95 protein-coding genes, 1 tRNA gene, 1 pseudogene and 1 riboswitch (1 of these 98 only partly in view) are annotated in these 115,343 nt (G+C 51.7%); of the genes and pseudogenes, 39 read left to right on the top strand and 58 right to left on the bottom strand.

What is annotated here, in order from left to right; genetic code table 11:
• Positions 1-1,060: the 3' portion of an MmgE/PrpD family protein gene (locus tag K1X45_RS06550; protein ID WP_255560791.1), read on the top strand. 293 nt of this gene lie to the left of the window's left edge; the window shows 1,060 of its 1,353 coding nt (coding positions 294-1,353); its start codon lies off the left edge, out of view; its stop codon occupies positions 1,058-1,060.
• Here the strand turns inward: K1X45_RS06550 and K1X45_RS06545 are convergent.
• Positions 1,041-1,967 (bottom strand): LysR family transcriptional regulator, encoded by a 927-nt coding sequence (locus K1X45_RS06545; RefSeq protein WP_116088843.1) that lies wholly within the window; start codon positions 1,965-1,967, stop codon positions 1,041-1,043. The two genes, K1X45_RS06550 and K1X45_RS06545, sit on opposite strands and share 20 nt — an antisense overlap.
• A 337-nt stretch (positions 1,968-2,304) precedes the next feature.
• Here K1X45_RS06545 and K1X45_RS06540 point away from each other — a divergent pair, with 337 nt between their 5' ends.
• Entirely contained in the window at positions 2,305-7,806 is a 5,502-nt protein-coding gene (locus tag K1X45_RS06540) for an alpha-2-macroglobulin family protein (protein WP_220160166.1), read from the top strand.
• Positions 7,807-7,869: 63 nt separating this feature from the next.
• Here K1X45_RS06540 and K1X45_RS06535 read toward each other — a convergent pair whose 3' ends face one another.
• The 3 genes from K1X45_RS06535 to K1X45_RS06525 form a co-directional block, all read right to left on the bottom strand.
• Positions 7,870-9,273, bottom strand: coding sequence for a coniferyl aldehyde dehydrogenase (locus tag K1X45_RS06535; RefSeq protein WP_220160165.1), 1,404 nt, complete (start codon positions 9,271-9,273; stop codon positions 7,870-7,872).
• Positions 9,266-9,982, bottom strand: a complete 717-nt coding sequence (locus tag K1X45_RS06530; RefSeq protein WP_220160164.1) for a lysoplasmalogenase — start codon at positions 9,980-9,982, stop codon at positions 9,266-9,268. The genes K1X45_RS06535 and K1X45_RS06530 overlap by 8 nt, the downstream gene beginning before the upstream one ends.
• Positions 9,983-10,221: 239 nt before the next feature.
• Positions 10,222-10,887 carry a TetR/AcrR family transcriptional regulator gene (locus K1X45_RS06525; protein WP_220160163.1) on the bottom strand — a complete coding sequence of 222 codons (666 nt, stop codon included), beginning with the start codon at positions 10,885-10,887 and terminating at the stop codon, positions 10,222-10,224.
• Positions 10,888-11,279: 392 nt separating this feature from the next.
• Here K1X45_RS06525 and K1X45_RS06520 point away from each other — a divergent pair, with 392 nt between their 5' ends.
• Both K1X45_RS06520 and K1X45_RS06515 read left to right on the top strand, forming a co-directional pair.
• Positions 11,280-12,425, top strand: a complete 1,146-nt coding sequence (locus tag K1X45_RS06520; protein ID WP_220160407.1) for an HlyD family secretion protein — start codon at positions 11,280-11,282, stop codon at positions 12,423-12,425.
• 12 nt (positions 12,426-12,437) lie between these two features.
• Positions 12,438-14,015: a DHA2 family efflux MFS transporter permease subunit gene (locus tag K1X45_RS06515; RefSeq protein ID WP_220160162.1), complete on the top strand. Its 1,578-nt coding sequence runs from the start codon at positions 12,438-12,440 to the stop codon at positions 14,013-14,015.
• 51 nt (positions 14,016-14,066) lie between these two features.
• On the opposite strand, the gene K1X45_RS06510 is transcribed toward K1X45_RS06515, so the two are convergent.
• Positions 14,067-14,993 carry a DMT family transporter gene (locus tag K1X45_RS06510; protein WP_255560786.1) on the bottom strand — a complete coding sequence of 309 codons (927 nt, stop codon included), beginning with the start codon at positions 14,991-14,993 and terminating at the stop codon, positions 14,067-14,069.
• Positions 14,994-15,099: 106 nt separating this feature from the next.
• A riboswitch (FMN riboswitch) is annotated at positions 15,100-15,409 on the bottom strand.
• A 376-nt stretch (positions 15,410-15,785) separates the two neighbouring features.
• On the opposite strand from K1X45_RS06510, the gene K1X45_RS06505 reads away from it, so the two are divergent.
• From K1X45_RS06505 to K1X45_RS06490, 4 genes are all read left to right on the top strand, one after another.
• Positions 15,786-16,751 (top strand): amino acid ABC transporter permease, encoded by a 966-nt coding sequence (locus K1X45_RS06505; RefSeq protein WP_220160160.1) that lies wholly within the window; start codon positions 15,786-15,788, stop codon positions 16,749-16,751.
• A 108-nt stretch (positions 16,752-16,859) separates the two neighbouring features.
• Positions 16,860-17,687, top strand: a complete 828-nt coding sequence (locus K1X45_RS06500; protein WP_022712548.1) for a transporter substrate-binding domain-containing protein — start codon at positions 16,860-16,862, stop codon at positions 17,685-17,687.
• A gap of 103 nt (positions 17,688-17,790) precedes the next feature.
• Positions 17,791-19,107, top strand: a complete 1,317-nt coding sequence (locus K1X45_RS06495; protein WP_220160159.1) for an FAD-binding oxidoreductase — start codon at positions 17,791-17,793, stop codon at positions 19,105-19,107.
• 17 nt (positions 19,108-19,124) lie between these two features.
• The gene (locus tag K1X45_RS06490; protein WP_022712550.1) at positions 19,125-19,568 is read left to right on the top strand and encodes an Lrp/AsnC family transcriptional regulator; all 444 of its coding nucleotides are present in this window, start codon (positions 19,125-19,127) and stop codon (positions 19,566-19,568) included.
• A 38-nt stretch (positions 19,569-19,606) separates the two neighbouring features.
• On the opposite strand, the gene K1X45_RS06485 is transcribed toward K1X45_RS06490, so the two are convergent.
• The 8 genes from K1X45_RS06485 to K1X45_RS06450 all read right to left on the bottom strand — a co-directional run bounded on the left by K1X45_RS06485 (position 19,607) and on the right by K1X45_RS06450 (position 29,097).
• Complete coding sequence (locus tag K1X45_RS06485) at positions 19,607-19,942, bottom strand: zinc ribbon domain-containing protein (protein ID WP_121993028.1); 336 nt, start codon at positions 19,940-19,942, stop codon at positions 19,607-19,609.
• Positions 19,943-19,950: 8 nt separating this feature from the next.
• Positions 19,951-21,186 carry a formamidase gene (gene fmdA / locus K1X45_RS06480; protein ID WP_220160158.1) on the bottom strand — a complete coding sequence of 412 codons (1,236 nt, stop codon included), beginning with the start codon at positions 21,184-21,186 and terminating at the stop codon, positions 19,951-19,953.
• A gap of 280 nt (positions 21,187-21,466) precedes the next feature.
• Entirely contained in the window at positions 21,467-23,212 is a 1,746-nt protein-coding gene (locus tag K1X45_RS06475; RefSeq protein WP_220160157.1) for a M14 family metallopeptidase, read from the bottom strand.
• Positions 23,209-24,066: an ABC transporter permease gene (locus tag K1X45_RS06470; protein WP_022712554.1), complete on the bottom strand. Its 858-nt coding sequence runs from the start codon at positions 24,064-24,066 to the stop codon at positions 23,209-23,211. Before K1X45_RS06470 ends, K1X45_RS06475 begins: the two co-directional genes overlap by 4 nt.
• A gap of 3 nt (positions 24,067-24,069) precedes the next feature.
• Complete coding sequence (locus K1X45_RS06465; protein WP_075657004.1) at positions 24,070-24,993, bottom strand: ABC transporter permease; 924 nt, start codon at positions 24,991-24,993, stop codon at positions 24,070-24,072.
• 68 nt (positions 24,994-25,061) lie between these two features.
• On the bottom strand, positions 25,062-26,594 hold the full coding sequence (locus tag K1X45_RS06460) for an ABC transporter substrate-binding protein (RefSeq protein WP_220160156.1): 1,533 nt from the start codon (positions 26,592-26,594) through the stop codon (positions 25,062-25,064).
• A 44-nt stretch (positions 26,595-26,638) separates the two neighbouring features.
• Positions 26,639-28,489 carry an ABC transporter ATP-binding protein gene (locus K1X45_RS06455; RefSeq protein ID WP_255560783.1) on the bottom strand — a complete coding sequence of 617 codons (1,851 nt, stop codon included), beginning with the start codon at positions 28,487-28,489 and terminating at the stop codon, positions 26,639-26,641.
• An 11-nt stretch (positions 28,490-28,500) separates the two neighbouring features.
• Positions 28,501-29,097, bottom strand: a complete 597-nt coding sequence (locus K1X45_RS06450; RefSeq protein WP_022712558.1) for a winged helix DNA-binding protein — start codon at positions 29,095-29,097, stop codon at positions 28,501-28,503.
• 124 nt (positions 29,098-29,221) lie between these two features.
• On the opposite strand from K1X45_RS06450, the gene K1X45_RS06445 reads away from it, so the two are divergent.
• From K1X45_RS06445 to K1X45_RS06435, 3 genes are all read left to right on the top strand, one after another.
• Positions 29,222-32,851 (top strand): hydantoinase B/oxoprolinase family protein, encoded by a 3,630-nt coding sequence (locus K1X45_RS06445; protein ID WP_220160154.1) that lies wholly within the window; start codon positions 29,222-29,224, stop codon positions 32,849-32,851.
• 302 nt (positions 32,852-33,153) lie between these two features.
• The gene (locus K1X45_RS06440; RefSeq protein ID WP_213598800.1) at positions 33,154-33,876 is read left to right on the top strand and encodes a L,D-transpeptidase; all 723 of its coding nucleotides are present in this window, start codon (positions 33,154-33,156) and stop codon (positions 33,874-33,876) included.
• A gap of 269 nt (positions 33,877-34,145) precedes the next feature.
• Positions 34,146-34,670 carry a DUF2249 domain-containing protein gene (locus tag K1X45_RS06435; RefSeq protein ID WP_220160153.1) on the top strand — a complete coding sequence of 175 codons (525 nt, stop codon included), beginning with the start codon at positions 34,146-34,148 and terminating at the stop codon, positions 34,668-34,670.
• A 7-nt stretch (positions 34,671-34,677) separates the two neighbouring features.
• Here the strand turns inward: K1X45_RS06435 and K1X45_RS06430 are convergent, their stop codons facing one another.
• The 12 genes from K1X45_RS06430 to K1X45_RS06375 all read right to left on the bottom strand — a co-directional run bounded on the left by K1X45_RS06430 (position 34,678) and on the right by K1X45_RS06375 (position 48,209).
• A complete protein-coding gene (locus tag K1X45_RS06430; RefSeq protein ID WP_220160406.1) occupies positions 34,678-35,838 on the bottom strand; it encodes an NnrS family protein in 1,161 nt (386 codons plus the stop codon).
• A gap of 136 nt (positions 35,839-35,974) precedes the next feature.
• On the bottom strand, positions 35,975-36,421 hold the full coding sequence (locus K1X45_RS06425; protein ID WP_220160152.1) for a pseudoazurin: 447 nt from the start codon (positions 36,419-36,421) through the stop codon (positions 35,975-35,977).
• Between the two features lie 120 nt (positions 36,422-36,541).
• Positions 36,542-37,237 (bottom strand): Crp/Fnr family transcriptional regulator, encoded by a 696-nt coding sequence (locus tag K1X45_RS06420; protein WP_220160151.1) that lies wholly within the window; start codon positions 37,235-37,237, stop codon positions 36,542-36,544.
• 119 nt (positions 37,238-37,356) lie between these two features.
• Positions 37,357-38,367, bottom strand: a complete 1,011-nt coding sequence (locus K1X45_RS06415) for an FAD:protein FMN transferase (RefSeq protein WP_220160150.1) — start codon at positions 38,365-38,367, stop codon at positions 37,357-37,359.
• Positions 38,368-38,395: 28 nt separating this feature from the next.
• Complete coding sequence (locus K1X45_RS06410) at positions 38,396-38,932, bottom strand: nitrous oxide reductase accessory protein NosL (RefSeq protein ID WP_220160149.1); 537 nt, start codon at positions 38,930-38,932, stop codon at positions 38,396-38,398.
• Complete coding sequence (locus tag K1X45_RS06405; RefSeq protein WP_151160065.1) at positions 38,929-39,759, bottom strand: ABC transporter permease subunit; 831 nt, start codon at positions 39,757-39,759, stop codon at positions 38,929-38,931. Before K1X45_RS06405 ends, K1X45_RS06410 begins: the two co-directional genes overlap by 4 nt.
• A complete protein-coding gene (locus K1X45_RS06400) occupies positions 39,756-40,676 on the bottom strand; it encodes an ABC transporter ATP-binding protein (protein WP_075656994.1) in 921 nt (306 codons plus the stop codon). The genes K1X45_RS06405 and K1X45_RS06400 overlap by 4 nt, the downstream gene beginning before the upstream one ends.
• Positions 40,673-42,058 carry a nitrous oxide reductase family maturation protein NosD gene (locus tag K1X45_RS06395; protein ID WP_220160148.1) on the bottom strand — a complete coding sequence of 462 codons (1,386 nt, stop codon included), beginning with the start codon at positions 42,056-42,058 and terminating at the stop codon, positions 40,673-40,675. The genes K1X45_RS06400 and K1X45_RS06395 overlap by 4 nt, the downstream gene beginning before the upstream one ends.
• Before the next feature lie 71 nt (positions 42,059-42,129).
• Entirely contained in the window at positions 42,130-44,046 is a 1,917-nt protein-coding gene (gene nosZ / locus K1X45_RS06390) for a TAT-dependent nitrous-oxide reductase (RefSeq protein ID WP_220160147.1), read from the bottom strand.
• 23 nt (positions 44,047-44,069) lie between these two features.
• Positions 44,070-46,400: a NosR/NirI family protein gene (locus K1X45_RS06385; RefSeq protein ID WP_220160146.1), complete on the bottom strand. Its 2,331-nt coding sequence runs from the start codon at positions 46,398-46,400 to the stop codon at positions 44,070-44,072.
• A 153-nt stretch (positions 46,401-46,553) separates the two neighbouring features.
• Complete coding sequence (locus K1X45_RS06380) at positions 46,554-47,252, bottom strand: polysaccharide deacetylase family protein (RefSeq protein ID WP_220160145.1); 699 nt, start codon at positions 47,250-47,252, stop codon at positions 46,554-46,556.
• Positions 47,253-47,288: 36 nt separating this feature from the next.
• On the bottom strand, positions 47,289-48,209 hold the full coding sequence (locus K1X45_RS06375; protein WP_220160144.1) for a glycosyltransferase family 2 protein: 921 nt from the start codon (positions 48,207-48,209) through the stop codon (positions 47,289-47,291).
• Positions 48,210-49,053: 844 nt separating this feature from the next.
• Between K1X45_RS06375 and K1X45_RS06370 the strand changes: the two genes are divergently transcribed.
• The 8 genes from K1X45_RS06370 (at position 49,054) to K1X45_RS06335 (ending at position 56,417) form a co-directional block, all read left to right on the top strand.
• Positions 49,054-50,127, top strand: coding sequence for an extracellular solute-binding protein (locus K1X45_RS06370; RefSeq protein ID WP_220160143.1), 1,074 nt, complete (start codon positions 49,054-49,056; stop codon positions 50,125-50,127).
• A gap of 94 nt (positions 50,128-50,221) precedes the next feature.
• Positions 50,222-51,307: an ABC transporter ATP-binding protein gene (locus K1X45_RS06365; protein ID WP_220160142.1), complete on the top strand. Its 1,086-nt coding sequence runs from the start codon at positions 50,222-50,224 to the stop codon at positions 51,305-51,307.
• Positions 51,304-52,191 carry an ABC transporter permease gene (locus tag K1X45_RS06360; protein WP_220160141.1) on the top strand — a complete coding sequence of 296 codons (888 nt, stop codon included), beginning with the start codon at positions 51,304-51,306 and terminating at the stop codon, positions 52,189-52,191. Before K1X45_RS06365 ends, K1X45_RS06360 begins: the two co-directional genes overlap by 4 nt.
• Positions 52,192-52,208: 17 nt before the next feature.
• Positions 52,209-53,018, top strand: a complete 810-nt coding sequence (locus K1X45_RS06355) for an ABC transporter permease (RefSeq protein WP_022709678.1) — start codon at positions 52,209-52,211, stop codon at positions 53,016-53,018.
• A gap of 44 nt (positions 53,019-53,062) precedes the next feature.
• A complete protein-coding gene (locus K1X45_RS06350; RefSeq protein ID WP_220160140.1) occupies positions 53,063-53,797 on the top strand; it encodes an HpcH/HpaI aldolase/citrate lyase family protein in 735 nt (244 codons plus the stop codon).
• A 34-nt stretch (positions 53,798-53,831) separates the two neighbouring features.
• Entirely contained in the window at positions 53,832-54,674 is an 843-nt protein-coding gene (locus tag K1X45_RS06345; RefSeq protein WP_213600016.1) for a carbon-nitrogen hydrolase family protein, read from the top strand.
• Between the two features lie 12 nt (positions 54,675-54,686).
• Positions 54,687-55,352: an RraA family protein gene (locus K1X45_RS06340; RefSeq protein WP_220160139.1), complete on the top strand. Its 666-nt coding sequence runs from the start codon at positions 54,687-54,689 to the stop codon at positions 55,350-55,352.
• A 132-nt stretch (positions 55,353-55,484) separates the two neighbouring features.
• Entirely contained in the window at positions 55,485-56,417 is a 933-nt protein-coding gene (locus tag K1X45_RS06335; protein ID WP_220160138.1) for a LysR family transcriptional regulator, read from the top strand.
• 109 nt (positions 56,418-56,526) lie between these two features.
• On the opposite strand, the gene K1X45_RS06330 is transcribed toward K1X45_RS06335, so the two are convergent.
• From K1X45_RS06330 to K1X45_RS06305, 6 genes are all read right to left on the bottom strand, one after another.
• Positions 56,527-57,186, bottom strand: coding sequence for an RraA family protein (locus K1X45_RS06330; RefSeq protein WP_220160137.1), 660 nt, complete (start codon positions 57,184-57,186; stop codon positions 56,527-56,529).
• 28 nt (positions 57,187-57,214) lie between these two features.
• Positions 57,215-58,237 (bottom strand): C-terminal binding protein, encoded by a 1,023-nt coding sequence (locus K1X45_RS06325; protein WP_220160136.1) that lies wholly within the window; start codon positions 58,235-58,237, stop codon positions 57,215-57,217.
• A 20-nt stretch (positions 58,238-58,257) separates the two neighbouring features.
• Positions 58,258-59,007: an amino acid ABC transporter ATP-binding protein gene (locus K1X45_RS06320; RefSeq protein ID WP_304650897.1), complete on the bottom strand. Its 750-nt coding sequence runs from the start codon at positions 59,005-59,007 to the stop codon at positions 58,258-58,260.
• Position 59,008: 1 nt separating this feature from the next.
• Positions 59,009-59,809 carry an ABC transporter permease subunit gene (locus tag K1X45_RS06315; RefSeq protein ID WP_220160135.1) on the bottom strand — a complete coding sequence of 267 codons (801 nt, stop codon included), beginning with the start codon at positions 59,807-59,809 and terminating at the stop codon, positions 59,009-59,011.
• Positions 59,806-60,531 carry an amino acid ABC transporter permease gene (locus tag K1X45_RS06310; protein WP_022709687.1) on the bottom strand — a complete coding sequence of 242 codons (726 nt, stop codon included), beginning with the start codon at positions 60,529-60,531 and terminating at the stop codon, positions 59,806-59,808. The genes K1X45_RS06315 and K1X45_RS06310 overlap by 4 nt, the downstream gene beginning before the upstream one ends.
• 86 nt (positions 60,532-60,617) lie before the next feature.
• Complete coding sequence (locus tag K1X45_RS06305) at positions 60,618-61,451, bottom strand: transporter substrate-binding domain-containing protein (RefSeq protein WP_220160134.1); 834 nt, start codon at positions 61,449-61,451, stop codon at positions 60,618-60,620.
• A 151-nt stretch (positions 61,452-61,602) separates the two neighbouring features.
• Between K1X45_RS06305 and K1X45_RS16060 the strand changes: the two are divergent.
• Both K1X45_RS16060 and K1X45_RS06300 read left to right on the top strand, forming a co-directional pair.
• Positions 61,603-61,776 (top strand): annotated as a pseudogene (locus K1X45_RS16060) (LysR family transcriptional regulator); the annotation flags it as partial.
• A gap of 78 nt (positions 61,777-61,854) precedes the next feature.
• Positions 61,855-62,493: a LysR substrate-binding domain-containing protein gene (locus K1X45_RS06300; RefSeq protein WP_255560768.1), complete on the top strand. Its 639-nt coding sequence runs from the start codon at positions 61,855-61,857 to the stop codon at positions 62,491-62,493.
• A 130-nt stretch (positions 62,494-62,623) separates the two neighbouring features.
• Here the strand turns inward: K1X45_RS06300 and K1X45_RS06295 are convergent.
• Positions 62,624-62,698 (bottom strand) — tRNA-Val (locus K1X45_RS06295).
• Positions 62,699-62,816: 118 nt separating this feature from the next.
• Positions 62,817-63,179, bottom strand: a complete 363-nt coding sequence (gene cpdR, locus K1X45_RS06290) for a cell cycle two-component system response regulator CpdR (RefSeq protein ID WP_022709690.1) — start codon at positions 63,177-63,179, stop codon at positions 62,817-62,819.
• 428 nt (positions 63,180-63,607) lie between these two features.
• On the opposite strand from cpdR, the gene K1X45_RS06285 reads away from it, so the two are divergent.
• Both K1X45_RS06285 and hisN read left to right on the top strand, forming a co-directional pair.
• Positions 63,608-64,516 (top strand): N-formylglutamate amidohydrolase, encoded by a 909-nt coding sequence (locus K1X45_RS06285; RefSeq protein ID WP_220160133.1) that lies wholly within the window; start codon positions 63,608-63,610, stop codon positions 64,514-64,516.
• A 306-nt stretch (positions 64,517-64,822) separates the two neighbouring features.
• On the top strand, positions 64,823-65,614 hold the full coding sequence (gene hisN, locus K1X45_RS06280; RefSeq protein ID WP_370627102.1) for a histidinol-phosphatase: 792 nt from the start codon (positions 64,823-64,825) through the stop codon (positions 65,612-65,614).
• Positions 65,615-65,624: 10 nt separating this feature from the next.
• Here the strand turns inward: hisN and K1X45_RS06275 are convergent, their stop codons facing one another.
• Positions 65,625-66,614, bottom strand: coding sequence for an alpha/beta fold hydrolase (locus K1X45_RS06275; RefSeq protein ID WP_220160131.1), 990 nt, complete (start codon positions 66,612-66,614; stop codon positions 65,625-65,627).
• 251 nt (positions 66,615-66,865) lie between these two features.
• Here K1X45_RS06275 and K1X45_RS06270 point away from each other — a divergent pair, with 251 nt between their 5' ends.
• Positions 66,866-67,357: an Hsp20 family protein gene (locus K1X45_RS06270; RefSeq protein WP_220160130.1), complete on the top strand. Its 492-nt coding sequence runs from the start codon at positions 66,866-66,868 to the stop codon at positions 67,355-67,357.
• 55 nt (positions 67,358-67,412) lie between these two features.
• On the opposite strand, the gene K1X45_RS06265 is transcribed toward K1X45_RS06270, so the two are convergent.
• A complete protein-coding gene (locus tag K1X45_RS06265; RefSeq protein WP_220160129.1) occupies positions 67,413-68,465 on the bottom strand; it encodes a low specificity L-threonine aldolase in 1,053 nt (350 codons plus the stop codon).
• A gap of 659 nt (positions 68,466-69,124) precedes the next feature.
• On the opposite strand from K1X45_RS06265, the gene gltB reads away from it, so the two are divergent.
• Both gltB and K1X45_RS06255 read left to right on the top strand, forming a co-directional pair.
• Positions 69,125-73,876: a glutamate synthase large subunit gene (gene gltB, locus K1X45_RS06260; protein ID WP_220160128.1), complete on the top strand. Its 4,752-nt coding sequence runs from the start codon at positions 69,125-69,127 to the stop codon at positions 73,874-73,876.
• A gap of 31 nt (positions 73,877-73,907) precedes the next feature.
• A complete protein-coding gene (locus K1X45_RS06255; protein WP_220160127.1) occupies positions 73,908-75,377 on the top strand; it encodes a glutamate synthase subunit beta in 1,470 nt (489 codons plus the stop codon).
• Between the two features lie 131 nt (positions 75,378-75,508).
• Here K1X45_RS06255 and K1X45_RS06250 read toward each other — a convergent pair whose 3' ends face one another.
• The gene (locus K1X45_RS06250) at positions 75,509-76,756 is read right to left on the bottom strand and encodes a DUF459 domain-containing protein (protein ID WP_220160126.1); all 1,248 of its coding nucleotides are present in this window, start codon (positions 76,754-76,756) and stop codon (positions 75,509-75,511) included.
• Between the two features lie 107 nt (positions 76,757-76,863).
• Positions 76,864-78,129 carry a lytic murein transglycosylase gene (locus K1X45_RS06245; RefSeq protein WP_370627087.1) on the bottom strand — a complete coding sequence of 422 codons (1,266 nt, stop codon included), beginning with the start codon at positions 78,127-78,129 and terminating at the stop codon, positions 76,864-76,866.
• Positions 78,130-78,688: 559 nt separating this feature from the next.
• On the opposite strand from K1X45_RS06245, the gene galU reads away from it, so the two are divergent.
• Positions 78,689-79,582, top strand: a complete 894-nt coding sequence (galU, locus tag K1X45_RS06240; RefSeq protein ID WP_151160053.1) for a UTP--glucose-1-phosphate uridylyltransferase GalU — start codon at positions 78,689-78,691, stop codon at positions 79,580-79,582.
• 53 nt (positions 79,583-79,635) lie between these two features.
• Here the strand turns inward: galU and K1X45_RS06235 are convergent, their stop codons facing one another.
• Complete coding sequence (locus K1X45_RS06235) at positions 79,636-81,162, bottom strand: outer membrane beta-barrel protein (RefSeq protein WP_151160052.1); 1,527 nt, start codon at positions 81,160-81,162, stop codon at positions 79,636-79,638.
• Between the two features lie 297 nt (positions 81,163-81,459).
• On the opposite strand from K1X45_RS06235, the gene K1X45_RS06230 reads away from it, so the two are divergent.
• Complete coding sequence (locus K1X45_RS06230; protein WP_225685095.1) at positions 81,460-82,434, top strand: SIS domain-containing protein; 975 nt, start codon at positions 81,460-81,462, stop codon at positions 82,432-82,434.
• A 50-nt stretch (positions 82,435-82,484) separates the two neighbouring features.
• On the opposite strand, the gene K1X45_RS06225 is transcribed toward K1X45_RS06230, so the two are convergent.
• The 8 genes from K1X45_RS06225 to K1X45_RS06190 all read right to left on the bottom strand — a co-directional run bounded on the left by K1X45_RS06225 (position 82,485) and on the right by K1X45_RS06190 (position 91,463).
• On the bottom strand, positions 82,485-82,943 hold the full coding sequence (locus tag K1X45_RS06225) for an NfeD family protein (protein WP_213600010.1): 459 nt from the start codon (positions 82,941-82,943) through the stop codon (positions 82,485-82,487).
• Entirely contained in the window at positions 82,940-84,025 is a 1,086-nt protein-coding gene (locus K1X45_RS06220; protein WP_116088808.1) for an SPFH domain-containing protein, read from the bottom strand. The genes K1X45_RS06225 and K1X45_RS06220 overlap by 4 nt, the downstream gene beginning before the upstream one ends.
• 54 nt (positions 84,026-84,079) lie before the next feature.
• Positions 84,080-85,126 carry a ferrochelatase gene (hemH, locus tag K1X45_RS06215; protein WP_139316437.1) on the bottom strand — a complete coding sequence of 349 codons (1,047 nt, stop codon included), beginning with the start codon at positions 85,124-85,126 and terminating at the stop codon, positions 84,080-84,082.
• Positions 85,127-85,295: 169 nt separating this feature from the next.
• Positions 85,296-87,059 carry a 5'-nucleotidase C-terminal domain-containing protein gene (locus K1X45_RS06210; protein WP_220160124.1) on the bottom strand — a complete coding sequence of 588 codons (1,764 nt, stop codon included), beginning with the start codon at positions 87,057-87,059 and terminating at the stop codon, positions 85,296-85,298.
• A gap of 144 nt (positions 87,060-87,203) precedes the next feature.
• Positions 87,204-87,584, bottom strand: coding sequence for an outer membrane lipoprotein Omp10 (gene omp10 / locus K1X45_RS06205; protein WP_075656969.1), 381 nt, complete (start codon positions 87,582-87,584; stop codon positions 87,204-87,206).
• A gap of 212 nt (positions 87,585-87,796) precedes the next feature.
• Positions 87,797-88,438, bottom strand: coding sequence for an aminotransferase class IV family protein (locus K1X45_RS06200; protein WP_220160123.1), 642 nt, complete (start codon positions 88,436-88,438; stop codon positions 87,797-87,799).
• A 3-nt stretch (positions 88,439-88,441) separates the two neighbouring features.
• Positions 88,442-89,632 carry an aminodeoxychorismate synthase component I gene (locus K1X45_RS06195; RefSeq protein WP_370627086.1) on the bottom strand — a complete coding sequence of 397 codons (1,191 nt, stop codon included), beginning with the start codon at positions 89,630-89,632 and terminating at the stop codon, positions 88,442-88,444.
• A gap of 7 nt (positions 89,633-89,639) precedes the next feature.
• A complete protein-coding gene (locus K1X45_RS06190; RefSeq protein WP_255560931.1) occupies positions 89,640-91,463 on the bottom strand; it encodes a M3 family oligoendopeptidase in 1,824 nt (607 codons plus the stop codon).
• A gap of 694 nt (positions 91,464-92,157) precedes the next feature.
• Here K1X45_RS06190 and K1X45_RS06185 point away from each other — a divergent pair.
• Complete coding sequence (locus K1X45_RS06185) at positions 92,158-94,011, top strand: DUF882 domain-containing protein (RefSeq protein WP_220160121.1); 1,854 nt, start codon at positions 92,158-92,160, stop codon at positions 94,009-94,011.
• 65 nt (positions 94,012-94,076) lie between these two features.
• On the opposite strand, the gene K1X45_RS06180 is transcribed toward K1X45_RS06185, so the two are convergent.
• Both K1X45_RS06180 and K1X45_RS06175 read right to left on the bottom strand, forming a co-directional pair.
• Positions 94,077-94,715, bottom strand: a complete 639-nt coding sequence (locus K1X45_RS06180) for a 2-dehydro-3-deoxy-phosphogluconate aldolase (RefSeq protein ID WP_220160120.1) — start codon at positions 94,713-94,715, stop codon at positions 94,077-94,079.
• A 53-nt stretch (positions 94,716-94,768) separates the two neighbouring features.
• Entirely contained in the window at positions 94,769-95,392 is a 624-nt protein-coding gene (locus tag K1X45_RS06175) for an N-acetylmuramidase family protein (protein WP_220160119.1), read from the bottom strand.
• 236 nt (positions 95,393-95,628) lie between these two features.
• On the opposite strand from K1X45_RS06175, the gene K1X45_RS06170 reads away from it, so the two are divergent.
• From K1X45_RS06170 to K1X45_RS06145, 6 genes are all read left to right on the top strand, one after another.
• Positions 95,629-96,552 (top strand): rhodanese-related sulfurtransferase, encoded by a 924-nt coding sequence (locus tag K1X45_RS06170; protein WP_022709717.1) that lies wholly within the window; start codon positions 95,629-95,631, stop codon positions 96,550-96,552.
• A 113-nt stretch (positions 96,553-96,665) separates the two neighbouring features.
• Positions 96,666-97,421, top strand: coding sequence for a molybdate ABC transporter substrate-binding protein (gene modA, locus K1X45_RS06165; RefSeq protein ID WP_370627100.1), 756 nt, complete (start codon positions 96,666-96,668; stop codon positions 97,419-97,421).
• 16 nt (positions 97,422-97,437) lie between these two features.
• Complete coding sequence (modB, locus tag K1X45_RS06160) at positions 97,438-98,118, top strand: molybdate ABC transporter permease subunit (RefSeq protein ID WP_213598726.1); 681 nt, start codon at positions 97,438-97,440, stop codon at positions 98,116-98,118.
• Positions 98,115-99,239, top strand: a complete 1,125-nt coding sequence (gene modC / locus K1X45_RS06155) for a molybdenum ABC transporter ATP-binding protein (RefSeq protein WP_116088796.1) — start codon at positions 98,115-98,117, stop codon at positions 99,237-99,239. The genes modB and modC overlap by 4 nt, the downstream gene beginning before the upstream one ends.
• Positions 99,240-99,276: 37 nt before the next feature.
• Positions 99,277-99,963 (top strand): GNAT family N-acetyltransferase, encoded by a 687-nt coding sequence (locus tag K1X45_RS06150; RefSeq protein ID WP_116088970.1) that lies wholly within the window; start codon positions 99,277-99,279, stop codon positions 99,961-99,963.
• A gap of 4 nt (positions 99,964-99,967) precedes the next feature.
• The gene (locus K1X45_RS06145; protein ID WP_022709722.1) at positions 99,968-100,198 is read left to right on the top strand and encodes a hypothetical protein; all 231 of its coding nucleotides are present in this window, start codon (positions 99,968-99,970) and stop codon (positions 100,196-100,198) included.
• Here K1X45_RS06145 and K1X45_RS06140 read toward each other — a convergent pair.
• The 3 genes from K1X45_RS06140 to K1X45_RS06130 all read right to left on the bottom strand — a co-directional run bounded on the left by K1X45_RS06140 (position 100,195) and on the right by K1X45_RS06130 (position 103,078).
• A complete protein-coding gene (locus K1X45_RS06140; protein WP_220160117.1) occupies positions 100,195-101,316 on the bottom strand; it encodes a nickel/cobalt transporter in 1,122 nt (373 codons plus the stop codon). The genes K1X45_RS06145 and K1X45_RS06140 overlap by 4 nt on opposite strands.
• A gap of 74 nt (positions 101,317-101,390) precedes the next feature.
• Positions 101,391-102,068 carry a DUF1007 family protein gene (locus tag K1X45_RS06135; RefSeq protein WP_151160038.1) on the bottom strand — a complete coding sequence of 226 codons (678 nt, stop codon included), beginning with the start codon at positions 102,066-102,068 and terminating at the stop codon, positions 101,391-101,393.
• Between the two features lie 89 nt (positions 102,069-102,157).
• On the bottom strand, positions 102,158-103,078 hold the full coding sequence (locus K1X45_RS06130) for a LysR family transcriptional regulator (RefSeq protein ID WP_022709725.1): 921 nt from the start codon (positions 103,076-103,078) through the stop codon (positions 102,158-102,160).
• 772 nt (positions 103,079-103,850) lie between these two features.
• Between K1X45_RS06130 and K1X45_RS06125 the strand changes: the two genes are divergently transcribed.
• The 3 genes from K1X45_RS06125 (at position 103,851) to gndA (ending at position 107,359) form a co-directional block, all read left to right on the top strand.
• Positions 103,851-104,981 (top strand): type III PLP-dependent enzyme, encoded by a 1,131-nt coding sequence (locus K1X45_RS06125; RefSeq protein ID WP_213598711.1) that lies wholly within the window; start codon positions 103,851-103,853, stop codon positions 104,979-104,981.
• Positions 104,982-105,176: 195 nt separating this feature from the next.
• Positions 105,177-105,794, top strand: a complete 618-nt coding sequence (locus K1X45_RS06120) for a GNAT family N-acetyltransferase (protein ID WP_220160116.1) — start codon at positions 105,177-105,179, stop codon at positions 105,792-105,794.
• Positions 105,795-105,940: 146 nt separating this feature from the next.
• Positions 105,941-107,359 (top strand): NADP-dependent phosphogluconate dehydrogenase, encoded by a 1,419-nt coding sequence (gene gndA, locus K1X45_RS06115; RefSeq protein WP_220160115.1) that lies wholly within the window; start codon positions 105,941-105,943, stop codon positions 107,357-107,359.
• A 58-nt stretch (positions 107,360-107,417) separates the two neighbouring features.
• On the opposite strand, the gene K1X45_RS06110 is transcribed toward gndA, so the two are convergent.
• From K1X45_RS06110 to K1X45_RS06095, 4 genes are all read right to left on the bottom strand, one after another.
• On the bottom strand, positions 107,418-108,479 hold the full coding sequence (locus K1X45_RS06110; RefSeq protein ID WP_220160114.1) for an ABC transporter ATP-binding protein: 1,062 nt from the start codon (positions 108,477-108,479) through the stop codon (positions 107,418-107,420).
• Positions 108,480-108,482: 3 nt separating this feature from the next.
• Positions 108,483-109,286, bottom strand: a complete 804-nt coding sequence (locus tag K1X45_RS06105) for an iron ABC transporter permease (protein WP_022709619.1) — start codon at positions 109,284-109,286, stop codon at positions 108,483-108,485.
• The gene (locus tag K1X45_RS06100) at positions 109,283-110,185 is read right to left on the bottom strand and encodes an ABC transporter permease subunit (RefSeq protein ID WP_022709618.1); all 903 of its coding nucleotides are present in this window, start codon (positions 110,183-110,185) and stop codon (positions 109,283-109,285) included. The genes K1X45_RS06105 and K1X45_RS06100 overlap by 4 nt, the downstream gene beginning before the upstream one ends.
• Positions 110,186-110,387: 202 nt before the next feature.
• Positions 110,388-111,491, bottom strand: a complete 1,104-nt coding sequence (locus tag K1X45_RS06095; protein WP_022709617.1) for an ABC transporter substrate-binding protein — start codon at positions 111,489-111,491, stop codon at positions 110,388-110,390.
• Between the two features lie 703 nt (positions 111,492-112,194).
• Between K1X45_RS06095 and K1X45_RS06090 the strand changes: the two genes are divergently transcribed.
• Positions 112,195-113,004 carry a LuxR family transcriptional regulator gene (locus tag K1X45_RS06090; RefSeq protein WP_220160113.1) on the top strand — a complete coding sequence of 270 codons (810 nt, stop codon included), beginning with the start codon at positions 112,195-112,197 and terminating at the stop codon, positions 113,002-113,004.
• A 50-nt stretch (positions 113,005-113,054) separates the two neighbouring features.
• Here K1X45_RS06090 and K1X45_RS06085 read toward each other — a convergent pair whose 3' ends face one another.
• The 3 genes from K1X45_RS06085 to K1X45_RS06075 are packed head-to-tail and all read right to left on the bottom strand — an operon-like array spanning position 113,055 to position 115,214.
• On the bottom strand, positions 113,055-113,501 hold the full coding sequence (locus K1X45_RS06085) for a Fur family transcriptional regulator (RefSeq protein WP_220160112.1): 447 nt from the start codon (positions 113,499-113,501) through the stop codon (positions 113,055-113,057).
• On the bottom strand, positions 113,501-114,382 hold the full coding sequence (locus tag K1X45_RS06080; protein ID WP_370627099.1) for a metal ABC transporter permease: 882 nt from the start codon (positions 114,380-114,382) through the stop codon (positions 113,501-113,503). Before K1X45_RS06080 ends, K1X45_RS06085 begins: the two co-directional genes overlap by 1 nt.
• The gene (locus tag K1X45_RS06075) at positions 114,321-115,214 is read right to left on the bottom strand and encodes a metal ABC transporter ATP-binding protein (RefSeq protein WP_220160111.1); all 894 of its coding nucleotides are present in this window, start codon (positions 115,212-115,214) and stop codon (positions 114,321-114,323) included. Before K1X45_RS06075 ends, K1X45_RS06080 begins: the two co-directional genes overlap by 62 nt.
• Positions 115,215-115,343 lie beyond the last annotated feature (129 nt).

Below are 115,343 nucleotides of genomic sequence, written 5' to 3'. Positions count from 1 at the left end.
AGCGGTTATCGTTCCGGCTTTGCTGGCTGTCGCGGATTTTAAAATAACATCCGGTACACAATTGATTGATGCCTATCTGGCGGGACTTCAGGCGCAGGCTTTGATTGGCGATGGCGTTGGTCAGGCGCATTATACGGCAGGTTGGCATGGTACCTCAACTATCGGCAGTGTCGGAACAGCAGTTGCGGTTACGCATATGCTGGGGTTGGATGAAGAGGCAACAGCGCGGGCAATCACCATTGCGGTCAGCTATGCATCCGGCACCAAAGGCCAATTCGGCACGCTGATTAAACCATTCCATGCAGGTATGGCGGCACGCAATGCGGTGGAGGCCGCATTGCTGGCCAAAGCGGGTATGCAAGCGCGGCCTGATATTCTGGAAGGTGCGCAGGGCTTTCATAGCCTGTTTGCCGGAGATCAGCGCCGTGGCTGGAAGGCGGAAGCGATCATCGCTGATGCAGAGCATATTATTGAGACCGCAGGGGTGATGCCGAAGAAACATCCGTGTTGCGGTTCAACCCATCTGATTGTGGACGGGTTGCTGGATCTGATGCGCGAGCACAATTTCACGGCAGAGGATGTGGAAAGTATCGAGGCATTGGTTGGTATCGCCAATTACCGTAATCTGACCTATCCGCAGCCGGTCGATGAAATGCAGGCACGCTTTTCCATGCAATATTGCGTGGCGAGAGCATTGCGGCAGGGACATTTAAGTCTTGCTGATTTTACGCCGCAAGCTGTGCAGCACTATGCAAGTGATGCCTTGCTGAACCGTGTGACAATGCTGAGTTACAGTGCGGATGAAGAGCGGATTGCACAGGACAAGCTCCCGCATGTTGTGACCATGAAATTGCATGACGGGCGCGTGCTGACAGCATCTCGAAATTATGCTGTTGGTGGCTTGCAGGAGCCTTTCACCGATGCTGAACGCCTCGAGAAATTTATGGATTGTTGTGGTGCATCGGATAATGCTGCTGTTGTTTATGAAGAGCTTTTGGCTCTGGATTATGCAAAAGACCTGAAAGCACTGAAATTCTTATTCAGTTCTGCCACCAGTTAATATCTTTGGCGGCGAGTGCTGATGCGCGCCGCCAGAAACGCTCGGCATAATCCGTGCGAAAACGCTGCGAACGATAGACGCGGATTTCCACATCCAGATCATAGTCCTGAACGCCTGCACGCACCAGAATGCCGCGTTTCCATTCATCCGGCATCAGGCTTTGCGGAATCCATGCCACGCCTTGACCGGAAACCGCCATGGCTTTCAGCCCGACGGCCATGCCGTTCTCATAGACCATATTCAGATTGAGGCCGCGACGCTCCACAAGCGGATCGAGAACCTGCGCAAAGAATGTTGTGTCGCGGTAGCGCAGATATTCTGTCGGCAATGTATGGTTGCCCAACCGGTGCAGAGGTTCGCCGGCGGCATCTGCCGCTGAAACCGGTATTACCTTTTCATGCCCGAGGGATAAATAAGGGAAATTTCTCAGATCTTCCATCTGGCTGACCAAGGGATGAGCATAGGTCAGCAGAAAATCGCAATTACCATTGAGAAGGGTTGAGACATTGCCGAGAAATGAGGGATGTGGATCAGAAAAACGGGTGCGGAAATTATCGCCGTTGCTTTCAATCCGTGCCATCAGCGCCGGAAAAAAGGTGAGCGACAGAGTGTTGAGTGTCGCAAAGGACAGCACTTCCATCATCGGCGTATAGCGGGCGCTCAGCTCATCTCTGGCATGGGTGAGGAGACCGACCGCATCATGCGCACGGAGCAAAAAACTCTGTCCGGCAAGGGTCAGACGAATAGGGTAGGTGGAACGGTCAATCAGCGGTACGCCGACCCAGGCTTCAAGCTGCCTGATCCGGCGTGACAGCGCGGATTGTGTAACATGCCGCTCATTAGCCGCGCGGGAGAAATTTAAGTGTTGTGACAGGCAGAGAAAATCTTCGAGCCACTTCAATTCCATAGAAGCATTCCGCACTAAGCATGCCGCAGTTAAATGCTGTCATTTAACGCCCGCGCACATGCGATAAACTAAAAAACCCAGAGCGCTTGCGGTGGGTGCAATCAAATACAACATGCTCCGGCACTTCAAACGTCTTAAAGACTTGTTTCCTCTTTAGAATAAAAACCGGTCATGGTCATCCAAAATTTATGATACTGAATTAGTGATACAGCATGTATTCTCATATCTGATCTATAAAATGCTTTTGCTTCTGTTGTCTTGATTGCTCGTCTGACTTGACAAGAGTCTCCGGGCAAGTTTCATGGCTGAATCAAATTTAATTGACCGGAGAATCCCGATGTCGATGCGTACTGTCTTTGCAGGCCTGATATTGTCTGCTGCGCTTTCACTGTCTGTTCAAACTTCCATTGCTCAGACTGCTCAAAACGGAACAAGGACGATTGAAACAACGCAAAACGGTGATTATCCCGGTTTTGATCTGCGCACAGTGAAGGATGTCGGCCTTGACCAGTGTGAGAATATTTGTCTGAAAGATGAGGAATGCCGTGCTTTTACCTATAATGTGAAAGCAAAATGGTGCTTCCTGAAATCCGATTATAATCAGCTCAATGCTTTTGAAGGCGCAGTAGCGGGTAAAGTGCTGGATGCTGCCGCTGCGGAAGCGGAATTGCCCGCACCTGCACCGATTACCTTTGTTCCGGCCAGTGTTCTGGATGAGGCACGCACCTATCGCAATAAACTGAACAGCGGTGAAAAGCCTGCCGGTGATGTCAGCAAATTGCTGCGCGCTGCCCAAAGAAATTACGAATCCGGCAGTGTTTCTTCATCAGTGATTGATTTTGCCAGCATTGTGCCTGCTGCAAAAGAAAACAGCGCTGTCTGGATGGGCTTGAGCCGCGCGACGCTTGGTTCTGCACAAAGCAACGATGCCAATTGGCAGATCAAACGCGCTGCCACATCTTCGGCTATTATTGCCTATCAGCTCAGCCGCACGGTTTCCGACCGTGCTGAAGCCTTGAGCAATCTGGCCAAGGCTCTGGAATTGCGCGATAATTTCCGTCCTGCTATCGACAGCTATAAAGCCAGCCTCGCGCTGCAAAATTCTGCTGCGGTCAGTGCCGCCTATGAAGACCTGCGTATGCGTAAAGGTTTCCGCGTGGTCGATCATACGGTGGACAGCGACAGCGCCAATCCGCGTGTTTGTATCCAGCTTTCAGAAACGCTGATGAAAAGCGGCATTGATTACGCTTCTTTCGTAACTGTTGATGATGCAAGCCCGAAAGGTCTGGAGGCCAAAGAAAAGCAAATCTGTATTGAAGGTTTGCAGCACGGTAAAAATTACCGCATCGGTATCCGCTCCGGTCTGCCTGCCGCGATCGGTGAAATGATTGAAACACCGGTTGCGCTTAATATCTATGTGCGTGACCGTGCGCCGACTGTGCGCTTCAACGGCGATGCTTTTGTGCTGCCAAGCACCATGCGCCGCGGTATTCCTGTTGTCAGCATCAATGTCAAAACCATTGATCTGGAAGTCTATCGTGTGGGAGAGCGTGCTCTGACCCAATCGATGGATGGTATCAGCTTCTTCGGTCAGCTTGACGGCTATGCCACATCGCAGATTGTCAGCTCGCTGGGTGAAAAAGTTTACACCGGCAAACTGGATGTTGAGAGTGAGCTGAATAAGGAAATCGTCTCATCCTTCCCCGTGGATGAAGCGCTGCCGAAGCGTAAGCCCGGCATCTATATTATGACAGCCAAGGCTGAAGGTGACCGTTCGGAATATTGGTCATCGCAGGCGACACAGTGGTTTCTGGTGTCGGATACCGGTCTTGCAACTTTTGCCGGTGAAGATGGTCTGAATGTTTTTGCCCGTTCCCTTGCAACAGCCAAGCCGTTGAGCGGCGTGGAACTGCAATTGCTGGCGGCGAATAATGAAGTTCTGGGGACTGCAACTACGGATGGTGATGGTCGCGCGACCTTCACCGCCGGTCTGATGCGCGGCACAGCAGCGATGGCGCCTGCCATTCTGACAGCACGCTCCAAGGGCAATGGCGATGAGGAAGATTATGTTTTCCTCGATATGAAACGTGCCGGTTTTGACCTCTCGGATCGGGGTGTAACCGGTCGCCCTGCACCGGGTGCGCTGGATGTTTACGGCTGGACCGAGCGCGGTATTTATCGCACCGGTGAAACCGTTCATGCCGCCGCGCTGGTGCGTGACGGCTCCGCGAAGGCCGTTGAAAATCTGCCGCTGACATTCTCTTTCCTGCGTCCTGATGGTGTGGAAGACCGTGCGATTGTCAGCACCTCACAGGCTGCCGGTGGTCATGCTGTGGAATTGCCGCTGGCAGACAACGCCATGCGCGGTACATGGACATTGCGTATCCTGAGCGATCCGAAAGCCACCCCGCTGTCAGAGAAGCAGTTTCTGGTTGAGGATTTTGTGCCCGACCGCACAGAATTCGACCTGACTTCGGATGTGAAGGAAATTCAAGCCGGTGATGCGGCTGTGGTTAAAGTGGACGGCCGTTATCTTTATGGTGCGCCAGCGGCCGGTCTGACACTGGAAGGCGAAGTCAATATTCGTCCGACACGGACATGGGATCTGTTCCCGAAATATGTTTTCGGACTGGCCGATGAGGATCAGCCGGAAGATACACGTATTACGCTGGATGATCTGCCGGAACTGGATGAACAGGGCAAGGCCGAAATTCCGGTACTGCTGAATGACCTGCCAGCGACAACACAGCGTCTGAACGCGGATATTGTTGTGCGTATGCGTGAAGGCGGCGGCCGTGCGGTCGAGCGTAAGCTGACTTTGCCGGTTGCATCCGACAGCGCCATGATTGGTATCAAGCCGGAATTTGACGGCGACAGCCTGCCTGAAAACAGCAATGCGCAGTTCTCGGTGATTGTCAGCGATGCTGATGGCAAGCGCGTGGCCGAAGAAGGGCTGGAATGGACGCTGGTTAAAGTCGAGCGCCAGTATCAGTGGTATCGCAGCGGCAGCTCATGGAACTATGAGCCGGTGAGCTATACGAAAAAAGTCGCCGACGGTACTGTTTCTGCTGATGAGCAGACTGCAGGCAGCATTCAGGTGCCTGTGGAATGGGGACGTTATCGTCTTGAGATCGCGACCTCCGACCCTGACGGCCCGCAGACCAGCATTGAATTTGATGCCGGCTGGTATGTTGAAGCACGCTCGACTGAAACACCGGACGGTCTGGAAGTTGCGCTTGATAAAGACATTTATAAAGACGGCGAAACCGCAAAGCTGAAAGTCTCTCCGCGTTTTGCCGGTGAGCTGCTGGTTACTGTCGGTGCTGACAGTTTGCTGATGACCAAAACCGTTTCGGTTCCTGCTGAGGGTGCTGAAGTTGAAATTCCGGTCAGCGGCGAATGGGGTGCAGGTGCTTATATTACCGCTAGCCTCTATCGTCCGGGCGAAGCACAGGAAACCCGTATGCCTGCCCGTGCCATCGGTATCCGCTGGCTGGCTGTTGATCCGGCAGAGCGCAAGCTTTCAGTGCGGATTGAAGCGCCGGAGAAAACCGAGCCGCGTCAGGCTCTGACTATACCGGTTTCAATCGGCGGTCTGAAATCCGGCGATCAGGCTTATGTCATGATCTCGGCTGTGGATGTGGGCATTCTCAATCTCACCAATCACAAACCGGCCGATCCGGCTGGCTGGTATTTCGGTCAGCGTCAGCTCGGTCTTGAAATCCGCGATCTTTACGGTCGTCTGATTGACGGTTCACTCGGCACGATGGGTCGTCTGCGCACCGGTGGTGACGGCGCGCAAATGGCCGCTGAAGGCTCGCCGCCAACCGAAAAACTGGTGGCATTTTTTGCCGGTCCTGTTGAGGTTGGTGCTGATGGCAAAGCCAATGTCAGTTTCGATATTCCGCAGTTTAACGGTACTGCGCGCATCAGCGCTGTAGCCTGGACAAAAACTGCGGTTGGCAATGCGCAGTCGGATGTCATCATCCGTGATCCGGTGGTTATCACCGCCGCTCTGCCAAAATTTATGGCACCGGACGATCAGGCACAGTTGCGTCTTGATATTGCCAATACGGATGGCCCTGCCGGAAATTACACTGTGAGTGTGGCCAGTTCCGGTCTGGTTTCTGTACCGCAGGAACAGGCACCGGCATCGGTGACACTGGCACAGGGCGAAAAGAAATATCTGACACTGCCGCTGAAAGCGGAACGAGCAGGAACTGAAGAGCTGACGGTACAGCTGACCCATGAAAGCGGCCTGAGCATTTCGCAGGATCTGATCCTGCCGGTGCGTGCATCGTCTTTGCCGGAAACGACCCGCAAGGAAGTAACACTGGCTGCGGTTAACGGTTCTCTTGTTATCAATAAAGAACTGCTTGCCGGTCAGCGTATGGACGGTGCTTCAGTCAGCATCAATGTTTCCAATGCATCCGGCTTTGATATTCCGGGCTTGCTGACATCGCTTGACCGTTATCCTTATGGTTGTACTGAGCAGACAACCAGCCGTGCTTTGCCATTGCTCTATATGAGTGAACTGGCCAAGCAGGCCGGTATGCCGATGCAGGACAGTGAAGAAGAACTGCACAAGCGCATTCAGGACGCCATTTACAAGGTTCTGAATAATCAGTCCTCTTCCGGCAGTTTTGGTCTCTGGTCGCCGGATAGCGGTGATCTGTGGCTCGATGCCTATGTGACAGATTTCCTGACCCGCGCCCGCGAGCAGAAATTTGATGTGCCGCAGCAGCCGATGATTTCGGCACTGGATAATCTGCAAAATGCACTGTCTTACGATGTTTCGATCAAAGATAACGGCAATTCGATAGCTTATGCTTTCTATGTTTTGTCGCGTAACCGTCGTGCATCCATTGCCGATCTACGCTACTATGCGGATACCCGTCTGGATGAGTTTGAAACGCCGCTGGCGCGTGCTCAGCTCGGTGCAAGCCTTGCCCTTTATGGTGACGGTGCACGCTCCGAGAAGGCTTTTGCTTCGGCTTTCCGTCTTGCCAATAAAGGCAATATTTCCTGGGCGCGTTCGGATTACGGTTCGAACCTGCGTGACGGCGCGGCCATTCTGGCTCTTGCCGCAGAAAGCCGTCCGGTACCAAGCATTGTACCAGAACTGGTGAAAGTGGTTGGCGGTCTGAGCAATGAAGCGCGCTATACCAGCACGCAGGAGCAGGCATGGTTGTTGCTGGCTGCCAAGGGGCTGAAGGATGAAGATGCCAATCTGACCTTGCTGCTCAATGGTGAGGCCCGTCAGGGTGCGTTGTCTGAACGTCTGACAGGTGAACAGCTTGAAGCCGCGCCGGTGACTGTGGGCAATACCGGTGACAGACCGGTGACCGCTGTGATTACGACTGTTGCGGCACCGGTGGAAGCACCACCGGCAGGCGGTGACGGTTTCAGCATTGGCCGCAGCTATTACACGCTCGACGGTGAAGAGATCAGTGTTTCTGAAGCAAAACAGAATGAGCGCTATGTAGTTGTTCTGAAAGTAGCTGAATCAAATAACTGGGCTTCCCGTGTGCTGATCACAGATTTGCTGCCTGCCGGATTTGAAATTGATAATCCGCGCGTTGTGAACAGTGCGGATCTGAGCAATTTCGGCTGGCTCGGTGACACGACCGTTGCTCATAGCGAATTCCGCAGTGACCGTTTTGTTGCGGCATTCAACAGCAGCGGCGGCAATGCCCGCGAATATACGGTCGCCTATATTGTGCGGGCGGTAACACCGGGCACCTATGCGCATCCGGCACCATTTGTGGAAGATATGTATCGTCCGCAATATTTTGCCCGTGGTGCAGCCTCGATGATGCAGGTGCAGCCTGCTAATTAAGTAGCGGTAACAGACCAATGAAAAAGCCCCGCCTGATTGTTTCAGACGGGGCTTTTTTGTTTTTTATCGTGTCAGAAAACGGATGATGAAATTGGCAAAGCGACCATAGGGCGGATGCAGATAATCAGTCGCCGCGGGATTATATTTTCGCAGCACCGGCATGGCTTTGGAGAAAGTTTTGAAACCTTCCTCACCGTGATAATGTCCCATGCCGCTCATGCCTACGCCGCCGAATGGCAGGTCTGCACAGGCAAACTGATAGAGCGTGTCGTTAATGCACACACTGCCTGCCACAATATGTGTAAGCGCAGTCTCAATGGTCTCATTACTATTGCTGAAACAATAGAATGCCAGCGGCCGGTCGCGGCTGGTGATAAAACCAATGGCCTCATCATAAGTGCGGTAGGTTTTTACCGGCAGCAACGGACCGAATATCTCTTCCTGCATAATGGCACAGTTATCATCAGGATTGATAATCAGCATCGGCGGGAGAATATGATATTCTCCGGCTCTCTGTATATCGCTCAATGTCAGAAGCGGGATGGTCTTATGACCACGGATACTGGCATCATCCAGCAAATGGGTGAGGCGTTTATACTGACCTTCATTGATAATGGCTGTGTAATCCGGTTGCCGGTCGAGCTCCGTATAGCGACGGGCGGTCTGGCTTTTGCATTCTGCGATAAAAGCGTCCAGCATATTCTCCGGCAGCAGCACATAATCCGGCGCGATGCAGGTTTGTCCGGCATTGAAGAGTTTACCCGTCAGGATGCGGCTAACACTTTTAACAAGATCGGCATCGGGGGCGATCAATGCAGGCGATTTACCGCCAAGTTCCAGAGTGACCGGTGTGAGATTTCGTGCTGCTGCGGCCATGACTTTTTTGCCGACCGCGCCGGAACCGGTGAAAAACAAATGGTCAAAGGGCAGGGCAGAAAATGCTGCGGCAATGTCCGCACCACCCTGAGCGATGCACACACGCTCTGGCGGGAAAATTTCCTGCAACAGGCGGCTGAGATAGGCATTGGTATGCGGGGTATGTTCTGAAGGTTTCAGATAGATATGATTACCCGCCGCAAGTGCAGAAACCAGCGGTGTCAGGGAGAGGTTTACCGGATAGTTCCATGGCGCCATGATGCCGACCACGCCCAGCGGCACATGTCGTATTTCTGCTTTCGCCGGCCAGAACTGCCATCCGGCTTTACGCCTTTGCGGCTTCATCCATTTTCTGAGATGGCGCAGACAGAAGTCGATTTCCTTGAGCACAATCACGGCTTCGGCCATCATGCTTTCATGGGTAGAGCGATGCCCGAAATCGCGCGATATTGCTTCGGCCATCTGCGGCAGGCTGGCTTTGAAGGCTGTGCGCAACCGCAACAAATCTTCACGGCGCTGCCGCTCATCAGGGCGGTTTTTCAGCCATGCTTCACGCAAAATCGCAAAATTCGTGCTCAGTTGCTCAGTCATTTATGTCCCTTAAAACAGAACGGGCAAAGCACCATTGCGCTGCGTAATAGGTGCCGAGTACCCAGACCGGATTCAGCGGAATATCAAAACGAAAACGCCCGTAAGCCAGAATACTATCACTGACAACAAAGAAGATGCCGCCAAAAGCCGCAATCTTGGCTGCCTGTTTTGTGCTGCGGTCGGCGATTGTCATGTTGATAGCGCGGTTGAGTGCCAGTGCAGCCATCAGCGCCAGTGCCACCGCATAAATAGCGACCGGAATATGCATGCCATCAGGCAGGCTGTTCCACAGGCCGGAAATAATTAGCAATGCAATGGCTGCAAAGCCGATAAAGACAGCGGGTTTGAACGCAGCATGATCGGACAGTAATGCATAAATATAGGCGCAATGGGTGAGCAGAAAGCAGATAAGTCCCGCCATAAAATAATCCTGCGGCAGCATGAGGAAGAAATCACCGCCAATGGCAAAGGCCAGCCCGAGCGCAATAGCATTGCGATAATGGCGGGATGCAGGATGTTTAATCTGCAAAGTCAGAAACAGCAGGAAAGCCGTAGCCGTCGGCTTGGTCAGATAATGGAGCCAGCGCCATTCAGGGCTGAGTGAGCTGCCAAGCAATGCGCCCGCAATGGCTCCTGTAGCCAGCAGAATATAGATCACTGTTGCAGTATGATGATTATTGATTGTCTGTGATGTGTTTCCGACCGCCATGCATTGTCTCCCCCTTTACACAGCCTGTTCAGAGCATAATTCCTTAACCCTGGATCAGTTGAAGGTAAAATTATGCTCTAATTTTAAAGTGTTAGAGCGACCTTTGTGTGCCAAATCCGGCACACGGCGCTCTAATTGACCTGAACGTAAACTGCTTGCTAGGCAGAGTAGCGCAAATCTGCATTGCTGCAATCACAATTACAGTTATGGCATTGTGATGTTGAGAGGAGGGGGCGGTGTTATCGGGCTTCGGGCGCGTCCGGTTGTGTGCCATAGGCCGCGAAGAACATATTCACTGCGGATTCCACATTATAGCGGATTTGCTCTGCTGTCGGTGCCTCTTCCATATAAGCGAACAGCCGCTGGCGATATATGCCTGCGAGAAACAGTTCTGCCAATTGATAGGCGGAATGCTGCACGTCCGGCACACGGATAATGTCTTGCTCGGCCAGCTTTTCAATATAGGCCTTCAGCACCATCAGCCCGCGCCGCGGGCCGCGCTCATAGAAGCGCACACCCATTTCCGGTTTCCGCTCTGTAACACCGAGAATAGTGCGCTGGGCGCTGATAACCATATCCGATGTGACAAGCGTCACGAGCGCCACACCATAGGCAATCAGGCTCTCTTTGCTGGATAGGGTATCGCCGTTAATTGCACCGATCTGCGAAAATAAAACGCTGCGATGTTGCTCGCAAAGCGTTTCAAACAATTCGTCTTTGCTCTCGAAATAAACATAGATTGTGCTTTTGGACACACCGGCTTCACGGGTGATGTCATTCATACTCGCAGCATCAAACCCCATGCGCAGAAATACATTTTGCGCACCGTCCAGAATTTTCTGACGCTTCGCCGGATCTTGTCCGGCGCCGTGACGGCCATTCTGTGCCTGTTTGGTGTCTGTCATATCAGTGTGTTTCCGCTTATGTGCCGACGATAAAAATCATCAATTCGAACCGATCAGTGCGATTTCAATTGATATGCCGTCTCTCTTGCTTTATGTCAACATCGAACCGATCGGTTTGAAGGGTTCTGTAGCGCCTGTCAGGAAGGCAGAAGCAGACATCACTCTTAGTTCGGTTTCGGTTCTTTTTTAAAATTCTCCTTACCGGGATAATCAATTCAATAAAGTTTATTGGCAGTACGGCCTGTTTTTCTCAGAAAGTTGCCCCCGCTATGTCCGCTCTCAAGCCCGTTGCGAAATCAGTTCAGTCGAATCATTCCTCGTCCGATCAGGACAACACACAGAGTGTTGCTCAGGTTGATTTCAAGCGAGCGGCGCAGAATGATGACAACAGAATGCCGGACGATCCGCTGCGTGCTGAGCAGTCCCAACCCTTCAGCGAACAGACGACAGCGCCGGAAACATCAAAGCCTGCATCGGGTAAACCATCGCGCAAGCGTAAAGTCCTGAGTGTTCTGCTGCTCGCGGCTTTGGCCGGTGGCGCATGGTATGGCTATGACTGGTGGACGACAGGCCGCTTTATGGTTTCGACCGATGATGCCTATATTCACGGGGATATCATGGCGATGTCGCCTAAAGTGACCGGCTATATTGATGATGTGCTGGTGAGTGCCAACAGCCATGTTAAAGCCGGTGATGCTATTTTCCAGCTCGATCAGGGTGATTACCAGATTGCGTTGAATGAGAAAATCGCGGCATTGGCCAGCCAGCAGAAAACGCTGGCACGGATTGAGGCACAGACTGTTGCGGCAGAAGCCAGTCTCACACAGGCGCGTGCCTCTCAGCAATCTTCCGCTGCCGGTCTGACCAATGCGCAGGCAACCATGGAGCGGATCACCAAGCTGCATGATACACGTTTTGTCTCGCAGTCGGAGCTTGACCGCGCAACCACGGCTCTGGCACAGGCACAGGCGGCGGATGCTAATGCACAGGCGCAGATTGCAGCGGCTCAGGCCAATATCGGCGTTTTGAAAGCGCAATATCAGGAAGCTGAGAGCCAAACCCGCAGTCTTGAACTGGCGCGGGACAAGGCGCAGCGTGATTTGTCCTTCACCACATTGCGTGCGCCGTTTGATGGTGTTGTCGGCAACCTGACCGGTAAAAAAGGTGATCTGGTCAGTGCAGGGCAGCGTATTGCCGCGCTGGTACCGGTCAATGCGCTCTATATTGACGCGAATTTTAAAGAAACCCAGCTGAAAAATCTGCATGGCGGCGAGACGGTGCATTTCACCGTTGATGCACTGGGCGGAGAGACATTTGAAGGCAAAGTCGCATCGCTGTCACCGGCTTCCGGCTCTGTGTTCTCCCTGCTGCCGCCGGAAAATGCCACAGGCAATTTCACCAAGGTTGTGCAGCGTGTTCCGGTGCGCATTGCCATCCCTGAAGCGGCTCTGGCGACCGGTAAGTTACGCGCAGGTCTGAGTGTTGTTGTGGATGTGGATACCCGCACAGCACCGCAAAACACTCCGGCTGCACAATAAAAGTATTCAGCCATGGCTGTATCAACCACCATGCAGGCAGTGCCTGCCGCTGAAGAAAAGATTGATCCGAGAAAAGCTCTGGCCTTTCTGGCCATGGTCTTCGGTATGTTTATGGCCATTCTGGACATCCAGATTGTGTCGGCCTCGCTGGCTGAAATTCAGGCGGGACTGGGTGCCAGTTCTGATGAGATCTCATGGGTGCAGACCTCCTATCTGATTGCTGAAGTGGTGATGATCCCGCTTTCCGGCTTCCTTGGTCGTCTGCTGTCTACCCGAGTGCTGTTTACTGTTTCGGCGGCGGGTTTTACCGCTGCCAGCGTGCTCTGTGCGACCGCGACCAATATTGAGCAGATGATCGTTTACCGCGCTATTCAGGGTTTTATCGGCGGCGGTATGATCCCGAGTGTGTTCGCGGCGGCTTTTACAATTTTCCCGCCGTCCAAGCGTTCCATCGTCTCTCCGATTGTCGGGCTGGTGGCAACACTGGCGCCGACTGTGGGGCCGACAATCGGCGGTTATCTTTCACACGCTTTTTCATGGCACTGGCTGTTTCTGGTCAATGTCGGCCCCGGCATTCTGGTGGCAATTGCTGCATGGAATCTGATTGATTTCGACAAGGGTGATAAATCCCTGCTGGCCAAATTCGACTGGTGGGGACTGGCTGGTATGGCGGCATTTCTCGGCTCGCTGGAATATGTGCTGGAAGAGGGGCCACGCAATGACTGGTTTCAGGACAGCCATATTGTGATTATGACCATTGTGCTCGTTGCCGGTGCGCTGATGTTCTTTTACAGGGCATTCACTGCGGAAGAGCCGATTGTTGATCTCTCGGCCTTCAGGAATATGAACTTTGCGCTTGGTTCCAGCTTCTCATTCATTATGGGGGTAGGGCTTTACGGGCTGACTTATCTCTATCCGCTCTATCTTGGCAGTATCCGCGGTTATGATGCGCTGATGATCGGTGAGGCTCTGTTTGTCAGTGGTCTGGCGATGTTTATGACAGCGCCACTGGCAGGTTTTCTCTCCACACGGATGGATCCGCGCCTGATGATGATGATCGGCTTTATCGGCTTTGCCGCCGGTACCTATCTGATGACGGGGCTGACAGCGGACTGGGACTTCTACGAATTGCTATTGCCGCAGATTCTGCGTGGTTGCTCGATGATGCTGTGTATGGTGCCGATCAACAATCTGGCGCTTGGTACATTGCATCCATCCCATATTAAAAACGCCTCCGGCCTGTTTAATCTGATGCGCAATCTGGGTGGTGCGATTGGTCTGGCGGTGATTAATACGATGCTGATGCGGCGCGGTGATCTGCATTATGCGCAATTGTCGGAGCATCTGAACTGGGGCAATCGCGAAGCACAGGAAATGCTGGCCAATCTGACTGCGAAATTTAATGCGGCGGGTATGGATGGTGCCAATATTGCATTGATGAAACTGTCCGGCATGGTGCGTCAGCAGGCAACGCTGATGTCTTTCATCGACGTGTTTATGATCCTGACAGTGTTGTTTGTCTCACTGGCATTTTTTGCGACGATGATGAAAAAGCCCGGCGATGTGCCGAAAGACGCAGCAGGTCATTAAGACGTATCAGTTCAAATAAAAACGGCGGGATTTCCCGCCGTTTTTATTTGATTATTCTGCCGCTTGTATTTTCGGGGATGACCGCCCGCTGTCCTGACGCATCAGATAGAGTGATGCGCCGACAATCAGCAGGGCACCCGGCCAGAAATTGATGCTTGGAGTAGCCGCAAAAACGATCCAGCCGAGAATAACATTCAGCGGCAGTTTCAGATCGTCAAAAGGCTGCAGATAGACAGCATCTGCCACGGAATAGGCGGCGATCTGGAAATATTGCGCCATGGCGGTCAGTACACCAATGGTGAGCAGGATTGACCAGATTTCCATGGATGGCGATGCGATCTCCGGAAAACCGACACCTGATGCAGCCCAGAGTGCGCCGTTAATCGGTGTGAGCAGAATCAGCATATACATGGAGATACTGGCTGTTGTTTCAAAACGGGTCAGATATTTGGTCATCACCGAATAGCCTGCCCACAGTGCCGCCGCGAGAATTGGCAGCAGGGAATAGACTGTATAGGTGTCAGACCATGGAGCAATGATAATTAATGCGCCGATGAAACCTGCCAGAGTGGTGAGCAGGCGTGTCTGTGTTACAGCCTCGCGCAGGAACAATCTTGCACAGAGAATAACAAAAAACGGCGAGGTCATGGACAGTGCAATCACCTGCCAGATCGGCACATGGGTGAGGGCGAAAATCCACACCTGCACACCGGCGGCAGCCAGTGCGACACGAATAATATGCAGGCCGAGATGATTGGTGCGCAGTGCCCGCGCGCCTTCGCGGATCAGCAGCGGTAAGGTCAGTACAAGGGCGATGACATATTGCCAGAAAGCAATAATAACCGAAGGGATACCGGTGCGTATGCCCGCCCATTGGGTGGCGACATTGACGCCCGCATAAGCCGCTCCGGCTGCCAGCATGAGTGCTGCACCGCGGACGGTTGGTTTTAATGTTTGAACAGAGGCAATTGGGCTCAACGTTTTTCTTCCTGTCTCGTAAGCCGTTACCCCAGGGATTGGGAAATGCTACGGGAAGAAAATTACACAATGGCGGCAAAAATCACCGCGTATGATGCCATTTCAGCCCCGCTCTCTCTCATCCGGACTATGACCGTCGGCTTCGGAATTGCACCGAATCTGCTGACCTTAACCGACATATTTTGTCTCTGACGGCTTGCAAATGTCGTTTTTCTACGCTTTCCGGTGCTCATGTACTCAAAGTACACTCCGCTCCGGTTCTCGAAAAACACCATTTTCAGCACGCCATAACCAAAATCTGAGCCTGCAAGATGATGATATACATCATGCCGGCATCATTCGATTAAGCGCTCGCGGGCTTCAGACTTCCGCCTGTTACCGCCGGTGGGGAATTACACCCCGCCCTGAGAACGATTAAAATTATTATCAGCAAAGCGCCGGACAGTTCCGGTTCCTGCTGCATGTGCCGAATTTATGGTGCGGGCAGGGATAAATCAAGTCGCATAACCGGCAACGCTGTGTCCTGAAAACACTGTTTAATATCGTGCGATATATCAGGCGAAAAATAATGTGAAAATGACGGTCATTGACCCGTGTTTCAGTCTTTTGTCACCTGCGAAATCACTTTTAAAAGACTTCATCATGCGCTTATGCAGTTAAATCTGCTGCTTTGAATCGCATTATGACTGTTATTTCAGTGATTTTGCATGCCTTTTGTGTCATTTCCGGCAAATGTTCGGGTGGAAGCCTGCGCTTTTTTGGCGGAGACATAGAGGCAGGGAGCAGAGCAGCATGTATTACGATAAAGTACAAAAAAATAAAATCACGCAAAAACCGTGGTTTTTGGGCGCATTCGCCCTTGTTACCTTCATTTTTATAGTCTGGAAGAACTGGCATCTGACAGGCGCAGCCGATGCTGCCGCTACGGGTTTGGCCGGATTATTGCAAACATCGGGCGGCATAATTGCGGTTGCAGCCGTCACTTCGCTGGTTCTGACGCTGATTATCAACCTTGTCGGTAAATTGCCGATGCAGATACAGACGATTGTTGTCTGGCTGGCATTGCTCTCTGCGGCTCTGTATTTCTTCTACAGCTTTGATCTGTCTTATACTTTCATCCTGTCGAAGCTGCCGTTTCTGATTACGCAGGGCGTATTCACCACCGTTTATATCTCGGCGATTTCCATTGCGATTGCTTTTGTGCTGGCGATTATCGGTGCGGTTGCCAAACTCTCGCAAAATGGTTTTGCGGTTGCTATCGCCTCATTTTACACGTCATTTTTCCGCGGCGTGCCGCTGTTGATCCAGATCTATCTGATTTATCTGGGTATTCCGCAGCTTGGCTATGTGATTGATGCGGTTCCTGCCGGTGTGCTTGCTCTGTCGCTCTGCTACGGCGCTTATATGACCGAGATTTTTCGCGGCGGGATCATGTCCATTCCGCGTGGTCAGTGGGAAGCTGCCCGTGCCCTTGGTCTGCGTCCGTTCACCACTATGCGCAAAGTAATCATGCCGCAGGCGATGAAACTGATTATTCCTCCGACAGGAAACCAGTTCATTGCGATGCTGAAAGACTCATCACTTGTCTCGGTGATTGGTGTCTGGGAGCTGATGTTCCTTGCCCGTACGCAGGGTCGTGAAGAATTCCGCCATCTGGAAATGCTGATCACTGCTGCTCTGCTGTACTGGATTTTGTCGATTATTCTCGAACGCTGTCAGGCAGTGCTGGAAAACCGCATGAAGCGTCAGGAACGCTGATGAATACGGACGGTCAGCCGTTCTGACCACAACTATCTATTGTTGTTCGCATAGCGTTTATTCCGGTGAGGTTACTCGAATAGCACTATGCTCTGGGGAGGAAACCATATGAAGAATGCAATTTTATCTGCTGCCGTTGCAGCACTGGCACTGACTGTCAGCCTGCCTGCTTTTGCCGGTGAAACGCTGGATCGCGTGACCAGCAAAAAAGAACTGGTTGTGGCAACTGCCGCGAACTGGCCGCCGCAGTCTTTCATGAAAGACGACAAGCTGGTGGGTTTCGACATTGATGTTGCAACCGAAGTTGCCAAGCGTCTGGGTGCGACTGCCCGTTTTGTGACACCGGAATGGGGCATTATCACTGCCGGTCACTGGAATGGCCGCTGGGATATTTCTGTAGGTTCCATGACCCCGACATCAGGCCGCGCCCGCGTGCTCGATTTCCCGATTGTTTATTATTACACGCCTTATGTTTTCACCGTGCATAAGGATTCCAAGGCTGAAAAGCGTGCGGACCTGAACGGCAAGACTATTGGTGTTGAAGGCGGCACAACCACCGAAGATTATATCAATGGCAGCCTGAAGATTGATGCCGTTGGTGTGCCTGAATTCAAATATGACGTGAAGCCGGGCGATATTAAAACCTATGGCGACAGCGTAGGTCCGCTGGATGATCTGCGTCTTGGTGACGGCACCCGTCTTGATGCGACAGTCTCCGCTATGCCAACCGTGGAAAATGCGGTGAAGCGCGGCTATCCGATCCGTGCACTGGCTGATGAGCCGGCATTCTACGAGCCGCTGGCTGTTGCCGTTGACAAGGGTGATCCTGAATTTTCAGCTAAGGTTAAAGAGATCTTTGAACAGCTGAAAACAGACGGCACAATGTCTGATTTGTCCGTAAAATGGTACGGCGTGGATTATACCAAGCTTAAATAGTCAGTCTGTTTGTGCATGCCGGTTTCTGGACTTCCCCCGTAGTCAGAAACCGGTATTGTCTTTTACAAACTGAAACGTATTTTCTGTAAGAAGCAGTATCATTATGAGTTCATATCCGGCTACCTATTACAGCGCCACCCGCGTTGCTTCATCTTCTGCCTATGAAAGCTTGCAGCAAAATTTGCAGGCCGATGTTTGTATTGTCGGCGGCGGACTTGCCGGTTTGACAACCGCATGGGAATTGCTGAAACGCAATAAATCCGTGATCGTGATTGAAGCGAATAAAGTGAGCTGGGGTGCGTCGGGGCGCAATGGCGGCTTCTGTCTGAACGGCTGGGCTGAAGGCTTGGGCGCGATTGAAAAACGCAGCGGCTTTGAGGATGCAAAAAAGCTGTTTGCCATGTCGGTTGAAGGCGTGGAAATTGTCCGTGAGAATATTGAGCAGAATAATCTGCCCGATTGCAATATTGTCAAAGGCAAGCTCAGCGTTGTGCGCTATGAGGCTGCGGACCAGATGCAGCGCTATCGTGATCGTATGGCGCAGCATTTCAATTATGAATATGAATATCTCGACACTGCAGCTGTTCGTCAGAAGCTGAATACGCCGATCTATAAACAGGCATTGCGTGACAGTACCGGCTTTCATTTCCACCCACTGAATTATGCACTGGGTCTGGCGGATCTGATCCGCGCCAAAGGCGGCCGGATTTTTGAAGACAGTGTGATGCAGTCCTTCACCCGTAACCCACAGGCCGGTGCCACAGGGCGTTATACGGTGAAAACCGCACAGGGTTCTGTGCAATGCGATGATGTGGTGTTGTGCTGCGGTGGTTATGGCGGTTCTCAGTTCGGCAAGCTGCGCCGTTCATTCCTGCCGATCGCCACTTATGTTGTGCTGACTGAAAAACTGGGCAATCGCTTGCAGGATTTCATCCGCACCACAGATGCGGTCGGGGATGACCGTCGCTCATCCGATTATTATCGCGTGGTCGAAGGGGATCGCATTCTCTGGGGCGGGCGCATTACCACTAAGAATGAGCAGGATGAGACACGTCTCGCTGCAATTTTGCGCAAGGATATGTGCGATGTGTTTGCCGGTCTGAAAGATGTGAAAATCGAAAAGGCATGGTCGGGTCTGATGGGTTATTCGCGCCATAAAATGCCTCACATTGCCAAAGTTGAAGATGGTGTGTGGGCATGCAGTTCTTTCGGCGGTCACGGTATGAATACGACTGCTATCGGCGGACGTGTTGTGGCTGAAGCTGTGAGTGGCGAAAGCGACCGTATCCGTCTGTTCAAACCTTATGGTCTGACTTGGAATGGCGGTATTTTCGGCCCGCTGGCTGCTGAAAGCGTCTACTATTATCTGCGCCTGATGGATTACTTTCAGGAAGGTCGCTATAAGGGCGCGCATCGTTAAGACACGGAATGACCACTATGCAAATGACCGATAAGGATAAGCAGTTACTGGCGTTGATGCAGAAAAACGCCCGTGAATCTGTGGCGTCTCTGGCGCGCCAGCTTGGCGTATCCCGCACGGCTTTGCAGGAGCGTATCCAGCGGCTGGAAACCAACGGGATTATTGACGGTTATTCGGTGCGTCTCGGTTCGAATGTGAACCGCTCACCGATCCAGTGCTTTACCTTTGCTGCACTGAACAACAAGAATTTTCCTGACGTTATCAAACAGCTGAAAACACTGACAGCGGTACAGGCTGTACATTCGATCTCCGGTGACTGGGATCTGATTATTCATATCTGCACGGATACGCTGGAAAAGCTTAATGCCGAGATCAACAAGATCAATGAAATGATGGGCATTGTCCGCACAACATCGAATATTGTGATGGAAACCAAATTCAATCGTGGCGTAAATTTGTAAAAGAAAGGCGGGAAGACCCGCCTTTTTTATTTGCAGATTTAATGACTGATCATCCACGGGCGGGCGGAAGGAAAACTCTTCGCGCCGCTTGCCGAGACTTTTGCCTTGGATTTCTTGGATTTTGATCCGCAGCAACCGCAATTCGGCCCGTGTCCTAATGACTTTGAGCTGATCGGTTCATGAGAACTGCGTTCATTCACCGCCATTGCAGTGCGCTTATTTGCATTCATTGATGCAAGATTGGGCGCTGTCAGCATGACGCGTTTGGCAGACGTCTCACAGTCCGGACAGGCGCAGGGCTGATCATATTCCGACATCGGACGCAGAGCTGTGAATGGCCCGCATTCTTCGCAGGCATATTCATAAACCGGCATGTTTCACCTCAAAGATCATAGGCAATCGGCATATCAACGGAGCCGTCGAGGAACTTCTTCGGTCCTGCTGCCGACGGGCTGATATCGAAATCGAAGATTTCGGTTGGCAGCCACAGGGTTGCACAGGAGTTCGGAATATCCACCACGCCGGAGAAATGTCCCTGCACCGGAGCCGACCCTAGAATCGAATAGGCCTGCGCACCGGAATAGCCAAATTTCTTCAGATATTCGATGGCATTGAGGCAAGCCTGACGATAAGCGACATTGGCATCGAGATAATGCTGATGACCCTGTTCATCGACAGAAATACCCTGAAAGATCAGATAGTCTTTATAATTCGGCACCATCGGCGATGGTTTGAAGACCGGATTGCGAATGCCGTATTTTGCCATACCGTCTTTGATCAAATCGACTTTGATATGCAGCCAGCCGCCGGCCATTTCGATGGCACCGCAGAAGGTGATTTCGCCGTCGCCCTGACTGAAGTGGAGGTCGCCCATAGAGAGACCGGCACCGTCAACATAGACAGGGAAATAGATTTTTGAACCGCGCGACAGGTCTTTAATATCGCAATTGCCGCCATGTTCGCGTGGCGGAACAGTGCGTGCGCCTTCTGCTGCGATCTTGTCGAAGGTTTCACCCTTCTTGATCGAGCCAAGATGAGCTGTGCGGGCGTGTGGCGGATTCGCCAGTGGCGGGACGCGGTTTGGCTCTTGAGCGATCAGACCAAGCTCACGGGTGTTCCACATTTCCAGCATTTTACGGTCAGGCAGCGTACCGATCAGACCCGGATGGATCATACCGGCAAAGCTGACGCCCGGAACGTGGCGGGAGCGGGTAAACATGCCCTCATAATGCCAGATGGATTTCTGGGCGCTCGGGAAATGGTCGGTCAGGAAACCACCGCCATTGGTCTTGGAGAAGAAGCCGTTAAAGCCCCATTCATGCCCCTTGAGTGTTCCGGCATCGAGAATATCGACCACGAGAAGATCGCCGGGTTTGGCACCTTTGATACCGATCGGGCCGGAGAGAAAATGCACCGTTGTCAGATCGACATCGCGGATATCTTCCGCGGAATCATTGTTCTTGATCGCACCGCCGGTCCAGTCGACAGTCTCGACAAGAAAGTCATCACCGGGATCAACCCAGACATTGATCGGAATATCCGGATGCCAGCGATTATGCAGGTTCTCATTGTCATAAGCGGACTGTGAAAGATCAACGGAAATCAGAGTCTCAGGCATGGTCTCTCCTCTTTACACACACCATTTCCGGACTGTTTTGAGCCGGAACTGCGATTGTCTTGTGCATCTGATAAGGAAAGCAAAAGGCCGGATTATTATTTATATGTCTCTGGTTTTATTCAGATATTGGTTTGATGGCCGATGCTGAAATATCAGAAGCAAGGAAAGCCTATTTTGTCAGCAGGGTGAAGTAAAGCGGGGTGCCATGAGGCATTTTTACCTGTTGGTATAATAAATTAAAAAAATCCCGCCGCTTTTGTTGAAGTGGCGGGATTTTTATTCATGCAATGTACCATTTGGCGGATAATTTTTGCAGTGCCTCATAGGCTGAGAGCACCGTTTCCATTTGCGCCGTATGGCCGCGAATGAAATCTTCGCCGTAAATGGTTTCGTCCGGATATTCGGTGATCAGCGTCAGCGGTACCGTATGACGATCATCAACACCGATCAGGCAAGGGAAGCCGTTGATGATACGGAAGCCGGTTTCGCCTGCATGTTTTTCAAACAAGGCGATCTGCGCATTATTGTATTCCACCAGACCATCAATGGCTGAGAGATGGCGGGTGACATGGTCAACCAGCTCTTCGGATTGCTGCGCCCAGTCAGAGTGATGGCGGACGATGAGGAAAAAGCCCTTCGGCAGTGTCCACATGCCAAAGCCACGCGGAATATAACCGGAAAGCGGGCGCGTCCATTCATGGGACGGATAGCCATGCAGATTCACGTGAAGCTTGGCACCGGTCAGCGCTTCGGCCTGTGTGCGGATGGCCTTTTCCCAGAGTTTCTCGCCGCTCCGATATTCGAGATCATCGCCCATTGCGGTGTAACGCGCTGCATGGTGCATATGTTTCGGATTATCAGCGCAAAGGCGACGATGCAGTTCATAGCCGTCAGGATTTTCCTGCGGCGAAATGGTGAAATGCGCGCCTTTACGGGATTTCAGCTCGTGGGCTGCACGCAAGGCACCGACCACGCCGGTGGTTTCATTGGCATGCTGACCGCCGCTGATAATCATCGGCTCATCAGTGCCTTTGATATAGCGGCCAAGAACGCTGCGGCCGGAACGGGATTTGGCCTCAAAAGCCTCACCGCCGATATGTTCCAGTTCCTGTGCGATCTGCGCTGCAAACAGCGGTGCCTGTGCGATGGCAAGCGTCTGGCTTTCGCCGGTGCTGTCTTTGGTCGATAAAGCGCGGGCAGTGATGCGGATTGAAGGTGCAGCATCTGCATAGATGATTTCCGGTACAATCTGTCCTGGCTGCAAACCACGGTCGCCGAGCGGGCGGCCGGATTTTTTCTGAAATACTTCCAGTAGTGCAAAGTAAAAATCTTCGTGCAGTGCTTCTGTCAGGCTGATTGCTTCTTCCGCGTGAGTTAGCTTCTGATCTGTGATTGGTAGCGAGACAGCAATATTCAGCTCTTCAAAATAAGGCTCTGTATCGCCCCATGCATGATTGGCCGCAGCAGCAATACCGGCATGGAACAGCTGTTCAAAATCTGTCTCAAAGCGCTCGGATGTGGTTGTGCCTTGATGCGTGACTTTCAGCCAGCCGGTCGGCGACAATAAGGTTTCGCCAACCGCATCCTGATGGATGCGGTTTGGTGCGAAAACCGCGTGCTGCGTAACGGTGCCGTTTTTATCTGTCAGTGTAACCTGATAGGTGAAATCCTGTTTGCCTGATGGCTTGAAATCCACCTCTGCATCGCCAACAAGTTTGCTCAGCGGATAGGTTTCCAGCAAAAAGCGGTTTGGTGCGCAGGCCTCATGGGCAGGATAGGCGATGCTGATGTGCTTGAGATTGCTGCAGTCCACATCTTCAAGAAAGAAATGCACTAGCGGCTTATAGGCACTGTGCAGCTTGGCTTTAACACCAAGTGCCTGCAATTTTGCTTCCGCAGCTTTGCGGCTTTGCAGATCACCGAACAGCCATGCCTCAACCGTTGCGCCTTTCATTGACGCATCGGAAAAGCGGGCAACAAGTGCATCGAGGCTGCGCTCAAAGCTTTTTTCAAAGATCATGCTCATCGTGATGTTCTCCCTGTCGGATCAAGGCTGTCACGCAGCCAGTCGCCCAGAAGATTAAGACCAAGCACTGTCAGCAAAATTGCCAAGCCTGGGAAAACACTGACCCACCATGCGGTTTGCAAGTAAGTACGGCCATCGGCTAGCATACCGCCCCAGCTCGGAATGGTCGGATCAACACCAAGCCCCAAGAACGTCAGGCTGGATTCCAGCAGAATATTATTGGCAACATTCAGCGTCATCAGCACGATCACCGGACCAAGCAGGTTCGGCAGCAGATGCTGGAAAATAATGCGCCAGTCTTTCACGCCGATTGCACGTGCGGAGAGGATGAACTCACGCTCACGCAGTGCCAGTACCGAACCGCGCACCAGACGGGCATATTGCACCCATTGGGAAACGATCAGCAGGATGATGGTGTTCATCAGGCCGCCACCGACAATGGCGATAAAGGTAATGGCCAGCAGGATGAATGGCAATGCGAGCTGCACATCGGCAAAGCGCATCACCACCATATCCCAGAAACCGCGATAGTAACCGGCAATCAGACCCATGATAACGCCGACAACCACGGCACCGGCAACTGAGACAAAGCCGACCAGCAGCGAGATTTTACCGCCGGTGACTACGCGTGCCAGCACATCGCGGCCGAGCGGATCGGTGCCGAAAATATGGGACATATTGGTGAATGGCGGCGTAAGACGCGCCATCAGATCGATCTTGTCCGCACCGCCGGGAAACAACAGGCCGGAGAACAGCACGGCAAGACAGATAATGGCTGTCAGGCCGACACCGAGGATAAATTCAAGGCTGAACAGGCGGGAGAACAGCAGGGAAGAGGAAGTTTTCGCGGCCATTTTCTACTCCGTCCGGATACGCGGATCGACAAGACCATAGGCAATATCGACCAGAAGATTGACACCGATAATCATGAGCGACAGCACGGTGATGCTTGCCTGCAGAACCGGATAATCACGACCGGAAACCGCATCGAAAGCCAGTGTGCCCATGCCGGGCCAGTTGAACACGCGCTCAACCACCACAATACCGCCGAGCAACCCGCCGAATTGCAGTCCGAAATAGGTAATCAGCGGAATGGCGCAATTGCGCAGTGCATGTTTGTACAGCACTTTGTTTTCGCTCAGGCCCTTGGCGCGTGCCACCATAATATATTGGGACTGCAAGGTCTCAAGCATCGATGTGCGCACCAGACGCACATTGGTGGCGGTGAGGATAATCCCCATTGTCACAGCAGGCATGATAAAGCTGGCAAAACCATCCATACCGCTTGGCGGCAGCCATTGCAGACCAACGGCAAACAGCAGCACCAGCATGGTTGCGAGCCAGAAGTTAGGGAAAGACAGACCGACAAGCGACAGGATGCGGATCAGCTGATCTGCCCATTTGCCGCGTGATACCGCTGCTTTAATACCGAGCGGGATCGAAATAATGATGGATACGGCCATGGATGCAAAAGCCAGCAGCAAAGTGGCAGGCAGGGCATCTTTAATCAGCAGGGAAACCGGAGTGCCGCCAAGGAAGCTGCGCCCGAAATCCAGCGTGAACAGGCCTTTGATGAAATTCATATATTGCACGATGAAAGGCTGGTTCAGACCCAGACCTTCACGGATGCGCTCCAGATCGGCCTCGGTTACGCTGCCTGCACCTTGGGTGAGCATCAGCGCCGGATCACCGGTCATACGGATTGCGAAAGCGACGGTCAAAGTCACGACAATGACGACAAAGATCGCCTGTAAAATTCGTTTGATCAGAAATCCGGCCAAAATTCTTATCCTTTATAAGATCAAGGAATTACCGCGCCGATGAAAGAACCGGCGCGGTTGATGCTGTATTAGTCAACGCTGACTTCGGTGAGGCGCAGACGGCTGTCCGGTGCCGGTACGAAATCTTTCACGCGCTTGTTGATGCCGTAAATCGCTTTGAGATTGTAAAGCGGCATTTCCAATGCGCGGTCGGCGGCGTATTTCGCGATTTCCTTGAGGATTTCTTCACGCTTGGCACGATCGGTAATGGCGCGCTGGGATTCCAGCAGCTCATTCATTTTCGCATCATTGTCATACGGGTTCCACTTTTCACCGGCGTGATACATGGAATAAGCGGTGTTATCGTAATCGAATGTCCAGCCGCCCCATGATTGCTGGAACATCGCGCCGGTTTTACCCTGCGGGATGATGTCATTCAGCAATACGTTGGTTTCATATGGCTTGATGGTCGCATTGATGCCGATGATCTGCAGATAGCTGGAAACAGCCTGCACAACTTCGTTGAAAGTTGCGTCATTACCGCGAATGTCGATCTGCACGGCTGCACCCGGTTTAACACCGGCTTCTGCCAGAAGTTTCTTCGCGCCTTCCGGATCGTATGGCAGTGGCTTCATTTCGGCATCATAACCGAAGGAAAGCGCACCCTGAAGGCTGGCAATCGGTTCAGCCTGACCACCAAGAATGGACTTGATAATGGTATCGCGGTCAACACCGAGGATCAGCGCCTTACGTACGCGCTCATCGGCGGTAATACCGTCGCGGGTATTGTAACGCAGCGAATAAACGGTCGGACCGGCAGTGGTGACGATCGCCAGATTAGGATCAGCTTCAATGGTCGGGATCATACCGATTGGAATTGTCGGCGGGATCACCAGATCAACGCGGCCTGCCTGCAATTCAGCAACGGCTGTCGAAGGCTCGGTGATGAAGCGGTATTCCAGCTCTGAAAGCTTTGGTGCGCCGCCCCAATGGTCAGCAAAAGCTTCCATCTGGATGCCGACTTTTGGCTTGTAGCTGGTGACTTTGAACGGGCCGGTGCCGACAGGATTGGCATTGAAGAAATCATCGCCTTTTTCCTGAATGTATTTTGGTGGCACGATCATCGCGCCGTAACCGGCGAGCTTGGTCATCAGAACCGGATCGGTCGCTTTCAGGTGGAAATCGACAGTTTTGTCGTCGATGACTTCGATTTTTTCAATCGCAACATAGTTCGAGCGCTGCGGGCCTTTGGCACCTTCATCACCGAGCAGACGCTCAAAGGTGAATTTGACAGCTTCCGCATTGAAAGGCTCGCCATTGTGGAATTTTACATTCTCACGCAGGTTGAAGCGGATACGCTTGCCTTCGTCCAGCTCTTCCCACGAGGTTGCGAGCGCCGGTACGATTTTCAGATCAGGGCCGCGATAGACCAGACCGTCATAAATATTGGTGGCAACAGATGCCCAGTTGACCAGAAATGTGTCAATCGGGTCCCAGCTGCCCGGATCCTGCGGTGAGGATACAGTCATTTTACCGGCTGCGAATGCCGGTGCGGATGACAGGGCAACAGCAGATAATGCTGTGCCGACAGTCAGTGCTGTGAATAATGCTTTAAGCTTCATAATCTCGACTCCCCTTTTGTAAACAATGAAACAGATGTTAGATTTTATGCGCTGCGGGCAATGAAATGCCCTTTGGCGATTTCTTCATGCTGCCAGATCTGCGGCTTGTCCTCGATCCGGCGTGTTGTGCTCGGAATTTCGCCTTCCAGCATTGCGCGGTTGGTACGCGCCAGCGGATCGGCGACAGGAACGGCAGAGAGCAGGCGGCGTGTATAATCATGGGACGGTGTTTCAAACACCTGACGGCGCGAGCCTAATTCCATGATCTGACCGAGATAAAGCACGGCCACGCGGTGGCTCATTTTCTCAACCACAGCCATATCGTGGCTGATGAAGAGATAAGCGAGGCCATGTTCTTTCTGCAGGTCCATAAACAGATTGATGATCTGTGCCTGAATGGAAACGTCTAGCGCGGACAGGGCTTCATCGGCGATAATCAGCTTCGGATTGGAAGCAAGCGCGCGGGCGATACAAACACGCTGGCGCTGGCCGCCGGAAAACTCATGCGGATAGCGTCCGGCAACGGCTGAACTCAGACCCACGCGTTCCAGTAATTCGTCAACGCGCTTGGTGATTGCAGCTTCATCAAGGATAAGGCCGTGGGTGCGGATCGGCTCGGCAATCGAGAAGCGGATGGTCTTGCGCGGGTCAAGCGAGGCAAACGGATCCTGAAAAATATACTGCACTTCCTGACGCATGCGGAAACGCTCTGCCGAACTCATTTCTGAGAAGGCTTTGCCGTTAAAGCGCATGTCGCCGGAAAGCGGGTTCTGCAATTGTTGAATTGTGCGGCCGATGGTGGATTTGCCGGAGCCGGATTCGCCAACCAGTGCCAGTGTTTCGCCCGGATGAATGTCAAAACTGACCTGCGATACCGCATTGCACACATGGGTGGTGCGGCCGAACAGGTTCTTCTTGATATTAAAGCGCACGGACAGATCACGCACCGACAAAAGCGGTGCTTCATCGAGACGGGCTGTGTCCTGAATACGGGTTTCACCGACCAGAACCGGCTTATTATCTTCCAGAATTGTGACCGGCATGCGTTTCGGGAAATCTTCACCGGCCATGCTGCCGAGTTTCGGCACGGCTGACAGCAGCACTTTGGTATAAGGATGCTGCGGATTGGCGAAAATATCGCTGACCGCGCCTTCCTCAACCTTTTTACCCTTCCACATCACCACCACATCATCGGCCATTTCCGCGACAACGCCCATATCATGGGTGATGAAGATCACGGCCATCTCCAGCTCTTTCTGGAGGTCGCGGATAATATGCAGAATTTGCGCCTGAATGGTTACGTCGAGCGCTGTGGTCGGCTCGTCGGCAATCAGCAGTTTAGGACGACAGGCCAGTGCCATTGCAATCATCACGCGCTGGCGCATACCGCCGGAAAGCTGATGCGGGAAACGGCTGAGCATGCCCTGCGCATCCGGCAGACGCACCATTTCCAGCAGGCGCTGGCCTTCTTTCAAGGCGGCTTTCTTACTCATTTTTTCATGAAGCATCAGCACTTCGGCAATCTGGTCACCAATGGTGAAAACCGGATTGAGCGAGGTCATCGGCTCTTGAAAAATCATGGCAATTTCTTTGCCGCGAATGCCGCGCATGGTTTTCTGTTCGGCTTCGAGCAGGTTCATCTGTCCCTGTGAGCCGGTAAACAGGATTTTGCCCTCAGGGAATTTTGCACCCAGCATATCTGCCAGACGCATCACTGACAGAGAGGTAATGGATTTACCGGAACCTGACTCGCCGACAATCGCCGTTGTGCGGCCGGAACGAACGGAAAAGCTCAATCCGTCCACCACGCGGGCGGTGCCGAACTCTACCGAGAGATCTTTGACTTCCAGCAGAGGCTGGGTTTCAGCTGTTTGGCGAAGCTGTGCGTCGTTCACTCCGGTCATCCTTATAGTGTAATGGCAGAACGGGCTGCCTGATTAAATGCACCCGACATAAAGCGCAGCAGAGCCGCCACTTCCGACAGGGTTTCTTCCGAAGGGCGGGCATTGGCAGTGGAATCCACGAGCAGACGCTCACGGATTTGCGCATAGCGCGCACAGGCTTCAGCACCTTTATCGGTAATACGGACGGTCTTTTCTTTTGCGGCCTTGCCGGTGGTCAGCAAGCCGGCATTTTCCAGCTTGCGTAGAGCGTAAGTCGCAATATGCGTGTCTTCAATATCCAGAACCAGACAAATATCAGCCAGCTTCTTTTCACGACCGCGATGGCGGATCGAATGCAGGATCAGAATTTCAATCGGGGAAAGGCCGGGCAAACCTGCAGCAGCCATGCAACGTACCATCCAGCGGGAGAATGCATGGGACGCGAGAATCAAACCATATTCCACTTCGGATAAAGCGGTGGAGCCGCCTTCTGCCAGATGTGCGGAAGAGACAATAGGGCCGATGGAAGGGACAGGGCGCAAATGCTTAGGCAGGCTGACCTCGGCCATAAATGACTCGTCATTATGATCCGCCGGTGGCGGCGATTTTTTCCTGCTCATATTGCCAGTCTCCCAATCCTGTGTATTTTATGTCACCATCTTATCGACATTTTGTCAATAAAATGAAACTATGTTTTCCAATAAACATTCAGCGTAACGGCATAATTTTGTGAGGGAGCCGATAATGAGCGCAGCGACACAAGAGATTTCAGGGGCTTGGGACTTCTGGATTGATCGTGGCGGCACATTTACGGATGTTATCGGTCGTGACCCGCAGGGCGTGCTCCACGCCCGCAAAGTGCTGTCAGAGAATCCTTCTGCCTATAAAGATGCTGCCGTTCAGGGTATCCGCCTGCATCTGGGGTTGAAAACCGGTAAGCCGGTGCCAACCGGTGCAATCGGTGAAGTGCGCATGGGCACAACCGTTGCCACCAATGCACTGCTTGAGCGCAAGGGTGAAAAGCTGGCGCTGGTGACCACCAAAGGTTTCCGTGATGCGCTGCGTATTGGCTATCAGGAACGCAAGAATATTTTTGCGACGGAAATCATCAAGCCGGAAGCGCTTTATGACCGCGTTGTTGAGATTGATGAGCGTGTGCTGGCCGATGGCAGCACTGAATTGCCGCTTGATCTGGCTCAGGCAGAAACTGCGCTGCGTGCTCTGAAAGCTGAGGGCTATAATGCCGTCGCTATCGTCTTCATGCATGCCTATAAATTCCCTGCTCACGAAGCCGCTGTGGCCAAAATCGCCCGTGAGATCGGCATTGAGCAGGTCTCCGTCAGCCATGAAGTTTCGCCGCTGATCAAGCTGGTTGGCCGTGGTGATACCACCGTTGTTGATGCCTATCTGTCGCCGGTTTTGCGCCGTTATGTGGCGCAGGTTTCCCGCGAGCTGGACGTAGAGCGCACCGGTGCGCGCGTGATGTTTATGATGTCCTCCGGTGGTCTGACGGCTGCTGATATGTTTCAAGGGAAAGACGCGATTCTCTCCGGCCCTGCAGGTGGGGTTGTCGGTCTGGCACGTACCGGTGAAACCGCTGGTTTTGGTCAGGTTATCGGCTTTGATATGGGCGGTACATCAACGGATGTGGCGCATTTCGACGGCGAATATGAGCGCGCTTTTGAAACCGAAGTGGCTGGTGTGCGCGTTCGCGCGCCGATGATGCTGATCCACACGGTTGCTGCGGGCGGCGGTTCCATCCTGCATTTTGACGCTGGTCGTTTCCGCGTTGGTCCTGATTCTGCCGGTGCCAATCCGGGGCCTGCCTGTTACCGCAATGGCGGTCCCTTGGCTGTCACCGATGCCAATGTGATGCTTGGCAAACTGATTCCGGATTATTTCCCTTCGATTTTCGGACCAAAGCAGAATCAGCCACTGGATGTGGAACGTGTTCGTGCGCTGTTTACGCAGATGGCTGATGAAATCGGCGATGACCGCTCACCGGAAAGCGTGGCAGACGGTTTCATCCGTATTGCCGTTGCCAATATGGTTGAAGCGATCAAGAAAATCTCCGTACAGCGCGGTTATGATGTGACCCGTTATGCACTCAGCTGCTTTGGCGGTGCCGGTGGTCAGCACGCCTGTCTGGTGGCCGATGCTCTGGGCATGAAGAATATTCTGCTGCATCCGATGTCCGGTCTGTTGTCTGCCTATGGTATGGGCTTGGCGGATATCCGCGCGACGCGCCAGAAGGCGCTGGGTGTTGATCTTGATGCGGATGCGCCAGCAGAATTGCAGCGACTTGGTGCAGAACTGGCCACTGAGTGTGTGGCTGAACTCACCGCACAGGGCGTGGAAGAGCAGGTTATTACCAAGCATCTGCGTGCACATATCCGTTATGCGGGCACCGATACTGTGCTTTCCGTTGAGGCAACTTATCCGGCTGTTGATGCGGCTCAGCGCCTGCGTGCTGAATTTGAAGCAGCGCATAAGCGTCGTTTTGGTTTCATTGCGGAAAATAAAGCGCTGGTCATTGATGCTGTTGAACTCGAAACCGTCGGCGGTGGAGCCGGTGAGGGCGAGGCAGCAGGCAATATTGGTGAAGCATCTGAAGCGCAGGCTGACCGTCAGACACGCTTCTATTCACAAGGTGCGTTCCATGATGCAGCTGTTGTGGTGCGTGAAACCATGCAGCGTGGCCAGACCGTAACCGGTCCTGCAATTATTATTGAGAAGAACCAGACCATCATCATTGAAGATGGCTGGCAGGCACGCCTGACCGAGCATGATCATGTGGTACTAACCCGCATTAAAGCGCTGCCGAAACGCGTGGCAATCGGCACAGAAGCTGATCCGGTCATGCTGGAGATTTTCAACAATCTGTTCATGTCAATTGCGGAACAGATGGGCGTGACGCTGCAGAACACCGCTTATTCAGTGAATATTAAAGAGCGCCTCGATTTCTCCTGCGCGGTCTTTGATGCGACAGGCAATCTGGTTGCCAATGCGCCGCATATGCCGGTGCATCTCGGCTCGATGGATGCCTCTGTTGCCACAGCTATCCGTGAAAATCCGGTGATCAAACCGGGCGATGTTTTCCTGATTAATGCGCCTTATAATGGCGGTACGCATTTGCCGGATCTGACCGTGTGTACGCCGGTCTTCGATGATGAACAGACAGAAATCCGCTTCTGGGTTGCCAGCCGTGGTCACCATGCTGATATCGGTGGTATTGCACCGGGTTCGATGTCACCGCTGGCGGTGAATATTGAGCAGGAAGGTGTCTATATCGACAATTTCAAACTGGTCGATCAGGGGCAGTTCCGTGAAGAGGCACTGGGTAATCTACTCAACGGTGCCAAATATCCGGTGCGTAACCTCACGCAGAACGTCAACGATTTGAAAGCGCAGATTGCCGCCAATGAAAAAGGCGTCGCAGAACTGCGCAAGATGATTGTGCATTTCGGTGAGGATGTTGTGAAAGCCTATATGGGGCATGTGCAGGATAATGCAGCGGAAAGCGTGCGCCGTGTACTGGATCAATTGCCGGATGGTCAGTTCACCTATGAGCTTGATCAGGGTAGCAAGATTGAAGTGAAGGTAACGATTGACCGTGTGAAGCGTGAAGCGACGGTTGATTTCACCGGTACGTCTGAACAGCGTCCGGACAATTTCAATGCCCCGCAGCCGGTTACCCGTGCCGCCGTGCTTTACGTCTTCCGCGTGCTGGTGGATGGCGATATTCCGATGAATGCCGGTTGTCTGCGCCCGATCAAAATCATCGTGCCGGAAGGCTCGATGCTGTCACCGCATTATCCGGCCGCTGTTGTGGCGGGCAATGTGGAAGTCAGTCAGGCTGTGACCAACTGTCTGTTCGGTGCGACCAAGGCCATGGCTGCGGCACAGGGTACGATGAACAATCTGACCTTCGGTAATAATGAATATCAGTATTACGAAACCATCTGCTCCGGTGCGCCGGCAGGGCCTGGTTTCAATGGTGCCGATGCTGTGCATACCCATATGACCAATTCACGCCTGACCGATCCGGAAATTCTGGAAACCCGTTTCCCTGTGATGCTGGAAGATTTCCATATCCGTGAAAATTCCGGCGGTCGCGGCAAGTGGACAGCGGGTAATGGTACACACCGTACCATCCGTGCTCTGGAAGAACTGGAATTTGCGATTCTCTCCGGCCATCGCCGCGTACGGCCGTTTGGTCTGGAAGGCGGTGAGGACGGCCAGCTGGGACGCAATGAAGTCCGCCGTCAGGACGGTGCTGTCGAAGTGCTGAAAGGCTGCGATCAGGTAGTTCTGAAAGCCGGTGAGGCTTTCACCATCATCACACCGACCGGTGGCGGCTACGGCAAGAACTGAACTTTGACATAAGTGCGAAATGAACAAAGCCCTTTGCCTGAAACGCAGAGGGCTTTGTTATAAATGCCACAGGTCATCCAGAAAACTTATTATTTCATACGTTAATTCTGTTTTTACCATGTTGTTGTCATAGATGTGGGTTCTCAGGTTTCAGACTTGCTGAATGAAAAACGCAGCCTCCCGCGTTCAGTAAATCAGAAAAGATAAATGAATGAAGTGAAAGATCCCGTGACTGTTCTTAAGCCTGACTTAAGGACAGACATGATAGTTCGGGATCAATTCCAATGAAGATTGAGCTATAAATGTCTGAATTTGCATTCTCCCGTCGTCATTTCTTGCTTGGAGCCAGTGCTCTTGCTTTGACGGGTTGCGTTTCTACCGGTGAAACCAAGCGCCCTTCGGCTGATCTTGCAGCCAATAAAATCAAGCCTGTCACTCCGCCAATGTATTATGCAGTGTGGGATGAAGGCTATCAGATTCCTGAAGTCGATGTGTCGAAAATTCCGGAAAAATTCTGGCGTACGGAAGTTGACTATATCACGGATGAAAAGCCGGGCACGGTTATCGTCGATACCCCGAATAAATATCTCTACCACATTAAATCCGGTGGCCGTGCAACCCGCTACGGTATCGGCGTCGGTAAAGACGGTTATGCATGGTCCGGCCGTGCGAAAATTGCCTATAAGCGTAAGTGGCCGCGCTGGACACCACCGGATGAAATGGTAGCCCGTAATCCGGCGCTTGAACCTTACAGCATCGCCAATGGCGGCATGGGGCCGGGTTTGCAAAATCCTCTCGGTTCCCGTGCCCATTATATCCATAAAGACGGACGCGACACGATCTACCGTATTCACGGCTCGCCTGAATATTGGACCATCGGTAAATCCGTTTCTTCCGGTTGTATCCGCATGGTCAATCAGGATGTGATGCATCTGTATGATAATGTTCGTGACGGCAGTGATATCGTCGTTATTCCGGACCTGAACAAAACCGGACAGGCGCATTCAGTGATGGCCGCCGGTTAATCAGCTTTGTGGTTTACGCTCTTAATGAGTGTAAACCACACGCTTTTACGCGTGGTCACCGATATGCCCGTGCTTACCTCACTGTGTATTTTAGCGTAATTTTTAAAAGCTAGTTCTTATTTCGAGCAATTTGCGACAGAACAAAATCCTGTCCTGAAACCATGATTATTATTCACGCATGGTTTGTTTATTCTCTGAAGACTTCCGGTTTAAACTGACCTCCTGAAAACGCACCGGAATCAAGATTCTGTCTATGACGGGGGATTTACATGCAAATAGTTGAGCTGGATGTACGGCCGGTGCTGCGTGAGGGCGGTGAGCCGTTTCCGCTGATTATGCAGACTGTTTCCGGTTTGCAGGAAGGGCAATCCCTCAGACTGCTTGCAACTTTCCGTCCGGTGCCGTTGTTTCAGGTCATGGAGCGGAAAGGTTTTTCCTGCGCTGCCCGTGAAATTACCGGCGGTGACTGGGAGGTCATTTTCTCGCCGGCAATTTCAGAAGAAACCGCAGAAGAGATAAAACCGGTCAGCCTGTCTGCCCGAACCGTGGTGCCGGAAATCTGGCCGGATCCGATGCATTATCTGGATTATTCATTGCCGGATCAGAAAACTGTTACGGAAGAAATTCTGCGCCTGCTTGGCAGAATTGAAGAGGGCGCGGTTATCTTCGCGCTGTTCTCCGCCGAGCCGCATTTTTTGCTGCCGGAGCTGGAAAATGCAGGTCATCAATGGGTTGGAAATTTTGATGTTAGCGGCGAAGCATACCGGATGATGATCCGCTCCGGTGCTCATTGATTTGTTTTTATTCTGCCCGCTGGCGGCGATCCTGCAGCAGCATCGGTGCATATTCGATGACATACAGAGCGAAAGCCGCGATCCATAACAGTGCTGATACTGCCAGAATTGTATGGAAATAATTCAGGATAATTTCCGCAAATGGTCTGATGAGCGCTGAGGCAATCAGACAGACATAGGACAGAATGGTGAGCGGAGATGCGCTGAGCACATTGCCGGTGTGTCCGCGTGTGGCACGCCCCATCACCGCCAGCATCATGGTTGCGACAGCGCCGACAGTCAGAATATGCAATGTTGAATAGGCATTGAGCATATCAGCTGCAGACAAAGCGATAGCGATAAAACCTGCGGGAATGAAAGCATAGGCAATATGCAGGATGAGCAGGAGCTTTTCCGGTGCGGTTTCCCAGCCGCGCCAGCGTGCCAGTCTCGCAATATGCAAGATCGCAGCCAGACTGGCGAGCACGAGTGTGACCGGTGTTTCCGGTGTAACTATCCAGCTTAGAAGCGTTAATGCGCCTGTGATGATGCAAAGCGCATCGTAACGGTTAAACGGCACAGGAAAACGTGTTTTCTGATTGCGGTTGAGCCAGTTGCGGGTGAAGCTCGGCACGATACGGCCGCCGATAATCATAATCAGCAGCACATAGGCACTGACAGCGATACGGCTGGCAAAAGCAATATCACCATCGGTTATCACGGTATAATGGAAGATCAGATTGGCGATGGTGAGAAGTGTGACACCGATCAGCACTTTCAGATTTTTCCATTGTTTGCCGGCAATGATTTCTCTTGCGCAAATGACCAGCAACAATGGCAGAAACAGGCTTTCCAATGCGATTGCCGCATAGAAATGGATGAGATCCGGATAGAGAAAGGCCAGACGTCCCGCCAGCCAGAAACCGGCAAGAATGATCAGTGGTGTGCCGGAGACCGGCAGGCTGCCGGTCCAGTTCGGCACAGCGGTCAGCAGAAAACCTGCCAGAACCGCAGAGCCGAAACCGAACAGCATTTCATGGGCATGCCAGTTGAGTGCATCATAAGAACCGCCCAGCGGCATGCCGAGTGTGAGGGATAAAATCCATAACAGCATGGCAAGCACAGCCCAGATACCGGCACCGAGGAAAAACGGTCTGAAACCATAGCTGAAAAGCACAGGGCCGGTCATTTTTAACCCGCGCGGCACCGGTTTTCTGGTTTTGGTGTTTTCGTTTTTCAGATGGTCAGCGGTATCAGGGGCGTTCACAGCGGTGTCCTCATCTCAACATGCGGGCCGGTATGCAAACCTGCATCAGGCAGGGCTGTTATTTTTGTGCGCTGGCAATTGCTTTTTCGAGGCGCTGCTGCACCGGCTTTGGCTTCTTCGCAGCGACAATGGCATCGAGATTAGCCGGATTGTCACCGACAACGATCAGCGCGACCATGCCCATAGAATAATGCGGTGTGCATTTAACCAGATAAGCGCCGTCCCGCTGGACAGTCAGCGTGTAGTTCTCATTGATTTTGCTTTTGAACTTTTCAGCGCCTTCAGGGATCATATCTTTGACCGACTCGACATTGTGACCTTTATCCGTCGGGATGAAGATGATGTTGTCGCCGGGATTGGCCTTGATATAGGCTGGTTCAAAGACCATCGCGCCTTCTGCGCCTTTATTGAGCATGTGTACTTCAATATCGGCAGCCAGAGACGGCAGGGTGAAGAGGGCGAAAACGCCTGCTGTCAGAGCCAGTTTTGTTGCGGTAAGTTTCATGTCAGTCTCCGAAAAAAGGTAACCGCTTCAGCGGCTGCCCGTTTCTTAAGACAGATTGAAACACACCTCTTTGTCGGGGCGCAAAGAGGCTGAAAAACCGGACAAAAATGGTGAAGTATTTTAGTCTTCGTGCTCGGCCAGTCTTTTAAGGCCAGACAGATTGGAAACCAGAAGCAATTGCCGTCCGCCTTTGACCAGTCCTCTGGTTTCCCAGTTGCTGAGTATGCGGGAAACCGTATGCAATGTGGTGCCGGTCATTTCGGCAATATCCTGCCGCGAGATCGGGAAATCAATGCGGATATCGGCGCCTTCATGAATGCCCGCTTCCTGCGCCAGCCGGATAACCGTATGAGCAATACGACGCTCCACTTCCTGCGTGGACATTTCACGGATGCGATTGTGCGCCTGATCCAGCCGTTGGCCGATCATCTGCATGGCATTAATCGCCAGCGTCGGATTGCGCTCCAGAAAGCTGTTCATCATGTTCATCGGCCATGCGAGCACAATACTGTCGGCGACAGCAATCGGTGTGCCCGGATATTCTGTGCGCCCGATTGCCAGAGCAAATCCGAATAAATCACCGGGATGAACCACGCGGACGATGAGCTGCTGGCCACCGGCGGTAACCTGCATCACTTTCAGCCTGCCTTGCAGGAGCAGATAGAATGAGGTTGCTTTTTGACCTTGCTCGAAGACTTTAGCGCCTTTGGCAACAGGGCGCTGAACCGCATTGGAGAGCAGTTTGTCCAGAGCGCTTTCTTCCATGCCTGCAAAGATCGGCAATGCGCTGACAAGCGTCCGGTCAATCATACTCATCCCTTTGCAGTCATGATACGCTATAGAGCCGTCGCCGTGACCGACCCTGTGTTCATCAATGTGGGATGAGTAGTAAAGCTTTGTGATGCGTGGCGCAATTCAATATATTGCTATCATTTTCAGACTTTTAACCGGTGAAAACCATCTTTTTCAGTTTTTACATAGACAGAAGTTGCGGACATATTTTGCAGGATTGCACGGATTTCTGCCTGCTCCATCAGGCTGAAGGCTGTTGCCCATGCATCGGCAGAGGTTGCGTCAGGCGCGATAACTGTCAGGCGCTGATAGCGGGATGAGGACAGTTCACGATTATTCGCGGCTTTCGGATTGAGCAGATGGTTGAAATGTCCGTCCGGATCAAACCGGAAACCGGCACCGCCGGATGTGGCCAGTGCATTGCCGGAGAGTTGCAGCATCGCATCGGGCTGCGGGTCGGTTTCAAGATCGGCAATACCGATCTGCCAGGGCGTACCATCGGGCTGATTATCCAGACTACGATATTCACCCAGATTCACCAGCGTATTGGTAACGCCGTGGTCTGCCAGCAATTGCGTAATCAGATCAGTTATATAGCCTTGTGCCACACCATTGAGGGTCATGGCCATATGCGGGCGGTCAAAAACAATCCGGTCTTTACTGAAGCGCACGGCATCAAAGCCGGTTAAAGACTGCGCCTGCTGCAATTCCTGTGCGGAGGGGCCGGAGGCGGCGGCATGTTCTGCGGAGAAATGCCGCGCAAGACATGCCCAAAGCGGCTGAATGGTCGGGTCAAACAGACCGCCGCTTTTCTCCCAAAAACCACGGCATTTTTCCAGCAACTCAACCAGCTCCGGCGATGGCATCGCCAGAGCACCGGAGCGGTTGAGCGAGGCAAGTTCAGAGTCTGGCCGGTAAAGGCTGAAAATACCTTCCAGACGTGCGATTTCCGCACGAACCTGCCGGAGGAGGGCTTCTGCGGCCCTCTTATCGGGATGATGCAGAATGATTTTTGCCGGTGCGCCAAGGGCAAAGCCCTGCCAGATCACTGCATTATTATGTGCAGATGCACCGGCATGAAACGGCAGGAGGCTCAGACCCGCAGCAGCACAGCTGATACCGATAAAACGTCTGCGATTGATACGGCTTGTCATGGCAGCCTCCGTGCAAATATTCATGAGATTAGTGATGTGTGCTCATTGGTGCTTCAGTTGGCGCGTCTGAGGTGCCGAGAACATAGTCCTGCGGAATGTCGGCAAAGGTAACGATGTCGCCGCCTTTATCTTTGGCAAATTGCTCTGCCGCTTCACGGGTAGAGAAGGGCACGGTTTCTTTAGCCCCCATGCCGCCGGTAGCATTGCTGTTGATGACGAAAAAAGCCTTTTTCGCATCAACCCAGTTTTGTGCGCCCGGTTGCTCCCAGCTTGGGGCCTTGGCCATATCGGAGACATAGATTGCCGCGATATTTTTCGGCTCTTCCGGCAACATGGTAAAAGCCAGCGTATCACGGGCAGAGGAGAACCAGATGGCTTCACTTGCCGGATGAAGAATGATCTGACCTTTCGGGCCGCTGTGTTCCAGAACATTCATGCCGCAATAGCGCCCCATAGCCGCTTCAGTCAGTGCAAACGGCGCCGGTGCCTCGGTCTGTTTTTCAGGCGAACAGGCGGACAGGGTAAGAGCGGCAATGACGGGGATGAAAAGGGAGATCAGTCTCATAGTTCTTTCCTTGAAAAGATGAGTATGGAAAGGCCGAGCGGAATGGCAGTCCATAGTCCCAGCGCCAGAGTGAGGACACCTGCGCTCAGCGTTGTGGTGCCAGCAACGCCACCCATGCCGGTGAGGGCACCGGCACCGCCTGTGCCGAAATTGAGCAAGCGATAGGCATCTGTCGGGTTGATAAGCAGCAAAATATTGAGCAAAGCAGTGCCGATCATCTGCCCCTGATCAAAAACCAGTAGGCCAAGCAGCGCCATGTCATAGATCAGTACAAAGAGCAGCCAGATGCCGATGGCAATGCCCGCAGCAGTGCTGCGCTCACGGACGATTGTGCTGGCGAAAAAGCCGATGGCGATGAATACCGCGCCGAGCAGGACAGAGCTGCCGATCAGTGACAGTAAAGCCAGCCAGCTTGCCGCATCAATGCCGCCGCCTGTCAGCGCAAGCACTATGGCGGTGCTGCCATAGCCGAACAGGGTCGCGAAAGCGAGAATAGTGAGCTGTCCGAGAAACTTGCCAAGAATGACCTGTTTGCGCCCGATCGGGTAACTCAGCAGCAATAGCATGGTGCCGCGTTCCATCTCGCCGACAACAGCATCATGAGAGATCAGCAGCGCAATCAGCGGGATGAGAAAAATGGTGAGGCTGGAGAGACTGACGATCACCACATCCAGCCGGTTGGAACCGATTGTGCTGCCGGTCGGTGCATTGCCGAGAAAGCTCATGCTGAGTGCCAGTGCAGCCAGCAGCAGAGTGGTTGCCAGCACCCAGCGGTTGCGCAACCCTTCCTGAATTTCCTTACCGGCAATATGAATGAGATTTTTCATTCTGCGGCCTCTTTAACTGTGAGGAAATGGGCGTAAAGCTCATCCAGTGTCGGTGCCATGACATCAATGTCCGTGATGTTATGGTTTTGAGCGATAACGGAGTTCAGAACCTGCATTTTATCTTCTGCGGAAACATCCGCCTCAAAACTTGCAAAGCCGGTTTTCCGCCAGCCTATCCGCAGGGATTGTCCGGTGCTGTGGGGTGCAGTTTCACCTTCAGCTAAGCTGACGCGGATACGCACCGGCAGACGTGCAATATGGCGCAAATCATCCAGTGAACCGTCAGCAATGACCTTGCCGCGATTGGCAATAATCACCCGTCCGACACGGTTTTCCAGTTCGGTGAGCGCATGGGAGGACATCAGTATGGTGGTGCCTTCCGCACGCATAACCTCCAGCAAATCGTAAAAGTTTTTGCGCAGGGCAGGATCAAGGCCGGTTGTCGGTTCATCCAGCAGCAGCACGGCGGGTTTGCCGAGCAGTGCCTGCGCCAGACCCAGCCGCTGGCGCATGCCTTTGGAATACGTGCCGACACGCCGGTCTGCCGCATGGGACAGGCCGACATGATCGAGCAATGCTGCGGTTTCCTTCACGGGAACGGATTTGAGCTTGGCATAGAAAGACAGCGTCTCCCGTCCGGTCAGCGCCATATTGAAAGAGACATGCTCGGGCAGATAGCCAAGCTTGCGCCGTGCCGCGAATTGTCCTGCTGCAGGGTCTTCACCCAGCACCAGCACTTTGCCATGTGTCGGGCGGATCAATCCCAGCATCAGCTTAATCATCGTGGTTTTGCCTGCACCATTATGGCCGACAAGGGCAATATTCTCACCGGCATTCAGCACATAGGACGCATCGCTGATGGCATTGAATGTGCCATAGGTTTTGGTAACACCGGCAAGCTTTACGGTTTCAGTCATGATTTATTTTCGCCTCCGGATTTGACCGGCATCGCAGGCGGTTTCATCAGCGGATAGCTGTCAATGACACCACCCGGCATCAATGCGGGAAATTGCGTCTGCGCCCAGCGGATTGTCTGGATCGCCGGACTGTTGATAAGAATTTTGGCCTGTGGTGCTGTCCACAGCACTTTGTCGATCAGATCATTCGGCCGGTAGGGGCTGTCGGCGATGCCGTCGCCATTGAGATCAAAGGCGGGATTGTCGCTCCAGAAATTGCCGCGCCCTTTGGCCGACCAGTCGAGATTACGGGTGCCGACATATTTGACCTGATTGCGGTTGTTGATGAAGGCATTGCCGCTCATCACATTGCCTTCGGAACCAGCAGTGAAATGAATGCCGATACTGCAATTTTCAAACTGATTGCCGGTGAATTTGTTTTTATTGGCGTTGTAGATGAAAACGCATTTCTCAGGCCCCAGCCGCAGGTTGCCAGTCTCTGCAGACGGGTCAGTTTCCGGTGCTGGCATGCCGTGCTCGGCGCTTTGCACACCGGCATCCATCCAGCGGTCAGAGGATTGCATTTTGCCGATCACCCGATTGCCGGTGATGACGGAACTGTTGGCATAGTTTAGCAGCAACCCGTGATCGCGGTCACCCTCCGAAAGATTGCCGGTAATTTTGAGCCGGCTGGTATACATAATGGCAAAGCCGACAGAATTATTGCGCGAGATATTATCGCTGACTTCGCTGTCATTTGTGTACATGTAATGGACGGCAAAGCGCACATTTTCCATGAGATTGCCACGGAAGATGTTTTTGCGGCTGGCATTGGTATAAATGCCGTCACGGCCATAGCGGATGATATTATTCAGCACTTTGGCACCCGGTGCATTCCAGATGGAAACACCGCTGCCGGTTTGCGCCATACGCACACCGCGCTTGCCAATAATCTCATTGCCTTCGGCCACGGAATCCTTGGCACCATGCAGATAGATACCATAGAGATTATCAATCAGCCGGTTATTCTCCGCCCGTGCGCCGGTAGCGGTTTTGGCGATGAAAATACCGGAATTGAGATCAAAGAGATTGTCGCCGGAACCACGGATTTCCAATCCGCGAATGATGGTTTCCGGTGCATTGACGGTAATCGTATTGCCCGTGCCGGAGCCGTAAAGCACGGCTCCGGCTTCCCCCTCCAGCATGACTGTCTTGTCAATGACGACTGACCCGTCATGCCGTCCTTTGAGCAGGCGGATCGTTTCCCCCGCCGGTGCCTGATCAAGGACGGTCTGCAGATTTTGTCCGGCAGATACGGTGATTTCTCCGGCCAGTGCCGGAGAAATCAGTGTGGGCAGCAGGCCGGAAAAACACAAAGCCGTGGCCAAAGCATAGTGCTTCATTGCGGGCGCTCTGTGCTCCGGTAAAGCTGCGGAATTGCGTTTTTCCTTATGGCGCTGATGCTGCATGATGTTTACGCGCCTTTCGGCTCAACAAGCATACGGCCTTTCATTTCCATATGCATGGCATGGCAGAACCACGAGCAGTAATACCACCACACGCCCGGCTTATTGGCGATGAAGGTGACCGAGGCTGTAGCCTGCGGTGCCACTTCCATATTGATCCCGTAATTGATGATCGAGAAACCATGGGTCAGGTCTTCGATTTCATCAATATTGGTCACATAGACAGTGACTTCATCGCCCTGTTTGACGGTGAATTCCTCAAGACTGAAGGCCGGTGCGGCAGAGGTCATATAAACGCGGACTTTATTACCGTCGCGAATGACCTCAGCAGCCTCCATCAGATCGACACCATCGGCCTTTGCCTGTGCAACAGCATCGGCAAAGAACGGATCTTCACGATTCCAGGCATTGACCGGATTGATCTTGGAGCGATGTACGATTGTTGCGTCATGCGGTTCGGCAAAGCTTGGTCCATCATGGACAATCACCATTTTATCTCCGGAAATATCAATGAGCTGGTCATTTTCCGGTTTGAGAGGCCCCACATTGAGATAGCGGTCTTTGGAGAATTTATTGAGGGAGATCAGCCATTTACCGTCAGCCTCTTTGGTCTGTCCCATCGAGGTGTGGTTGTGTCCCGGCTGATAATGCACATCGAGTTTCTGGCGGATCGGATCGACCTTTTCGCCCTTGAAGGCACGTTTGGCATCCTCAATGTTCCACTTACAGACCTGACTGTCGATAAACAAGGTCGTATAGGCATTGCCCTTGCCGTCATAGGCCGTGTGCAAAGGCCCGAGACCGAGTTCCGGCTCAGCCACAACGGCATCACGCGGATTGATCTTATCGTCAAACAGGTCGTCAAATTTGCGCACATCGAAAACAGTGACGGTCGGCGACAATTTACCATTAGCCACAATGTGGATGCCGTCCGGCGCGGTATTCATACCATGCGGGCTGTTCGGCACCGGAATATAGCGGGTGAATTTGGAACCTTTGCGTCCGTCAATCACCGGTACACCGTTGATTTCCTTGAACTCGCCTTTGGCAACCGCTTCTTCAATGCGTTTCAGGTTGAAGATAACAATCCAGTCCTGCTCACTGCCCATCATTTCGGCCAGTGTTGTACCTTCTTCGGAATTGTAGCAGGTGGCAAAAGCATATTTGCCCTGATAGTCACAGTCGACATTGTCGAGATTGCCGCTGACCATCACCTGCCATGCTACCTTCATGCTTTCGCCGTCAACGGCGGTGAAAATCGCATGATAGTTTTTGGTATCTGTCAGATTTTTACCGTCATTCGGGATCGGCACGCGGTCTTCACCATTACAGAAGACATAGCCGGTCTTCGGATATTTCTGCACGCGCAGGCCATGAACCGTATGCTGGTTCGGCAGCTGAATGATCTTGTCGCATTTCATCACATCAAGACGGATACGGCAGACGCGGGTATTGGCCTTGTCATTGGCGTAGAGATAACGGCCGTCATAGGTGCCGTCGGTAAAGGAAAGATGCGGATGGTGCAGATCGCCATTGTCGAAAACGCCGCCGCGGTCTTTCATAAACTCACGGTCTTCAGGCAACATGCCGTCACGGAGAACTTTCAGACTTTCATTGGTCTGCCCCCAGCCGGTGGCACTGTCACGGTTGAAAACCGGAATGCGCATCAGCTCACGCATGGATGGCAGGCCGACAATACGTACTTCACCGCTCTGGCCGCTGGAAAAGAATGTGTAATATTCATCCAGTTCGCCCGGCTTGACTTCAGCGCTTGAACCGGATGCGGATGCCGCCATGGCCTGCTTCGGTGCGCCGGCCATGACAAGCGCACCGCCCATGCCGCTGGCACCGGCAGCGGCCACAAAAGCCGAGGTGCCGAGTAATTGCCGTCTGTTCATGCGGGTCTTATTTTCTTGCTCAGACATTGTTTTGTCTCCAGTTGAAAATTTCAGGATGCTGCGTCCGGTGCGGATGCGCCGGTAACAGGTTGTCCGTTATGGGTGATGATGGTTTTTGACTGGCTGCCGGTACGCTCTGCCGGTGGCGTATAAGGCGCGTTGCGGGCAGCGAATTTCTCACGTTTGACGCGCACCTGAATCATATGCGGGCAGCGCTGGTCATCGTGGTAAAGCTCCTGACAATGCATGCAGTAGATGCATTCATTGACATTGATCTGGCCTTCCGGATGGATGGACTGCACCGGACATTCAACGGCGCAGCGCTGGCATGGCGAGCCGCATTCCGGCCAGCGTTTCAGCCATTCAAACATGCGGATACGGCCGGGTATGGCGAGTGCCGCGCCGAGCGGGCACAGATAGCGACAGAAGAAGCGCTCGATGAACAGACCGGCAGTCAGCAAGGTCAGGGCATAGATGACGAACGGCCATTCGCGGGCGAATTTCAGGATGATCGCGGTTTTGAACGGTTCAACTTCAGCGAAAACTTCGGCCAGAGCCACGGAATAGAGCGACAGACCAAACAGGCCGAGGAAGATAATATATTTGATCGGCCACAGGCGTTCATGCAGACCCCAAGGCAGTTTGATCTGTGGTACTTTCAGCCATTGTGCCAGATTGTTGCTCAATTCCTGCAGCGCACCGAAAGGGCAGAGCCAACCGCAGAACGGGCCGCGTCCCCAGAATAGCAGACCGGCAGCAACCGAGCCCCATAACAGGAAGGTCAGCGGGGAGGTCAGGAAGAATTCCCAGTTGAAGCCGGTGATAAGCGAATTGGTGAAAGTCAGGACATTGACGACCGACAATTGGGTGTTGGTATAGAAGCCAAGCCAGACAAGGATGAACAGAAGATAGCCGCGTCTGACCCATGCGAAGAAGCGCGGGCGTCTGACCAGATGGTTCTGGAAGAAGAAGATTGCGACCAGCACCAGAATGGCGAAGGCAGTAATCACAATATTGATTTTGTTCATCTGCCACATCTGAATCCACAGCGGATTATCTTCACCGAAGAAATCAGGCATGGATGCTTCACCGACCGGTGCGCTGACATGCGGGTTATTCGCAGTGGCAGCATCTTGTGCAGGCTGCACGGGAGCCTGGACAGGTTTGGCAGGTGCGGTGATGGTCACATATTGATCGGGAAGTGTATAACCGAGGTCATAGAAGATGCTGGCTTTGTCGCGGGCTCCGAAGCCACGTTGTACCAGTAATTGCAGTTCCCATGGTTTTGTTACGTCGAAGGCGAAACCTTCCGGTACTGTAAACAATGCGATTTCACGCAAATCCGGTGCGCCTTCAGCGGCAATGTCACCGATACGCGTATGATTTTTATCCCGAAAACGGATACCCTGACCGTCCTGCAACAGTTCGATACGGTCGAAAATACCGCCGCGTACATAGCCTGATCCCTTGAAGGAATAGGCACCGTCACCGGCAACCAGTACGGCCTGCTGGCCGGGTTTAAGCCGTTTCTGCATCTGGTCATAACCGGCCTTACCAAGCAGGCTGAGGCCTATGGATGGCACCGAGACCGGCGCGACATAGAGCTCGATAAACTGGTCTTCCGGAGCGGATGTTTCAGGGTTTTCTGCCGCACGCGGTTGCTTGGCATCAAGGAAGGCTTGTGTTATTTCGCCGACACTGAGCTTCAGGCTGCGGACAGAACCGTCACCGGTCAGTTCCTGCCAGTCCCGGATATCCTGTTTCGACAGATCAACAGTGCGGGTTTCCTGCGGTGCCGCGACTTGTCCGGCAGCAAGCTGATTGCCCAGACGGCCGCTACGGATCAGCCCGACAGCCGAGCGCACCACACTGTCGCCCATGACCAGAACAGTGACCGTGGCACCGCTGACAATCTCGACCTGAGGCGGTTTGGCAGTGCCTGAAGCAACGGCATTGAAATCGCTGTTAATCAGGGAGTTGAGCGCCGCCACCACTTTGGCTTCGGGAATGCCGATCAGCACAATCGGCTCTTTATGGTCGGCAAGTTTGATGCCGCGAATGATACCTTTGGTATCAATGCCAACGAGAATATGGATCGGCTTGCCGGAATAGCCGACTGAACTGGTAAAATCCGAATTCAGATAAATATAGCCGAGCAAATCCTGATTTTTATAGACCGGCGCAATCGGCGGTTCGCCTTGCGGCGTGCCGATACGATCCGCATCCTGAAATAGTTCCTGCACTTTTAGCACAGGCAGATACTTATCCAGCTGAGCGGCAAAGGCTGTCGTTTGCAGGCTGATGAAGCCGCTTAACAGAAGACAGAACAGCAGGATCAGTTTTCTGATGAAAAATGCCGGACGATCATGAAAGCGGTTCATATCAGGTGCTCACTGCAAGTCAGGTGCTGCAGCAGCAGGCTGCTCAGCGGTTATGCAGTGGACTTTAATGAAGTGGCGGAATGTGTCTTTGCGTCAGAACAAACTGACGATAATTGCAGGTGTTAATTATCTGAATATGTGTTGTTTGCTGTCTTAGCGGAAATACACACGGTATAAAAATTCCGGCAATGTATGATTGCGGCGGATATATATTCTCGGAATGCCAAACGGGTCATCATTTGGTTTTGCGCGTGCGGCAATTGTCGTAACCGCAGTCTGAAAACCTGCCTCGCGTGCCATTACGCGGTGTGTTTGGTTATTGGCACCGTAGGGATAGCAAAAATGAGGAACCTCTGCGCCCAGCATGTCCTCCAGACGTGATTTTGATTCACTGATCTGGCGGCGGGCTTCATTATCAGGTGTGTCGTTCAGATTGACATGATCAAGCGTATGGGCGCCGACTTCATGTCCCAATGCTGCCCATTCCCGCATTTGCGTAACGGACATACATGCCATTTCCGGAATGCCGATTGCCTTATCCCAGATATTGCTGCCACCAATCTGGTTGGCCACAAAATAATTCGTGGCGGTGAAGCCGCATTCTGCCAGAACCGGCGCGGCATTTTCCAGCACATTCAGGAAGCCGTCATCAAAAGTCAGAACGGCAACCTTTCCGGTTTTTTCTCCCTTAATGTAAGGCATGGCATCCCGCACAGAGAGCCCCTGATAGCCGAGTTTTTTCAGCCAGCGCATCTGACTTGCAAAGCGTTTAGGATGCACAAAAAGGCTGCGAAAAGGGACGCTGCTGCCGACAGCCGCAATATGATGATAGACAAGGATCGGTACTGTCATAGGCAGATGCTTTTACTCTTCGGGCAGGGGGAGCTATCAGTAGCCGTCAATATCAACATAATGCATGGATTTTTTGCCACGGGCTCCATCGATAAAGCCGACCAGACTGCCTAAATTCGCAGCAATCGTTAGCAGGCCTCTTTCACGATAGATGGGCAGTAGTAAGCTGCCGACAAGCACTTTATAAACACGCGAAAGAACGGATTTGAAGGTGCGCCATAAGCTGCCGCTCTTCTGGTTTTTCATGCGTTCCAGATGTACAGTTCTGGCATGATCGCGGTTACGGCGATAATAATAGCTCAGTTTCAGGCGTGAAGCGGGAACGGTTTCATAGGCAATGGCGTGCGGTGTCCAGCCCGTTTTAGCGCCGAGGGCTTTTGCCTCGGCCCATAGCTGCCAGTCTTCACCACCGGCCTGACCCAAAGCCGCGTCAAAGCGCAATCCTGTCGAGCGGAAAAAGTCGAGACTGCCCATCCAGCTGCCGGTAGCAAGTTTCAGCTGTCCGGCTTTGCCTTCATCGCGCTTTTTAATGGAGCGGTTTTCCGCATTGCGGTTTACTTTATCGACGCCCTGCCAGACAATTCTTTGCCAGAATGACAATTTGCCTTCCGGTGGTGCAAAACGTACCGGTGCGCCGACAATATCAAGATCGAGGTGATCGCGTTCTTTCAGCAATTCCATGAGCCATTGCGGCTCTACCTGCTCGTCATCGTCAGCAAATGTCAGCAGATCATAACCATGATCAACAGCATAATTGAGCACGTGATTTCTGGCGGATGCGATGCCTAAAACCGGCTCAACAGCATAGACGACTTCAGCAGGTGAAACTCTTGCCTTAAAGTCATTGATAATCGAGCAGGCTGTTTTCTCGTGATTGTTTTCTACAATTAAAAAACAGACCTGTATCCCCTCAGGAATAATCAGCCGGGCATAAGACATCAGCAATGTTTGCAGCATAACGGGGCGATCTTTTGTGATCGTGCCGATGCAAATTTTCCGGTGCGTTTTTGAAACCAAAAACAATTCCCCCTGTGACCCCGACTTTATTCCCATCTATTTGCCCCACCTATCTGCATGCGAGATAATTTCCCCACAATCTCCCGAGCAGATAGTCGCGATGAGAATTCTTATAATATCATAAGATAACAATTTAATGTTATGTAAAAAAGCCGGTTTCACTCATAAAAATGCGTATTATTTTGAAATTTATTGAAAAAATGTGATCTATTCTGGTTTTGTATGGTCAAATTGAAGATAAAGGAAAATTTTTATTAGATACTATATAATATACTAGCGTCGATATGGTGCTGTATTTAAAGGTGATTTGGGGGGGCAGGTTGCGGTAGTGATTGCTCGCCGGATGTGGCATTCATTCCTTAGATTTCAGCACGAATAATCCTGTTGCTAAAGGTTCTCAGATTAGCACATGAAGCTGTAAAGCTTATTTTTTGTGATGAATAGCTGTTGCTGGACAGACCAGTGCCCTTTTGCCTCTTTAATGACCAGTAGAAGAGGTGGAGACATTGCTCCTAGGAAGTGAGAAAAAGCCCAAGCCTGAGAGTGCAAGTGCTTGATTGTGCCATTGAGGTATCACGAGGCTTCATGGATGATCATTGGCCAATCTATTTGCGTTTGGATTGTTATATAAATTATGCGGCCAAGATGGATACTGACAGGCAAAAAACATAATGCTGACAAACGTAAGCAACATGCATAAACCAAAATCGAACAGCCGGTAAGAATAAGTCGTTGGACGATAAGCCTGATGTTTTGCACCTTTGAAAAAACAAAGGGGAAGAACATGAAGCAATCTCAACATCAGGCATCCCGTATTTTGATTTTGGCCGCTGCCGCTGCCCTGACGGGTGTGGCACTGCCAGCGATGGCTGCAGATATTACCGTGATGGGCTATCGCGGTGCATTTCAGGATAATTATATTCAGGCTGTCATCGAGCCTTTTCAGAAAGAACATCCGGATATTAAAGTGACCTATTATGGTGTGCAGAATGCTGCGACATCACTTGGTAATATGCGCGCTCAAAAGTCCTCTCCGCAAACTGATGCAGTTATTTATGATCTGTCCGTTGCTAAAATCGCCAGTGATGAAGGGTTGGTCGAAGGCCTCGATACTGCTGCTCTGAGCAATTATGCCGATCTGGCAGATATCGGCAGAGAGCTTGCCGGTAAAGCCATTCCGATTACATTCGATACATTGTCACTGATCTATAATCACGATGCTTTTCCGGAAGAGCCAACCAGTTGGGAAGCGCTGTGGGATAAAAAACAAAATGGCAAAGTCATTATCGCAGCGCAGGGTGGCGGTGATATTCAGGCCATACTGCTGACAATTATCACCAACCGGCTCGCCGGTGAAAATGACTATGTAAAAACCATCAAACCTGCTGTGGCAAAGCTTATAGAACTGGCACCATTGGTACAGACATGGGAACCAAAACCTGATGCCTATACATTGGTGGCGAATGGCACCGCGAACCTGTCGATCGGTTATAATGCCCGTGCGCAGTTTTACTATGATCAGACCGGCGGCAAGCTACGTTCTGTAGGGCCTTCCGAGGGTACAGCAGCGCAGATCAATGTGATCAGTGCGATTGCCAATGGTAAAAATCAGGATGCGACCAAGACTTTCATCAATTATGCGCTCAGCCCTGAGGCACAGGCGCGTTTTGCCAAGATGATGTTCTATGCGCCGACCAATACCAAAGCCGAAGTTGATGAGGCCACGCGCGCCCGCATCCCGATGATGAATTCTGAACAGCGTGACAAGCTCATTCCCGTGGACTGGATGACGATCGGTGATATTCGCGGTAAAATTCTGGATCCGTGGCGCCGCCAGATCATCCCTGCCGGCCGCTGATTTTCAGCTGACGGACTTCCATTTCTTATGACTGCAAAACCGCTCTGCCTGATCTTGATCAGGCGGAACGGCACAGAATAATTCGGGTTCTGACATGACGACAGACAATACATTTCTGCAACTCAAAGCCGTCTCAAAACTCTATGGTCTCAACTATAAGGCCGTTGATGATCTGCATCTTGATTTGCCCAAAGGCAAACTTCTCGGGCTTTTGGGGCCATCCGGTTGTGGCAAGACCACAACGTTACGCATGATTGCCGGATTATTGCCGATTACAGACGGCAATATTTATATCAATGGCGAGGATATCTCCCGCAAACCACCACATCAGCGAGACATTGGTCTGGTGTTTCAGAATTATGCGCTGTTTCCGCACATGACAGTGGCAGAGAATGTGGCTTTCGGGCTGGATATGCGCCGCGTGCCTAAACATGAAGCGCAGGCACGGGTTGAAGAGGCACTAGAAATGGTGCGTTTGCCCGGTTATGGCCCGCGTAAACCGAAAGATATGTCCGGCGGCCAGCAACAACGCGTTGCACTTGCCCGTGCTTTGGTGATCCGGCCACGCATTTTGCTGCTTGATGAGCCGCTCTCCAATCTTGACGCGAAATTGCGCGATGATATGCGCATCGAAATCCGCGAAATCCAGCAACGCATGAATATCACAACAGTTTTTGTGACCCATGATCAGGTGGAAGCGCTGACCATGTGTGACGTGGTCGGTGTGATGCATAATGGCAAACTGGCACAACTCGGCACACCGGAAGAAATTTATGAGCGTCCGTCCTCATTGTTTGTTGCGGAATTTGTTGGACGCGCCAATGTGCATATCTGCCAGATCATTGCAGAGAATAGCTGCCGCCTGGGTGACAATGTCTATCGCTGTAACACTCATGGTGCGACTTCCGGTGAGGGGCAGATTGCGATCCGTCCGCATCGTATCAGTCTGACGCCTAACCGTGACCAGTCGCTGATCAGCGTGACCACCAATAGTGCCCGCGGTAAGGTCGCGCGGATTACCTATATCGGCGATATTGTTCAATATGAAATCGAGATTAATGGCGGCTGCCTGAAGGTTGAAGTGCCGACGACCAGTGGTGGCCATGGTTTCCAGCTTGGCGATAAGCTGTTGTGCGAGTGGAAGCCGGAAGACATGCTGGTTTTCGGAGGTACGCAATGACTGCACTTGCCTCTGCATCCAATAGTCTTGTGAAGCCAAAGCGCGGCTGGTTTCCTCTGATTGCCGTCGGGCTTTTACTACCGATGGCATTAATCAATCTGATCGCATTTATTGTGCCGGTAGCCAATCTCGCGCAAATTTCATTTCTGGAGAGCCGCAGCGGCGGGGTTCTGACCGACAATTATACGCTGGAGAATTATCTCAGTTTCTTCACTGACAGTTTCAACTGGGAGCTGATTTTCAACTCTTTGTGGATCAGCACATTGATTACAGTGATGACACTGGTCTGCGCTTATCCGATTGCCCTGTTTTTGCATCGCGTATCGCCGGTATGGCGTAACTTATTGTTTGTTATCACCGTTTCACCACTGCTGGTGAGCAGCGTGGTGCGAACCTATGGCTGGATGGTGCTGCTCGGCGATCAGGGGCTTATCAATGGTATGCTGATGAGCACGGGTCTGATTTCAGAACCGTTTCGTCTGGTCAATAATACGCTTGGCGTTTTCATCGGTATGGTGGAAATCCTTATCCCGTATATGGCACTGTCATTAATTGCCGGTTTTGGCCGTCTGAATGTGACACTGGAAGAGGCCGCAGCTTCGCTCGGCGCCAATAGCTTCACCCGTTTTCGCCGTGTGATTTTCCCGCTGACTTTGCCCGGTGTGGCACTGGGTTGCCTGCTGTGCTTTGTGCTGGCCATCAGCTCTTTCATCACACCGAAACTGCTTGGCGGTGGTCGTGTCTTCATGCTCGCAACCGAGATTTATGATCAGGCGGTTATCCAGCTTGAATGGCCGCGTGCGGCAGCAACATCCGTCATCGTTCTCATCATCTTCGGACTGGCTTTGGTCGTGTACTCACGCATTGCCCGCCGCATCGATTAACCGGCAGGGGAAATCTCATGATTGGTACTATGAAACTGCCGTTTAAAATTCTGGTTGCAGCACTCTACCTGTTTTTGCTTGCACCTATTCTGGTGGTGATCCCGCTGTCTTTCAGCAATGATAATTACCTGACCTTTCCACCGCAAAGCTGGGGTGTGCGGTGGTATGGTGAAATGCTGCATCACGAGGCGCTGATCAATGCTTTGTGGATCAGCCTTGGCGTTGCCAGCGTCGTGACTGTTCTGTCGCTGATAGCCGGTATTCCTGCAGCTTATGCGATCCGTCGCTATGAGTTCCGCGGGCGGGAATTGTTGCTCAATATTTTTACTGCCCCGTTGCTATTGCCGTCAATCGTGCTGGGTCTGGCCATTCTGCTGGTCTTTGTGAGGATGCAACTGCTCGGTACTTTTACAGGGCTTGTTATCGCGCATCTGATCGTGACCACACCCTATGTGATCCGCATTATGATCACAGCTTTTTCAACCCTGCCGCCCTCTGTGGAAGAGGCTGCGACTATGCTGGGTGCTACACCATTCACCGTATTTCGCCGTATTACCTTACCGTTGATGATGCCGGGTCTGGTTGCCAGTGCTGCCCTGTCATTTCTGTTGTCCTTTGACGAGGTGGTGATCTCGCTGTTCATCACAGGACCGCGCCTGACTACCTTGCCGGTCGAGATTTTCAACTATGTGGAAAGCCGTACAGATCCGATGACCGCCGCGATTTCTGTGGTGCTGATTATCGCAACTTTGCTGATCATTTTCCTGATTGAACGCACGCTTGGCCTGTCCCGAACCATCGGTAAGTCTTCTGAAAATACCAAATAACTGCATTCGCATTGCATGAATGAAGAGACGAGGAGGTCTCGAAAATGGAAAATATCGCCCTTTGGATGTCGCAGCCGCATTTCGGATATCTTGAGATTGCTAAAACCTGCGGTTTCACATCTTTCGTGCTGGAGTTGGAGCATGGCACATTTGACTTGGGCACGCTTGATCAGTTTTTGGCTTTCACCAAAGCGCAAGGCCTGCCGACACTGACCAAGGTGCTGGCTCCGACCACAGAAGCTATTCAGCAGGTGCTCGATTTTGGCACAGATGGTGTGATTGTTCCGCATATTCTGGGTGTGGATCATGCCAGAGAGGTCACCAAAGCAGCGAAATATCCGCTGACCGGCACACGTTCTTATGCCGGTGGCCGCGTGTTTGGCTATAGCCGTCCGGCATCTGATGCCTTCGAAAAAGAGAATAAGCGAACCAAATGCTACGCCATGATCGAAACGGCTGAAAGCCTTGCTGATGTCGAAAAGATCATCGCACTGGATACGGTCGATGGCCTTTTCCCGGGGCCTTCTGATCTGGCACTTGCCCGTGGTCGCGGTGCTTATGAATTCAATGATGCTGACAAAGCTGATCTGCGCCGTTGCGCCAAAGCTGCCCGTGATGCGGGTAAGCCATGGATCATGCCTGCATGGACAGAAGCCGAGCGCCGTTTTGCCTTGGATGAAGGCGCATCAATGTTGGTTGTTGCCACACAAAATATGACTCTGCGTCAGGGCATGATGACCACTGTCAATGCGCTTAAAAAAGAAGCGCTTATTGCTTGATTTTATTTCTATTCAACGAGCTTGGAGGAGCATGATGAAAGTAAGTTTGATCCAAACCAATCCGCAGGCTGATAAAGCCGCCAATTTGGCTGCAACCCGTAAACTGATGGAAGATGCAGTGCGTACAGATGCGCCTGATCTGATCGTTCTGCCGGAATATTTTGAATATTATGGCGGCAGCCCTGAGGGTAAGCTGAATGAGGCAGAAACTGCACCCAATGGTGCTGCCTATAAAATGGCGCAGGACTTTGCCCGTGAGCATAAAGTTTTTGTCCATGCCGGTACGATCATGGAGAAAGTTGAAGGCGAGGCACGGATTTATAATTCGACATTTGTCTTTGACCGCTCGGGCAAAGAAGTCGCCCATTATCGCAAAATTCATATGTTCGATATCGTGGCACCGGATGGCACAGCCTATAAAGAATCCGCAACGGTGAAACCGGGTGAAGATGTTGTGGTCTATGATCTCGACGGTTTCAAAGTCGGTTGTGCTATTTGCTATGATATCCGGTTTGCTGAACTGTATCTCGAGCTAGAAAAGGCCGGTGTTGATATCATTATTCTGCCAGCGGCTTTCACGCTGCAAACGGGCAAAGACCATTGGGAAGTACTGGCACGCGCCCGCGCCATTGAAACCCAGACTTACTTTGTCGCCTGCGGACAGACCGGCGCGGTGGTGAGCGGCGGCGAAAAACGTCATACATACGGACATTCTCTGGTTTGTGACCCTTGGGGTCATGTCGTTGCCCGCGCATCAGACGGTGTGGGTTTTGTCACCGCCAGAATTGATCGCGAGCAGATCAACCGCGTTCGCGCTTTAATTCCTATGGTGCAGCACCGCCGGTTAGGCAAACGTCACGAAGCCTGTGCAGTGTAAGGAAATCTCATCATGTATGTTATAAATGCAATGCCTGAGCAGGTGGAACAGGCTGATCTGGATTTGCTGTCCGGCGTGGAAACAGCAACTGTCGGCCACTGGCGTTTCTTTGGTTTTATGAACCATTCCATTCAACCGCTGCTGCCGAAGCGCCGGATTGTCGGCACTGCCGTCACCATTGCCATTCCGGGGCCGGATTCAACGCTTTTGCATCATATCACCGGTATGCTGCGTCCGGGCGATGTGCTGGTAGTCGACCGTATGGGAGATGACCGTTATGCCTGCTGGGGCGGGGGGGTGACCATTGCCGCTAAAGCTGCCGGTGCGGTTGCCGGTATTGTTGACGGGCCATGCACAGATCTGACCGAGATTGAGGATTCCGACTTCCCGATGTGGGCACGCGGTATTTCACCGATCACCACCCGTCTTTATGATCTGGGCGGCGGGATCAATATTCCGGTTTCCTGTGGCGGCGTGGTTGTCAATCCGGGCGATGCCATTCTTGCCGATGAAAGCGGAGTGCTCGTACTTCCGCGTGGCGAAGTCAACGAAGTTGCAATCAAAGCGCTGGCTATTCAGGAACGCGGGAAAGAACGTGAGGCTTCTGTCAAAACCGGCTTGAAGCTAGGCGAAGTTTCAGGCGCTTCCGACAAAGTCAAAGCGCGTATGGCGGTATAAAAATCTGAACCGGAGCGGCGCGGCCATTCAGTTTCATAGTCGGTCGCTCCGGTTATTTCTCAGTAGGATCATATTAAAAAATAAGACATAAGAATTCAGTCACATAATATGCGGAGGGGAGACTGCATATCGATGAATATCCGGTTTCTTGAGACGGTGATCTGGCTTTCGGAATTGCGCAATTTCCGGATCACTGCGGCGCGCATGAACATGACACCGGCCGCAATTTCCAATCGCATTGGTGCAATCGAGCAAGAACTCGGCTTTCGTTTATTTGAGCGTGATGCCCGTGACGTCAGCCTGACAGCCGAAGGGGAGGTGTTTGTTGAGGGGGCACGGGATATTGTGCTGCGCTATCACAACCTTGTTGAAAGCGTTAGCCCAAAAAATAGTGTCGAAGGACAGCTTAAACTCGGTATTGTTCCGAGCCTGGCAATGACAATTTTGCCTGATGTTTTAGATATTTTACGTCAGCGTTATCCAAAAATCAGAATTTCAATTACCACAGATTCCTCCAAAGTCCTGACACAACAACTTGAGCAGCGTGAGTTGGATATTGTGTTTGCAATACGCCCCGAGACAGCGGCAACACTGCGCAGTGTTAACATCTGCACATTCGGAATGTTTTGGATCAGCCGAACACCTGACGTTCTTATTAGTCCCGAAGACTTGTTCTCACGTGAAGATTTGCTGAACTATCCGATTATTTCCTATGAACGAGGGGCGCATAATCATCAGCAAATCATCAACTATTTTTCAGAAGATCGTATTAAAGATGCAACGGTGCATTATTCCAATTCTCTTACTACAACCATCAACATGATCTCTGCGGGTGTTGGCATTTCGGTTCTTCCGCCGGTTGTTATCCAAAAAGAACTGCGGCAGGGGGAGCTGAAAGTTCTCAATACAAATACAATGTTTCCCGCTACCAATTATAGTGCGATGTATCTGGAGGCATCAGCAACACGATTAATTACGTTGGTTGCAACAATTGCCCGAGAAGCAGGGCGCAACTTATGTAATCAGTACAGTGATAATCTCGCTTATCAAGAAATTGCACCGTAAGTACAATATATTGCTTATTTTTGTTGGAACTGACATGGATAATACATGTGAATATTTAATGTCAGTTCCAAAAATTATTGATATTACATATTTTTTGAAAATAATATTGTTACCTTGATGCAGAAGTTTGCATCTTGAACATTTGCTGGATCGTTTGTCCGCTTCGTATGCCGTCGAGCCAAGCTTTTTCTTTGTCGAGATGTTCTTGTGCGGCCGCGAGTATTTCTTCCGCTCGTTCCAAGGGGACAATCACCACGCCGTCATCATTGCCAAGCACAATATCTCCGGGGTGGACAACGGCGCCGGCCATTGAAATAGCACCGTCAATGATGCCGCCAAAGCCATGATGCGGACCACGGGGGACAATCGCTTTACAGAACATGTTGAATTGCAGTTGCCGAACTTCTTCAATATCGCGGATAGCGCCGAAAACGACTGCACCGCCAAGTTTCCGGTGGGCTGCTTCTGCCGTCATGATCCCGCCCCATACCGCAGTGTCTTCTACGCCACCGGCATCAACCACAATGACTTCACCGGCTTCTGCCACACCGATCAGTTCACAAATACTGCCGCAATCTCCCGCCATAGCAGTAACGGTTCGCGCCTGACCGCAGAGTGTGATGCCCGTTGAGACGGGTTTGATCGCAGCGCTCATTGCCTGCGTCCGGTTCAGGCAGTCGGAAGCGACTGCAGGCGGGATGGTGCGCCATGCATCAAGAGCAGCACTAGACAGTTTTTGAAACGGGGCGTTTACTTTTTGAAATGCCATTGTGGCACACTCCTCGGCACACTGTATGTCAGTGGTTGTATTGTTCCCAACCGGGATTGACGTTGTTGCGGACTTTGTTGCGCAGAAGAAAATCCAGCATAATTTCAGCTGAGAATGTGCGCATGTCGACATAGCCGGCTTCAGAATAAAAAGCCGCATGGGGCGATACAATGAACCGTCCTGCAATCCACGCTTCATCATTGCGCCATGCTTCAAGCAAGGCGGGAGAAGGGGATGGTGGTTCAACCGGCAGAACATCGAGTCCGACAGCAGCTAGTCGTCCGCTCTGCAATGCGCGGTAAAGCGCATCAATATCCACCAGACCACCGCGTGCAATATTGATGAAAACAGCATTGGTACGAAATTGGGCAAGCAGGGTATCATTGATCATGGAACGGGTTTCAGCGGACAATGGTACATGCAGACTGACAATGTCCGATGTCGATACCAGTTCTTCCAACGTCTGCTTGCATTCAAAGCCGATACCCAATTCATGCCCTTCAGGCAGATAGGGATCGTAGTAGGCAATTTTCATGTCAAAGGCCGCAGCACGACGTGCGATTGCAGTGCCGATGCGGCCGAGGCCGATAGCTCCGAATGTCAACCCGCGCAGCCGCCGTACAACAGGGGCGCCTTCTGCGACAAATCCTTTGACGGGATCAGCTTTAAGGCGTTTCTCATAGGTGCCGAGGCCGCGTGTCAGATAAAGCAGCATGGCAATGGCATGATCTGCCACTTCTGTTGTGCCGTAATTCGGAACATTCGATACGGCAATGCCAGCTTTACGGCAGGCATCAACGTCCACATTGTCAAAGCCTACACCAACGCGGACAATAAGCTTGCAATTGTCCAGCAGGGCAACTGTTTGCGGGGCAATGCGCATGCGGTGCCAGACCAGAATGCCATCGCATTCCCGCCAATGCCGTTCCGCAATGGCAGAAGGATCAGTCTCATCATAAATCAGATATTCAAACCGGTCGCCGGAAACGGCACTTTCAATTGCCAAATCGCGCAGATGCGCATCCGGTACCAGAATTTTATAAGTCTGCATAAATTCCTCCCGAGAATTAATCAGAGAACTTTAGATAGGAAAGATTTGAGGCGCGGGTCACGCGGCTGGCTGAAGAATGTTGACGGTTCGCCACGCTCGACCATGATGCCGCCATCGGTGAAAAACACCTGGTCGGCCACTTCCTGTGCAAAACGCATTTCGTGGGTAACAAGCACACAGGTCATTCCTTCAGCTGCCAGATCGCGGATGACATTGAGGACTTCCTGCACCATTTCCGGATCAAGAGCGGCCGTTACTTCATCGAACAGGATGATTTCCGGCTGCATTGCCAATGCCCGCGCAATGGCTACGCGCTGCTGCTGACCACCGGACAGCTCTCCCGGATAGGCATTTTCTTTGCCTGACAGCTGAACTTTGGCGAGAAGCCTAACCGCGCGCTCCCGCACGTCCTGCGGATTGTGTTTCAGCACTTGTATGGGGGCCATCATAATATTCTGCAGAACTGTCTTATGCGGAAACAGGTTATATTGCTGAAACACCATTGAAACCTGATGACGCAACGGAACCAGTTCTTTTTCAGAACGCAGTTTTTCAACCTGAAAATTACCGACACGGATGCTGCCGTGGTTGATCGGGACAAGACCGTTCAGGCAACGCAAAAGTGTGGATTTTCCGGAACCGGAAGGGCCGATGATACAGGCAACATCACCCTTCTGAATTTCCATTGAAATGCCCTTCAGCACCGCAACAGAACCATAGTTTTTATAGATGTCAGCGACTTTGATGATTGGTGTGGAGGATGTGGTCATGTCATTTGCCTTTAATCAGGCGGCGCTCAAGAGCACGCGTCCAGGTCGCTAACGGATAAGCGAAGAGAAAAAATAGCAGGAGAATGTAGAGGTAGATTGCCGTCGCATATTCATCGCCGTCACTGGCAATGACTGTTTTGCCAATGGAGAGAACATCTGAGGTGCCGGTAACGACTACAAGGCTCGTGCCGATAAACAGCATTGCATAGGTCGTCATCAGGTTGGGCAGCATCATTGGCAGTGCCTGAGGCAGAATAATGGAGCGTAAAATCTGACCGCGGCGATAACCAAGGGCACGGGCAGATTCCCACTGGCCATCCGGTATTGCGCGAATTCCGTTCCGGAACCCCTCAGCAACATAAGCGGTAACGGGCAGGGACAGACCGATGACAGCTTTGAGGAACGGTGACACAAAGATGCTGATGCCGAAAAATGTCATACGAAATGGCAGCAGATAAAGCATCGCATAGAGCACGACCAACCACGGTGAGGAGCGCAGCAGATTCATGATCAATATGGCAGCGGTTCTGACCGCCCGATTAGGCGATACCATCGCGCCGCCAAGGAAAAACCCTGCCACGAGCGCGATCATCATCGAAAAAATGCTGATAATCACATTTGCGGAGAAGCCGCCGCCAAAACCGGTGAAACCAGCACTACCGGTGAGTAGCTGTGATGAGCGGCCGATAAGAACGCCGATAGCAGCACCGCTTGCCTGCCCATAACTTATCAACAGAATGGCCAGCAGCGTGATGATAACCCCGAAAAAACCAAGAATAGCGGAGATTGCGTCTCTGTTCATTGTACTTCTCCTGCACCAAACCCCGGAATTGCAAAGGCTTTTGCGATTTGTTTGGCGAGCAGAACGACCGCAGTGGTTATGGTCAGATAGATCAGCCACAGCACGATCATCACTTCGAGGTTGAGAAAGGTTTCCAATGCAATCTGAGTGGAAAAAAACATAATATCAGTTACAGCAACGAGCGCTGCCTGTGCAGATGTCTTGATCAGGCTCACAACATTGCTGGTCATATTGGGAATGGTCATGCGCAGTGCAATCGGCAGTTCAATCCAGCGAAAAATCTGCAACCGGCTATAGCCCATGCTCCGGCCGCCCTCGACTGTCTGACGCGGTACGGAATTGATGCCTGAGCGTATAATCTCAATAGCAATTGATCCATTATACAAGGCCAGTGAAATGACCACACAGGCAAAACCGGATAAGAGAGGCACCCGTTCTCCTGTCGTTGCATCTGTATAGGTCATGCCTAAATCAGACAGCATGAAATACAGAAAAAACAACTGCACCAGAGGCGGCGTGTTTCTGAACAGGTCGATCATGATAATCGTCAGAGATCGGGCAACCGGGACATTAAAATGAATGATCGCTGCTCCGGCAATGCCGATAATCAGCATTAATATTGTGCCCAGAGCAGTGATTGCGAGTGTGGTTTTTAAGCCCTCAAACAACCAGCTCTGATAGAGCGGATCTGCCAGCCATTCAAAATCGAGACCGAATATCATGAATTATTTCCGATGAATTTACCGGTTATCAGTTTGGCTACACAGATATGCTCGCGAATGATAACCGGTTTTGTTCTCAGTGCAGATCAATGGCCGGCAGCTTTGGCGTCTGCCGCGCGTTTGGTCACGTATTCGCTGGAACCCATATCGTAGGCTTCTTCTGCTTTAACGAGCAGGCCTGCTGCTTCTGCGGAGAGAATGGCTTTGTTGACCTCTTCCAGAAAGCGCGGTTCGTTTTTACGTACGCCGCCCGCAATCGGAATGTAATCAAATGTATCCAGCGCGATTTTGTACTTTGCGCCCCATTCAGGATCTGACAATTTTTGCTGGAGGATAGGACCATCAAAGGCAACGGCGCTGCAGCGGCCGTTCTGAAATGCCTTGAACATATCCGCGGTACCGGTGAGCAGTACAGTTTGTGCACCGTAAGTTCCGGTCAGGGTACGATTGTAAAGATTGCCTTGCATGCCGCAGAGTTTCTGCCCGCGTACATCTTCCCATTTGGCGATTGTGCTTTCTTTGGGGGTAAGCAGTACAATGCCCGCCATATTGTAATATTCTTCGGTAAAATCGATAACTTTTGCGCGCTCTTTATTAACACCGAGCGTTGCCAAAATCAGGTCAATACGACCGGCATTTAAAAGCTCGATACGGTTGGAAGCCACCACCGGCACAAGTTCGATTTCTGTTTCAGAGCCGACAATCTTTCCCGCAACATATTTTGCCAGATCGATTTCAAAACCTTTCAACTCATCCTCTTTGGTCAAAAATCCGAAAGGTACATAATCGTTCTTAATGCCGACGATTAACTTCCCTCTGGCTTTTACGTCATCGAGCTGATCCGCTTGAGCTGCCATGCACAATGCCAGTCCGGAAAGAACAGTTGTCAATGAAAGTTTGGCAAGTAAGTTAGCACGCATAAAAATCCCCTTTTGGTATGTGCATTTTCATTATTGGCACCACAAAATCGGATGACCACGAAATGCTTTCTTCAAAGCCTATCGACAATATTATATAATTAATAATACTATTTTCTAAGATAATTATAAGAAAATCTAATAAGGAGGAGCGGTGTATATCAGGCAGCTTGAGGCGTTTAAAGCCGTTATGTCGATGGGGAGTGTCAGCAGAGCGGCAGAACTGCTGTGCATTTCTCAGCCAGCAGTCAGTCAGCTGATCAATCAGCTGGAATTTTATTGCGGCTTTTCTCTTTTTGAACGCAAAGGAAAGCGTTTACACCCGACTAGAGAGGCCGAAGCGCTGCTGGTAGAGGTTGAAGCAATGTTTGCCGGCGTAAACCGCGTTTCGCGTGTTGCCACAGCTTTGAGAGAACAGAAATGGGGAGCGCTTACATTCGGTGCCTTTCCGGCAATCGCTCGCCGTGTCCTGCCTGAAATTGTTGCAGATTATGCTGCTGAAAGACCCAATATAGTTTTTCATTTGCAGAGCATGCGCTCACGCAGTCTGATTGATGCTGTTGCAAGCCATCAGCTGGATTTCGGGATCAGTTTTATTCCGGGGGACAGGGATGAGATTGAAAGCATACCGCTGCAGACGTTAAAAGCGGTATGCATTTTGCCGGTCGGGCACCCATTATCAGAAAAACAAAGCATCAAAGCACAGGATCTTGCCGGTCAGCCTTTTGTATCTTTGGGACCACAGGATCAGTCACGTATGCTGATTGATAAAATTTTTGATGATTTACAGATACCGCGCAAAATGCAGATTGAGACAGGTCAATCAGAAACCGCCTGTTCATTTGTGGCGTTAGGGGCGGGCGTATCTGTGGTTGACCCGATAAGTGCAGCCGGTTATCGGGATGGAGAGCTGGTTGTCAAAAAATTTGAACCTGAGATTAAGTTTAATATCTGGTTGATACGTCCGCGTATGCAGGTTCAATCCAGTGTGCTTGATAATTTTATCCAGTTTATGAGTGACAGCTTGTCTGCTTCAACTCTATGAAAAAGTGCATCTTACAGCTGCTATGGAAAGGTGCAGTAAATGCCCCTAATCTGTAACTTGTTGGAAAAATGAGTGCAATTGTAGTTTAGCTTGAGGCATGAAATACAAAAGTAAAATCAATGAATTCGGATGGTGGGCGTAACAGGGATTGAACCTGTGACCCCTACAATGTCAATGTAGTGCTCTCCCGCTGAGCTATACGCCCATCCGATGACGCGCATACACCATATTGGTTCGCGCGCGTCAATGCCCTTTTGAAGAATAAAGAGAAAAAACTTTGTTTTACCTGTTGTTTTTCAACAGGCTTATCCCGATACCTGAAATCAGGCTGCCAGCAACATTTTCTCGATCTCATTCACGAGATCACGCAGGTGAAACGGCTTGGACAATACCTTGGCTTCACGCGGTGCGTTTGAATCAGGATTGAGGGCAACAGCAGCAAAACCGGTGATGAACATGACTTTGAGGTCAGGATCAATTTCGGTTGCACGGCGTGCCAGTTCAATTCCGTCCATTTCAGGCATAACAATATCCGTCAGCAGCAAAGAGAATGGCTCTTCGCGCAGACGCTCATAGGCGCTGGCTCCATTGTCGAAATGGGTGACATGATAACCGGCTTTTTCCAGTGCTTTCACCAGAAAACGGCGCATATCATTATCATCTTCAGCAAGCAGAATTCTTTTCATTGGTCCGTCCGAATGTCTGTACGCTTTTTATCTGCGTGTCCCCAGCATGATATTGCGGTGACAAAATGGCAAGAAAAGCGATTCAATCTGATCCTATAAGACGCTGCTTTGGTAAATATCGGATGAATCATTCCCATTAATCTGCCCCGTCTCTGCGACCGGCAGGGCAAAAGTGTTTTATTGCCTATGCATTTTGGCAGGCAAGAACGACGTTAAAAATACAATATAGGGCCGTTCAAGAAAATGTCATGTGCGATGGTATGAAATTGTTCTTAAATAATAAACTGAATGCCTGCTGCCGGTATTTTCTGGCAAAATATGACAATTCCGGCTTTGCTTTTCCGGATTATCAGTTAGGCTTGAAAAATGAACCGGCTATCCGGCCAAATAATCCGGGCATATGCCTTTGCAGTATATGAAAGTGAAGAATGAGCCTGCAACGGGATTTTCAGACAATCACTCCTTTTGAAGTCTGTGCTCCGGCGCAACAGCGCATACCGTTCGTTTTTAATTCGCCGCATAGCGGCAATTATTATCCGGCGGCATTTCTGCAACAATCCCGTCTCAGCCCTCATGATATCCGTCAGTCGGAAGACTGCTATGTGGATGAATTATTCGCCATGGCTGTGCCGCTGGGCGCGCCATTGTTGCGTGCGCATTTCCCGCGTGCCTATCTGGATGTGAACCGTGAGCCCTATGAGCTCGACCCGAAAATGTTTAACGAACCTGTGCCGTCTTATGCGAATATCAGATCAACACGTGTTGCAGGCGGTTTAGGCACAATCGCTAAAATCGTTGGCGAAGGTCAGGATATTTATAAATCCAGACTGCCATTATGTGAGGCGCTCGACCGGATAGAAACCATCTATAAGCCGTATCATCATGTGCTTGGACAGTTGCTGAGCGATACGCGGGCACAATTTGGCTATGCTGTTCTGGTGGATTGCCATTCTATGCCAAGCGGAATGGATCTGACTGATAATGCCGGTCAGAACGGGATTGCAGGGCGACCGGATTTCATTATCGGTGACCGTTTCGGACGGTCCTGTTCGGATGCCTTGTCATGGGCGGCAATCGAGTTGTTGCAAAATATGGGCTATAATGTTGCGCATAATAAGCCTTATGCCGGCGGTTATATTACCGAGCATTACGGACGCCCGCATCGTGATTTCCATGCTTTGCAGATTGAAGTGAACCGCGCACTCTATGTCGACGAAAACAGCCTTGAGCACCTGCCGTCATTTGCAGGGCTTTGCTGTGATCTGACACAATTCATGGCAGATTTGACGGCCTTGCCGGATTATGTATTTTTGCAGAAACCGCAGGCCGCAGAATGAAAAATACATAAAAAAAGACCGCACAAAAGTGCGGTCCAAAATCTAGGGAGGAAACGCCCTTGCGGGCGAAAACAGACATATTGTCCGTTAACTATTTTATTTTGCCGGTGAGTTACGGTCAATTCGGAATTCGGAAAAATCAGACATTTTTATGAAAATTCTGAATTTTCTGAAGTTACAATCAAATTAACTTATTGATATATTTCATCAAAATACTTTGGCTAAAAGCTATAGCTCAAGCATTTTGATGAGAGATATCGCCGAAATTTCGTCGAAATGCTAAAATCCTGCTGTGAAATGGAGTGAATTTTCGTGGTGAATTCGTCGTTTTTGAAAGAGGTTGCGCTGGCAGCGTCTGAACAAACCCTGCCGCGATTCCGGCAAAAAATCGCAATCGATAATAAATATACTGTCGGTTTTGATCCGGTAACCGAAGCGGATCGCGAGGCTGAAAAAGCCATCCGTAAAGTGATCAATCAGCATTTCCCTGATCACGGAATTCTGGGAGAAGAATTTGGCGGCGAAAATCTCGACAGCAGTCATATCTGGGTAATTGATCCGATTGACGGCACCCGTGCTTTTATTTCCGGACTGCCGGTTTGGGGTACGTTGGTCGGCCTGATGGTCGATGGCGATGCCCGTATCGGCATGATGTCGCAGCCTTTCACCAATGAGATGTTTTATGCGCTGGGCGATGGTGCGTTCTGGAGCGGGCCGGAATATGCAGGCAATGGCGGGCATGTGCAGCTGAAAACCCGCCAGACAACAGACTTGTCGGAAGCAACGGTTTTCACAACGTCACCGGCTTTGTTCAAAGACAAGCAGCGCGAGGCGTTTGATCGTCTGGAAGCACAGGTGCGTTTGTCCCGTTATGGTGTGGATTGCTATGCCTATGCAATGCTGGCTTCCGGTTTTGCCGATCTGGTGATTGAGAGTGGTTTGCAGCCCTATGATGTTATGGGGCTAATTCCGGTAATTGAACAGGCAGGCGGTGTCATCACGCAGGCCGATGGCGGGCCTGCGGAGAAGGGCGGCTATATTGTTGCTGCTTCTTCGGCAGCTCTGCATGAACAGGCTCTGAAACTGCTGAACGCCTGATTACAGCGGCCTATGCTTCAATCAGCGCCGGTTCAGTATTCTGTTCCGGCGCGTTTGATCCTGGTATGAATGCATCAAATGCTGCCCAGACCTGCTCCCGATAAAAATCGCTTTCCTGCAATAATTCATGTCGCGCACCGTCAATGGTAATCAGAGAGGCACTGCGTAGTTTTTCAGCAAGACGCATTGCTGCTTTACCATCGACAACACGGTCGGCACCGGGAACGATAAACAGCGTCGGAATCGCAAAATTCTCGTAAAATTGCGTATTATTGATGCTGTGAATAGCATTGAGCGTTTGTGCCAGCCAGCGGATTGTCGGCCCTGCGATACCCAGTTGCGGATGATCGCGGGTGATTGCGGCATTGCGCAGATAGCGGGTCTGATCATGTGTAAGCGGGTTGCCGTCAAAACTCTCCGGCGGCAGTTGCAAAGGGACTTTACCAGCATAGCGGCTGCCAAAACCGGATGATGCCAGCAATGTGGCAAGCGGCCTAAGCTGACGGTCTGAAAAGATGCTGCGCGCCAGCCCGAGAAAAGGGGAAACCAGCACCATGCGGCGGATACGCGATTGCAGCATTTCATGCGATTGTAACGCGATTAATGCGCCGGTTGAATGTGCCAGAATATAATAGGGCGGCGGGCAGTCCGGCATGATGATGGTTTTGAGAAAAATCTCGAAATCACTGCGGTAATCGGAAAATTTGCGGACATAGCCACGCGCGGCATCTTTGAGAATGCGGAACGATCCGCCCTGACCACGCCAGTCCATTGTCGCAACACAAAAACCGCGCCGGTTCAGATCACTGATCGTTTCATAATATTTTTCAAAGGCTTCATTGCGCCCGTGGAGCAAAATGACAGTGCCGTTGCGCGGTGTATCTTCCGCATAGGGGCAAAAGGCATAGCGCAGCTCAAACCCGTCGGCAGACTGAAAATAGCCTGCCTGCAATCCTGCGGGTGCCTTGTTATTTTCTGTCTCAAAAAACGGATTTGTCATTGCTGCTACTCTTGTCATTGCGTGCCGGTGAAGCTTCGATGCTTCTTATATGGTCTGCATATAGCGGGATCATGGCGGGCGGAAGACAAATTGTAAATGCCGGAATTGCCCCCTTGAAATATGTTTTCTGTAATACCAGATCATTGGTGTAGCCGCCTGATAAGGGGCTGCGCAAACGAGAAAGGCTCGCCGATAACGGGAGTTTTTCAGACAGTCTTTTAACGCAACGTCGCTCTGAAGGAGGGCATTTTATGCGTCATTTTGATTTTTCTCCGCTTTACCGTTCAACCGTTGGTTTCGACCGTTTGTTCACGATGCTGGACAGTCTCGGCCAGCCGGAAAGTGCGCAGGCTTATCCGCCTTATAATATCGAGCGCACCGGTGAAAGCTCTTACCGTATTACCATGGCTGTGGCCGGTTTCGATCAGAATGAGATTGAAATTGAAGCGCACCGCAATCAGCTGACCATCAAAGGCACCAAGATTGCCGATGAAGCGGACAGTGAAAAAGAATTCCTCTATCGCGGGATCGCATCGCGTGCGTTTGAACGCCGCTTCCATCTGGCTGACCATGTTGAGGTCGCCGGTGCGAGCCTGAAAAACGGCCTTCTGCATATTGATCTAAAGCGTGAGATTCCGGAAGAACTGAAGCCACGCAAGATTAATGTGACGAGTGTTTCGGGCGATACTGCGCAAAGCATTGATGCCAAAACAGTTGATGCAAAAGCAATCAGCAAAAACTGATCTGCACATATTGTGAATAATGAAAAAGGGCAGGAAATTTCCTGCCCTTCTTTGTTTAAAGAGCTTTGATCAGGCTGACGAATTTATCTGTCTCGGCTTCCGTAGTGGCGAAGCTGGTAACAAGACGAATGAAAGTTTCGTCCTCAGCAATAGGATCAGCGCTGTGTGGCGGGTTCCAGTCATGGAATACTGCGCCCTGTGCCAGTAGTTTTTCACTGTCTGACTTTTTCAGAATGGCGAAAATTTCATTGGCTTGCGGCTGCCATGCCAGCTTCACTTTGCCGGAAGTTCTGATGGCATCTGCCATTCTGGTTGTCATGGCATTGGAATGACGAGCAAGATTGAGCCACAGGTCATCTTTGAGATAAGCATCAAACTGTGCAGCAATGAAACGGGTTTTGGAGAATAACTGTGCTGCGCGTTTGCGGATGAAAGGCAGGTCTTTCGCCTGTTGCGGGTTCATGAAAACCAGAGCTTCCGCACACCAGCAACCGTTTTTGGTGCCGCCGAAAGAAACAATATCCACGCCCTGTTTCCACGTCATTTCTGCCGGTGTAACACCCAGCGTCACCAGAGCATTGGCAAAGCGTGCACCATCAAGATGCAGCGGCAGATCATGTTCACGGCAGATCGCTGAAATCGTGGCAATTTCATCAAGCGAATATAGCGTGCCGATTTCGGTAGCCTGCGTAATTGTAACCGCCATTGGCTGACCGGCATGGATGAAGGCGGGGTTGAAGCGTTTCAGTTCCTTGCGCAGATTTGCCGGATCCATTTTACCCAGAGCGCCGTCTACCGGATGCAGACGGGCGCCGCCGGTGAAATATTCCGGTGCGCCGCATTCATCTTCGATCACATGGGCTTCACGATGGCAAAGCGATACACCGCCCGGACGGTTAACGCTGGCCAGCGCCAGAGAATTGGCGGCTGTACCTGTGCCGACAAAATAAACCGCAACTTCACGCTCGAATAATTCGTTGAAGCGCTGCTCGACCTTTTTGTCGATCTCACTGGCACCATAGGAAGCGGCAAAACCACCGCCATGAGCAGTAATATTGGCATTAATATCAGGATGGGCACCGGCCCAGTTATCGGAAGCGAAGAACATCAAGAGCTCCGTATGCATCAGGACTAAGAACTAAACTGCAAATCGTTTAGAGGGTGCAGTTTAATGTGATGCGTGTTTATAGCTGGTTTTTTCTGACACACGAATGAAACCTGATATCAAGTTTCGGTGTGGTCACATTGACGCAGTTTTTCTCATTTGCGTCTGGTGCTGCCAGCTAAATCCTTGTTTTTTCATATGCTGAAATTGAATACGCAATAAAATTACAAAAAATCGATTTAAAATTGAATATTTCGTGCTTGTAGAGCAGAAAATATTCTGCAATAAAATGATAGGGCAGCAATGCTGACCTATTGAGTGAAGTTCGGTCTAAGGAAAATCCGGCGAATTTTGCTGCAATTCATGCTAAGATTTCACCTGTTTTCCGCAATGGCAATCAAAGCAGCCGTTGCGATAACCGGTGAGAGCATTCCGTTCATGCGCACGCCATAGCGTGCTTAGCAACAAGGGAGGCCGGTCAATGATTAATCTGATGTATTATGCTGTCTGCTTCCTTTGGTGCGCTGCACGGACAGGCATTTTCACAAACTCATTTAACAATTCTGCTGTTTCAGCTCCGGTCTTTATCCCGTCCGGAGGACGGGTTGGTGCCGCACGCCTGAGCCGGCACATGGCCCTGTACCGGGTCTAAGGAGGTTTCGATGTTGATCAAGTCGCATTCTGTTGGGGCATTTCAGGCTCATACGCATACAGAAAAAGGCGGCAAAACCACAACATCGACTAAAACCACCAAAACATCCCGAACTATGCCCAAGAAACAAGGGCTCTATGATCCGCGACATGAGCATGATGCCTGTGGTGTCGGCTTTATTGCGCAGATGAAAAATGTGCCGTCGCACCAGATTGTGCTGGACGGCTTGCAGATGCTTGAAAATCTCACGCATCGCGGTGCCGTGGGTGCCGACCCGCTGATGGGCGATGGTGCCGGTATTCTGGTGCAGATTCCGCACCAGTTTTTTGCACAGGAAATGGCAAAAGCCGGTATTCATCTGCCGGATGCCGGACATTATGCTGTTGGTCAGATTTTCATGCCGCAGGATGTAAAACTGCGTGCGCATCTGGAGCGGGTGATTACGGAAGTGATCGCCGCAGAAGGCCAGACATTGCTCGGTTTCCGCACCGTGCCGGTGGATAATAGTTCACTGTCCAAAGCGCCGGAGATCGCTGCAACCGAGCCGGTGCATCGTCAGGTCTTTATCGGCCGCAATCCGAATATTGCCAGTGATGATGATTTCGAGCGCCGGTTGTTCGTGCTGCGTAAGGTGATTTCCAACCGGATTTTTCAGGAAACTGAAGGCCGTGACAACGGTTTCTATATTGTTTCCATGTCCGCCCGCACTATTGTGTATAAGGGCATGTTTCTGGCCTATCAGGTCGGTGCTTATTACAAGGATTTGGCTGATCCGCGTTTTGAGAGTGCCATTGCACTGGTGCATCAGCGCTTTTCAACCAATACTTTCCCGTCGTGGAAACTGGCGCATCCGTATCGTATGGTTGCCCATAATGGCGAGATCAACACGCTGCGCGGCAATGTGAACTGGATGGCTGCGCGTCAGGCTTCGGTTGATAGCGAGCTGTTCGGCAATGATATTTCCAAGCTTTGGCCGATCTCCTATGAAGGCCAGTCGGACACGGCTTGTTTTGACAATGCACTCGAATTTCTGGTGCAGGGCGGTTATCGCCTGAGCCATGCGATGATGATGCTGATCCCTGAGGCTTGGGGCAATAACAAGCTGATGGCGGATGAGCGCAAGGCATTTTACGAGTATCATGCCGCCTTGATGGAACCTTGGGATGGCCCTGCCGCCGTTGCTTTCACCGACGGTCGCCAGATTGGCGCGACGCTGGATCGTAACGGTCTGCGCCCTGCACGTTATCTGGTGACGGATGATGACCGTATTATTCTGGCATCGGAGGCGGGTGTACTGCCGGTGGACGAGAGCCGGATTGTCAAAAAATGGCGGTTGCAGCCGGGGCGTATGCTGCTGATTGATCTGGAAGAGGGGCGCATTGTCAGTGATGATGAGCTGAAATCCCAGATCGCCAGCGCGCATCCATATCGCCAATGGCTGAAAAACACACAGCTGGTGCTGGAAGATCTGGCACCGGTGGAACCACGTGCACTACGCCGTGATGTCAGCCTGATCGAGCGTCAGCGCAGCTTTGGTTACACACAGGAAGACACCAAACTGCTGATGGCACCGATGGCGACAACGGGGCAGGAAGCGGTTGGATCGATGGGTACGGATACGCCGATTTCCGCGCTCTCGGACAAGGCCAAACTGCTTTATACCTATTTCAAACAGAATTTTGCACAGGTCACCAATCCGCCGATTGATCCGATCCGTGAAGAACTGGTGATGAGCCTCGTATCTTTCATCGGGCCGCGGCCGAACCTGTTTGATCTGGTCGGCACATCACGGCGCAAGCGTATGGAAGTGCGCCAGCCGATCCTGACCAATGCTGATCTGGAAAAAATCCGCTCCATTGGCCATTCGGAGGACCGTTTTGACACCAAGACACTGGATATTACCTATCCGGTGAATGAAGGCGCGGCAGGTATGGATGGCACATTGGCGCGTCTGTGCGACCGTGCGGAGGCGGCGGTGCATGGCGGCTATAATATCATCATCCTGTCTGACCGGCAGGTCGGGCCTGACCGTATCGCCATTCCGGCTTTGCTGGCAACGGCTGCCGTACACCATCATCTGATCCGCAAGGGTCTGCGTACATCTGTGGGGCTGGTGGTTGAGAGCGGTGAACCGCGCGAAGTGCATCATTTCTGCTGCCTTGCCGGTTATGGTGCCGAGGCGATCAATCCGTATCTTGCTTTTGATACGCTGACCGACATGCATCAGCGCGGGGATTTTCCACCTGAGGTGGATAGCAGTGAGATTGTCAGCCGTTATATCAAGTCGATCGGCAAAGGCATGCTGAAGGTGATGTCAAAAATGGGCATCTCCACCTATCAGTCCTATTGTGGTGCGCAGATTTTCGATGCCATCGGCTTAAAACAGGATTTTGTTGACCGGTATTTCTTTGGCACCGCTTCGATGATTGAAGGTGTGGGGTTAACTGAGGTGGCGCAGGAAACTGTGCTACGGCACAACACGGCCTTTGTGAAAGAAATCGGCGGTACCGGTGCGCTGCCTGCGGGCGGTGAATATGCGTATCGTATTCGCGGTGAGGCGCATATGTGGTCGCCGGATGCGGTGGCCAAGCTGCAACATGCTGTACGCAATGACAATCCGAAGAGCTTTGCGGAATATTCCGAAATGCTCAATAGCCGTTCTGCGGCAGCCAAAACCATCCGCAGCCTGTTCCATCTCAAGCGTGCAGGTGAACGCGGAAAGAGGCCGGTTGATCTGGCAGAAGTTGAGCCTGCGGCTGAAATCGTCAAGCGCTTTTCAACCGGAGCCATGTCCTTCGGCTCGATCTCGCGTGAGGCACATACAACACTGGCCGTTGCCATGAACCGTATGGGTGCCAAGTCCAATACCGGTGAGGGTGGTGAAGAGCCGGATCGTCTCTATCCGCTGCGTGACGGTTCACCAAACCCGCAGCGCTCGGCGATCAAGCAGGTGGCATCAGGACGTTTTGGCGTGACCACGGAATATCTGGTCAATGCCGACATGATCCAGATCAAGGTGGCGCAGGGTGCAAAGCCCGGTGAAGGCGGTCAGTTGCCGGGACATAAAGTGGATGCGACAATTGCCAAGACACGTCATTCAACACCGCGTGTCGGTTTGATTTCGCCGCCGCCGCATCATGATATTTATTCCATTGAAGATCTGGCACAGCTGATTTTCGACCTGAAGAATGTCAATCCGCAAGCGGATATTTCGGTCAAGCTGGTGTCGGAAGTCGGTGTCGGTACGGTTGCTGCCGGTGTTGCCAAGGCACGTGCCGATCATATTACCGTTTCCGGCTATGACGGCGGTACCGGTGCATCGCCGCTGACTTCGCTGAAACATGCCGGTTCCCCTTGGGAAACAGGTCTGGCGGAAACCCATCAGACATTGGTTCTCAATGGTTTGCGCTCGCGTATTGCATTGCAGGTCGATGGTGGTTTGCGCACAGGGCGCGATGTGATTATCGGTGCTTTGCTGGGGGCGGATGAGTTCGGTTTCTCCACCGCACCACTGATTGCTGCCGGTTGTATCATGATGCGCAAATGCCATCTCAATACTTGTCCGGTTGGTGTGGCGACCCAAGATCCTGTGCTGCGCCAGCGCTTCAAAGGCACACCGGAGCATGTGATCAACTTCTTCTTCTATCTGGCGGAAGAAGTGCGTGTGCTGCTGGCCGAGCTTGGCTTTACCAGACTGGAGCAGATTATCGGCCGTTCAGACCTGCTGGAAAAACAGGCAGCGATTAATCACTGGAAGGCACAGGGACTGGATTTCAGCCGTATTTTCTATCGCCCTTATGCGGCCATTGCTGGCGATGAGGCACAACTGCGCCATACGCAATTGCAGCAGCATCCGATTGATGATGTGCTGGATCGTGATCTGATTGCAGCTGCCGCACCGGCACTGGAAAATCGTGAGAAGGTTACACTTACCCGCAGCATTAAAAATACGGATCGCTCGGCAGGGGCGATGCTGTCCGGTGCGCTGGTCAGCCGTTACCGCCACAAAGGTCTGCCGGAAGATACGATTCAGGTGCGTTTCAACGGGACAGCAGGGCAGTCTTTCGCAGCCTTTCTGGCACATGGCATCAGTTTCGAACTGCATGGCGAAGGCAATGACTATATCGGCAAGGGCTTAAGCGGCGGGCGGATTATTATCCGTCCGAGTGAAGACAGCCGGCTCAAGGCCGATGAGGCGATTATTGCGGGCAATACTGTGCTCTACGGCGCGATTGAAGGTGAGTGCTATATTCGCGGACAGGCGGGCGAGCGTTTTGCTGTGCGTAATTCCGGTGCCGTTGCAGTTGTTGAAGGCGTGGGTGACCACGGCTGCGAATATATGACCGGCGGTGTGGTGGTTGTGATTGGCGAGACAGGGCGCAATTTTGCGGCCGGTATGTCCGGCGGCGTGGCCTATGTGCTGGATGAAGCCGGTGACTTTGCCCAGCGTTGCAATATGGCGATGGTCGAACTGGAGCCGGTGCCAGAAGAGGACGACATTCTCGAAAAGCTGCATCATCACGGCGGTGACCTGATGCATAAAGGCCGCGTGGATGTTTCCGGCAATATGACCCGTCACGATGAAGAGCGTCTGGCACAGTTGCTGGCCAATCATCATCATTATACGGGGTCTGAGCAGGCACGGATGATCCTTGATAACTGGGAACAGTATCGTCCGAAATTCGTCAAAGTCATGCCGGTCGAATATCGCCGTGCCTTGGAAGAGATGGAACTTCTGCGCAATCCGGTTGCCGCAGAATAATCCGCACTTCAGAAAAGAACAGGTTTTTAAAATGGGTAAAGTTACAGGTTTTCTGGAGATCGACCGGCAGGTTGCGCAATATCAGCCGGCATCGGATCGCATCAGGCATTTTCGTGAATTCACTCTGCCGATGAGTGAACCGGAAGTGCAGAAACAGGCAGCACGCTGCATGGATTGCGGTGTGCCGTTCTGCCATGGCGATAAAAGCGGTGACAGCGGTTGTCCGGTGAATAACCAGATTCCGGACTGGAATGATCTGGTCTATGCGGGGCAGTGGGAAGAGGCGATTGCCAATCTCCATTCCACCAATAATTTTCCGGAATTTACAGGGCGGATTTGCCCTGCGCCGTGCGAGGAATCCTGCACGCTCAATCTGGAAGATATGCCGGTGGCCATCAAAACCGTTGAGCAGGCACTGGCCGATAAGGCTTTCGAACTGGGGCTGATACAACCGCAAATCGCGGCTGTTAAGACCGGAAAACGTGTTGCGATTATCGGCTCGGGTCCTGCAGGTCTGGCCGCTGCACAACAGCTCGCACGGGCTGGTCACGGTGTTGATGTTTATGAGCGGGAAAGCCGTGCGGGTGGTTTGCTGCGCTATGGTATTCCTGATTTTAAAATGGAAAAGCAGCTGATTGACCGTCGTATCGCCCAGATGGAAGGCGAGGGCGTGACTTTCCATTGCGGTGTGGAAATCGGCAAGGACATTGCGGTCAAGCAATTGCTCAAAGATTATGATGCCGTGCTCTATTGCGGCGGGGCGGAAACACCACGCGATCCGGCTTTGCCCGGTTCTGATTTAAACGGCGTTTATGATGCCATGCCTTATCTGGTGCAGCAGAACCGCCGCGTTGCAGGGGAAGATGAACAGTCGCGTGCTTGGGCATTGGAAGACAGTATTTCGGCAGCAGGCAAACGGGTTGTGGTTGTCGGCGGTGGCGATACGGCCTCTGACTGTGTGGGCACGGCGTTCCGGCAGGGCGCAGTGCAGGTAACGCAGCTGGATATTCGTCCTGAACCACCGGCACGGGAAGATAAGCTCGGCGTGTGGCCTTATTGGGCGACAAAGATCCGTATTTCGTCCAGTCAGGCGGAAGGCGCTATGCGTGAGTTTCAGGTGGCAACACTTGGCTTTGGCGGCGAAGACGGCCAACTGACCCATGTGCTTTGCAGTGCAGTGGACGAACGACGCAAGCCAATTGCCGGTTCTGAATTCATTTTGCAGGCTGATCTGGCATTCATTGCCCTTGGTTTCAGCGGCCCTGCCAAGCAAGGCGTGTTGCCGGAACTCGGTGACAGGCTGAAGCTGAAAAAAGATGCCCGTGGCAGTGAGAGCGTGATGGCCAATGAGACGGATTATCACACATCTGTACCAAAACTCTTTGCAGCGGGTGATGTGCGTCGCGGTCAGTCACTGGTCGTCTGGGCAATCCGTGAAGGGCGGCAGGCTGCAAGAGCTATTGATCTGCAATTGATGGGTGCAAGTCTTTTGCCTGCGTGAATGAAGAAAGGCCTCGCTAAAGCATTTCCAGCAAAAGTGTGAAGCGGTTTTGCGTAGGATAATGCGTAAACTAAAAGATAGAGCGGCTCCAGCTATTTAATCTTAACCGGAGCCGCTCTTGAGGCTTTTTTTTAAGGGCGTGGCCAGCTGAAATCATCCGCACGGCCATGCGGAGCAGTTTTCAGCGCAGGCTTGTTGCCTGCAGTAGCGGTTTTGCTGATTACTGTTGTATCACCCAGCAATGTATCATCACCGGACTGATCCAGATCATTGAGTTTCATTGGCCCGATACGGGTGATTTCTTTCTGCACCGGCAAAGCCATAGGCTCATTGCTTTTACTGTCAGATGAAACAGGAGCATCCGGTGATGAGAGTTTTAGCAACTGGCGTAATGGTTTTTCTGCATAGAAAGCCAGCTTTCGCTTGCCGGCTGCGGTCATATTGATCCCGTCATTGCCACGCAGGCGTACCGTCTGACCGTTCACATCAACACCGGTCTGAGTAAAGCTGCCTTTATCATCGACAAAACCGTCCCAGACATCGGCGAAAACAACCTGAGGTGTTGTATCTTCCGTTGTGACGGCTTGTTCTGCCGCAGTTTTATAAATCTTGTTCAGCGACAACATAGTCTGAGACAGCGAAGAAGATTGATAGGGCGGCTGGCCGATCCAGACAACAGGCACGCCGGATTTTGCAGTGACCTGCAGAAATTCATCAACCCGCGACTGATACAGTTTCTTCCACTCATCCGTATCGGCTGCAACACTGACGCTTTTCTGCGTGAGTGGCTGGCGGTCATTCGCCCCGATCATCATAACGACGACGGCAGGTTTCTGCTCAGTCAAAATGGCCGGAAGTTCTTTGCTCCAGTTATAATAATCCTGACGAACAAAGCCTGATGAGCCATTGGTCCGGTTGATGACCTGTAAATCTGTTGTCTGGGAAAAGGTCTCTGTCAGCCCTTCGGCAAGACCACCGGCGATGAAATCACCGATAACCATAATCTTCCGCGCATCGGGATTCTTTACGACGGCTTCCGGTTGCGGCGGTGTAATAATGGCTGGTTTAGGCTTGGTGACAACGGGCTTTTTCTTCACTGGTGCCGAGCGCCGCTGCGGCTGCTGTACCGGAGGGCGGGTGACTTCCTGCTGTCTGGGCTGTGCGGGATTGCCGAATAATATATCCAGCAATGTACGGCGTTTTTGTTGCTGCGGATATTGCTGGGCAATGAGAGCAGGGGCACTGTCCGGCTCTGCCATTTGTGTCTGTGCAGTGGCGGGAGCTGCCAGCAATGCGGTCAGGCCGAAAGCCACAGTTAAGGATTGCAGGCTGAGCAAGCCCGCTCTGATCTTGTTCTGTGTGACTGTTTGATCTGTCATAACGGGTTTCAACCCTTAAGCCTTCTGCTGCATGTGCCGTTTAGAACGCATATATGCGGCAGTATAAAGGATCAGGCCGGATTAACCGGCCTGACAATAAGTCGTATTTAGCGGCGGCGCAGAACGCTGAGCACTTCTTTGCTCGGATGACCGTCGGGTGACAGTCCGTTGCGCTGCTGGAAGGCCTCAATCGCTTTACGTGAACTTGAGCCGATTTTGCCGTCAATATTGCCGTCATAATAGCCGAGTGCACGCAGATGCGTTTGCAGTTCTTCACGTTCTTTCATGGAGATTGGTGTGAAAGGACGGTTCCAGTCCTGCACCAAACCCTGATAACCGGCAACGCGGTCGGCCAGAAGACCCACGCCGAGAGCGTATTTATCTGCATTATTATAGCGTTTGATAACGAAGAAATTCTTGGTCATCAGGAAAGCAGGGCCACTGCGGCCATCCATGACTTTCAGCGTGGCTTTTTCAGCATCACTCGGGAACGGACGGCCATTGGCGCGCACCAATCCCAGACGACGCCATTCAGCAATGCTCAGGCTGCCGGACGGGAACTTACCCGAAGCAGGCAGAACCACTTCGTAACCCCATGTGCGGCCTGGCTCCCAGCCGTTTTTACGCAGAAGATTGGCAGCGGTTGCCAGCGCATCCGGCACGGAATTCCAGATATCGCGTTTGCCGTTACCGTCAAAGTCAACCGCATAGGCCTGATAGCTGGTCGGGATAAACTGGGTATGCCCCATAGCGCCAGCCCATGAACCGCTCAGATGTCCGCGGTCAATATCACCGGTCTGCAGAATCTTCATCGCTGAAATCAGCTGCGTGCGGGCATATTTGGCGCGGCGCTGATCGGCATAGGCCAGTGTAGCCAGTGAGCGGATCGCATCGCGCATTACATCCGGACGCTGCATCATCTCGCCATAGCCGGTTTCCATCGACCAGATAGCCAGAAGCACATTTTTGTCTACGCCATATTGCTTTTCAATCGCATTGAGGGCTTTGCCCCATTTGCGCGCCATGGCCTGACCGGTACCGATAGAATGCTCGTTGACACGGTTGTCGATATATTCCCAGACAGGGGACGTAAATTCAGGCTGATAACGCGCTTTTTGCAGCACTTCCGGATCAATGGCATTCACACCGGCAAAAGCACGGTCAAAAGTGGCCGGAGCAATCCCGTTCTGAAGGGCTACAGGGCGAAAACCGGAAACCCATTTGCGAAATTGTGCATCGGCTGATGCATAGCCGGTTGTCAGAATAAGCGACAAGGCAGCCGCAGAGGCTGTTGTTGCTGCGGTCTTCCAGAAGCGGCTTTTGAAAATATGGGTTCGAAGCATGCTTTTCTCCCTGAATATAAACTTTAGCATTTCGCATTCTAACAATGCATACAGGCATTGTTACGGGTACGAAAATGCAATCAATCAAGAGCGTCGTTCAGTTTGCCGGTGCTCACTACGCTCGGGTAATGGTTTTAGCCGCATTATCCGGATGCAAAATCACTTCACAATTTTGCGGGAAATGGTCTAGGTTCATTGTTTATGCCACACGGAAGTTAGCATTTAGTTTACCATGCAGTACCGGAATTAAGAACCGGCAAAAAACTGTTAAGACAGTGCAGATAATAATCAGACAATGAATGATCTGCATATGTGTAATTTCGGCTTGTCTGAATTACTGCATCATTGATGAACCGGACGTGAAGAAACTCCTGTCCGGGCATGAGAGACGCTCAACTGCGTTAATAATCGCACATGAAATGTGACCGTAACTTTTAGAAAATGCAGGCTTTTTTCATAGTTTGGCTGTAATGGCTTTTATAGATCAGGTTTAGCAAGAGACTAGAGTACAGGTTGATAATAGAAAAATTATAACCGGCGGCTTAGGTTTGTTTGATGTAGGTTGAAACCGGACAAAACGGGAAGTGACATGAGTTCAGTTAAAAAAATCCGCAAAGCAGTTTTTCCTGTCGCCGGACTGGGGACACGTTTCTTACCAGCCACAAAATCAATCCCGAAAGAAATGCTGACCGTTGTTGATAAGCCGGTCATTCAATATGTGGTTGATGAAGCGCGCGAAGCGGGTATTGAGCATCTGATTTTTGTGACCGGCCGCAATAAAGCGGTGATCGAAGATTATTTTGATGCTCAGGTTGAACTTTACACAACGCTACAGGAACGCGGTAAGCTCAATGAGCTGAACCATATGCAGAGTTTGCAGCCGCAGCCTGGTACGACCAGTTTCACGCGTCAGCAGGTGCCGCTTGGCCTTGGCCATGCAGTATGGTGTGCCCGCGAAATCGTTGGTGACGAGCCTTTTGCACTATTGCTGCCGGATATGGTGATGCAGTCGAAAAAAGGCTGCCTCAAGGAAATGGTTGAGCTTTACGAACAGACCGGAGGCAATGTGATTGCTGTGCAGGAATGCGATCCGGAAGAAGCGCACAAATATGGTATTGTCGGCAAAGGCAATGCAATCGGCAATGGTTTTGAAATCAACCAGATGGTTGAAAAGCCAGCCAAAGGCACCGCGCCGTCAAATCTCTATATTAACGGCCGTTATATTCTGCAGCCGGAAATCTTCGACCTGCTGAGCAAGCAGGAAAAGGGAGCCGGTAACGAAATTCAGTTGACTGATGCGATGCTGAAACTTGCGAAAGAGCAGGATTTCTACGGCTTTAATTATCAGGGCCGTACCTTTGACTGCGGCTCCAAAGAGGGCTTCATTCAAGCCAATGTGGCTTTTGCTCTGTGGCGCCATGATATCCGCCCGCTGGTCGAAGTCAGCATTGATGAGTTGCTGAAAACTATCAAACTCTCTTGAGTTTAAATAAAAAAGCCGGTCAGTGACCGGCTTTTTTGTTACGGATTAATATGTCAGCGGCGAAGTTTTACACCGAGATAGACGCTGTTACTGCTATATTTACGGCTGGCCACATCGCTGTTGATGAATTCATGGCGCAATTTGCCGTCCACACCGAAGAAGCGGTTGAACCAATAGGTTGCCCCGATTTCCGCGCCCATACCATAATCGGTACCACTGCCGTCACGATTATCACGGATAGAAGCATCAAAGCGGGCATTCACGCTGAGATCAGCGCGGATCATGCGGGTGACATCAATATTGGCGAGATACAAAATGGATGAATTGCCACCAATATCCGGACTGCTGTCGAGATAAGTGCGCAGACCAAAGCGAACATCGGTGCCGCGCTGCGGTGACCAGTTCATCGCTGCATCCACCGACAGGCCGCCGGTATCTTGCAGACGGTCATCTGCACTGCGTGCGCCTATATAACCGACAGAGAACTCGCCATTCAGTTTTTCACCGGTATTGATCTGCAAGCCGGTACGAAGCCCGAGCTGGGTTGCATTGCGATCCAGACCATTATCATTCTGGTAAAGCCGGCGACCCACTTCAACTTCCGCAAACGGGCGGATGGCGGCGCTCAGCTCAAAACCGCCGCGCAATGTCATGCTGACATAGGTATTATTGCGGTCACTCTGATCCAGCTGGTCGCCATTATATAATTTGGCTTTGCCGTAGCGGGTATTGTTTACACGTGCTATCGCACTGGCAAAAATCTTGCCGATATCGCGCTCAATACCGGCCTGCGCATTCAGGCTCTGTACCAGAGGGCGGGTGCGTGCGGCGCTGATACCATTCGGATCAGATGAATCTTCACGATTGACAGAATAACCAAGCCCGAAATTCAGGCGGGTTTCATCACTCATATCCAGCCGTAATGCAGCATCAATCTGCCCGCGCGGATTGGAAACATACTGGCCGGAGAGATTTCTCTCGAAGATACCGGATGCATCCAGTGTTGCCAGATGGCTTGCCCAGTCTGAACGGGCATTCAGCCGCAATGCGGTTTCGGACAAGACACCGCTGGTTCCGGTTGCGCTGTTATCGGCATTATTGGTGGCGCGGATACCCTGATCCAGCGACGGACGTAAGATGAAACTTCCGGCGCGAATGCCCTGCGGTTCAAACGGATCAGCTTCGAAAGGTGCACGCGGGCGGCCTTCAAGGGCGCCTTCCGGCATATTTTCCCGCCCTTCGCGAACGGCTCTGCCTGCATCTGCTGGGCCGGTGCGTAAACCGCTGATATCTTCGCTCAAAGGAACAGCGCTGTCGGCAACAGGGCGTGCAGCCGGAACTGCAGGATTGATTACAGGCTGTGCAACGATACGGCCATTGGCATCATAAGTTATATTTTCAGTGCCTTCGCTCTGCGCAATAACATCGGCAATTGCATCATTTTGAGCGCCGGAGGGCACAGTTTGTGCCTGGGATATGGTCACGGATGAAAACAGCACAACGCCCGTCAGCAGAGCTGCCTGACGCAGCCCGTACAGGGAAAGCGGGGCGTAATGAGCCGGTTTGGCTGTTTTTTCCATTGTCCTGCCAAGAGTTGTGCACGCAACTGAGAATGCCTGCACGGAGCAGGCTTGTTACAGGACGGTAAATGATCATGGTTAATACAAAGTTTCTTTTGCTGTAATGGGCTGGCTTTATTCAGCTTTTCAGCTTGTGCTTTATTAATTACAGGGAAATATGTGCTGTGTTTCTGCAGGCAGGGAGGCTGGACAGGAAATATGTAAAGTTTTACCTCATAATTCGTTTTGCAGAATGCAGCTCCGGTTTCTATATAGAAGAAGCACTATTGACCGGATGAATGAAGTGAGAGAAGTCCATTGAGCAGCCACAGCCCAGCTATCCGCTCCGCCCTGAATACAATCGCAGTTGAAAAAGCCGGTATGAGCGCTCTTGAAGATGCGCTGCAAAACGGGCTTGCAGAGCCGTTTGAGCAGGCGGTTCAAGCTATTTCCGCGATGAAGGGACGGGTTGTTGTGACCGGTATCGGCAAAAGCGGTCATATCGGCTCCAAGCTGGCGGCCACTTTTGCGTCCACCGGAACCCCTGCGTTTTTTGTGCATGCGGCGGAAGCCAATCATGGCGATCTCGGCATGATTAACAGCAATGACGTTATTCTTGCCCTGTCCTGGTCGGGTGAGACTGCGGAGCTGAAAGGTATTGTCAGCTATTCCCGCCGTTTTAAAGTGCCGCTGATCGCACTGACTTCCGGTGAACATTCCACGCTCGGCCGTGAATCTGATGTGCTGCTGCTATTGCCGAAAGCAGTTGAAGCTTGTCCGCATGGTGTTGCACCGACCACATCAACTTTGATGCAGCTGGCAGTCGGTGATGCACTGGCACTTGCTCTGCTGGAAAGACGCGGCTTTACCGCCAGCGATTTCCGCGTATTCCATCCGGGTGGCTCACTGGGTGCCAGCCTTTCTCATGTGAAAGATATTATGCATCGCGGTGAGGAGTTGCCGTTGGTCAAGATCGGCACACCAATGCCGGAAGCGATGCGCATTCACTCGCATAAGCATTTCGGCTGTGTGATTGTTGAGAATGAAGACGGCACACTGGCCGGTATCATCACGGATGGCGATCTGACACGCAATGTCGATCGGCCTATGGCGACGCTGAAAGTTGATGATATTATGACCCGTACACCGAAGACTGTCAGCCCTGACCAGCTGCTCGGTTCAACACTGGCACTTTTGAATGAAGCGCGTATCGGCGCGGTGATTGTGGCTGAGAATAACCGTCCTGTCGGGCTGGTGCACTTCCACGATCTGCTGCGTGCCGGTGTGGCTTAAAACGCTCTCTGCAGGATAATAAAAAGGCGGCTTATCAGCCGCCTTTTTTGTTATTTCACTTCTTCAACTTGCAACAATCCGTCGTGATATTCCCGCACGATAATTGTCTTACCGGCGGGAAGATCAGGGCCGGTCACACGCCAGAGTGTATCATCAAAACGTGCACGGCCATGGCCGTTGATAATCGGCTCTTCCAATGTGGTGCGCATGCCGATCAGCTGATCGGCTCTGCGGTTGAGTAGCGGTTCATCGCTGTTTTGTACCCGCGGATTAAAATATTTGCGCCCGATCAGTACAAAGATCACGGACAGAACCATGAAGAGCAGCAGTTGCGCTTGCCAGCTGTCGATGAAGCCGAGGCCGGTAAACGCAATCAGGCTGGTAACCAGAGCAGCAAAACCGATCCAGATCAGGAAGACACCCGGTGTCACCAGTTCCAGAAACAGCAGAACAAGGCCAAGGACGACCCAGTTCCATATCCCCAATGCTGCGAGCATATCCGGCATCAGCGTGATCCTGTCGGCGGTACACGATTGCCGATAATGTGGTTCGGAACCGAGACATAATCAGCAGAGCCGCTGCGGGTTGTACCTTCGCTACGGGCAGCCGGTTTGGCAGGTGCTTTACGAGCGGCCTGTGCGCCTTGGGTGGTGGTATTCGCACCGGAATCCGAATTATTGCCGAAGACTTCTTTGGCAATCGCACCAATACCGCCCAATGTGCCGATCAGCGACGAGGCTTCCAGCGGCATCATAATGATCTTGTGATTTTTGGCAGAGGCCATTTCGGAAAGCGCATCGGTATATTTCTGTGCAACGAAGTAATTCAGCGCCTGCACATCACCCTGCGCAATCGCTTCGGACACCATGGTTGTCGCTTTGGCTTCCGCTTCTGCCAGACGCTCACGGGCTTCCGCTTCACGATAGGCGGCTTCGCGCTTACCTTCCGCTTCAAGAATCTGCGACTGTTTCAAACCTTCAGCGCGCAGAATCTGCGCATTACGGTCACCTTCCGCTTCCAGAACCTGTGCACGCTTGTCACGTTCGGCTTTCATCTGGCGCGCCATGGAATCGATCAGATCTTTCGGCGGATTGATATCTTTGATCTCAACGCGGGTGATTTTGATGCCCCACGGATGCGCCGCCTGATCCAGTACGCGCAGCAGACGATCATTGATGGTGTCGCGGTTGGAGAGCAATTCGTCCAGATCCATTGAACCCATAACGGTACGGATATTGGTCATGGTCAGGTTGAGGATTGCATATTGCAGATCGGAAACCTGATAGGCAGCCTGTGCCGCATTCAGCACTTGAAAGAAGGCGACAGCATCCACGGATGTGGTCGCATTATCACGGGTAATGACTTCCTGTGTCGGTACGTCCAGTACCTGTTCCATCATATTGAGACGCGCGCCGATACGATCAAAAAACGGGACGATCATATTCAGACCCGGCGATAAAGTACGGGTGTAACGGCCGAAACGCTCGACAGTAAAATTGGAACCCTGAGGCACAATTTTAATACCGGCATAAAGTGTGAAAATAACCACTGCAGCTAAAATCAGCAGGGCAATATTGGCACCGAATTCCATTCTGTTTCCTTTTTAAAATGCCGGAAATGATGATGGTCTTGTTTTATAAAAGTCTCAGACCCAGCCCTGCAGTTCACGGCGTACAAGGTCTTCAATCACGCGCATACCGAGTTCTGTGTCATTGAGGCACGGAATATGGCTGAAATTTTCGCCGCCATTCTCATGGAAGGATTCTGCCGCTTCATTGCCGATTTCATCAACAGTTTCAAGGCAGTCAGCCACGAAACCCGGATTGAATACGGCAACGGATTTGATGCCCTGTTTCGGCATTTCCTCGATGGTTTTATCCGTATAAGGCTGGAGCCATTCCTCAGGACCAAAGCGCGACTGGAACGTGCTGATCAGCTTGGTTTCATCCCAGCCAAGGCGCTCACGCAGCAGGCGTGTGGTTTCAAGGCATTGCTGCGGATAAGGATCGCCGCGGCGTGCATAGCTCTGCGGAATGCCATGATAGGAGGCAACCACGACCTGCGGATCAAAATCCAGCTTGGCAATATGGTCTTCAATCGAGCGTGCCAGCGCATCAATATAGACCGGTTCGTGCTGGTAGGACGGCACTGTACGCACGGCAGGCATAAAACGCAGCTTGTTCAGTGCGTCATTGAGTTTTTCAATCACACTGCCGGTGGTGGAAGAAGAATATTGCGGATAGAGCGGGAAGGCGACAATACGGGTGCAACCCTGTTCGCGCAGGCGTGTCAGCACATCTTCAATCGATGGCTGGCCATAACGCATTGCCCAGTCCACAACCACATTGCCGAGATCGGAGAGGCGGGCGCTGAGCTGATCGCTCTGGGAACGCGTGAAGGTACGCAAAGGTGATTCATTACGCTCACGGTTCCAGATACGGTCATAGGCGGCACCGGATTTCTTAGGACGTGTATTGAGCACAATACCGAACAGGATCGGATACCAGATCGCCTTCGGCCATTCGATAACACGCGAATCCATTAAAAACTCGCGCAGATAGCGGCGCATGGATGTGTAATCAGTACCATCAGGTGTTCCCAGATTGATCAGCATTACGCCTGTTTTTTCAAGAACAGGTTTTGCTGAAACCGGCTGGGAAGTCGCGGATTGGCTCATCACATTATCATGCATGTCTGTGTCTCTATCCTGAGGGGGCGGTGCTTTCACTCGAACAAACACAATCTGTATCTGCGTGCGCGCAAGCTGCCGAACAAAATTTGCCTATCATAACAGTATTATGTCCGGCATGACCAGAACATAACCATAACATGATGAGAAAACTCAAATTTAAAGTGGTTTTTTATTGGGAAGGTGCTCCGGTTTTTAAAACAGCGCCAACCGGCAGTTTCCGTGGCTTGTAATTCGGGTTCTGACGGAACAGGCGTTTCCATTCTGTGCCATTGCCATAGAGCTTCTCTGCAATCGACCAGTAACTGTCGCCTTGTTTGATTTCATAAGCCTCGGAGACAGGCATTTTTGCTGCGGGCTGTGCAGCATCTGAATAGGGCGAATGTTCCTGCAAATATTCAGCAACGACCTGATCAAGTGAAGGGCCGTAATCATAGGCTTTTTCAGCTTTTTGGGCGATCATGTCATAGCCGTCACCGCCTGTGCGCAGATAATCGGTTGCGGCAATGCCATAGAGCTTATTGTCATCAAGTGGCTGCCAGTTGCTTTCCGCATCCTGCATTTCGACAGTGGTAATGCGCTGTCCGGCAGGTTTAGCCATATCCAGTGTGAATTTTATGCCTGCAACCTGCGGATAGCGGCCGCTGCCTTTTTCAATCTGGCTGACACCATTCTCCAATGCTGATCGCAGATCGCTGCCTTTCATCTGAAATGTTGCAACCGTATTCTGAAACGGCAGCACCACCAGTACATCACCCATAGTGATGTCACCGGCCTTGATTGAAGCGCGCAATGCACCGCCATTTATCAGCGCGGCAGTGATACCCTGATCGCGCACACGATCAAGCATGGCAGTGGTGACCAGATCGCCCATAGGACATTGCTGCGTGCGGCAACTGACAGCAGAGCCGTCAATCAGCCTGGTTGTCTCAGCGACACGGCGGTTTTTCAGCTCTTCAATCGGCTTGGCCATTTCCGCGATGCGGCTGGCCAGTTGTGCATCCGGCTTGATGGAGGCATCCAGCCGGAGCGGAGCGCCGGAGGCTGATGTGAGATTGCCCGTATCGTCAAAATTCAGCACCAGCCTGCCCAGATATTGCGTATAGGCATAGGCCGTGACGACCGGCACCATTTTGCCGGACGGGTTTTTGACGAGAGTAGGATAGGGGCCGGAAGCGCGTAAGGCATTATCGCCAAGTAATGTATGGCTGTGCCCGCCGACAATTGCATCCACATTATCCAGTTCTGCTGCCAATTGCTGATCCGCATCATAACCCAGATGGGTAAGGGCAATGATCTTGTTCACGCCTTCTGCCTTCAGGTCTGTGATCATGCGCTGCAATGTTTCCTTGGCATCAAGAAAACGGATGTCCTTGCCCGGACGTGCAATTTCCACTGTGTCCGGTGTGGTCAGGCCGACAATGCCGATCTTTTCATTGCCAATTGTTTTGACAAGATAGCGTGCGAATTTGCCGTGGATCGGTGAACCGGCAGTGGTTTCAATATTGGCAGACAGAACCGGCAGTTTGATTTTATCCAAAAAGGGTGCCAGCCCTTCCTGCCCAAGATCAAATTCATGATTGCCGAGTGCCATCGCATCATAGCCGATGGCATTCATGAATTCGGCATTGTCTGTGCCTTTATAAGTGGTGAAAAATAAAGAGCCCTGAAACTGATCTCCGGCATCCAGCACCAGCATATTGCCGCCCTTGGCGCGCTCGGCATCTATGGCCGCTTTCAGCCGCGCCATACCGCCGAAACATTGCTGCTCTGCGCTTTCTTTAGCCGAGCAGGTCGCGTCATATTTATTGACCTCTTCAATGCGGGAATGCGTGTCATTTGTGTGCAGAATGGTCAGCGTGTAATCGGCATAGGCAGGCAGTGACAGGCTCACGAGGCTGGCGCTGCAAAACAGAATCTTGAACAGTCCGGACATAGCTCTCTCCGTAGACATTTGTCGGGGCAGAATAGCATAGTAATATGACGAATGCTGTTTGCATCTCCCAAGTTCGGAGAGAGCTGAGAATAGCAAAACGCCCGCAGCAGAGCCGCGGGCGTTTGTATATTTTCTTGTCTAATTTCAGGCTTTACGTGTCAGCGAGAATTGCGAACCGGTAGATGTGGTGCAATTGAGCTGCGACGGAGTAACCTGTGCGCAATTCACTTTGGATGTAGTGCCGCGTACGATCGAACGCATATCAATTTCCACCAAACGCGGTGACAGGTAACGGTAATTACCTTCTGCCAGCTTTTCATTGGTGTCAGTTGTGCGGGTTTCAAAAACGCCGCCGTTGAAATTCGATGTAATGCCATTGGCATCAACCCAGCCACCATCAATACCGGCATTAGCCGGACGGGTCGGCATGGTGTTGCCGCCGCCGCCATTGACTGGTCCGTATGTGGTACAGGCAGCGAGTGTGGCAGCCAGACAAAGGGATGCGGCCGTGCGGAATGTTTTCATAAGCGAGCTCTCCCGGGATTCTGCAAAATTTTATAATAATTTGATGTATGTAAATGCGGGTAAATACAAGAGCTTTATAGGTTCCTTAACCATGAAGAGCCTTGTATCTGTTGCTTTTTTACCTCACATCTTTGTGTGTGAAGCGGTTTTGTTGGTCTCAGACAGCAAAAACATTATATTTTATAATGGTGTAATTTAAAGAGCGGCTGATATCAGAATGCATCGGCTAAATGCGCTCGTATCATGCCGCGCAGAGAATTGCCGACAAAAATCCGGTGCGCTTTTTGCAAGTGCTGAAGCGTGAGAACGGCAGTTTTGGCTTTATCCTGTTGCAGTAGTTCCTGCCGCAAAACGCCATTCAGCAACCCGCATTCCAGCGGCGGGGTCAGCAATATACCATCCCCCATATCCGCAAAGAGCGAAGTTATCGTGCCTTCGCAAAGCTCGCCTTTTTCATTGAGCAGCAGAACTTCATCGGCTTGTGCCGGTGTAAATTCCGCCCGCGCGGCTTCATAGGTTGTTCGGCGTGTTGTTTTGTGGCGCAGCAGCTCATCGGCGCTGTTCAGGCGGGTTTCGGCAATTGCCAATGTCCAGATCATTTGAGGCGGCAAAGGCTGAAAGACTGCGGTGATGATATCTGCTGTGCCGTCTGGCCACAGGCAAAGACGGACACGTAAGGCATGAGGGCTGTTTGCGTGAGCTTGCAATTGTGCACGGATAGCACCTTCATCAAAAACAAAACCGAGTTGCGTCGCAGATTGCTGCAGACGCTGTAAATGCTGTTCAAGGCGCAGAAAACCATTGGCAGGCTCAAAGCGCAATGTTTCGATCAGGCCAAAATTCAGGTCTTGCATGTTTCACCCTCGGGTGCCGGAGACTGTGTTCTCACCGGTCGCATAACGGGCTTTCAGCAGGCACTCGGCATATTCTGCTTCTGCCGCTGAATCATAGACCACACCGCCGCCGACATTGAGGACTGCTTCTCCGTCAGGATAGAGCGACAGAGTGCGAATGGCGACGTTGAAACGCATTTCGCCGGATGGTGCGATCCAGCCGATGGAGCCGCAATAAATATCGCGTGCCTGTTGTTCAAGCTGGTGCAAAATCGTCATGGCGCTGATTTTCGGTGCGCCGGTCACCGAGCCGCACGGAAACAAAGCTGCAAAGATCTGACGCAAAGTGAGATCGGGCAACAGTTTCGCCCGCACATGACTGACCATCTGGTGCACAGTCGGATAGCGCTCGACATGGAAGAGTTTAGGCACAGAAAGACTGCCGACTTCGCTGATCAGCGAAATGTCATTGCGCAGTAAATCCACGATCATGCGGTTTTCGGCCTGACTTTTTTCGTCATGGATCAGAAAATCGCGCAGGGTATCATCTTCTTGTGGTGTTGCCCCGCGCGGTGTGGTGCCCTTCATCGGGTGGGTTTCAATCCAGCCGTCTTTATCGATTTGAAAAAACAGCTCCGGTGAGCGCGATAGAATAAGCGGTGCCTTGTCCTGCGCTGTCAGATTGACATATGCGCTGTAACGCACAGGCTGGCGGTTGCTGAGATCGGCAAACAGCGCCTCAGGCTCACCGTGATAGCGTGCTGAAATCGGAAATGTCAGATTGCCCTGATAGCAATCACCTTCACGCAAATGACGATGCAGGCGTTCGAAACGCTGCTGATAATCCGCTTCCGACCAATGGGCATGAAAATCAGAAAGATGCACATTGGTGTGGGTGTTTCTATTTCCGGCAGGGATATCCGCCGGAGGTTCACTAAAGACACCAAAGCAAATCAGCGGAACACGGCGTTCCTTCGGCAGCAGGGGAGCCAGTTTGGGCTCCAGCAGAAAACCCGCCTCATAGCTGAAATAACCTGCAAGCCATTTGCCCTGACGATGCGCTGCTTCAAGCGCGGCAAAGCCTGCCTCAAAATCGGAAGCCTGTTCAATAATAATCAGCTGTTCCGGCCTGTTGAACAGCATGGATTGCTGTTCAACATCATCACGAAACAGAATGAAAGGCTCAGAAGATGCAGGCATTGCTCGCTCAACCATAATGCGATCAGTCTTCCATCGCTTCCAGTTCGTCGATCATGCCTTCAATAACTGACAGACCCTGTTGCCAGAAGGCCGGATCAGAAGCATCCAGACCGAATGGTGCCAGCAGTTCTTTATGATGGCGGGTACCGCCAGCCTTCAGCATATCGAAATATTTGTCCTGAAAACCTTCAGGATTGTTTTGGTAAACCGCATAGAGCGAATTTACGAGGCAATCGCCGAAAGCATAGGCATAAACATAGAACGGCGAGTGGATGAAATGCGGAATATAAGTCCAGAAGCTTTCATAACCCGGATTGAGGCGGATTGCAGGACCTAAGCTTGAACGCTGCACTTCCATCCAGATTTCACCGATCTGTTCGGCTGTCAGCTCACCGTTTTTGCGCTCGGTGTGAACTTTACGTTCAAACTGGTAGAAGGCGATCTGGCGGACAACCGTATTGATCATATCCTCAGTCTTCTGCGCCAGCATTGCTTTGCGCTCGCGCTTGTCCTTTGCTTTAGCAAGCAGGGACTGGAAGGTCAGCATTTCACCGAAGACGGAGGCGGTTTCTGCCAGTGTCAGCGGGGTTGAAGCCATCAGCGCACCCTGTTTGGCGGCAAGAACCTGATGCACACCATGGCCGAGTTCATGGGCAAGGGTCATAACATCGCGCGGCTTGCCCAGATAGTTGAGCAATACATAAGGATGTGCGGAAGGCACAGTCGGATGGGCAAAAGCACCCGGTGCCTTGCCTGCGCGGGTCGGGGCATCAATCCAGTTCTTGTCAAAGAAGTCGCGGGCAATATCGGCCATTTCCGGTGCGAAGCCTGCATAGGCATCCAGCACAGTTGCTTTTGCTTCATCCCAGCCGATAGTGACCTGCGGGGTTTCCGGCAGCGGCGCATTGCGATCCCAGTTGTCGAGCTGTTCAAGGCCGAGCCATTTTGCCTTCAGTGCATAGTAGCGATGGGAAATACGCGGATAGGCATCATTCACGGCGCTGGCCAGTGCATCGACAACTTCACGCTCAACGCGGTTGGCAAGGTGGCGGCTGTCGGCAATATCCTCAAAACCGCGCCAGCGGTCGGAGATTTCTTTATCCTTAGCCAATGTATTGGTGATGAGCGTGAAGAGGCGTAGATTTTCACCAAAGGTTTTGGACAAGGCATCCGAGGCTTTTTTACGGGTTGCACCATCCGCATCCTGCAACATGGTGAGCACCGGTTCAATCGGTAGCTCTGCGCCGTCAATTGTAAAGCGCAAACCGCTCATGGTTTCGTCAAACAGACGGTTCCAGGCAACAAAACCGGTGACAGAGATGTCATGGAATAATGTCTCAATCTGGTCATCCAGCTGGTAAGGCTTGTCTTTGCGCAGGTCGATCAGCCATGGCTTATAATGGCCGATAGCAGGATTTTCAGCGATAGCCTTGTCGAGCAGGGCGTCATCAATACGGTTGAGTTCCAGCGAGAAGAAGATCAGATGGCTGCCTGCATCGGTGAGTTTCTGCTGCACATCGCCATAGAGTTTGGCATTGGCGGCACTGGAGGTGTCATCCGCATAGAGCAGGCCGGCATAGGAATAGATGCGTCCCATCAGTTCCTGAAGCTGTTCGAATTCTTTAATCGCGTCGGCAAAATTACCGCCCTGAGGCTTGGAGGCTTCAGCTTCGAGCTTGCCTTTCCATTTATTCTCAAAAGCAACTGAGCGCTCTGCTGAAAGCTGCAGGTCGCGGGTCAGTTCCGCACTGTCCGGTGCAGGATAAAGATCGGTGAGGTTCCAGCATGGCAGATTGCTCAGCTCGGAAGCTGCGGAAACCTGTGCCTGCGGGGCATCGGCAGGCATACGGAGAAATTCTGCATGGTTGCGTAAATTCATTGCGGTTCAACCTCGTACGATTCTTTTTAATGCTGCAGTCTATATAGGATGTTCCTGCGCAGATTTCATGCGTTTCAGCAGTATTGAAATTGCGGGTCAAAGTCGGGTGCTGACAGGCGCTGTTAAGATATAAAAGGGTGAAATCAGTATGCCGGATCAGGTGGCTGTGGTGCAATTTTGTGTTTTTTCGACTCAAAAGCAGAGCCAAAACCGATTTGGTTCCCGAAATGAGGCTCTTTATCCCATCACATTGCGTTACATTGACGAAACAATGTGAGTAAAATCCGGTAAATTTTATGTGCTTAAGACCTATTATACTGCTGAAATATTATATGAATTTTCTGATTGGCGTTCTTTGTTTTTCAGGCGCTGAAAACCACAAAATATCGCATTATTTGTTCTGAAAATTAAATATTTTCAATCAGATGGTGCATATATGCCACAGGACGCTGTTTGTGACGCTGGGCGCGTGTATAGATAAAATCATGCTTCCTCAGGTTGTAAAATCTGTTCATAAACTCTTTACCATGATGGAAAGTCCTTCCCGAATGCGTTTTTTTTGTCATGCTGAAAACTCATTGTCTGTTCAATAAGTGTCTATTAACCATTAAATCCGATATTCATCTGAATAGCGTGACTGTAAACGGTAAGGCATTCGAAATTGGAAAACAGCAAAACATCTAAACTGGCGGGCTGGGCAGGCAGAGTTTTTAAACTCAGCGCGCAGCTGGCACTTGTTTTCACGGCTGTTACAGCTTTCGCGCCGTCTCAGGCTGCAGCCGAAACCCGTACACTGAAGCTGCATTTTGTGCATACCGGTGAACGTGCAGAAATCACGTTCAAGAAAAACGGCCGCTATCTGCCGGATGGTTTGAAGAAGCTGAATGTCTTCCTGCGCGACTGGCGCCGCAATGAGCCGACCAAGATGGATCCGCGTTTGTTCGATCTGGTCTGGCAGGTCTATCAGACCGCCGGTGGCCGCGATTATATTACTGTTGTTTCCGCCTATCGTTCACCGGCGACGAACTCCATGCTGCGTTCGCGTACCCGCGGCGTTGCCAAAAGCAGCCAGCATACGCTCGGCAAGGCGATGGATTTTTTCATTCCGGGTGTTCCGCTGAAAAAGCTGCGTGACACCGCGTTGCGCTATCAGATCGGCGGCGTTGGTTATTATCCGACTTCCGGTTCGCCATTTGTGCATCTTGATGTCGGCAGTGTGCGTCACTGGCCGCGCCTGAGCCGCCGCGAATTGCTGGCTGTGTTCCCTGACGGTAAAACAATTCACGTTCCGACCGATGGCAAGCCATTGCCGGGTTATGAACAGGCGCTTGCTGCCTATGAAGCCCGTAAGGCCAATGGCGGTACAATCCAGATGGCTTCTGCCAAGCCGAAGAGCAAATCTCTGTTCGGTATGTTGTTTGGCGGCGGTGCGGATGAAGAAGAAGATAATGGTGAAAGCTCCGGTCGTGCTGTAGCAACTGCCCGTCCGGCGCGTACAGCACCTGCTGCCGCAGTTCCTGCCCGTCAGGCTCCGGTACCGGCAGTGCCTAACCGTGCTGTACCTGCACAGCCTGAGCCTCAGGTGCCGCAGGAAGCGTTGATTGCTGCTTTGCCAGCCCGCGATGCACCGGTGCCGCTGAATGCACCGCGCCCTTCTGCCGGTGTGGAAATGACACCGGATGCACAGGCGGCGATGGCTTTTGCTGTGCCTGTTCCGGTGAAGCGTCCGCAGTCGGAAGCCGAAGTGCTGCTGGCTATGGCGCCGCCACCGCCAAATACACTTGAAGCGCAGGCTTTTGCGGGTGCCACAGGTGCGCCTTCCGCACCGGCTCAGCCTGCCAATGACCAGATTGCCGCGCTGGTTGCAGCAGACACAACTGTAAATACCGGCGCTATGCTGAGCGGATATGTGCCGGTTCCGGTACAGCGTCCGCAGGGTGCAGGACAGGCGATCAATACCGTTCTGGCCGCTGCTGTTCCGGCAACACGTCCAACACAGGCTCAGGCTCAGGAAGTCTCCGTTGCCCGTGCTGAAGCCGGTCAGGATGCGATTGCTGATCTGCTGAGCAATAATGATCACACTGCATCTATTCCGGCTCCGCGTCCGCAGGCTCAGGAACAGCAGGTCGCTATGGTGATGCCACAGGATACACGCAACAGCCGTCCGTCCTCCCGTCCGGTCGTAAACAGCGAGAATACTGCCGCAGCAACTGGTGCTGACGCTGTACGGACAACCGCTAAAGCCGGTCGTTCAGATCGCCCGGCATCAAAAGCGGCTGCCAATGCAGTGCTGCAGCCTGCCGATGCCGCGACAGAAGTTGCGATTTCGAATGAGCCTGTAGCCAAGGTTGTACCGGTGTCCAATCCGGTTCTGCGGAACGATGCCATGCGTCAGGCACCAACCGTTGTTTATACCGCTGGCTTCCAGAAAGACCTGCCTGCCGGTAATGCAAACCGCTTTACAGGCAATGCTGTGACTTTCATTCCGATTGCTAAATTCTCTAAGATTAACTGATCGGTACAAGAATGAAAAAAGGGAGCTTTGAGCTCCCTTTTTTATTGCCTGAATTTTAATGTTGATCAGGATTTGAGCGCGGCGGCTGCGGCTGCCAGTGCTGTAATTTCATCCCATTTGCCATCATTGACCAGCTCTTTCGGAGCAATCCATGAGCCGCCGATGCACAGCACATTCGGCAGGGTGAGATAATTCATGGCATTGCTGAGGCTGATGCCGCCTGTCGGGCAGAAGAAGGTACCGGCAAGCGGGGAGGACAGGGCTTTAAGATAGGCCGCTCCGCCTGCCTGTTCCGCAGGGAAAAATTTCACATGAGTATAGCCGCGCTCGCGCAGGCTCATCACTTCGCTTGCTGTTGCGCAACCCGGCAACAGAGGAACAGGGCTGTTATCTGCGGCTTTCAAAATGGCATCTGTTACGCCGGGGCTGACGATGAATTTTGAACCGGAAGTGACAGCCTGCTCATAATGGGCGGCATTGAGGATGGTTCCGGCGCCGACAATGGCTTCCGGCACATCTTCTGCCACGGCACGGATAGCATCCAGTGCCGCGCTGGTGCGCAGGGTAATTTCGATGGCAGGCAGACCGCCTTTTGCCAGAGCGCGTGCAAGTGGCACGGCATCTGCTGCTTTATCAATCAGCAGAACAGGGATGACGGTTTGTCCCGTCATGACGGGAATCAGGCTTTCGGTTTTCTGCGACATCTCACCCTCGGAATTATTGTTATAATCGATTTAACGTTCCGAAGATATTTTGTCTATGCTGTTCGTATATCAAGGGGAGTGAAGGCGGGAAACAAGGGTTGATACAGCGCATAGTTTTGAGCCAGTTTCCGGTCATAGCGGTTTTTGGCATAGAGCGAGCCGTTATAGCTATATGCGAATTTTTGCCAGTCGTGCTTGTTCAGCACATCCCGCAGATTGCTGTAGACGATAAAGCGGCTCATCAGTTCAATCTGCTCCGGCACGGCGCTGCGCACGGTTTCAACCATTTCAGCAACGGACACATAGCCCAGCCAGTGCCAATGGGCACCCATAACTTGTCCTATACCCCATGATGTGGATTCATAAGCGGCATCGCGGTTGATACGGCAGGCTTTGTCCAGCATCTGCCATCGTGCCGCCTGATCCGCCGGATTGGGAATGGCTCCGGCGCGGGGAGAGGAGAGCTTCAGCGCTCTGGCTTTTGCCTGATCGGCAGGGGCGAGGCGTTTATCAAAATAATGCCCCTCAAAACGGATCAGTGGTTCATCACGACCATTGATCCGTGTGGTGACAATGCCGCTGCTCTCTGTCTGCGCCACAGCGGCAAGGGCTGCGGGATCGAGATGATGCGCTTGCCCCGCTTCTGAAAACAGCGTTCTGATTTCTGCGCGAAACATGGCACTCTCTCCTGACTGATATACCCTTTGCACTGTGTCATGCGTAGCGAGAACGGGGATAGATTGTCGCTTCGTGGCAGCAAAATTTGATGCTGATCTTGAAATTGCTCCGCAGCGGCGTTAGAGCACAGGCAAGCAGATTAATCTGTTTTCGGCTGTCTGACTGACCCTCAGGGTGCTCAGGCGGAATATCACGGCAGCGCCTTTGCGAGGCGACCAGCTATTGAGGTTTATTTATGTGTGAAGCACATTTCACTGTTGCTGCGCTTTATTGTTTTGCGCGTTTTCCGGATTTTGAAGCCTATCAGGCACCGCTGACTGAGCTTTGTGATGAGCAGGGTATCAAGGGCACTTTGCTGCTGGCTGCTGAAGGACTGAATGGCACTGTTGCCGGAACACAGTCCGGCATTGCCGCGCTGATTGCTTTCATTGAAGCTATTCCTGCCTTGCGTGAGCAGAATATTGAACTGAAATATTCAACAGCTAGCCAGATGCCGTTTAACCGCATGAAAGTCCGTCTCAAGAAAGAGATCGTGACCATGGGTGTGGACGGGATTGATCCGTTGCAGAGCGTCGGCACCTATGTGCAGCCGCAGGAGTGGAATGCGCTGATTGATGATGAGAACACGATCCTCATCGATACGCGTAATGATTATGAATATGCCATCGGCACTTTTAAAGGCGCGATTGATCCGAAGACCAAGACTTTCCGCGAGTTTCCGCAATGGGTTGAAGACCACCGCGACGAGCTGGAAGGCAAGAAAATTGCCATGTTCTGCACCGGCGGTATCCGCTGCGAGAAGGCCACGGCTTTTGTAAAAGGTCTGGGCTTTGATGATGTTTTCCACCTCAAAGGCGGCATTCTGAAATATCTCGAAGATATGCCTGCGGAAGATACACGCTGGGAAGGTGAATGCTTCGTTTTTGACGAGCGTGTTTCCGTTGGTCATGGTCTGGTAGAGGGTGATGTGGAACTCTGCCGCGCTTGCCGTAATCCGGTCACGCCTGAGGGCAAACTGTCGAAATTCTATCAGGAAGGTATTTCCTGCGACACTTGCTATCACGAGCGCAGCGATGCTGACCGTGCCCGTTATGCGGAACGTCAGCGTCAGGTTCTGCTGGCGAAAGAGCGCGGTGCCAAGCAGCATATCGGTGACTGATTTCTAGTCCGTCCTCAATTGCAAAAGGCTCTCCCTTCGGAGAGCCTTTTTTATTTGCTTGAAGCATAGGGCAGGAATCGATATGCATGATGAAATATAATGATTGGAAAATATTGAGGGATATCATGATCAGATTTGTTGTTGCACTTGGCTTGCTTGCCGGAACTGCTCTGCCAACCTTAGCGGCAGAGAAGATTGTTGTGTTTGCTGCGGCCAGCATGAAAGATGTGATTGATACAGCCGCAGAGAAATTTAAGGCTGAAAACGGTGCGGAAGTAACAGCGTCTTATGCGTCTTCCTCTGTGCTGGCGAAACAGATTGAAGCCGGTGCACCAGCTAGCATTTTCATCTCAGCCGATCTCGACTGGATGGATTATGTGCAGGAACGCAAGCTGATCGATAATGATAGCCGCGCTGTGATCGCCGGTAATGCGCTGGTTATCGCCGGTGCCAAAGATACAAAACCGGCAGAAGCTGCGGAAATCCTCAAAGCCGGCCGTTTCTCCATGGGCGATCCGTCAAATGTGCCTGCCGGTAAATATGCCAAGGCTGCTCTGGAAAAGCTCGGCATTTGGGGTGATGTGTCTGCCAATGCGGTCTTCGCGGAAAATGTGCGCGTAGCTCTGCAATATGTTTCCCGCGGTGAAGTGAAAGCCGGTATTGTTTATGCATCGGATCGTGCACAGGTGCCTGAACTGACTGAAGTTTATCGTTTCTCTGCGTCTAGCCACGCGCCAATTCTTTATCCTGCGGCACTGGTCGGCAAGTCTGATGAAAACTCCAAGGCATTTCTCGCATTTCTGCGCAGCGATGCCGGACAGGCAATCATTGCCGATAAGGGCTTTGTGCCTGCGGCAGAAGCAAAATAAGGCTCTGATCTGACTGATGGCAATGCCGGAAATGGAAATTATCGCTTTGTCTTTGAGGATAGCAGGGCTTGCTATCCTCGGAGCCTTGCCGGTTGCATTTGGTTTTGCGTGGATACTGGCGCGCTATAATTTCCCCGGCAAAAGCCTGTTACAGGCGGTGCTGACAATGCCGCTGGTGCTGCCACCGGTAGTAACCGGTTATTTTCTGCTGGTGCTGTTTGGCACGCGCGGCGCTATCGGAAGTCTGCTTTTGCAATGGTTTGATTTTACCTTTGCTTTCCGCTGGACAGGGGCGGCTTTGGCTGCCGGTGTGATGGCGCTGCCATTGCTGATCCGCCCGATACGGCTGGCGATTGAAAATATCGACAAGGGCTTGGAAGAAGCTGCCCGCACTTTGGGTGCAGGGCGCATCAAAGCCTTTATGACTGTGACGCTGCCTTTGCTGATACCAGGCATTATTGCCGGTAGTGTGCTGGGTTTTGCCAAGGCGCTCGGCGAATTTGGCGCTACAATTACTTTTGTCTCGAATATTCCGGGCGAAACGCAAACCTTGTCGCTGGCGATTTATGCGCTGATGCAAACGCCGAGCGGTGATGCCGCTGCCCTGAAGCTTATTCTGGTTTCCGTTGTGCTGTCTGTGTTGGCGGTGGTGCTGTCCGAATGGTTGCAGCGCCGGTTGAGCGGAGCTGGCAAATGACACACCAAATCAGCTTCAATACCCTTGATTTCAATGTTAAAGGCGGCAATGGCGGGTTTCGCGTTGAGGCTGCTTTTCGTGCTGAGACTGGCGTTACAGCATTATTCGGTGCGTCCGGTGCCGGTAAAACCACTTTGCTGCGCATGATTGCCGGAACACTACGCCCTGAGGAAGGGCGTATTGCCGTTGGCAATCTGGTGCTGTTCGACAGCGCCAGAAACATCAATCTCCGTCCTGAAGAACGCCATATCGGCTATGTTTATCAGGATGCCCGCCTGTTCCCGCATCTCAGTGTTTTGCGCAATCTGACATATGCGCAATGGGCGGGTAAACGTGAGCCGGAGCGTAAGGTTGAGGAAATAACCGAGCTGCTCGGCATCGGCGCTTTATTACAGCGCAAGCCGCATCAATTGTCCGGCGGTGAGAAACAGCGTGTGGCGATCGGGCGGGCATTGCTGTCCGCACCGCGCCTGCTGTTGCTCGATGAGCCTTTATCGTCGCTGGATCATGCGCGGCGTCAGGAAATTTTACCCTATCTGGAGCGTTTGCGTGACGAGAGCGGGCTGCCGATTGTCTTTGTCAGCCACGAGGTGGATGAAGTCGCGCGGCTGGCGGATACGCTTGTGCTGCTGGAGCAGGGACGGGTACGGGAAAGCGGTTCAGTGTTTGATATTTTCAGCCAGATTGATGGTACGGGCGATACGACCAGTGTGCTTTTGCAAGGGGAAGTCACCCGCAGTGATGATGCCTATGCCATGGCTGACATTGCCATTGGCGGGCATAATTTTCAGCTGACAGACCATGCATTGCAATCGGGGATGAAAGTGCGATTGCGTATCCGCTCGCGCGATGTGTCTCTGTCGCGCTTTGCGCCGGTGGATATCAGTATCCGCAATATTTTTCCGGTAACGATTGTTGCAATCTCAACCGATGACGGGCCGTTTGCGGAATTGCGCCTGCAATTGGGCGATGTGCAATTATTGTCCCGTATTTCTCGCAAATCTGTGCAGGATCTCAATCTGAAAACCGGCGAGCAGGTTTTTGCACTTATCAAAGCAGTGTCGATAGATCGCAGTGCCGCAAGACTGCAGCAAAGTGAAATCAGTTTGCAATCTGCATAAAATATGGTCATTTCTTCAAGTTAAGAGGAGAATGATTATGCAGGACTTGTCTGGGTGGACACCTTGCCCTTTGCCGGAGCGCAAAGTTCTTGAAGGGCAGTTTGTGCGGCTGGAGCCGCTGAGTGTTGAAAAACACGGGCAGGGGCTGTTTGAGGCGTCAAGCGTTGCCGATGCGGACAGCCGTTTCACATGGTTGTTTGATACGGTGCCTGCAACTCTCGAAGAGATGCTGCCATGGCTGGAGAAATCCGCTGCAAGCCAGACGACCATGTTTTTTGTCACGATTGACAAGGCGACAGGTAAAATTGCCGGTCGTCAGGCGCTGATGCGCATTGATGCCGAGAATGGCAGTATTGAAATCGGCAATGTCTATTGGGGGCCGCTGATTTCACGCAAACCGGCTGCGACCGAAGCCCAGTATCTGTTCATGCAATATATTTTTGATGAGCTTGGTTACCGCCGTTATGAGTGGAAATGCAATAATGATAATCTGCCGTCAAAGCGTGCGGCGGAGCGTTTCGGCTTTCAGTTTGAAGGTATTTTCCGGCAGCATCTGATTGTTAAAGGTAAAAACCGTGACACTGCATGGTATTCGGTGATCGACAGCGAATGGCCTGCATTGAAACAGGCCTACCAAAACTGGCTCGCTCCGGACAATTTTGACGCGAACGGACAGCAAATCAAAAAGCTGGAAAGCTTCTACGCCGATACAGGCCGGAGATAAGCGCATGGCATCCCCACAGCAGAATAAGAAGGATACGCGCAATTCCGCTATAGCCGCGGCACTGATTATGGTGGTTTTCGGCGCGCTGTTTTACTCCATGCCGATCATCATGCTGGCGGTCGGGCCTTACAGTCATGTGCTGGCGGCGCTGATTGCAGTCGTCTTTGTGATGGCCTTTTTTGTGGTGTTCTGGCTGCGGGCGAAATCACAGCGAAAACACCACAAAGAGAATTAACTCAGGGCAGCAATCAGCAGAAGCACGCCTGTCAGAATGATGAATAATGCAGCGGCGATTTCAATCGCCGTTTGCAGCCGTGCTGACATCAGCGGATTCTTGACCAGGCGCAGCGCTGTATTTTTAGCAGTGACAGCCAGTGTTGCCAGCAAGGCGACGGTGATGAAAGTGCCGAATGCCATGGCAAAGGCAGAGAGAATTCCGCCCAGCATCAGGCCGTTGAGCATTGAGAATGTCAGCACGATAATCGCGCCGGAGCAGGGACGGATGCCGACGGCAATAATCGCTGCCCATGCGGTTTTCCAGTTGAAATCACCGCTCAGAGTGGACGGATCAGCAAGGTGACTGTGGCCGCAGGCTGTGCAATTGGCACCATTCCCTGAAAACTCATGGTCAAACACGGCCGGTTTTGTATTGGCAGGCTGATATTTGAGCCGTATGGACGTGTTTAATGATGATGGTTTTTGTGTTGCCGAGGCTGAGAGCGAACCTTGCCAAACGGGAGCCGGTGCCATTGTTTCAACCGCTATTTCAGGAACACGTTGCGGCTTTGAGCGAAGCTTGCGGAAGATGATATAAATACCGCAGAGAATGACCAGCACATAGCTGGCTATTTCCATGCCACGCCCTGCTTTTCCCATTGAAATGCCGATACCACGCAGCACAAACCATGCCATGCCGACCAGAAAAATGGCGGACAGTGCCTGCAAAACGGATGAGATGAAGGAAAGAAAAATCCCGCGTCGCAAAGCTGTTTCATTGGCAATCATATAGGATGAGATCACCGCTTTGCCGTGGCCGGGGCCGGCGGCATGCAAAATACCATAGACAAAAGACAGGCTGACCAATGTCCATGCAGCCCACGGATCATCCTTCATCGCTTTCAGCGCGGTGGTCATCATCAGATAGAAGCGTTTTTGCTCGGCATTAATCCACAATATCAGCTTTGCAAAAGGGCCGGTTGGCTGCAATGTGACTTCACTGGCGCCGATACCTAATGAAGACTGCGCCCATGCCTGACTGTGAAGCACAAATAACAGGCAGGTGCATATGGTCAGCAGCAAAGCACAGGCTCTTAACGGGGGCAGAGTAAGAGTGGGTTGCTTTGCGTGATTCATACCGGAATGCCTCTGATGATATAACGTAACAAATTTGAATTTTGGCCAATCCTTATGCGCTGGCCGGTGACTTGTTATTTACAGGTGATCTCTATTCGGGTTGCGAAGAATTTTGACACGTCATTGGTCATCGCCGCTGCTTCGTCGAAGAATGCCTGTGTCAGACTTTGCTGGTTCTGGGCAAGTGCCTCATCGGGATCAGGGCGGACAACGGCAGAACTGCAGCCGGATGGCATGCCCTTCACCACCAGATCTTCGTCTTTCAGATAATCAATCGCCGTATAGAAAGTCGGGTCATAGACGCCGAAACTGACTTTATGGCCGGGTTCCAGTTTCAGCGGTTTTTCCGGCTTGCTTTCAAACAGGACGATCAACTGATTATCCGGCAGATCGGCAATCAGATGCTCAGGCTTGTTCATGGCAATATCTTTGCCATCCTGCGTAACTGTCTGAAAATATTTATACTCGGCAATGGATGTGTCGATCGTGGTGCTAAGTTCATTCAACTCGGCGCTGTCGAGTTTCAGCGTGCCTTTCTTGTCGAACTCCATCAATACGGTTGACGAGAACAGGTCGTCAAAGCGCCAGACATGCGCCAGTTTCTCAACGGAACGATCCGGTGTGATTGTGATTTCCAGCCTTGCTTCGGCAAAAACATGCGGATGCGCTGATGCCGCAACCACACCAAGCCCTGTCATGAGACAGGTCAGGCCGAGGACATTCAGTAAAGACTTGTTTTTGCTGCTGGTCATGGAAACGAAAATCACTCTTTTGAGCGGTCAATGCTGGTTCGGAATTTGGAGAATGAGTGAGGCAAAACTACGACGACAGTCTACGGGTTTTACGCCTCGTCATTGGTCAGCTCTTTGCACGGATTATCTTTGAACCATTTGGCGAGATAATCGACCAGCAGGCGTACTTTGGCAGGCAGATAGGTACGGTGCGGGTAAACGGCATAAATGCCGCCGTCATTAAGCATATAATCTAGGAGCACCGGCACAAGTGTACCTTTATTCAATTCGCCATCGGCGACAAAACGCGGCAGAACGCTGAAGCCCAGACCTTTGACAGTCGCTGCCATGGTGGTGAGCGGGCTGTTGACCTCCAGCGGGCCGCGGATGGCGACTGTCATCATCGAGCCGTCCTGATTGCGGAACTGCCAGTTATTACGAGAACGGCTGTTGGTATCAATGATGCAAGGCATTTCCCGCAATTGCTCCGGTGTTTCCGGCATGCCCAGCCGTGCGATCAGATCAGGTGAGGCGCAGACAACAGTGTGAAATGCGCTCAGCCTTTTGGCGATCAGCGATGAATCCTGCAAGCGGGTGATGCGGATGGCAAGGTCAAAGCCTTCCTCAACCAGATCAACAAACCGGTCATCAAGGTGGATATCCAGCGCAATCTCCGGATGATCTGCGCAGAAATCAATCAGTGACATGCCCAGTGAGGCATCCGCAAAGCTGCGCGGGGCTGTCAGTTTGATCTTACCGCGTACATCACCGCTGCTTTCGGAGATGGAGTCTTGCAGATCATCCAGCTCGCGCAAAATCTCCGTTGCGCGGTGATAATAAGTGTGGCCGCTTTCGGTAAGCGAAAATTGCCGAGTTGTACGGTTCAGTAGCCGCACGCCCAGATCATCTTCCAGCTCGCGGACATATTTGGACAGAAGGGCTTTGGAACGACCAATTTTGCGCGCAGCTGCTGAGAAACCTTCGGCCTCCACAACATCAATAAAAGCACGCATCCGTGTGAGTGTGTCCATAAGCTCTGCCCTCCAGATCAGCGACTAAACCGCACCATATATCGCGATCCTGAATATTCAAAATGTCTCAGAAATATCAAAGTGATTCGCTGCATTGCAATCAATAAGACACCTGTTTTTATCATCTACATAAAGCACTGCGCCGTATTTTGAATAAAGAAGTGATTTATTAACCAAAAAAAATCAAACCGGCGCAAATTTGTCATTGTGTGGACACATAAATCATCTTATATCGCGCTTGCCCAAAGTCGCACGTGCCTGTGGGTGTCCGCCGGTATTCTGAATGGAGAATAGACCGGTACGGTAACCTGGACCTAACCGCTCCAGTTGATCTGATGGCCAACCATGGATCAAGGACACCTTGAAGCAACGACGGTGCGGGCCTTTCTGGTGTCTTCCGGCTCTCCACAGGTCGGGAACTCAAAGAGGCACACCCTCATTGCCCTAAGTGCGGAACCGGGTTTTTCCCATTCCAAGCCAAGGCAGACAAAGCGGAAAAACGCTAAATTCAGGGCGTTGATCCATCTGCATATGTATTTGTTCCGTGTTTCCTGCATCTCCAAAGGCCGGTTGCGCGAAGAGCTGATTCATATTTGCCGCAAGGCAGTTTGTCCCTCTGATGGCTTTTGATGCGTGTATGCGCAGGTATTTGCTCATCAGTCCTTTGAAACCATGCTCAACCTTGTGCGTCATTGCACGGGGGCAGGCTTTCGCATCGCAAATGATATGAAGATGCGGCTTTTTACTGCTTATTGCAGTTCAGGAGATCAGGATGGCTACACAGCGCATTATCGACTTTCTCGCCACCCGACGTCCGGAAGGCCCTTGCCTTGTCGTTGACCTCGACGTTGTGCGTGAAAATTATGAACATTTTGAAAAGGCTCTGCCGGCCTCGCGCATTTTCTATGCGGTAAAGGCAAATCCTGCACCGCAGATTCTGTCGCTGCTCGCCTCCATGGGCTCGAACTTCGATACAGCGTCGGTTGCGGAAATTGAAATGGCACTCAATGCCGGTGCAACACCTGACCGCATTTCTTATGGCAATACCATCAAGAAAGAGCGCGATATTGCACGCGCTTATGAATATGGCATTCGCCTCTATGCTGTTGATTGCGTTGCAGAAGTGGAAAAAGTTGCCCGTGCGGCTCCTGGTTCCCGTGTGTTCTGCCGCATTCTCGCTGACGGTGAAGGTGCTGAATGGCCGTTGTCGCGTAAATTCGGCTGCGTTCCGGAAATGGCTGTTGATGTGCTGCGTGCAGCCCATCAGCTGGGTCTTGATGCCTATGGTGTATCGTTCCATGTCGGTTCACAGCAGACTGATCTGACTGCTTGGGATCGTGCTCTGGCCGATACCAAAGGCGTGTTTGATCTTTTGGCTAAAGAAGGCATCAACCTGCGCATGGTCAATATGGGCGGTGGTTTCCCGACCCGTTATCTCAAAGATATCCCGACCGCACAGGCCTATGGCGAAGCTATTTTCGACGCGCTGAGCCGTCATTTCGGCAATCGTCTGCCGGAAACCATTATCGAGCCAGGCCGTGGCATGGTTGGCAATGCCGGTGTGATCAAAACCGAAGTGGTTCTGGTTTCCCGCAAAGCCGACAATGACAATCGCTGGGTCTATCTTGATATCGGTAAATTCGGCGGCCTGGCTGAAACCATGGATGAAGCGATCCGTTATCAGATCGTGACTCCGCGTGACGGCGATATTCTGGAGCCTTGTGTTCTGGCAGGCCCGACCTGTGACAGCGCCGATGTGATGTATGAAAAGGCACCTTATCCGCTGCCGGTCTCGCTGACCATCGGTGATGAAGTGCTGATCGAAGGCACCGGCGCTTACACAACGACCTATTCGGCTGTTGCGTTTAACGGTTTTGAACCGCTGCGCTCCTATGTGATCTGATACTGATATGCGTCTCGACAGAGACGCATATTCAGCCTCACATTGCGAATGATACCGGTGAAGAGATTTCACCGGTCTTGTCACACAACATTTTTGCTTTGTGTTTATCCTCATACATATGTTTGAGGAAACAATGCCCCTTACCGCTTTGTTTTAGCGCATTTGCCTCACGCAAATGCTTTAAGGTTCACGCTGATGTCTGCTTCTTCTGTTGCGGCCGGAACCACGGCTGAATTGTCAGCCGCGCAAATCACTGCTCCGGCACCGGTCTCGTTTAGTATTGCGCATGAAACGTCTGCGGACAGCAGCGCGCGTGAGGCTTTGCTCGACCGTGTGATGGGCGAGGGACGCAAGCGCAAATCATCGGAAAAGCTGCGCCGTAAACGCGTGCCTGCCTATGGGCTGGCATTGATTGCCCGCGATGCGCATGGCGTGATGATCGGCAGTGTCCGGCTCTGGCATATTTCTGCCGGTAAAAAAGCCGGCGGAGAAGCTGTGCCTGCTTTGCTGCTGGGGCCTTTGGCGGTTGAGACAATTTATGCGGGGCGGGGTGTCGGCGCTGCATTGATGCGTCAGGCTATTCACAATGCGCAGGCGCTTGGCCATAAGGCGATTTTGCTGGTGGGCGATCCGGAATATTATGGCCGCTTCGGTTTTACCAGCAATAAAATGGCTGATCTGGCTATGCCGGGGCCCGTGGAGCGTCATCGTTTTCTGGCACTGGAGCTGGAAGAAAATTATCTGGACGGTGCATCCGGTGTGCTGACTGCTACCGGCAAGCTGATTGCTGAACGTGCGGCCATTGCTGTTTGAATAGAGCGGAATTTAAAGAAAAATAACCGGTTTCAGTTGTCAGTCTCTGCTTTCAGTTGAAACCGGTTTTGAATAGCATACCTATATAGAACGAAGAATTATGCTCCGGCTATTTTGCCGGATAGTTCACATATAGGGAAAACAGAATGCAACTGGCAGATATCGGACTGATCGGGCTTGGCGTCATGGGTTCTAATCTGGCGCTCAATATCGCTGAAAAAGGATATCGGGTTGCAGTTTATGACCGTGAAGCGCCGGTATTAGAAAAGTTTTACGCTTCCAGCGGTGAGTTGCAGGAACGCATTATTCCCTGTGCGACTATGGAGCAGCTCAGCCAGAATATTGCCAAGCCGCGCCCGATTATCATGCTGATTAAAGCAGGCAGTCCCGTTGATACGGAAATGGCCAAGCTCAAGACCTTTCTGGAAAAAGGCGACATCATTATTGATTCCGGCAATTCCGATTACCGCGATACGGTGCGTCGTCTGAATTCACTCGGCGAAAACGATCCGACTTTTGTCGGTATGGGCATTTCCGGTGGTGCGGAAGGTGCGCGTAACGGCCCGTCCATGATGGTGGGTGGTACGCCTGAAGCCTATGCGCGGATTGAGCCGATACTGGATGCGGTTGCCGCGCGTTATAAAGGCGAACCATGCAGTGCCCGTATGGGGCCGGATGGTGCGGGGCATTTCGTCAAAACCATTCATAACGGTATTGAATATGCCGATATGCAGATGATTGCGGAAATCTATGGCATTTTGCGTGATGTCTGCGGCTTGAAGGCGGAAGAAATCGCGCCGATTTTTGCAAAATGGAATACAGGCGCTCTGAATTCCTATCTCATCGAGATTACGGCAGAAGTGCTGAAAGCGCTTGATCCTGAAACCGGAAAGCCGGTGCCTGATATTATTCTGGATGCGGCAGGACAAAAGGGTACCGGACGCTGGGCGGCGATTGAAAGCCAGTTTCTCGGTGTTCCGGCGACAGGTATTGAAGCGGCAGTTGCTGCACGCTCGATCTCTTCCCTGATTGCGCAACGGCAGAAACTGGCAAATGCCTATGGCGAGCCGGTGCAGACAGGCTCAATCAAGGCGGATCAGGCTTTTATTGATGCATTGGAGCAGGCATTGCTGGCCGCAAAGATTGCTGCCTATGCGCAGGGCTTTGCAGTGATGGCCGCAGCTTCACAAGAGCATCAGTGGAACCTGCCACTGGCGACGATTGCACGGATCTGGCGCGCCGGTTGTATTATCCGTTCACAGTTTCTGGATGAAATCGGTGAGGCTTTTGCTGCGGGTGAGGTGGATAATCTGCTTCTGGCACCTGCATTTGTTGAGCAAATGAGCGTGGCTGCCCAAAGTCTGCGTCAGGTTGTGGCTGCGGCAGTGACTGCCGGTGTGCCGGTGCCGGCACTGAGCTCGGCAATCAGTTACTTTGACGGTTTCCGCCAAAAACGCGGTTCAGCCAATTTGATTCAGGCGCAGCGTGATTTCTTCGGGGCGCATGGTTTCAAAAGAATCGACAAAGATGGCGATTTCCATGGCCCTTGGGGCGACGGACTGTAATTGCTGCTTACGCAAGACAAGGAAAAGGTCGGACTTGATAAAAGTCCGACCTTTATTTTTATTTGCCCAAAACCAATAAATCCTGCGCAGCAAAATGGACAGTGATTTTATCACCATGCTGCGGCGGGCGCACCGCCGGATTATTGAAACTGTCGAAAGACAGTTGATTTGCACCCAGTGTTACACGGGTACGAATGACTGAGCCTAAGAAGTGCACATCCTGCACAATGACTTCAACACTGCTGTCGCGGGCAGGGGAGGCATCAAGGCTAATGGTTTCCGGCCGCAGAGCCAGAGTGATAGCATCACCTTTATTGTAAGATGCCAATGATTGCGGGACGGTGATGGTGGTGCCGCCAAGATCCGCTTTATTCTGCTGCGGGTCTGCCACACGGGCTTCCAGCATGTTCAGCGTACCAACGAATGATGCCACGAAGCGCGTTGCCGGACGGTTGTAAATATCAAACGGTGTACCGATCTGATCCGCTTTGCCTTCATGCATCACTACGATCCGGTCGGAAATAGACAGTGCTTCTTCCTGATCGTGGGTCACAAATACGGTTGTGATGCCAAGCTGACGCTGGATGGCGCGGATTTCTTCACGCAATGAAATACGAATTTTCGCATCCAGTGCCGAGAGTGGTTCATCGAGCAGCAGCACCTGCGGCTTTGTGGCCAAGGCACGGGCAAGGGCAACACGCTGCTGTTGGCCGCCGGACATCTGATACGGGAAACGATCTGCCAGATGCTCAAGGCGGATCAGTTCCAGCATCTCTTTGACCGTTGCATCAATCTCGGCTTTTGGTTTGCCGGACACCCGCAGACCAAAGGCAACATTCTGCGCCACGGTCATATTCGGAAACAGCGCATAGGCCTGAAACACCATGCCGATATTGCGCTTGTTTGGCTTGAGATCGACAACATCCTGACCGTTGATTTCGATCACACCCTGATCGGGTGATTCAAAACCGGCAATCATACGCAGAACAGTGGTTTTTCCGCAGCCCGATGGCCCGAGAAATGAGATGAACTCACCTTTCTCAACCGCCAGACTGAAATCATGAACAACAGTATTGGCGCCGAAGCTTTTTTTGAGATTATTGATATTGAGAAAAGCCATGACTTAATTGCCTGCTGTCTTAAATTTGGAGAAGCGGGTGACAAGCTGCAGCATAATCATGCTCAGCCATGTGATGCCGAAGGCAATGATTGCCAGTGCTGACGGTTCATAAGCGCGGTTCGCACCGACAAGCTGTAAATAAGGGCCGAAAGCCGGACGATTGAGCAGCGAAGCCAGCGTAAATTCACCGATAACGATCGCAAAGGTAATGAACGCACCGCTCATAACGCCGGAAAGCACATTCGGGAAAATCACCTTGAACAGAATGGTCGGCCAGCCTGCGCCCAGACTTTCCGCGGCTTCTGTCAGCGTGCGCACATCAATCGTACGCATGGCCGTATCAATCGAGCGATACATATAAGGCAGCGCCAGCGTCACATAGCCGAACATCAGCAGAATATCGGTTGCGCGTGTCGAGCCGGTAAATGGCAGCCATGAGGACGAGTTATAAATCCGCAAATAGCCGAATACGATAACAATCGCCGGAATAACCAGTGGCATCAGCGTGATAAATTCAATGACGGGGCGCAAGTAAGGCATGCGCAGACGCACCCAATAGGCGGTCGGTACGACCAGCAGCACGCCGAAAATAATCGTCATGATTGCCAGCATGATGGAATAGCCGAAGGTCGCCTGAAAATTCGGGTCTGTCAGCACCACACGATAGGCATCAAAGGAATATTCACCACGACGCATGCGCAGAGAGAATTCAAATGTACCGATCAGCGGCACAACGAAATAGATCGCGCCGATCAGAAAGGCGATCCATGCGCCGAGGGTTTTTGGAATGAAATATTTCAGCTTCATTTCTGCCACCGTTCTGCACGCATGCGCAGCCAGATATAGAGCAGATTGGAAATGCCGGTAATCAGGATCATACCGAGTGCCAGCGCATAGCCGAGATTCTGATTGTGCAGAACATCACCACGAATCTGCGCATAAAGCAGGATAGGTACGATATTCAGCGAAGAACCGGTCAGCGCATAGGCTGTTGCAATGGCGCCAAAGGCATTGGCGAACAGCAACAGGCTGGTGCCGAGCAGGCTGGGCCAGAGAATCGGAAAGGCCACCATGCGCCAATATTGGAATGTCGTGGCACCGAGAATCGATGAAGCCTCACGCCATTCTTTTTTCAGACCATCCAGAGCAGGGGTGAGGATCAGCACCATCAGCGGAATCTGGAAAAACAGATAGGTCAGTGTCAAGCCGAAAAAGCTCAGCAGGTTAAAACCGGTGGCATAGAGATTAAATCCGAACCATTCGCGCAGCAGAATCGTGACAAAACCGGTGCGGCCGAGCGTGGCAAGAAAGGCGAAAGCCAACGGAACGCCGGCAAAGTTGGACGCAACGCCGGAGAATGTGAGTACAGTCGGGCGCAGAAAACGGGGCAGTTTACCCAGTACAATCGCCCATGCCATGAACGAGCCGATCACAGCGCCACCCAAAGCGGAGGCAAAGCTGATTTTGATCGAGACCCAATAGGCGCTCATAATGCCGGGTTCAAACAGATCTATAATATTTTGCAGGGTGAAATTACCCTGACTATCCTGAAATGCACCGACAACCAGATACATGGTCGGCCAGAGCAGAAACAGAATTGCGAAGGCGAAAAAAGGGGCAACACCGAGCCACTCTAAAGGCAGACGGCGCTTGGCGCGTCGCACAGGGGGCGTGTCAGATGTTATGCCATTGCTGGACAGGCTCATATGATTTTTGCTTTTTATCGTCTGCGTCGGTGATGGCTTCCGCAGATTGAGGTGCTGAAATCTGCAGGCATACAGCAATGTTCAGATTGCGGTGCCGGCTGAGTTATTTTTTATGATGATATGTGTCGTATAAAAATGCAAATTGCAAAACCTGTTACGGGCGGGTGTTGCCGCCCGTAACAGCAGCATTCAGCTGTTCAGCTTACTGAACATTCGCGCCGACAACGCTATCCCAGTTCTTGGTGATGACAGCCTGAGACTTGTCGAGTTCTTCCAAAGTCGGGAAGACAGCTTTCTGGTAAGCTTCTGCCGGTGGCAGCTTGTCGAGCAGTTCCTGAGGAATCTTGCCTTCTTTAGCCATGGCGTTGAAGCGGATCGGGTGGCAATAGCCTTTCAGATAACCGATCTGGCCTTCATCGGAATAGAGATGTTCCATCCAGAGTTTGGCTGCATTTGGATGTGGTGCATAGGCGCTGATGCCCTGTACATACACACCGGCTACAACACCGGTTTTCGGAATGATAACTTCAACTTCCGGATTGCCGTTCAGCGTATCACGGTCTGCCAGAGCATTATAGTCCCAGCGGATAACGATAGGGGTTGAGCCCTGTGCCAGCGAAGCGGCCTTGCCGATGACAGGTACAAAATTACCGGCCTTATTCACGTCGCGGAAGAATTCCAGACCCTTCTGAGCTGCTTCTTCACCCGGCTTGCCGCCAAGAGAAAGACCGGCAGCATACACGCTCAGGATTGCCTGTGTGGATGCACGCGGATCACCGGAATGCGCAACGGCATTGGCAAATTCAGGCTTGAGCAGATCAGCCCAGTCCTGCGGTGCATCTTTGATGATGTCTTTGTTCACTTCGAAAGCCAATACGCCGTAATAGTCGCCGTACCAGTAACCTTCAGCATCCTTGGCATCATCAGGGATCGAATCCCATGTCGATACTTTATAAGGCTGGAGCAGGCCGTCTTTTTTCGCGGTGGTGCCGAAGGTAAAGCCGACATCGATCACGTCAGGCGCCTGAGGGCCTTTATTGTCTTTGTTCGCTTTGATCGCTTCGATTTCATCGCCGGAGCCTGCATCCGGATTCAGTTCATTGACCTGAATGCCGTATTTATCTTTGAAGCTCTTGATGATTTCACCATAGCCGCACCAGTCATGCGGAAGGGCGATTGTGGTCAGCTGACCCTCTGCTTTCGCGGCGGCGATCAGTTCTTCTGACGGAGCTGCCACGGATAATGTGGTGCCGGCAAAAGCGATCGCTGTTGTCAGGGACAACAGCCGTGTTGTTCTGTTAAGCATTGACATACTCCCCTTAAAGCTACGGGAGGCCTGCTTTCAGGCATCCTCGCATTTTTTCGATAGGCGCGTCATATGAAAGTACCATGACAGCTATCGTTTTTCTTTATCCGGGCAGAAGTGAACCATGTTTTTTTATCGCAATCAATTGAATGTTGCAGTTTAGAGAGACGGAAATGAATAAAAAACAACAATATACTTAATCTCTTGAATATATTGATTTTTATCGGATGATAATCTGGCTGTGCGGCGCCGTTCTGAATATCAGAAAAGATTCATAGGCTTAGACGTAAATGTCGCTAAGCGGATAGTATGAGCGGGCAATTAGTTGGTAATTGTGCATTGTGACAAAAACATTTTAATAAAATAAATGTGCCGAATAATGAGATTCTGTTCAGCGATGAAATGATCTTAATTTTAAGGTGCTGATTTTTAATTATTAAATTTGCAGAAGAGAGTTTTGGGCCGGTTTCCGAAGGGAGGGGATGACCGGAGATTCGTTGCAATGGATCAATATTGTTTTATCTTATTTGCGTCATCGCGTTGAAATAGTATTTTTGCTGCATTCATGTCTTAGTTGAGAAGAGGCGCGCAAATTATGTGCGTTTATTTTCGAATCATTTTCATATTCGCGCGTTTTTATGCGCTTTAATTTTTATGTTTTCATTTCGCTGATTTTTACAGGTGTTTAAAACGGAATTTTTTCATGGAATTTGAATTTATCCATTTCCCGGAATTTCAAAACAGTTTCTTTGGCAAAGAATATTGTTCATCTATTCTGGAAACATATATCGCCGTTCGTAAAAAACTTTCCTGCAAGCATATTACGCATATTACGCCTAAGCATGCGGATGCGGGCATGGCTGATAATATCAAGACTGTGGTGTCGACATTTCCGGCAGACTGGATCGTGAATTACGCTGCTAAAAGTTATTTTGATATTGATCCGCTTTTTCATCAGAAATGGTCTGATCCCGAGCTGCCTCATAGTGTCAGCATTACAGAGATTTACAGTCACAAACAAAATACACCGGCATTGCAGAATTTTGTCGATGATTTGAGAGCGCATAATTTTGGCGATACATTTATTATGGTGACACAGCGGCTGAACGGCAGCGGTGATGCCCATACTATTTATGCGTTTGATACGAAAAAGGGCAAAAACAATCTCAATGCCGAAGATCTCATCCGCTTGCTGGAAAAAGACTTTTTGCAGGCGACTGCGCAATTGCATGAATCTGTATTGTCAGCAGTGAGCGACTATTCATCACAAAAGAAAGAAGTTCAGTCGCTGGTTTCTCTGACACCGCGCGAGATTGACTGCCTGAAATGGGCTGCGCGGGGTAAGACCGATGGTGAGATTGCCGATATCCTTAGCATCGCCCGCTGGACAGTGGTGACCTATCTGCAAAATGCCAAGATCAAGCTGGGTTGTGCCAACCGCACATCTGCGGTGGCCGTGGCGATGTCGCTCGGCATTATACCGTTGCCGGATACATCGCATTTACAGGGCTGATTTGCAAAAACACCCCGCATTTTTTGTGCGGGGTGTTCTGTTATTCCTGATCAGTTATGTGCACAGCTTGCGCAAAGGCCGCGAATTTCCAAAGTGGTTTTGCTGGCATGAAAATGGTTCTTCTGCGTCCAGTGCTGCACGCAATCTTCGATTTCCGGCTCAGAAAATTCCGAAGCTAAACCGCATTTATCGCAAATGGCAAAAGCTGCGATACCATGCAGATGGCCGTGCTCATGGTGGTGCGGATGGGCGCAGGCAATAAAAGCATTCAGGCTTTCAAGACGATGGATCAGGCCGTATTCGAGCAATTTGTCCAGTGCACGATAGACTTGCAGGGGGGCACGGAAGCCTTCTTCGCGCAACTGGTCGAGAATTGTATAGGCGCTGAGCGGAAACTCAGCCTTTGCAAGCGCTTCCAATACGAGATTCTGATTGCGTGTGAGTTTCGGAGCGCGCGCTGTCACAGATGCAGTTTCTGTATGCGTATGAGCGGTCATTATGAAGTCTCCTTATCGCGCGCAACCGGCAAAGATGCTTTGAGTTTTTGCCATGGTAGCAAGCTTATAACAAAAAACACCACAGAAGCCACGACTATGGATGGTCCTGACGGCGTGTCATAATTTAATGAGCCGAAGAGACCGGCAATAACCGAGCAGGCGCCGATAAATGCCGCATAGATGGCCATTTGTTCCGGTGACAATGCAAAGCGGCGCGCCGTGGCTGCCGGAATAATCAGCAGGGCGGTAATCAGCAGAATACCGACGATTTTCATGGCAATGGCAATCAGCAGCGCCAGCAAAATCATAAACAAAGTGCGGTGCAGCTCCGGTTGCAGGCCTTCAGCCTGCGCAATATCTTCGCTGATGGTCGCTGCCAGTAGTGGTCGCCAGAGTTTAATCAGACCCGCGAGAATTAATGCTCCACCGGCATAAATGGCGATAAGATCGGAGACGGATACCGCGAGAATGTCGCCGAACAACAGTGACATCAGATCAAAGCGGATCCATGTCATGAAGGCGACAAGCACCAGCCCGAATGCCAATGTGGCGTGGGAGAGTATGCCCAGCAATGAATCGGCTGAAAGTGAGTGGCGTTTTTGCAGGACGACCAGTAGCATGGCGATGCTAAAGGCGATCAGAAAGACGGAAACCATAATATTCAGGTCAAACAGCATGGCAAGGCCAACACCAAGTAGCGCCGAATGAGCCATCGTGTCGCCGAAATAGGCCATACGCCGCCATACAATAAAGCAACCGATAGGGCCGGTAATTAAAGCGAGGCCGATACCGGCAAGCATGGCGCGGATAAAGAAGTCATCAAGCATGATTGTGTCCACCGCTTTGGGAGTGATTGTGGTCTTCGCAGTGTTCATGATGATGGCCGTCATCATGGTGACAATGATCGGTTATCGTGCCGTCTGCATGTTGCACCCGTCCGTCAGCCAGATGGGTGTGGTCATGATGATGCGTATAGACCGCAAGTGATGGCGGAATTTCCATGCCGCGCGGAGTGCGCAATCCAAAAAGCTTGGCATATTCAGGGCTGGCCGCCACATCAACTGGTGTGCCGCTGCAACATATATGCCCGTTCAGGCAGACAACGCGGTCTGTTGCGGCCATAACAATATGCAGATCATGGGAGATCATCAGGACACCGCAACCGGTCTGATCGCGGAATTTTGCAATTTTCTCATAAAGTTCGGCTTCACCGGCAAAATCAACACCTTGCAATGGTTCATCCAGCACCAGCAAATCCGGTTTGCATGCAAATGCACGGGCAAGCAGCACACGCTGAAACTCGCCGCCGGAAAGATGGACAACTTGTGCTTTGATGAGTTGCGGAATGCCTGCAAGTTCCAGAGCTGCTCCGATTGCTTCTTTTTTTATAGGAGCAGTCATGCGGATCATACGCTCAACTGTCAGCGGCAGGCTCGGATCAATCGAGATTTTTTGCGGGACATAGCCGATGGTCAGGGATTTCTCGCGTTTCACCGCGCCTTCATCAGGCTTATGAATGCCCAATGCCATTTTGGCGGTCGTGCTTTTCCCTGAGCCGTTAGGGCCGATGAGCGTAACAATTTCACCTTTATGCAGGGTGAGATCAATGTTGCGGACAAGCCAGCGACCGTTCCGCTCAATCCCTGCATTTTCAAGGCGCAGAAGAATGTCAGGTGTCTGTCCGCTGACGGCAGCTGATAATGGATGATGCATTGTACGCTTTCGGAATGATAGAAAAGCAGATCCTGCTCTTGTCACGAGTTATCTCATACGTTATAGCATTACGCAATAATGTAACTTTATAACATATTGTTCCGATGCGCTGCCATTTCAATCGCTGGC

Source organism: Pseudochrobactrum sp. Wa41.01b-1 (assembly GCF_019464455.1).
GTDB lineage: Bacteria > Pseudomonadota > Alphaproteobacteria > Rhizobiales > Rhizobiaceae > Pseudochrobactrum > Pseudochrobactrum saccharolyticum.
Note: the sequence above shows the minus strand (reverse complement) of the source record. Positions and strands in the feature narration are given on the sequence as shown.

Excerpts from the sequence above, each read along its gene's own strand:
- K1X45_RS06545 (WP_116088843.1), bottom strand. The coding sequence starts at position 1,967 with ATGGAATTGAAGTGGCTCGAAGATTTTCTCTGCCTGTCACAACACTTA.
- K1X45_RS06540 (WP_220160166.1), top strand. The coding sequence starts at position 2,305 with ATGTCGATGCGTACTGTCTTTGCAGGCCTGATATTGTCTGCTGCGCTT.
- K1X45_RS06535 (WP_220160165.1), bottom strand. The coding sequence starts at position 9,273 with ATGACTGAGCAACTGAGCACGAATTTTGCGATTTTGCGTGAAGCATGG.
- K1X45_RS06530 (WP_220160164.1), bottom strand. The coding sequence starts at position 9,982 with ATGGCGGTCGGAAACACATCACAGACAATCAATAATCATCATACTGCA.
- K1X45_RS06525 (WP_220160163.1), bottom strand. The coding sequence starts at position 10,887 with ATGACAGACACCAAACAGGCACAGAATGGCCGTCACGGCGCCGGACAA.
- K1X45_RS06520 (WP_220160407.1), top strand. The coding sequence starts at position 11,280 with ATGCCGGACGATCCGCTGCGTGCTGAGCAGTCCCAACCCTTCAGCGAA.
- K1X45_RS06515 (WP_220160162.1), top strand. The coding sequence starts at position 12,438 with ATGGCTGTATCAACCACCATGCAGGCAGTGCCTGCCGCTGAAGAAAAG.
- K1X45_RS06505 (WP_220160160.1), top strand. The coding sequence starts at position 15,786 with ATGTATTACGATAAAGTACAAAAAAATAAAATCACGCAAAAACCGTGG.
- K1X45_RS06500 (WP_022712548.1), top strand. The coding sequence starts at position 16,860 with ATGAAGAATGCAATTTTATCTGCTGCCGTTGCAGCACTGGCACTGACT.
- K1X45_RS06495 (WP_220160159.1), top strand. The coding sequence starts at position 17,791 with ATGAGTTCATATCCGGCTACCTATTACAGCGCCACCCGCGTTGCTTCA.
- K1X45_RS06490 (WP_022712550.1), top strand. The coding sequence starts at position 19,125 with ATGCAAATGACCGATAAGGATAAGCAGTTACTGGCGTTGATGCAGAAA.
- K1X45_RS06485 (WP_121993028.1), bottom strand. The coding sequence starts at position 19,942 with ATGCCGGTTTATGAATATGCCTGCGAAGAATGCGGGCCATTCACAGCT.
- fmdA (WP_220160158.1), bottom strand. The coding sequence starts at position 21,186 with ATGCCTGAGACTCTGATTTCCGTTGATCTTTCACAGTCCGCTTATGAC.
- K1X45_RS06475 (WP_220160157.1), bottom strand. The coding sequence starts at position 23,212 with ATGAGCATGATCTTTGAAAAAAGCTTTGAGCGCAGCCTCGATGCACTT.
- K1X45_RS06470 (WP_022712554.1), bottom strand. The coding sequence starts at position 24,066 with ATGGCCGCGAAAACTTCCTCTTCCCTGCTGTTCTCCCGCCTGTTCAGC.
- K1X45_RS06460 (WP_220160156.1), bottom strand. The coding sequence starts at position 26,594 with ATGAAGCTTAAAGCATTATTCACAGCACTGACTGTCGGCACAGCATTA.
- K1X45_RS06450 (WP_022712558.1), bottom strand. The coding sequence starts at position 29,097 with ATGAGCAGGAAAAAATCGCCGCCACCGGCGGATCATAATGACGAGTCA.
- K1X45_RS06445 (WP_220160154.1), top strand. The coding sequence starts at position 29,222 with ATGAGCGCAGCGACACAAGAGATTTCAGGGGCTTGGGACTTCTGGATT.
- K1X45_RS06440 (WP_213598800.1), top strand. The coding sequence starts at position 33,154 with ATGTCTGAATTTGCATTCTCCCGTCGTCATTTCTTGCTTGGAGCCAGT.
- K1X45_RS06435 (WP_220160153.1), top strand. The coding sequence starts at position 34,146 with ATGCAAATAGTTGAGCTGGATGTACGGCCGGTGCTGCGTGAGGGCGGT.
- K1X45_RS06430 (WP_220160406.1), bottom strand. The coding sequence starts at position 35,838 with ATGACCGGCCCTGTGCTTTTCAGCTATGGTTTCAGACCGTTTTTCCTC.
- K1X45_RS06425 (WP_220160152.1), bottom strand. The coding sequence starts at position 36,421 with ATGAAACTTACCGCAACAAAACTGGCTCTGACAGCAGGCGTTTTCGCC.
- K1X45_RS06420 (WP_220160151.1), bottom strand. The coding sequence starts at position 37,237 with ATGAGTATGATTGACCGGACGCTTGTCAGCGCATTGCCGATCTTTGCA.
- K1X45_RS06415 (WP_220160150.1), bottom strand. The coding sequence starts at position 38,367 with ATGACAAGCCGTATCAATCGCAGACGTTTTATCGGTATCAGCTGTGCT.
- K1X45_RS06410 (WP_220160149.1), bottom strand. The coding sequence starts at position 38,932 with ATGAGACTGATCTCCCTTTTCATCCCCGTCATTGCCGCTCTTACCCTG.
- K1X45_RS06405 (WP_151160065.1), bottom strand. The coding sequence starts at position 39,759 with ATGAAAAATCTCATTCATATTGCCGGTAAGGAAATTCAGGAAGGGTTG.
- K1X45_RS06400 (WP_075656994.1), bottom strand. The coding sequence starts at position 40,676 with ATGACTGAAACCGTAAAGCTTGCCGGTGTTACCAAAACCTATGGCACA.
- K1X45_RS06395 (WP_220160148.1), bottom strand. The coding sequence starts at position 42,058 with ATGAAGCACTATGCTTTGGCCACGGCTTTGTGTTTTTCCGGCCTGCTG.
- nosZ (WP_220160147.1), bottom strand. The coding sequence starts at position 44,046 with ATGTCTGAGCAAGAAAATAAGACCCGCATGAACAGACGGCAATTACTC.
- K1X45_RS06385 (WP_220160146.1), bottom strand. The coding sequence starts at position 46,400 with ATGAACCGCTTTCATGATCGTCCGGCATTTTTCATCAGAAAACTGATC.
- K1X45_RS06380 (WP_220160145.1), bottom strand. The coding sequence starts at position 47,252 with ATGACAGTACCGATCCTTGTCTATCATCATATTGCGGCTGTCGGCAGC.
- K1X45_RS06375 (WP_220160144.1), bottom strand. The coding sequence starts at position 48,209 with ATGCTGCAAACATTGCTGATGTCTTATGCCCGGCTGATTATTCCTGAG.
- K1X45_RS06370 (WP_220160143.1), top strand. The coding sequence starts at position 49,054 with ATGAAGCAATCTCAACATCAGGCATCCCGTATTTTGATTTTGGCCGCT.
- K1X45_RS06365 (WP_220160142.1), top strand. The coding sequence starts at position 50,222 with ATGACGACAGACAATACATTTCTGCAACTCAAAGCCGTCTCAAAACTC.
- K1X45_RS06360 (WP_220160141.1), top strand. The coding sequence starts at position 51,304 with ATGACTGCACTTGCCTCTGCATCCAATAGTCTTGTGAAGCCAAAGCGC.
- K1X45_RS06355 (WP_022709678.1), top strand. The coding sequence starts at position 52,209 with ATGATTGGTACTATGAAACTGCCGTTTAAAATTCTGGTTGCAGCACTC.
- K1X45_RS06350 (WP_220160140.1), top strand. The coding sequence starts at position 53,063 with ATGGAAAATATCGCCCTTTGGATGTCGCAGCCGCATTTCGGATATCTT.
- K1X45_RS06345 (WP_213600016.1), top strand. The coding sequence starts at position 53,832 with ATGAAAGTAAGTTTGATCCAAACCAATCCGCAGGCTGATAAAGCCGCC.
- K1X45_RS06340 (WP_220160139.1), top strand. The coding sequence starts at position 54,687 with ATGTATGTTATAAATGCAATGCCTGAGCAGGTGGAACAGGCTGATCTG.
- K1X45_RS06335 (WP_220160138.1), top strand. The coding sequence starts at position 55,485 with ATGAATATCCGGTTTCTTGAGACGGTGATCTGGCTTTCGGAATTGCGC.
- K1X45_RS06330 (WP_220160137.1), bottom strand. The coding sequence starts at position 57,186 with ATGGCATTTCAAAAAGTAAACGCCCCGTTTCAAAAACTGTCTAGTGCT.
- K1X45_RS06325 (WP_220160136.1), bottom strand. The coding sequence starts at position 58,237 with ATGCAGACTTATAAAATTCTGGTACCGGATGCGCATCTGCGCGATTTG.
- K1X45_RS06320 (WP_304650897.1), bottom strand. The coding sequence starts at position 59,007 with ATGACCACATCCTCCACACCAATCATCAAAGTCGCTGACATCTATAAA.
- K1X45_RS06315 (WP_220160135.1), bottom strand. The coding sequence starts at position 59,809 with ATGAACAGAGACGCAATCTCCGCTATTCTTGGTTTTTTCGGGGTTATC.
- K1X45_RS06310 (WP_022709687.1), bottom strand. The coding sequence starts at position 60,531 with ATGATATTCGGTCTCGATTTTGAATGGCTGGCAGATCCGCTCTATCAG.
- K1X45_RS06305 (WP_220160134.1), bottom strand. The coding sequence starts at position 61,451 with ATGCGTGCTAACTTACTTGCCAAACTTTCATTGACAACTGTTCTTTCC.
- cpdR (WP_022709690.1), bottom strand. The coding sequence starts at position 63,179 with ATGAAAAGAATTCTGCTTGCTGAAGATGATAATGATATGCGCCGTTTT.
- K1X45_RS06285 (WP_220160133.1), top strand. The coding sequence starts at position 63,608 with ATGAGCCTGCAACGGGATTTTCAGACAATCACTCCTTTTGAAGTCTGT.
- K1X45_RS06275 (WP_220160131.1), bottom strand. The coding sequence starts at position 66,614 with ATGACAAATCCGTTTTTTGAGACAGAAAATAACAAGGCACCCGCAGGA.
- K1X45_RS06270 (WP_220160130.1), top strand. The coding sequence starts at position 66,866 with ATGCGTCATTTTGATTTTTCTCCGCTTTACCGTTCAACCGTTGGTTTC.
- K1X45_RS06265 (WP_220160129.1), bottom strand. The coding sequence starts at position 68,465 with ATGTTCTTCGCTTCCGATAACTGGGCCGGTGCCCATCCTGATATTAAT.
- gltB (WP_220160128.1), top strand. The coding sequence starts at position 69,125 with ATGTTGATCAAGTCGCATTCTGTTGGGGCATTTCAGGCTCATACGCAT.
- K1X45_RS06255 (WP_220160127.1), top strand. The coding sequence starts at position 73,908 with ATGGGTAAAGTTACAGGTTTTCTGGAGATCGACCGGCAGGTTGCGCAA.
- K1X45_RS06250 (WP_220160126.1), bottom strand. The coding sequence starts at position 76,756 with ATGACAGATCAAACAGTCACACAGAACAAGATCAGAGCGGGCTTGCTC.
- K1X45_RS06245 (WP_370627087.1), bottom strand. The coding sequence starts at position 78,129 with ATGCTAAAGTTTATATTCAGGGAGAAAAGCATGCTTCGAACCCATATT.
- galU (WP_151160053.1), top strand. The coding sequence starts at position 78,689 with ATGAGTTCAGTTAAAAAAATCCGCAAAGCAGTTTTTCCTGTCGCCGGA.
- K1X45_RS06235 (WP_151160052.1), bottom strand. The coding sequence starts at position 81,162 with ATGGAAAAAACAGCCAAACCGGCTCATTACGCCCCGCTTTCCCTGTAC.
- K1X45_RS06220 (WP_116088808.1), bottom strand. The coding sequence starts at position 84,025 with ATGGAATTCGGTGCCAATATTGCCCTGCTGATTTTAGCTGCAGTGGTT.
- hemH (WP_139316437.1), bottom strand. The coding sequence starts at position 85,126 with ATGCATGATAATGTGATGAGCCAATCCGCGACTTCCCAGCCGGTTTCA.
- K1X45_RS06210 (WP_220160124.1), bottom strand. The coding sequence starts at position 87,059 with ATGTCCGGACTGTTCAAGATTCTGTTTTGCAGCGCCAGCCTCGTGAGC.
- omp10 (WP_075656969.1), bottom strand. The coding sequence starts at position 87,584 with ATGAAAACATTCCGCACGGCCGCATCCCTTTGTCTGGCTGCCACACTC.
- K1X45_RS06200 (WP_220160123.1), bottom strand. The coding sequence starts at position 88,438 with ATGCAAGACCTGAATTTTGGCCTGATCGAAACATTGCGCTTTGAGCCT.
- K1X45_RS06195 (WP_370627086.1), bottom strand. The coding sequence starts at position 89,632 with ATGGTTGAGCGAGCAATGCCTGCATCTTCTGAGCCTTTCATTCTGTTT.
- K1X45_RS06190 (WP_255560931.1), bottom strand. The coding sequence starts at position 91,463 with ATGCCTGCCGATGCCCCGCAGGCACAGGTTTCCGCAGCTTCCGAGCTG.
- K1X45_RS06180 (WP_220160120.1), bottom strand. The coding sequence starts at position 94,715 with ATGTCGCAGAAAACCGAAAGCCTGATTCCCGTCATGACGGGACAAACC.
- K1X45_RS06175 (WP_220160119.1), bottom strand. The coding sequence starts at position 95,392 with ATGTTTCGCGCAGAAATCAGAACGCTGTTTTCAGAAGCGGGGCAAGCG.
- K1X45_RS06170 (WP_022709717.1), top strand. The coding sequence starts at position 95,629 with ATGTGTGAAGCACATTTCACTGTTGCTGCGCTTTATTGTTTTGCGCGT.
- modB (WP_213598726.1), top strand. The coding sequence starts at position 97,438 with ATGGCAATGCCGGAAATGGAAATTATCGCTTTGTCTTTGAGGATAGCA.
- modC (WP_116088796.1), top strand. The coding sequence starts at position 98,115 with ATGACACACCAAATCAGCTTCAATACCCTTGATTTCAATGTTAAAGGC.
- K1X45_RS06150 (WP_116088970.1), top strand. The coding sequence starts at position 99,277 with ATGCAGGACTTGTCTGGGTGGACACCTTGCCCTTTGCCGGAGCGCAAA.
- K1X45_RS06145 (WP_022709722.1), top strand. The coding sequence starts at position 99,968 with ATGGCATCCCCACAGCAGAATAAGAAGGATACGCGCAATTCCGCTATA.
- K1X45_RS06140 (WP_220160117.1), bottom strand. The coding sequence starts at position 101,316 with ATGAATCACGCAAAGCAACCCACTCTTACTCTGCCCCCGTTAAGAGCC.
- K1X45_RS06135 (WP_151160038.1), bottom strand. The coding sequence starts at position 102,068 with ATGACCAGCAGCAAAAACAAGTCTTTACTGAATGTCCTCGGCCTGACC.
- K1X45_RS06130 (WP_022709725.1), bottom strand. The coding sequence starts at position 103,078 with ATGGACACACTCACACGGATGCGTGCTTTTATTGATGTTGTGGAGGCC.
- K1X45_RS06125 (WP_213598711.1), top strand. The coding sequence starts at position 103,851 with ATGGCTACACAGCGCATTATCGACTTTCTCGCCACCCGACGTCCGGAA.
- K1X45_RS06120 (WP_220160116.1), top strand. The coding sequence starts at position 105,177 with ATGTCTGCTTCTTCTGTTGCGGCCGGAACCACGGCTGAATTGTCAGCC.
- gndA (WP_220160115.1), top strand. The coding sequence starts at position 105,941 with ATGCAACTGGCAGATATCGGACTGATCGGGCTTGGCGTCATGGGTTCT.
- K1X45_RS06110 (WP_220160114.1), bottom strand. The coding sequence starts at position 108,479 with ATGGCTTTTCTCAATATCAATAATCTCAAAAAAAGCTTCGGCGCCAAT.
- K1X45_RS06105 (WP_022709619.1), bottom strand. The coding sequence starts at position 109,286 with ATGAAGCTGAAATATTTCATTCCAAAAACCCTCGGCGCATGGATCGCC.
- K1X45_RS06100 (WP_022709618.1), bottom strand. The coding sequence starts at position 110,185 with ATGAGCCTGTCCAGCAATGGCATAACATCTGACACGCCCCCTGTGCGA.
- K1X45_RS06095 (WP_022709617.1), bottom strand. The coding sequence starts at position 111,491 with ATGCTTAACAGAACAACACGGCTGTTGTCCCTGACAACAGCGATCGCT.
- K1X45_RS06090 (WP_220160113.1), top strand. The coding sequence starts at position 112,195 with ATGGAATTTGAATTTATCCATTTCCCGGAATTTCAAAACAGTTTCTTT.
- K1X45_RS06085 (WP_220160112.1), bottom strand. The coding sequence starts at position 113,501 with ATGACCGCTCATACGCATACAGAAACTGCATCTGTGACAGCGCGCGCT.
- K1X45_RS06075 (WP_220160111.1), bottom strand. The coding sequence starts at position 115,214 with ATGCATCATCCATTATCAGCTGCCGTCAGCGGACAGACACCTGACATT.